Consider the following 115,026-nt stretch of genomic DNA (forward strand, 5'->3'; position numbering starts at 1 on the left):
GCGAGGGCCTCGCGGGTACCGACGTCAACCGCGTCTACGGCATCCTCAACGGCACCTGCAATTACATCCTGACCCGGATGGAACAGGAGGGGTTGTCGTTTGCCGAGTGCCTGAAAGACGCGCAGCGTCTCGGTTACGCCGAGGCCAACCCGTCGTTCGACGTCGACGGCCATGATACCGCGCAGAAGCTGGCCATTCTCGCCAGTCTCGCCTTCGGCACCAAGGTCGCGCAGAGCGCGGTCTATGTCGAAGGTATTTCCTCGATCGCCCCCGAAGACCTGCGCGCCGCCGAGGAACTCGGCTATCGCGTCAAGCTGCTCGGGGTCGCGGTGCGGACCGCCAAAGGTATCGAACAGCGCGTGCATCCGACCATGGTGCCGAAATCGTCCTCGATCGCGCAGGTCATGGGTGTCACCAATGCGGTAACCATCGATGGCGCGGGCATCCCGCCGATCACCCTGGTCGGCCCGGGGGCAGGGGGGGCTGCGACCGCCTCGGCCGTGGTCGCCGACATCGCCGACGTCGCGCGCGGTATCCGCGCCATGCCGTTCGGGCGCCCGGTGGAGCGGTTGCGCGCGACCAGCAAGGCGCCGATGGAGCGCCATGAGGGCGGTTACTATATCCGCCTGATGGCGCGCGATCTGGCAGGTACCGCGGCGACGATCGCCACCCGGCTGGCGGAGCAGAAAATTTCCATCGAATCGATCGTGCAGCGCCATTCCGACGGTGTTGACGCCAACGGCGCGGCGAGAAAAGCTTCGCCGGTGCCGGTCATTCTGATTACCTATGCGACCAGCGAAGACGCCGTATATCGCGCGCTGCAGGCCGTGCAGCGCGACAAGGTAATCAGTGGCCGGCCGCAGGTGATCCGGATCGAGAAAAACTAGCGCGGGGTTCGAACGGACGACGCGTCAAACGATTATATGCGGGCCAGCAAATCCGCCGTGAAGTTTTAGGGAGTTCGCCGATGTCTACCCATATTTCCGTTCCGCCGCAGCTGTTGCTGGAGCGCATTCTGACGCTCGAGATCGTGCGGGTGACGGAACGCGCGGCGGTGTCGGCCGCGCGGCTGCGCGGCCACGGCAACGAGAAGGCGGCGGACCAGGCCGCGGTCGACGCGATGCGCCGCGAACTCAACAAGCTGCCGATCGAAGGCACGGTCGTGATCGGCGAGGGCGAGCGCGACGAGGCGCCGATGCTGTTCATCGGCGAGAAGGTCGGCATCAACGCCGGCCCAAAGGTCGATATCGCCGTCGATCCCCTGGAGGGCACCACGCTGTGCGCCAAGAACATGCCGGGCTCGATCGCGACCATGGCGATGGCGGATGGCGGCACGCTGCTGCACGCGCCCGACGTTTACATGCAGAAGATCGCCATCGGGCCCGGCTACGCCAAGGGCCTCATCGAGCTTGACGCTTCTCCCGCCGACAACGTTCGCCGGCTGGCCAAGGCCAAAGGCGTCGACACTTCCGCGATCACGGTGCTGGTGCTCGATCGCCCGCGCCATTCCGATATCATCAACGGCGTGCGCGCGACCGGTGCCGCGGTCCGGCTCATCACCGATGGCGACGTTGCCGGCGTCATCCATTGCGCCGACCCTGATAATACCGGGGTCGACATGTATATCGGCACCGGCGGCGCGCCCGAGGGCGTGCTGGCGGCAGTGGCGCTGCGCTGCATCGGCGGCCAGATGCAATGCCGGCTGATTCTCGACACCGAGGAGAAACGCGAGCGCGCGCGCAAGATGGGCGTCACCGATCCGAGCTTCATCTACGGCATCGAGGACATGGCGCGAGGCGACTGCCTGTTCGCCGCGACCGGCGTCACCGACGGTTCGCTGCTCTCGGGCGTCAAGTTCCGCAAGGATGTGATCGAGACGGAAACCGTTGTGATGCGTTCCGTCACCGGCACCGTGCGCTACATCAAGGCCCAGCATCGGCAGCTTGATAAATTTCACCTCGATTGAGGGTGAGATAAAACTGCAAGTCGTCATTCCGGGGCGATGCGTAGCATCGAACCACAGATGTGCAATTGCACATCGGGGAATCTCGAGATTCCGGGTTCGCGCTTCGCGCGCCCCGGAATGACGGATCAAAAAACCAGGGAGCCAACATGTCCGATATTTCCGCCGTTAAAGCGCTGGTGTTCGATGTGTTCGGCACCGTGGTCGACTGGCGCACCAGCCTGATCGCGGATTTCGGCAAATGGGGCGAGACGCGGGGGATCAAGGCGGACTGGACCGCGCTGGTCGATGGCTGGCGCGCCGTCTATGCCGCCTCGATGGACGAGGTGCGCAAGCATCCCGAGCGCGGCTACGTCATCCTCGACACGCTGCACCGGCAGTCGCTGGAAAAACTGGTCGCGCAGTTGTCAATCACCGGATTGAACGACGCCGACCTCGATTACCTCACCAAGGGCTGGCATCGGCTTCATGCCTGGCCGGACAGCGTCGCCGGACTGACGCGGCTCAAGACAAAATACATCATCAGCCCGCTCTCGAACGGCAACGTCGCGCTGTTGACCAACATGGCGAAGTTCGCGGGCTTGCCGTGGGACCTGGTGATGTCGGCGGAACTGTTCGAACACTACAAGCCCGATCCCGAAACCTATCTCGGCGCGGCAAAACTGCTGTGCCTGCCGCCGGAGCAGGTGATGATGGTCGCAGCCCACAACCACGATCTGAAGGCCGCGCAGAAACTGGGATTGAAAACCGCCTTCGTCGCGCGCCCGACCGAATACGGCCCGCTGCAGAAATACGATTTCGAGGCGAGGGGCGACTGGGACATCGTGGCGAAAGACTTCGGCGGGGTCGCCGACAAGATGGGATGTTAGCGACCGCGCGGCGGGCCGGGTTACCCTGAACTGCGCGCCCTTCGCGCGCAGCCTGCTGACACGCGCCGAATTCAATCGTTTGGACAATGACCGCTTTTTGCGACAATGAGCGAAATCAGGCTTTGGCTTTGGCCTCGTTGACGGTCAGAGCAACGGAAGCCTCGGTGGTCAGTAACAGGAAGGTAAATGTCTCCTGCAGGTAGAGCCGAACCTTTTCGTCGTCGTGACCTAGATAGCCGATCGACACATCCTCTCCGATATACAAACCGAAATCGCCGCCGCGCGTCGTCAGCACGAATGCACCGGTAATCGCGGGCGCCCAGACGATTTCGCCGTCCACGAGATCCCTGATGTGCCGCATTACCGGATAACCGTGATCGCTGCTCTCGCTCAGGGCCGTATAGGCCTCGGCGCCCAGCACCACGGAATAGGGACCGTTGACGCCTTCCATTCGCAATTGACCGAGCGCCTGGGCAATGACGTCGGGATAGGCGCGTACTTCGGACGGAAGCGTCAGGACCGGATTGCTGGTTCGCTGGCGGACGCCTCCGATACCTGCAGCGGCGTAGCCCTCGAAGATCGCCCGGTCCTCCGCGAAGGCCAGCAGCCGTGCGGCGTCCTTGGCAGGCTGCCAGTCTGAATCGTTGGCGCCGCGCTCCACGTCATCGATCTGCTGGCGATTGAGTTCGAAGGGAACCCGGAGTTCGACCAGCGGCTTGACCTCACGCTGTCGCGCAAGAATTCCGTCTCCGGGCGCGGCGACATTGCGCAGATGGCCGGTGCCGATAGCGGAAAGATCGACCCCTCCCGGCCCCTGCACGTCGACGACGCGCCGCCCGGCAAGGTAGCGCTTGATGGTGCGCGACGTTTCTTCCTCGATCTCTGACCATGCCGCGTCGGATATCGGGGCAAGCCCGCGGTGAAGATTATTCATGAGGGCGGTCTCCTTTAAGCGAACCGATGTCGAGCGAACCTTCGCGTTTCGGCGCCGGCTCTGGCGCCGGAACGGCAGGCTGGTCGGAAAATCCCGTTGCCGGATCTTCGTCTCCGACATTTTCCAGGAAAGTCGCTGATGGGACGAAGAACAGATTGCCGGTCTTGGCGACGCTGAAATCGAGCAATCGATCGTAGTTGCCGGCAGGCAGACCCACGAACATGTTTTCGAGCATCTGCTCGATCGTTCGCGGCGAACGCGCATAGCCGATGAAATAGGTGCCGAACTCTTTCTCGGCCACGCGGCCGAACGGCATGTTATCGCGAATGATCTTGATTTCCTTGCCATCCACCACGACCTTGGCGAGGGCGTTGTGGGCGTAGGCCGGTTTCACGGCGTCGTCGAGTTCGATGTCCGCAAGCTTGGTGCGGCCGATGATGCGCTCCTGGGCTTCCGTGGACAGCGCGTTCCAGCCGGTCATGTCGTGCAGGTATTTCTGCACGATCACGTAGCTGCCACCGGCGAAGCCGGCGTCTTCGGCCCCCACATAGGCGGCCTCGATCGCGGCTTGCCCGGACGGGTTTTCCGTCCCGTCGACAAAGCCGATCAGGTCGCGGTCATCGAAATAACGAAAGCCATGCACTTCGTCGATCGGCGAAACGGCGTTGCCGATCCGGGCCATGATTTGGGTCGCCAGTTCGAAACAGAGATCCATGCGCTTGGCGCGAATGTGAAAGACGAGATCGCCGGGTGTCGCGACGGCATGGCGTGGGCCGGCCTTGATTTCCCGAAAGGGATGCAGTTCTGCCGGCCGCGGTTGCCCAAAGAGCCTGTCCCATGCGTCGGAGCCAATCCCCATCACGCAGGAGAGGTTGCCCTCGATATCGCGGAAGCCGACCGAGCGTAACAGCCCCGGGAGGTCGCCGCAAAACGACCGGACTGCCGCGCGACTGGCGCCGCCAGGGTTGATCGCCGCGACCAGAAAGATCGCTGCACGGGTCAAGGCCTGAACCACCTGCTGGGGCTCGGGAGGCAGGCCGGACTGCGCGTCGGGCGCGGTCATTGTGTCGCCCCCGTTTGTCGTGCCAGGTCAGAACGAACCATTCGTCATTTGCCTGAGCTTCGGTGGATTATCCGCGGAGTGGACAACCGGCCTTCGGACCGATTTGCGGCCATGTACCGCCTTTATACATCACCATTTTGAGGTCGGCGGCGCTGACACTTTATCGGCAGTCGGCCCCGGATTCAAATACGCGGCTGCGTCACGCGCCGTCGAGTGGGGTGACCGGCCGTCAGCCCTGCTGGTTCACATCAATCGCGCGTGGATGCAAGCGTGGCCAGAGGCGTAATCCAATCACTCCGGCAGGCCTGCTTTGAGGAGACCCTTGGCGAACGCGGTGAAGTCCTGCGCCCGGCGAAATGGTGCCAGATCTCTCAGATTGGAAGCGTGCAAATTGGGATCGCATTCGAGTGCCCGTGACATGGCTCTTTGCGCTGGCTCAAGCTGCCCGGCGAGCGCATTGCTGGCTGCCGAAATGCATATGGCGAGCAGGAATGCCGGATTGTCGCGCGTTGCCTTTTCGGCGCACGACGACGCCAGGTCATAGCGGCCCGCGAGAAAATGAGCATACGCCATGCCTCCGTGCATGCCGAACATGTTCGGATCGAGCGGGCTCAGGCGCATGGCACGCGCGACGTGCTCAAGTGCGAGGTCCGGCTCACCTCTCCAGACCCTCAGCCAGGCACTAAGCGTCCAAGCCTGCGCTGTGTTGGGATTGACCGCCAGTCCCCGATCCATGAAAGCCGCAGCGTCGTCGAACTCCTCGGCTACGAAGGCGAGTGCATATCCCCCCATACACAGCGCAACAGGGTCTTCGCCACCCAGATGCACCGCTTTCCGGGCCATTCGCACGGCTTCTTCGCTTTCCTGAACGCGGTCGTTCATCCAGCCAAGCGCCTTGCGCCGGACACAGCACCACGCGGCCATGCCGTATGCGCAGGCCAGACCGGGGTCGAGCTCGATCGCCTTGCAAAAGAGCTGGAGCGCATCGGCGTTCTCATCCCTGGTCCACCGGCGAGCGCTCGCCAGTCCACGCAGGTAATAGTCGTATGCATCCAGATTTTCGGTTGGCTTGCGCCTGGCCCGCTTGATTTCCTCGCGCTGCAGCTTCGGCGCGATTGCACCGACGACGCTGGATGTTACGTGGTCTTGCAGATCGAACATGTCTTCAAGCACCCTCAAACCGGCCCGCCCAGAGATGTGCTCCGGTTTCGGCATCGATAAGCTGGCCCGAGATACGAATACGGTTTCCGGCCTTGCGCACGCTGCCTTCGAGTACGTAGCGCACGCCAAGCTCGCGGCCGACCTGCTTCACGTTCACGGGCCGGCCTTTGTAAGTGAAACTCGAATTGCGTGCGATCACAAACAGCCAGCGAAACAGCGCCAGCGCCATCGTGATATCCTCCACGATGCCATCGGCGAAATACTCCTGCTCCGGGTCGGCACTGAGGTTCTGGAAGGGCAGAACGGCAATCGAGGGCTTGTCCGGGAGCGTCAACGCGGGTCTTTGGCGTGCGGCCGCCCAGCGATCCCTCACTCTGAATACGCGGACCGGGCGCCCGATGTTCTTGAGGTTCTGCTCGCCAGCGTCGTCAAACACGATATCGAGTTTATCGCGGACTTGCCGGTGGGCATCATCGGAAACACAAATGCCGCCGGGTCCGGCAATGGTTTCGAGGCGCGCCGCTACATTGACCCCGTCGCCGAAGATGTCGCCGTTATCTTCTATGATATCACCGACATTGATACCGATCCGGAACTCAATTCGCTTGTCCGGCGGTACGTCTGAATTACGTTCCGCCATGCCACGCTGAACATCGACCGCACAGCGTATCGCGTCCACGACGCTCTTGAACTCGGCCAGCAGCCCATCGCCGGTATTCTTGACGATGTGCCCGCGATGGGCGGCAATTTTTGGATCAATCAGGGCTCGCAAATGTTCCTTCAGACGAACATGCGTGCCCTCTTCGTCCAGGCCCGTTAAACGGCTATAACCGGCGACATCGGCTGCGAATATGGCTGTAAGCCGTCGCACTAAGTGTTCGCGGGTCAAGGATATTCTCCCGCCGAGGCGTGAAGCATTTAACCCCGCCGGTCCGAAGAACTCCGGCACCTACATGAAAATATTAGCGCCATTCAGCGCCAAATACTATCGGCCGCAATGCATGTGGCTCCGCCGGCATCTCTGCGGTACGCGGCGAGATCATCCAATACGCCGTCTTGGATATCGCTCAGCGCCTCTTCTGCACGTGCCGTCCCGTAGACAGCGGATCATGCGGCCTCGACGACGGGCGCTCGTGCGGTGATTAGCGGAGTCCACGCAACCGATGTTTTTCCAGCCTCAGCATCCACCAAGCGACGCGCCTGCTATTCCGCTCAGGTTTGCCGAGCCTCCATCCGTTGAGGGGACTGGAGGCGGGCAGATGGGTGACGGAGCGCTGGGAGCCGTCGCGGTCGAACTCGCCGCCTGTGTGGATGTGTCCGGTATTTCCCCCGGCAACAGTAAAGGTGATTGAGATATCCGCGAGGCGGAGCCTGTTGCCCCCGTGGCACCGCTCGCCGATCCCGTAGCAGTTGGCGATCCCGACGTTCCCGACGCCGTGCCGAACTGCGTTGCTGGCGAAGGCGATGACATAGATGGCGAGGGCGACGTTGGCACCGAGGGCGACGTTGGTACACCGAGAGGAACAGACCCTGTACTTTCGCTGCCAGCTGTCTGACCATTCGGTTGCAACACGGTTTGCCCTTGGGCCGTCGTGATGCCGAGAAACATGATCGCAATGATGAAGACCCGTTGCATCGCGCTCTCCTGCGTTGAATGCCACAAAGCTGCGCCGTCGCCCTGGGCTGCTAGACAACGCCCGACGCGAAAAAAGAGAAAATGAAATTTAAGAAAGGTACAGCCGGGAACCGCGAGGACGGACTTGGGGCAGGCGGGCCTCACATTAGCTTGAATGCCGGAAGCGTCTAAAGCTAGTGGCGTCCAAGCGTGTGCCCAGACCGAGGAGGGCGCCTCACAGTAGTCAGGAACACAAATCGCCCGGTTGATGGCACAAATGCGAATTGCCCACGGGCTCGGAAATTGCCTGCCTTCCGAGTTGGGCCGGAAATACCCGGCACGCGGTCGGAATGACGAGATTGACCCAACTCGGACATTGCCGTCGCCTGTATGGTCGAATTGCTTGTTCCGGCCGAGCCCACACGAACTCTCTCTGTCGGGTTATCGAATATCCGAGTGGGTGGCTCCTTCGGTGCTCGAAGTGCATATAGCCTTTGGTAGATCATCGACTCCGGTATCCGATCAAGCAAGGTGTATCCAAGTGGCAGCTTGATGAGATGAGCGATGATTCTGGATGAACGCGGATGCCAATATACGGACAGGTTATAAAATTTAAGGGGAGTGAATCCTAAAGTCGCAAACTCGTACATCAATCGCTTATGACTGAAGTGCCTTCTGTAGTCCACGATCGGACCCGAAAGCAAAAATATCTTGCCAGAGTGTTCTTTGGCAACTTTCTCCAGAAGCGCTCCCTGCTCCTGCAGGGAGAGATAGTGGACGCATTCGATGGCTGCGATCACGTCGTAGCCCTCGAATGACGCTTGTAAAAAATCACCGCTTTCAAATCTGGCATTTGGCAAGTTTAGCGATTCAGCGCGCGCAATTGCTACATCGCTTATGTCGATGCCAACCACGGATCGCGCTTTGCTAAAAATTGCGTGGGTCAAGTGGCCTTCGCCACAACCGAGTTCAAGAACGGATTTATCCCGGATGAATGGCTTCAGGCATCGGCGCAAGACCTTGTCCCTGAATCGCGCGTGGGAAATGTGCCAGGGGTCAGGGGTCGCGTAATAGAGATTGAATTCTGCAGCCGTTCGCATTGCTGGTTTCCGCCGCGCGCTTGGTTGAAAACAAGCGTTCCTCGCGAGTCGCCAAAAAAACGAATTGCTTGTGACGCGTAGGCGCGATCCCGACGCGTCGACACGTTCCTTTGGGCAACGCCTATTCCATTCTCACCCTTTCGCGCCATCGCGCTTCGAAAGTATCAGAGTCTTTCAGTGCCCGGGCTTGCGAGCCTAATGGATTGCCAGGCTTCTCTGTCACCACGCTTGTACCCTCTGCGTTGGAAACGGGTTGCGCGGATGCCTCCTTGGGCCATTCCAGCAACGATTTCGAAAGCATGGGCTTGCCTTCGTACCAACACTTTCGTCCATCGATCAGACGATAGGACCACCAACGCCCGTGCGGATTTGATGGTGTCGTGGCGCTGCATTGTTGCGCGGCCTGCGCATTTGGAATCCCGACTGGCAGGATCGTAGCAATCCAGGCGGCCAAAGCGATAGATGGAAGTTTCCTCATTTGCACACTGAAGGACAGCTTTGTTGCTGCAAGCGGTTTACTGCGACTACCAAATCGGGGCGTTCGAGAACTTCCACCAACTTGTCGAGGATACGCTCATTGTCCTGCGGCCGGGGCCGAAGATATTCTTCCAGTATGAGTTGGGCTTCGCTGATTGCCTGAAGAGTCAATTGCTGATCAGTCATTCGTTCTTACCCGTCAAACAAAATGCTGCCCCCATCAAACAAATGCTGCCCGGAAGAAAATCCGACAAATCAAGCCAATTTGGGGAAATATTCCCGCCTTTTTGAACTATCTCATCAAATTTTGTTTCAATGGGAACCCCGCGCGCAGGATCGCGGCGGCTTCCTGTTCAACATCGCTTCAGACGTCGACCCAGATAGGGGGCGACTGGCGGCTACTGAATCCCGCGCGATGTGCTTGTGATTTCTAAGATGTGCTGGGCCCTTATCAGCATGCCGAAGATATTGCGCGACACGCAGAAGGATTACAGACGGAAGCAACGCGGGGCTGGCGGACACTTGCCGATTTGCGTCAGAGCTCCGGTGCAACTCACGAAGACCTAGTAAATCGTCGACGAATGCGATCGGTCGACACAGAGTGTAGTGAGGAACGTCTGTCTGCGGCACCATTCGAGACATGCGTGCCGCCGCCATCAACTTCACAGTTCGCGGCTTCACTTCGAAGCGTTTGCGATCTTGTGCTCCAGGTGTCCGGTCTCATGATCGCGGCGGAGCTGGCTCAGTGACGTATCGTTGAGCTGAACCAGAACCTCGCTCAGTTTCTCGGTGTCCGGATATCCGGCTGCGAAACTCGGTCCGTAAATCCTGCGCAACGTGCGGATGAGGGTGTTTCCGTGTTTGTGGCTGATTTCGCCATCCTTGTTGCGGTGGCGATTGTCGAGACCGGCCTTACTCATGCTGCTCTCCCTTGTGCTCAGCCCCGAGCATCCTCCCGCTGGAACTAAATGACAATCTTGCGCTGCAACAGGCGCATCGACTCTGAGAGTGACCGGCGGTTTCCGGCCGGCACAACAATCGGATCGAAAAACCATTGATCCCGGGACACGAAAATTTACAGCTGATCCGCAATAACAGGTGGAAGGGTGAAACTCGGCGATGACGCCTGCTTTAGCGCAGGCGTCATCAAAGGCCTGGCAGGTAGCCAATTCCCGCTCCCTGACGGGTCTTTAAGTGATAAACTGCGGCTGTCCCGGAAGATGTCTTTCGAGCGGCGGCAGACATGCGGCGGCGCGACTTGATCGTCATGCTTTTCGGCGGAACGGCGGTTGCGGCGTCGCGGTTGGCGCGCGCCCATCAGCTCGAGCGGATGCGCCGCATCGGCGTGCTCATGGGATTTGACTCGACGAATCCGGAAGCACAAACCTTCCAGAAGGCCTTCACCGGACGGCTGAGGGAACTCGGCTGGATCGATGGGAGGAATGCCCGCTTCGAATATCGCTGGGCCAGTGGGACTCCCGAACGTTTCCAGGCTTATGCGGCAGAGCTGGTCGGCCTCAAGCCCGACGTCATCCTTGCCAATACAACGCCTGCGGTCGCCGCCCTGCGCCATGAAACCACGACGCTTCCGATCGTGTTCGTGCAGGTGACTGATCCGCTCGGCCAGGGATTTGTCGCCAACCTTGCGCATCCCGCCTCCAACGTGACCGGTTTCAGCTTTGTTGATTTCACCGTGGGCGAGAAATGGCTTCAAGGACTGAAGGAAATCGCGCCGCCCGTCGATCGTGTCGCCGTCATCTACAACCCGCAAACGATGTCGTTTTCGCCATACCTTCCATCGCTTCAGTCCGCCGCGACGTCACTTGGAATGGAGATGATCGAGGCGCCCGTTCATGACGATCGCGATATCGACAACGCCGTCAAAGCCATCAGCGAGAAACCAGGCGGCGGCCTCAGCGTGATAGCCGACCCGTTCACCGCGGAGCATCGGATCCGGATCATTGAGCTTGCCGCACGCCATCGCGTACCCGCGATCTATCCGCGGCGCATCTTTGTCGTCGACGGCGGATTGATCGCGTACGGAACGGATGTGCTCGACCTCTTCAGAAGCGCGGCCGGCTATGTCGATCGCATCCTCAGGGGTGAGAAGCCCGGCGATTTACCGGTACCCCGACAAAATATGAATTGACCATCAATCTCAAGACGGCCGGGGCGCTCGGCCTCATCGTGCCGCCGTCGCTGCTCGCACGGGCAGACGAGGTCATCGAATAGAACGACTCTTGTGCACTGCGTGAGACCATCTTTGATGCGAGGTGAATGTCAATCAGTCACACGTTAACGCCGGCAAATCGATCATCGATCAGAGCGAATCGACGAACTCGATCATTCGACGACGTTGATCGGGATCGGGCAACGGGCCGCGCATCGCACCGGCGTTGTCCGTCATGTGGACGGGATCGCCGGTCCCGGGAATCACCGCGGTCACACGCGGGTCGCCGAGCAAAAATTTCAGGAAAAACTGTCCCCAGGAATTCGCGAACACCCGGCCCCAGTCCGGCAATTCCTTGCCGTGCACTGCCCGGAATAATCTGCCGTTGCCGAAAGGCAATGCGGTCAGCACGCCGGCGCGGACTTCGGCGGCCAGTGGCAGGATGCTCTTCTCAGCCCCGCGGTTATCGAGTGAATAGTCGATCTGGACGAAATCAGGCTTCTCCCGTTTGAGCACGGCCTCGACTGCGGGATAGTCGCCCCGAAATGTTGAGGTGATGCCGACATAGCGGCACACGCCTTGTCCCTTCCAATCCCGGAAGCGTTCGAGAGATTGTTGCCTGCTCCTGACATTGTGGAGCTGCAGCAGATCGACCCTTTCGGTCTTGAGTCGGGCCAACGACCGCTTGAGTTCCCGTGCGTCGGGCGACTCGAGCTTGGTGGCGATGAAAAGCTTGTCGCGCAAGCCGGTAGCCGCGGTGACCTGGCCCAGTACGCTTTCGGCATCGCCATAGGTCGAGGCGGTGTCGATGAGCCGTCCGCCACCGCTGATCAGAGCCTGTATGACTGCAGCGGCCTTGCTCCGTGTCGTTTCGTCATCCTGGTCGAAAACATAAGCCGTACCAAGGCCAACTGCAGGAATGCGCTCGTCGCTGCTGGGAATTGCACGCGTGATAAGCGGTGTGTCGGTTTGAGCAATGGCTTTGGGCGAGACCAGAAATCCGCCGGCGAGTGCGGCGAAGTCCCGGCGGGTTATCCGGATTGGCATCTGAGCGCTCCTTCGTCGTCACTTTTCGTTGAGAGACGTTCCTGCGTTCGCCCCAGCGCGGTTGAGATAATGAGCCAGCCCGCGACGACGGGGAGCGCGCAGAGCGCGATAGCGCCAAGCTTCAACCCCAGCGCCTGCAGGCTGTCGTATACCCAGCCATACAACGCATCCGAGCCGCGATAGATCACCACGTCGATCAGATTTTTGGCTTTATACTTTTCTTCGCGCCCAACCACAGTAAAGAATATCTGGCGTGCCGGATTTGCGATTGCGAAGTTCATCCAGCGTTGCGTAACCTGGAGTGTCACCACCGCGGACAGGCTCGGTGCGATCGCCACCGCTGCAAAGCCGGCGATATAAACAGCAGGTAGCGTTGCGGCCGAGATGCCGGTACCGAATCGTTTGAGGAATTTCGCGGTGGCAAAGACCTGTGTCGCCAGGCTGAGCAGGCCCACCGCGAGATCGATACCCGCAAACAAGCGTGTTTGTGTTGTCGCGTCATGGATCGTCGTCGAGACGATGTTGGCCTGCGCGAAATAGGCAATCGTCGCGCCGAACGAAAGCAGGCTGACCCAGGTGGCCACACCCAGGAGATAAGGCGAGCGGATCAATTCGGGCAGTGCCGCGATGGCGCCGCCCCCAACAGGTTGCTGCCGCGGATCCACTGCTGTCGGCGCCTCCGCCACGCGTTCAATGCGATGAACGCAGAATACGGCCGCTTCGAGCAGGGCGGCGGCCGCGATCAGCAAATTGACCGGACCAAGCGGCTTTGACAGCCAGATCGTGACGACAGGACCGAGGAGCGCTCCAGCGGTGCCGCCGGCGCCAATGAACCCGAACAGCCGTTTGCCTTGCTCCGCGGTAAACAGATCGGCCATGAACGACCAGAACACCGCCACCGCAAACAAGTTGAATACGCTGAGCCAGACAAAAAATACCCGCGCGACGAACACCTTTTCTATGTCTAACGTCAGCAGCACCCAGAACAGGGCCAGGTTGGCGACAAAGAAATGGTAGACGATCGGGATGAACCTGACCCGCGGCAATCTCGCCACCAGCGCGCCGTAGAGTGGCTGGGCGACCAGCATGCTGAGAAACGTGGCAGTGAAGAGCCACGGCAGGTTTCTGACGCCGCCGGCGATGCCCATCTGGTCGCGCAGCGGACGCAACACATAGTAGCCGGCAAGCAGCGCGAAGAAATAGGCGAACGACCACAGCGCCGCCGAACGTTCTCGCGCTGTCGCAGGCACCGCGCGCTGCAGCCAGCCCTCTAGAGCCATCATGGCGTCAGCGACAGTTTCTGCTTGAGCTCAGCCGCGCCCACATTCTGGCCATATCCTGGCGCGCCGCGCTGGAAGCGCCGCGCATCGGCGAGCTTACCGATCTCCACCGGATCGAAGCCGGCGTCGCGCACCAGGCCCGCCGTAACTTGCACGGCTTCCGGATCGTCGCCGGCAATGGGTACCGCGAGCCTGGGGGCAGGGCGGTTCGCTTCGCGTGCAAAAATCATGTAGCTGAGCGTGTTGAAGGCGCGCACCAGCCGGGTGCCCGGCAGATATTTCTGCGAAGTAATTCCGATGCCATCGCGCTCGGCCTCGTCTGCGATAGCGCCGTCGCGGCTCGCCACGGCATTGTCGGCGTCGAGCACGATCTTGCCAGCAAGTGATGTGCCGTAATTTTTCCCGATCTCCGGCAGTGCGCCGTAAGGCACCGCGATGAAAACAACATCGCCAAAGGCAATCGCCTGATCGACGGTGCCGGCCTGGGCCAAAGGGCCAAGGCGTGCAACGAGGTCTTTCAATTCCTCCGGATGACGTGAGGAGAAGAAGACCGGATGATCGGCCTTGACCCAGAGCTCGCCGATGGTGCCGCCGATATGGCCCGCGCCGATAATGCCGATTTTCATCTTGGAGCCGGCCGCCGTCTGAGCTGATGCGGTTGCCGGTCGTAATACCGTTTGCAGGATGAACGCCCCCGCAGCGCCCAATAGCGCGCGGCGAGCCGGATCGACAGTGACATGCTTGAACATCAGCACACCAATTGCGAATTGCGGGATAAAACCTTGTCGCGCCTTTCCAGCTTAGAGGCGTTTATCTCATCGCGAGCAGTACTGTAACGCAAAACGTGTCATAAATGGCCGCCCGGAATTGGCGCTCGCACAGAGTTGATCCTGTTGTCCCTGGTTTTAGGCGCTTGCCGCATAAGCTGCGACTGTCCTCTGTCGGCCAGCGGACCTATTTGGGTGCTGCCGACGGAGCGGGATTCGTTTTCGTTTCCGAGGGAATAACCGGGACGTCATCCGCCACGCTGCACTGTTCGACATAAGACTCTTCAGTCATATCGTATTTCATCATTTCGTCTTGCTGGGCTCTCCATTCATCGTCGCAATCCTTCGCGGTTTTCTTCGAGCCCAGTCCGTTTGTTTCGAGTGGTGCGGAGATGGCAGCAGGAGGGGTGGCGGTCGCATCTGGCTTGGCCGTCTCCGCAAATGCACTAAAATGCTGGATTGTGATCGCAGCAAGCGCGCCACAGAGCAAATAAAGGTGCTTTTTCATCTGTCAGCTCCTTGGCATGGCCTGTACCGAGAAGAGCCTTTTTTGAATACGCGGCCGTGCCTGCAACCATTCCATCCGTGACCCCGCGCAAGACCAATGCGGAATCCTTCGGGTCGGTTCCAGCTTCGTGAGCCTGGGTCAGGAATTTCAAGCTGCGTGTGGCCGATCGGCTAATCCTTGCGCAGCAACGAGCTTGCCCATTTACGGCTCGTTGCGCGTGGGCTAGGCTTCGAATGTCAAGATCAAACCTGCGCGCTGTTAGTTCGCCGCATCGGCTAAGAGGCTGGATCCGCAGCTGATGACCGACATCACTTTCGAGACCGCTCTGGACGCTCGCGTTGAGGAGATGCTTGACGCCTGTACAAGGTGCGGCAAATGCGTCGAGGTTTGCCCGAGCGTAAGCCCTGCCGGCGTCTCGCATTCGAGCTCCGCCGAGATCATTAGCGGCATCCTGGACATCGTGCGCAGCGGGGAGGGTCCCGAGACCTCGCGTAAATGGGCGGCGTCCTGCATGCTGAGTGGGGATTGCATCCGGGCGTGCGATTACGGCGTCAACCCGCGCTTCCTGCTGGCCATGGCGCGCGTCGCGATCGCGAAAAACGAGAACGAACTGCCGGAGCGTCGGCGCCGAGGCGTTACGCGGTTTCGCGAGACCAGCCGGGATGTGACCACGCTCTCGCGTTTGCAACTGACGGACGCGATGCTGGAGCGCCTCGGCCAGAAATCGGCGTCAGTCTCAAGACCCATCGAGGCCCCGGATTTCGTCTTCTACACCGGCTGCAACGTGCTCAAGACGCCGCACATCGCGCTACTCGCCCTCGACATCATGGATGCGCTTGGCATTACCTACCAGGTGATGGGCGGGCCGACCCATTGCTGCGGCGTCTCTCAGCTTCGTGCAGGCGACGTCGAGATGTCCGGGCGCATGGGCTCGAACACGATTGAGAAGATGTCGCACTCGAAGTCTGGCCAGGTGATCTCCTGGTGCCCGAGCTGCTACGTCCAGTTCAACGAGACGACGCTTCCGACAATTGAACGCCAGATCGGCTCGCGGCCGTTCGAGATGACCCCGTTTTTGCGGTTTCTCCACGGCCGGCTCGCTCAGTTGGCGCCACTGTTGCACCGGCAGGTCAAGATGCGGGTCGCCTTGCACCGGCACCCCGGCGTGTCCGGCATTATTGAAGCGGCGGTAGAAATCTTGCAGACGATCCCTGGTATCGAGCTGGTCGACCTCAAACAGCCCGCGGTCGGTCTGCAGAGTGTCAACGTCGGTGTTCTTCCCGCGTTCAAACGCAAGCTGCAGCTCGATGAACTTCAGGCGGCCTGCGATGCGTCCGTCGACGCGCTCGTTGCAGTCTATCATTCCGATCACCGCGAGCTATGCGCGCACGAGCGCGATTGGCCGTTCCGCATCGTCAACATCCTCGAAGTCGTCGGCGAGAGCATGGGGTTGCACCGGCACGATCGCTTCAAGCAACTCAAGCTCATGCAGGATGCGGATCAGATTGTCGCTGAATGCAGCGACCTGATCGCACAGCACGGGCTCGGCGTCGCGGCGGCCCGCAATGTCGTCGTCGAGGCGATGCTTGGCGACCAACCCCTTCCGTTGCTCAAGACGGCGGATCTCGACGTTGCCGGTGTGGGGCAGGCCGCTGGCGAATGAGATGGCTACTTCCTAACGCGGCAAAATCCGGCTTCCCTGGCCAACGCAAACGCCACCAACACGATCATCGAAGCTGAAGCCGACGGCTACCGGCACCGTGGCGTTAGCAAGGCGTCGGGTACGCCCTCGCGTCCATGAACAACCCGTCTACTGCGAGCCTTCGAGCCCGAGCTGCTTCACCATCGCCCCCCATTTCAGCTGCTCGGACTTAATATAGCTGCGCATATCTTCGATCGAGGGCGAATCAATCGGGATCAGGCCAAGCGCGGCGATTTTCGCCCGCATCTCGGGCGCCTCCATGATGCGTTTCATCTCCGCATGAAGCCGGTCGATGATCGGCTGGGGCGTCTTTGAAGGCACCAGCAGCATGTGCCAAGACACACCTTCGTAGTCCGCAGCGCCCGATGCCTCGGCGAACGGCGGCACATCCGGAAGCAGCGGTAATCGTTGCGCCGAAGAAACCGCGAGCGCGCGCAGCTTTCCTTCCTTGATCAGGGGTATTGAGAGGCCGGCCTCGAGAAAGCTCGCCGCAACGCGGCCACCCATCAGATCCGTGACCGACTCGGGCGTGCTGCGATACGGCACATGCGTTGCGTCGAAGCCGAGCCGCTTCTTGGCAAATTCCATCGACATGTGTTGCACCGAACCCGTACCGATCGAGGCATAGCTGAGCGGCGGGTTTGCCTTTCTGGCGAGTTCGGCGAACTCCGAAAGCGTCTTGGCGGGCAGCGAGGGATTGATCACCAGAACGAACGGCGACTTCACATAGAGCGAGATCGGTGTGAAGTCCTGCGGGTCGTAATTAAGGTGTTTGAACAATGTCGGATTGATCGACAACGCGATGCTGGTCAGCGCGACAAGCGTGTAGCCGTCGGGGGGCGCCTTCGCGACCAGATTGGCAGCCAGCGTTGTCGCTGCCCCGGGCTTGTTTTCCACGATGACCGGCTTGCCGAACGCTTCCGACAGTTTCTCCGCATAGAGACGCGCTATCGCATCCATGCCGCTCCCGGCCGCGAGCGAAACCACGATCGTGATCGCCCTTGAAGGGTAATCTTCACCTCTGGCCGGTGCGCTCGCCAGCAACCCCAGCAACGCGACGCAAAGCAAAGTCCAATGCGTTTTCGTCGAATGCGTCTTTAAAGTCATGACCCGCAGACTATGAGGCCGCGAGGTAAGCAAAATCCATCGTACAGGCAACCGGCAGTGCCGATCTGGTCTTCTCGAAGGTAGTTGATGAAAATCATACCCGCCATGGCCCCAGTGGGTCCCAGAACAATCCTCAAACCCTACCGCAGGGTCCGTGGGATAACTATGAGCTGGTTCACATGGGGAGCCAAATCGGGACTACGTCGCTATCGGACCAGGCGGGTCTATCGCGCGCCGAAAAGGTCATGAACGACGAGCGGCGTACGAGTCCTTCTTTGGCACCTTTGAGACATGCCGACCGCCCCGACCGGCGCTGATCGAGGGCGTAGCTCTCCGTGCGCGGGCGGCATCAGCCTGATTTCGAGTGGCAGGCGGAGCGTGAATCCTATACCGTAAAACCCGCCGAAGAGTACGCCGAGGTTTGTGACCAGCCGTCGCTGGCGGCTCGCGGGGTTCGCTGCGGGACCCGTGACGCCATAGGCACCGGCCGTGATGGCGATCGGGGTTGATGCCGGCGATAAAGCGGCAGCCGAAGCGAGGGATCCTCCGATGGAGCTGTCGGCCTACGCCCTTCATGAGGACGCTGCGATGGTCCTTTGCAGGGGCCGCCACGGAACGCGTCAAAGCACCCGGTGCCTTGACGAGAGGGACCTCAATTACATTACATTCTCACATCTACATTCTCACATCGGTTGGCCGCCGCGTTGCGCCCGCTTCCGGCAGCCATCGGAGGAAAAGGGTCATCATGACCGAGCTTGCATAAGGACCACCCATGTCTGAGTGAGGCGTAGCCTGGCTTACTGGAACCGAGAATTTCAGAGAATCGAGTCACCGATCCTGCGCTACGGCTTTGCAGTCGTTGCCGTCGCGATCGCGCTTGGGGTCGCGTTCGCATTGCAGCATTATCAGTTCCGAGAAGTGGAACTGCCGGTTCTTGCCGTGGCCATCGCCTTTACCACCTGGTATGCGGGAGCCGGGCCTTCCGTGGTGGCCGTTCTATTGTCTTCGGCCTGCTTCGACTACTTCTTTACGGAGCCGCTTTACTCCTTCAACATTTCCACCAGAGATCTACCTTACTTTCTCATTTTCGTCGTATGGGCGGGAATTGTCGCCTCATTCAGCGCTGTTCGACGCCGGGTAGAGGACAGTCTTCGTCAAACCGGGGACCGCCTTCAGGTTGAAGTGGAGGAGCGGGCTCGCCGAGAGGACGAAATAAAAAGCCTCAACCGCGAGCTTGCGAAGCGGGCTGCGGAACTCGAGGCGAGCAACAAGGAATTGGAATCGTTTGCCTACTCGGTGTCCCACGACCTGCGCGCGCCCCTTCGTCATCTGGCCGGGTACTCGGAGCTGCTGCAAAAACAGGCAGCTTCTTCGCTCGATCACAAGGGTCGCCGGTACGTACAAACAATTCTCGCGTCAGCAAAAAGAATGGGTAACCTGATCGACGATCTGCTGGCGTTTTCCAGGCTTGGGCGGACCGAGACCAGAAGGACGGCAGTGGACCTGCAGCAGGTTGTCAAGGAGGTCGTCGCGGAGATCGGTCGCGACACCAAGGATCGGGATATCGCGTGGAAGATTGGCGCGCTGCCGGTCTGTTACGGAGACCGTTCCATGCTGAAGCTGGTCGTGGTCAATCTTGTTTCCAATGCGGTCAAATTCACACGCATCCGAACACGGAGCGAAATCGAGATTGGCTGCTTGGACGGAAACAACGATGAAGTCGAGGTGTTCGTGAGAGACAACGGCGCAGGCTTCGACATGCAGTACGCAAATAAGCTGTTCGGCGTCTTTCAACGTCTGCATCTTGCCGAACAGTTTGAAGGCACCGGAATAGGACTGGCTACCGTTCAGCGCATCATCCACCGCCATGGCGGGAAGGTCCGGGCCGAGGGAGCGGTAGATGAAGGCGCCGCTTTCTATTTCTCACTCCCGAATGCACACGATGCGACGGAAAGGACTGGGAGCACGCCATGAACGAACTGGGACGCATTTTGATCGTCGAGGACGACCCGAACGACGTGGAGCTTACGCTGACCGCGCTGGGGGAATTTAACCTCGCCAATGAGGTCGTGGTTACCCGCGACGGACAGCAAGCTCTGGATTACCTCTATTGTCAGGGGGAATTTCACGCTCGCCCGAACGAAAATCCCGCCGTCATGCTGCTCGATCTGAAACTACCGAAGATCGATGGATTGGAGGTCTTGCAGCAAGTGAAGGCAGACGAGCGCCTGAAGATGATACCGGTGGTGGTGCTGACATCGTCGCACGAAGAGAAAGACAAGATAAGAAGCTACAACTTCGGAGTGAACGCCTACGTCGTAAAGCCTGTCGATTTTCATGAGTTTGTCAATGCGGTCAAAGAACTCGGCGTCTTCTGGGCGGTCATCAACGAGCCGCCGCCGGGCAGCGTGAGAAAGCGAACGTGAAGACTCCTCTCCGAATTTTGTTGCTGGAGGATGACGCCCATGACGCGGAACTCATTCAAGAGTTCCTTGAAGCCGATCATTTCGTCTGTGAAATAACCCGCACTCAGACTCGCGCCGAGTTCGTGGCGGCTCTCAAAGACGTTGAAATTGACGTGATCCTTGCGGATTACACGCTTCCTTCGTTCGACGGCCTTTCCGCATTGATGCTTGCGTCAAGCGCCCGCCCCGATCTGCCTTTCATCTTCGTTTCCGGAACGCTCGGTGAGGAAGTGGCGATTGAAGCGTTTAAAATCGGGGCGACCGATTATGTCGTGAAGACGCGAATGTCGAGATTGGTGCCCTCGGTGCAGCGCGCGCTGCGCGAGGCCGATGAGCGAGCCGAACGCAAGACGACCGCGAAAGTCGCTGCAGGGCATGAAGAAGCCGGCATAAAGACTCCTCTCCGAATTTTGTTGCTGGAGGACGACGCCCATGACGCGGAGCTCATTCAAGGGCTCCTTGAAACAGATCATTTCGTCTGCGAAACAACCCGCGTCCAAACTCGCGCCGAGTTCGTGGCCGCTCTCGAGGACGGTGCAATCGACCTGATTCTCGCGGATTACCAGCTTCCTTCGTTCGACGGTCTTTCCGCATTGAAGCTTGCGCAAAGTGAACGCCCCGATCTGCCTTTCATCTTTGTTTCCGGCACGCTCGGCGAAGAAGTAGCGATCGAAGCGCTCAAAATCGGGGCGACCGATTACATTCTGAAGACGCGGCTGGCGAGGCTGAAGCCCTCGGTGCAGCGTGCGCTGCGCGAAGCCCGTGAGAGAGCCGAACGCAGGATGGCCGAGGAGATCTCCCGCCGGAGTGAAAAAGAGCTGCTCGACGTGATCGAGGCGATACCGACCATGGCATTTACAACCTCGCCCGATGGAGGCAGCGCTTGGGCAAATCGACAATGGGTGGACTATACAGGACTGTCCGTGGAAGACACTTCAGGGGCCGGATGGCAGTCTGCGCTCCATCCCGATGACGTCGACAGACACATGACCAGGTGGCAGCAGTCGCTGGTCAGCGGTGAGCCTTTCGAGAACGAGGCACGCCATCGAAGTGCCGATGGCGAATACCGCTGGTTCCTGGTCCGAGCTGTGCCGCTGCGCGATGAGCGCGGCAAGATCCGCAAATGGTATGGAACTTTGACGGACATTGAAGATCGCAAGCGGGCCGAGCAAGAGCGCGAGAGGCTGCGGCAACTCGAGGCGGACTTGGCCTATATTGGCCGGGTAATGACCGTGGGAGAGCTGGCGGCGTCGCTGGCTCACGAGATCAGGCAGCCGATTGCCGCTGCAACATTGAATGCCGAGGCGTGCACACGATGGCTGCGTCGCAGTGTGCCCGACGTGACAGAAGCGTGCAACGCTGCGTCCTTGATGATCGCGGACGTGACGCGCGCCGCGGAGATCATCGACCGGATTCGCTCCCTTTACCGGCGAGGGACGCCGGTACGGGCCCCCGTTGACCTGAACGAAATCATTCGAGAGATGACCGCTTTGCTAAACGAAACAGCGAATCGGAACTCGGTTTCAATCGGGACCGGACTCGACCTCAGCCTGCCGACGGCGACAGCCGATCGCGTGCAGCTGCAGCAGGTTCTGATGAACCTCATGCTCAACGCCATCGAGGCGATGCAAGACACCGGTGGCGAACTGACCGTTGCATCGAAGAAATGCGAGGATGGTCAAATAGCGATTTCGGTGAGCGATTCCGGCGTCGGGCTTTCCATCGGCGAAGCCGAACGCATTTTCGAGGCATTCTTTACCACCAAGCCGCAAGGCACCGGTATGGGACTGTCGATCAGTCGGCGCATCATCGAATCGCATGGCGGCCGGCTCTGGGCGAGCCCCAACACGGGACGGGGCATGACTTTTCAGTTCACGCTGCCCGTCGAGGCGACAGCGTCCTCACCCGTGACCGTCGAACGCGCTGGCGACAGACAACTGTCGCACACAAGGTGCCCCCCGGATTCGATCGGCACGGCCGCCATCCATAGGGGCGGCACGAAATGACCCTGCGATATTGGGAGCCATAGCGAAAGCGTTGCAGGATGGCGCGCCGTGCCCGTCGCGTTGACAGCCTGGAGGTGCCGGCCGACGCAATATCTGTTCATGACACGAAACGGACATGGCTGGCTGGTCTGCCGATGTCCGTTGATCGGGGTAGTGGTCAAAACGACGCGATTGACCCGTACCAGAAGTCGCGCCTTTTGACGGACGGTCGCTGCCATGTCGCAAAATATTGGGCCGCAAAACATATATTGCACCCGGTCCGCGGTAGGGAGTGGACGGTCCTGCGCTCCGGTTTTGCCGGTTCGACCAGCAGCTGATGGGTGAGGTCAACGCTCTATCGCATCTTGGCGACTTGCATTGCGGCGTGAGGCGTTGGATGATCACGGATATCGTAGCGGCCGACAGGGATGCCGCTCAACAGGTGGAGTAGCAGCATTATTTAGACAGTAGGAGGGCGCGATGGCTCACGCTGCTTGGCGTACAGCAATAGCAGGCTTTCTGATCCTGCTCGCGACGTGTTCGGAAGGGTCGGCGGCCTACGTCGGAGACCGCTACTTCCCCTCGACCTTGGCGACCACCGTTCCCACCGCGGCCGACTTCTACAATCCTCCCTATTTTGTGCGGTTGCCTGACACCGCCACGACGCCCACCACGCACGAAATCGACATTCCCACCACCTACAGCAGACTTGTGACCAAGGACTTGGCGGTGTTCTTCACCGAGACGTTTCGCATCCTGGATGACGCTAACAGGGGGACGCGCACGGGCTTCGAAGATTTCGTGATCGGCGCCCAGTATCAGCTCTATACCAACCCCGAGCACCAATTCGTCTTCACGGTGGGCGGTACGGCGGCGATCGGCGGCACCGGATCGCCCCAGGTCGCCTCGTCATTCTCCACGCTGACGCCGACGATCTATATAGGCAAGGGCTTTGGCGATCTTCCGGACTCGCTGGCGTGGTTACGGCCGCTCACGATCAGCGCCACGGTCGCCGTCGCGGTGCCAACGGACTCGGTCACCTTGACCTCATTGGGCACGACCAATATCCCGCGCGCGGACATAGGTGCTTTCACAAGTCCGACGACGCTGCTCACCGGACCGACGACACTTTCCGAGACGATCAACCCGAAGATCCTGCAACTAGGCTTTGCCCTGGAATACAGCTTGGTCACCAACTCCTATACCGGCGCCAACCGTACCGGGACCCGCTACCCCGAGGGATGGGTTCCGTTGATCGAATTCACGACGGCGACGCCACTCAATGGGCCGCTGGTGGGGAGGACGACCGGCACGGTCAATCCGGGCTTCATCTGGGTGAGCCGCTATCTCCAGGTCGGGGTGGAGGCGATCGTCCCGATGGATGCCCATTCCGGCCGCGACGTCGGTGCGCGCGCGCAGGCCCACCTGTATCTTCCCGCGATCTTCCCCGATTTTTACGCTAAGCCGGTGTTCGGTGACTGAGTGCGCGCCAACTCGCCGTATCCAAGGTCAGCCGGCCTCAGCGGGATGCGGCACGGGCTTTCGGCCCGGAGCCCCCGCGGCCAAAGCCGCCTCCGTTCTGATCGCCGCGCTTTGAAATCGATGTAACTCGTGCGATCCCCCTTGAGCCAAAAAAACGCGGCCACGCAAAAACTCCGATGGTCGGCAGCTTGTTCTTTGCTGCGGTGCACGAGTCCGGATGTGGCACGAAACGGACATGCCGGCGACCGGACGATGTCTGTTGTGGGGGGTTAGAACAGACATGCGGTTCCGGCGCGGTCACTTCGGTTTTAGACCCGGAACGGACCTCGCGCTGCCGTGGCTGAGGTACAGAAATCAAGAATTATGCACCGGACAGTCACGAACTCATTTGCTCGTGGAGAAGGAGCTGAACCAACAGCTCTACGCTGGGTACGGCACCCGTGAAGACCCGGATTTTCACCCGTGAACGCTCGCGCGCGGACATTCCCTCGGCCTCCAGTGGCGACAGTTCATGCCGAGCTGGAGAGCCGCTTCCGCCAGACGATCCAGCCGACGATTATTGATAGTGTCGCCACGATAAGCGGCGGCACCCCGTGCCCGTATTCGCCGTGGAGGGTGACGGTCGCGAGCGCCGCCAACATCACGGTGCAGCCGAGCGCCGAGCCCCACAGCCGCGTCCGTGCCTGCGCCAGCAGAACGGCGGTCGTGAGTTCCAGCGATCCGGTCACGAAATGGAACCATGGCGGGTATCCCCAACGCAGATATTCCTCGTAGATAGACCCAGGGGCGAAGATGTTGCTGAGCGATCCCACGACGAAGAAAGCTGCAAGTGCCAAGGCCGAGACCTGGCGCCAGGAAATCTTTGACATTTTGTCCAACCTTTTCTGATAGGGCGCCGCGGAGGACCTGTGTGGTCCAAGAGACGGCCGGCCGCGACGCATTCATTCCGAAGGAGATGCGAATTTCCGGAGCAGGTCCGAAGGTCGCATCGCTGATCCCGCGGACCTACGCCGTGGCGGCCTTCTGGGCCGCCGCGAAGACATCGCGGGGAAGCGTTGTGCCGGCGACGTGTTCCGTGCCAGCGACGCCGAGGTCCATCCAACCCGCGTTGACGGCCTCGAACATCGCTTCAGCCGGTCCGGTTTGGCCCTTCGGGATGCCGAACTGCTCGAACGCTGCCGGCCACTCGGCCCGCGGGACAGCGAAGGCCTTGACTTCGCGCTGCATGACATCGCCCAGTTGCGCTGCGACTTCATCCGCGCTGATCATCGAACCAAGTTCGATGACGCGATGCCCCGACCACGCCGGCCCGGTCAGCAGCGTCGCCACCTCGGCACCGATGTCGTTCGTCGCGACCATCGTCGATTTCCGGCTGGTTGGATTGTAGTAAACGGGGAGCGTGCCGCCCTGGGCGACGTGCAGGCCGTAAAGGAAGTTTTCGAAAAACCCGCCGGCGCGCACGAAGGCGGTCGGCGATGTCAGTTTGCGAAAGCCTTGCTCCAGCAACGACAGGGCCGTGATCATCCCCAGCCCGCTGGTCCGGTTCGCCCCCATCGACGAGAGCCCGACGACCCGTGGCGGCGCGGCCTTGGTCAGCGCCTCGACATAGTTCGCGATGACGCCCTTGGCTTCCTTGAAGTCCGGCGAGGGGGTCCAGACGGCCGGCAACATGACAAACGCGCCGTCGACGCCCTTGAGCGCCCGCTCGATGGCGGCCGCATTGTTCCAGTCGCCGTCGACCAGTTCGACGCCTTGGTCCGTCCAGCTTGCCGCCTTCGCGCGGTCGCGAACCAGTGCGCGTACTCTCTTACCTTGCGCCAACAGATGTGTGGCTGTTGCGCCGCCTACTTTTCCCGTAATTCCCACAACTAGAAACATGCGTATTCTCCCGGTGCTGGATGGTCTATATTCTAGGGTAGGTCTCGTATAAAGACCTTAGACCTGCACCGTAAGGAGGCAGTTTTTTGTAACCAGGAGAGAAAAAGGGAACCCGCATGAGCGACGCATTGAGCGCGATCGAGCGATTCAGTCGATATCAATCGGACGACGCCCAGTCAGTAGAACCCGTACATTGCCCGGTGCGCGACGTGCTCGACCGCATCGGCGACAAATGGAGCATACTCATGCTCATGACCCTCGCGACGCGACCGCAGCGCTTCAGCGAGCTTCACCGAGCCATCCGCGACATCTCCAAGCGCATGCTCACCCAGACGCTGCGCAACTTGGAGCGCGACGGGCTTATCACCCGCCATGTCTTTCCGACCAAGCCGCCGAGCGTTGAATATTGCCTTTCCCCGCTAGGCCAATCCCTGCTGAACCCGATGGCGAGCCTCATCGATTGGGCCGACCGTTGTTATTCCGATGTCCATGCCGCGCGCGTCCGCTTTGACGGAGCACCCTGTGATGTCTAGCGCCAGTGATCTGAAACAGAAGTTCGCATCATCGCATGTGTGAGGTCTGGCGGCGTGCTAGATGGAGATACCAGCGGCCGGCTCGTTGACTCGCTGCCGAGAGAATGGATGTCGGCATTCGTTACGGTGATGGCCGCTGGCCGGACCCCAAGTCTACCTTCCTGCTGCGCGACGCGTTTTTTCCGGTCTGCAGTCCGGCCTTGCTCGAAGGGATGCACCCGTTGCGCGGTTCAGAGGACCGAAAGCAACACACTCTCATCCATGATCGCTCGATGGCGTCTGAAAGCGCATTCCCGACGTGGCGCACGTGGCTGCAAGGGCGGTGCCGACCTGTCCTTGACAGCGGCTCGCAAGCAGCCTTACGGGAGCTGGATGCGAAATCGCGCGGCAATCACGCGTTCTCACTTATGCGTTATGAATCGTCGCCGTTCTTTCCTCACAGGTTTCCACACCTAATTTGGCGACCTTATTCGTTGCTATCCCAACAGGGCTATTTCGGCGCGATGAGGGAACTCGGAAAGGTACGCTGGGCGCAGAAGGATGGCCATCCCCCACTGCTGCTCCACACTGAAGGACCTCCCGGCGAAAGCGGCGTCCGCGCAGTTCGCGCGCGATTTGAAGGAGGCGCCCATTTCAGCGCGACTGCGCACCAGCATCTGATCTATTTCCAAATGTCGCCGTCCTTGCGGATTGAATGCCGTATGGCCGGGCTGCGCGCGAAGCAGGAAACGGCCGCCGGCGCGCTCGCGATCAGTCCCGCAGGTATTGATTGTGAGGCTGAAAGCGACCAATCGGCGGACGTCTTGCTCATCGCGGTTGAGCCACGCCGGCTTGCGCTGGCCTCTGCAGAGGATCACGTCCTGGACGCAGAACTGCGCGAGCGCGTCTCCGGATACGACGAATCCCTTCTCCGAGCCGCACAGCTGCTGGCATCAGAGAATGCGGATGGTTATCCACGCGGCCCCCTGTTCTGGAATGAGGCTGCGAGCCGTCTCATCGACCGACTTCTGGTTGGCCATACGTCAAGACCACCCCGTTCATCCCGCGGCAGGCTGGGCCAGTACGCGCTGCAACGTATCAGGGATTACGTGTTTGCCCACATTGCAGAGCCGATCCAGGTGGCCGAGCTTGCTGCGTTGGTCGGCCGCAGTGAGTTCCATTTCTCACGTGTGTTCGCCCGCTCCGTCGGCATGACGCCGTATCGCTATGTGGTCCATCTTCGCCTTCAGGCGGCGATCCAGCACATGCGCGAGGGACGAATGGGACTGGCTGAAATTGCGGCCGAGACCGGCTTTGCAGATCAAAGCCATATGTCGCGATGGGTCCGCCGTGTACACGGCGTCGCGCCCTCAGGGCTTGCCTGATTGCTCCTGCAAAAGAGCAGGAATCTTCACGAACGTTAGTCCGCTTCTCCGTAAACCGGCCGCCAATCGCGCCGGTATTCCGCTCGCGCGAAGTCAACGGAGAGCAAGACCATGTCCGATTCCATCGAAAACACGTTCGTGAGCCTGAGTAGCAGAATTGCCGGGCGCGTCTCGTTGCCTGGAAGCGAACGCTACGTCGCCGCAGTGAGCCTCTGGGCGAAGCAAATCGACGTCTCGCCTCAGGCCGTTGTGCACTGCGAATCCGCTGCCGACGTGCAGGCCGCCATTCGTGCCGCGCGCGAGCACGGCCTGCCGCTTTCGGTTCGCGGTGGCGGCCACGACTGGGCGGGTCGAGCACTCTGCAACGGTATAGTGATTGATTTGAGCAACATGCGACACGTGGTGCTCGGCTCCGAGCATCGCTGTGTCACGATTGCCGGCGGCGCCCGCGCCGCCGACGTCACTGCGGTAACCGATCCCGCTCACCTTGCTGTCGTGGCGGGCTCCGCCTCCAGCGTCGGCATGGCAGGGCTCACGCTCGGCGGCGGCTACGGCCCGTTGATCGGGCGTTTCGGACTTGCGCTCGACAATATGCTCGCCGCACAGGTGGTGCTGGCGGACGGACGAATCATGTCCGCCGATGACGACAACAATGCCGACCTGTTCTGGGCGCTGCGGGGCGGTGGCGGCAATTTCGGCGTGGTCACGGCGATGCGTCACCGCGTGCACGAGTTGCCGAGCGTCCTTTCAGGCCTGCTGGTCTATCCCTTTGCCGAGGCGCGCGCCGTACTTGAAAGATGCACTTCGTTGACGGCATCAGCGCCGGATGAGTTGACAGTGCAGATCGGGCTCGTCGCCGATCCTTCCGGCACGATTGCGGTCATGTTGATTCCAACCTGGAGCGGCCGACCGAAAGAAGGCGAGGCGAAGCTCGAACCATTTCTCAAGCTCGGTACCCTGCTCGCGGGCCGGATTGAAAGAAAATCCTATGGCGCTCTGCTCGGCGTGTTCGATCCCTACATCGTCAACGGATTGCGGGCAGTAACGGAAACGTGCTCGTTGCCGGTGTTCGACCGTGAATGCATCGACACGTTCGTCTATGCGATGGAAACCGCGGTGTCGCCAGGCTGCGCTATCGTCACCCACGAATTCAGGGGCGCGGCATCCCGTGTCGCGGAGGCCTCAACCGCCTTCGGTCTCCGCCGCGATCACGTGCTGGTCGAAATGCTTGCGACCTTTCCCGACCGGGCTGACGTCATGGACGAGCCATTGCATCGACACTGGGCGCGCACCACTCGCCAGGCCTTCGCGACGGCGCTACCTGGCGGATATCCAAATTTGCTCGGCCCGAACGATCCCGATCGCGCCCGGCATAGCTACGGCTGCAATGCGAAACGATTGATGGAGGCAAAGCGCTGCTACGATCCGGACAATGTTTTCTCGTCCGCCATTCCGCTGCCGCGTGCCATATAGCAACGGGTAGACCGCAAGACGCACGAATTAGTCGAGGAAATTACTTCAATGCCAGGCGATGCAACCGCGTCGATCTCGCCGCGCATCGTCGCGATGCGCGGTCGGCGAGGTGCGCAAGTTCGATCACTTCCGTCCCAGCCAGCCTGAGTGGGCGCGAGCAAGCGAGGAATACTGGAACATGACCGCCTTACCAATTGGGTTTTCACGGCAGGGTGTGGCTGCGCTTCTGTCTGCACTGCCCAGCGCCAAGTCGAGCATGGTGCGCCGGCTCGTTGCGGCCAGCGATGATCCCGCGAAGCGCCGCATTCGTGAATGGCTTGCGAATCTAGGGGATGAGCGTCTGTCGGGCCTCGGCCTGACGCCGCAGGACATTCTTGTCCTGCGGCGCGGGCAGGGACCTCATCTTTAGCCCTTAGGCCGCCTCAGTTGGCGGGGTCATCGTTCTGAGAATGTCGCCTTTTGGCACTTTTCGGACATGGGTGGTCACGCTGACGATGTCTGTTTTTGAGGGTAAAGCAGACGGCCCAGTTGCGCGCCCGGACTTCCGAATTTGGACCCGAAACGGACATGCGTCGACCGGGGTATCCAGCGGTGAACAGCTCTGATCCCTGCGTTTTGTTTGCGCCGTGATATGGCGCGGTCTGTACGCCCGGGTTCGGATTGGCTAGCATTTGCCAAGAGGTCGTTCAGGACGGCAAAATGGCCAAGCGGGCGCAGAAAGCAGGAAAGCGCGCGACAGCGCCCAAGCGCGCCGGGCCCGTCCGCGAGCCGAAGTCCGGCAAGTCCAAGCCCGAGAGGCCGAAAAGCGAGATTCGCGCGGCGCGGGTTCGCCAAACCGCCAGTGCCGGAATCCCGCGCACAGCCGGTCCGCAGAAAATCATCGAAGAGCTCCAGCGGAGGCTCGACGAATCCTCGCGGCAGCAGACCGCAACCGCCGACGTTTTGAAAGTGATCAGCCGCTCGGCCTTCGACCTGCAAACCGTGCTCGAGACGCTGGTCAAGTCCGCGATGGCACTTTGCGACGCTCACACCGGTGCGATCTTCCAGAAGCGCGGCGATCTTTACCACATGACCGCCGGCCAGGGTTACTCGCCCGAGATGCTGACCTACGCCCATGACCATCCACTCACGCCGGGCATGGGCAGCAATGTCGGCCGCGTGGCGCTGACCGGCAAGGTCGTGCAAATCGGGGATGTCGAAGCCGACCCGGACTATCAAGCCTTCGGCTACCAGCGCGTCGGCCACTACCGCGCGATGCTTGGCGTTCCGATCATGCGCGACGGCAAGGTCGACGGTGTATTTTCTCTGGCACGACCGGAGCCGGGACCTTTCACAGAGCGCCAGGTTGAGCTGGTGCAAACCTTTGCCGACCAGGCCATGATCGCGATCGAGAACACGCGACTGTTCAACGAGACCAGGGAAGCGCTGGAGCATCAAACCGCAACTTCTGAAGTGCTGCAGGTGATCAGCAGTTCGATGGCTGACGCTCAGCCGGTATTCGAGCGAATTCTCGACTGCACAGAGCGGCTTTTCGATGTCAGGACAGCCGCGGTTTTTCTTGCCCCCGGCGACGGCCTGCTGCATCTGGCGGCTCGCCGCGGAATTGGCGTCGCCTCGCTTGACGCGGTCTATCCGATGCCGATGGAGCAGACTGCAGGCTACCACGTCATCCGCGAGCGGAGGCAGATGTATTTTCCCGACGTGATCAACGGGGAGAATGTGCCGTTCAGCTTGCGCAGGGCTGGCCATGCGATGGGCAATTTCTCCAACGTCATAACGCCTATGTTCTGGCAGGCGCAGGGTGTCGGCACGATCTCGGTTACACGCGAACCGAATGTAGCGTTCAGCGACAAGGAGTTGCGCCTGCTCCAGACTTTCGCCGACCAGGCTGTCATCGCGATCGAGAACGCGCGGTTGTTCAACGAGGTGCAGACGCGGACCAGGGAACTATCGCAATCGCTTGACGATCTGCGCACCGCCCAGGATCGCCTCGTGCAGACCGAGAAGTTGGCGTCGCTTGGCCAACTCACCGCCGGCATCGCCCACGAGATCAAGAATCCGCTCAATTTCGTCAACAATTTCTCCGCGCTGTCGGCGGAATTGACCGACGAACTCAATGACGTGCTCAAGCCCGCAGCGCTCGACGACCGGATTCGGGAGGAAGTCGACGGACTGACGCTAATGCTGAAAGACAACCTCAAAAAGGTCGTCCAGCATGGCAAGCGCGCCGACTCGATCGTCAAGAACATGCTGCTCCACTCGCGCGAGGGCTCCGGCGAACAGCGGCCGACGGATATCAATACGCTTCTGGATGAGAGCCTCAATCTGGCCTATCACGGTGCGCGCGCCGAGAAGCCGGGCTTCAATATCACGCTGCAACGCGACTTCGCTGCAGGATTAGGCGCGATCGAAGCGTTTCCGCAGGAAATTACCCGCGCATTCCTCAATCTGATTTCAAATGGATTCTATGCCGCGACCAGGCGCAAGACGGAAAATGGCGGCTCGGATTTTGAACCGGTGCTTTCTGCCGCCACCAAAAATCTCGGAGATCGCGTGGAAGTTCGCATCCGCGACAACGGCACCGGCATTTCCGCGGAGGTGAAGGACAAGATGTTCAATCCGTTCTTTACCACTAAACCGGCAGGTGAGGGGACCGGGCTTGGGCTGTCGATGAGCCACGACATCATCGTGAAACAACACGGCGGCACGATCGAGGTCGAGACGGAACAAGGGCAGTTTACGGAATTCAGGATCATTCTGCCGCGGAAGGGGCCAGGGTGAACCGCCATACCATCTCGCCCATGGGTCGGCCTCGAATACGGTTGTTGATTGCCGCGGTGCATGAGTCTCCGTTTGGGGCCTGGCTGACGTCCTCCTGTCGCGGGATGTCCGATTTTGCGCCGATAGGCGGCGCTTACGCGGTGTGCGTCTTGTCCGTCACGGTCGCGAGCATGGCCTGGATTTGTCGCGCCTGCTCCACGATGAATTCGAAGACGATGCGGGTGCGTGGCGCCAGATGCCGTCGCGACGGATAGACCAGGTTCAACGGAATACCCGGCGCCGGAAATTCGCTCAGCACGGAAACCAGCATGCCACTGTGCAGATCATCGAGCACCTCGAACAAGGGGAGCAGGGCAATGCCGTATCCGCTGCGCGCGGCGACGCGCACCGCGCCGACGTCATTGGCGAGAAATCCCCCGGACACGTGGAACTGCTGGGATCCGTCGGGCGTGACAAAGGTCCAAACGTTCGAATCCGGTCCGATGTCGTGCACGATGCAGGTGTGACTCGCAAGGTCGGCGGGTGTAGAGGGTCTGCCGTTTCGCTCAATATAGCTTGGCGCTGCCACAACGACAAACCAAGCCGTCCCCGATCGGCGCACCACCAGGGAAGCATCCGTGACCTCGCCCACACGCATGGCGAGGTCAAGCCGGTCTTCGATCATGTCGCCGAACCGATCGCTGACCACGAGTTCGACCTTCAGCCCCGGATGATCGGCGAGCAAGCTTGGCAGACGTTGGGCGAGGAAACGGCTGCCGGTCACCGTAACACCTACGCGCACCAGCCCGACCGGCGAGGCGCGCTGCCGGCCGAGAGCTGCTTCCATTCCATCGACGCCGTCCACTACCGGTCGGGCTAGGCCGAGCAGCATCTGCCCATCGTCGGTCAGGCTGAGTTTTCGCGTCGTGCGATGGAGGAGGCGGACCCCAAAATGCTCCTCCAGCTGCGAAATCTGCCGGGCCACCGCCGCCTGGCTTACCTCGCGCTCACGGGCGACGGCCGAAAAGGAACCCGTCTCGACCACCCGTACCAAGACGCCAAGCGCGCCCAGAAGGTCCATCGATTTCCTCGAAAAACGCAAAGATCATTCAAAGGAAAGCGGGATTATCGCGCTGAGGCAAGAGGCGTAATTGGGATGCGCTGCATACCGGCGTTGCGCCCAAGCATCCAGCGAGCCGCGCGGCGCCGTTACGACGGAACCGGAAGACAGCGAGGTGATCCATGTCAAAGCTTCTCGCAATTGTGGCCAGCCTGAAGGCCATCCTCATCGCGGCCAGCGTCGCCTTCACACGCGGCGACATGCTCTCCGTCATCCTGATCTCGGTCTTGTTCAACCTCGCCGAGCTTGGCGCGAAGCCGGTCGGTCAGACCGTACCGCGCGACAGCATGGCGGTCTCGCAAAACGACGATCGCGGTCGCTGATTTCAAATTCACGCAAGGAGCGGTAATCATGTTCGAAGACAATGTTTTGGAAAGGGACGAGGCCCCGCCCCATGAGCTTGAGAGCCCGGAATCGGTTCCGGCCTTCGGTCGCGAACGTGACCTTCAACCCCGGACGCAGGACGTAACCTCGCGCAATTCTTCGCCGCAGGAAAGTCCGGTCGCCAAGGGGCCTGCATCGCCGGTTCCTGCATCGCCGGTTGAAGCGGAAGACGGTCGGCCGTTGCCAACCAAGCAGCCCCGGAGTGGCTTCTTGCGTCGCCGCCCCGTTGTCTCCGCCATCGGTGCGATCCTTCTCGCTGCTGTCCTGGGCGGCGGCTATCTCTACATCGACTACGCCGAGCGTTTTGTGTCCACGGACGATGCGTTTATTGCGGCACGGCAGTCCTCGCTTGCCCCGAAAGTGTCGGGCTACCTCACCGCCGTCCCTGTCACTGACAACGAGCATGTTGCCGCCGGCGACGTGATCGCCCGCATCGACGACCGCGACTATCGCACCGCGCTCGATCAGGCGGAGGCCCAGGTTGCGGCCGCGCAGGCCAGTATCGAGAACATCGACGCACAGCTCAATGTGCAGCAGGCGCAGATCAGCGCCAACCAGGCGCAGGTGGATCAAACGCAGGCGGCGCTGGTGTTCGCGCAGCAGCAGGCGGAGCGCTACGAGCACCTGGAGCAAACGGGCTACGGCACCGTTCAGAACGCCCAGCAGTACACGTCGCAACTGCATCAGCAGCAGGCTGCGCTGCAGAGTGCGCAGGCGACCCTCAGGCTCGCGCAGCGGCAGATCGAGGCGCTGAAGGCGCAACACAACAGCGCGATCGCCAACCTCGCGCAAGCAAAAGCCCAGCGTGACCAGGCGAAACTCAATCTTTCCTATACGACGGTTACGGCCGCCCAGCCGGGACGTGTTGTCAACCTCAGCGCCGCAGTCGGCCAGTTCGCGCAGCCGGGCACCAGCCTGACGATGTTTGTGCCTGATGAAATCTGGGTCACGGCCAACTTCAAGGAGATTCAGCTCGATCGCATGCGGCCCGGAGATCCGGTAACGCTCGAGATCGACGCTTATCCGGAACGCACGATCCGCGGCCATGTCGACAGCGTTCAGTCCGGATCCGGCACCGCGTTCTCGCTACTGCCGGCCCAGAACGCCACCGGCAACTACGTCAAGATCGTCCAGCGCGTGCCGGTCAAGCTCATCATGGACAATCCGCCGACCGACGTCGCGCTCGGCCCGGGCATGTCGGTGGTCCCGACGGTGCGGATCAATCCCAGGCCGTCGCTGGTTGAGCGGCTGAGGAAGTACCTATGAGTGCCGCAGCGATCCAGGCCGGCCCATCCGCGAGCGGCACCGGCGCGGTCAATCCCTGGGTGATCGCCATACTGGTCGCGCTCGCAAGCTTCATGGAGGTGCTCGATACCACCATCGCCAACGTGGCGTTGCCTTACATCGCCGGCGGCATGGGGGTGAGCGAGGACGAAGCGTCCTGGGTGGTCACCACCTATCTGGTCTCCAACGCCATCATCCTGACGGCCTCGAGCTTCCTGGCTCGGAAGCTCGGCCGCAAAAACTTCTTCCTGATCTCTCTCGGACTATTCACCCTCAGCTCGCTGTTGTGCGGTTTTGCGCCAAATCTGAATGCGCTGCTGTTTTTCCGCATCCTGCAGGGCCTCGGCGGTGGCGGCATGGTGCCGGTCGCCCAGTCGATCCTGGCGGATGCGTTTCCGCCGGCGAAGCGCGGCCAGGCCTTTGCGGTGTTCGGCGTCGCGGTAGTGGTTGCCCCGGTGGTCGGGCCGACACTCGGCGGCTGGTTGTCCGACAATGTCTCCTGGCACTGGTGCTTTTTGATCAACGCACCGGTCGGCGTGATCGCGATGGTGCTGATCGCGCTGATCTTGCAGGAGTCCCCGACCGCGCGCGCGGCGGCGCGGGCGCAGCAGCAAGGCATCAGGTTCGACGTCGTCGGCTTCATGCTGGTCGCGACTTTTCTCGGTGCGCTTGAGGTAGTGTTGGACCGCGGCCTGGAGGATGACTGGTTCGGCTCATCCTTCATCGTCACGTTCACGGTCATTTGCGGTCTGGCGTTCGTGCTGATGATTCCGTGGGGGCTGACCCGCCCCAATCCGATCATCGACCTGCGCATGGTGGCGACGCGCCAGTTCGGTGCCTGCTTCCTGGTGATGCTGGCGACCGGCGCCATCCTGCTTGCCACCACACAGTTCCTGCCGGAGCTGGTGCAACAGGATTTCGGCTACACCGCGACCTGGGCAGGTCTCGTGCTCTCACCGGGCGGCGTGGTGACCATGGTGATGATGTTCGTCGTCGGCCGTGTGGCGGCCAAGGTGCAGCCCAAATATCTGATCATCGCCGGCGCGCTTGTCATCGCGCTCTCGATGTACGGCATGACCAACGTGTACGGCGATCTCGGCTTCTGGTTCATGGCGCGGTCGCGGATGCTGCTGGGCGTTGGACTGCCGCTCGTCTTCGTGCCGATCATGGCCGCATCCTACGATGGCATTCCGCCATCCCTAACCGACCAGGCCTCGGCCCTGATCAACGCCGCCCGCAATACCGGGGGCTCGATCGGCGTCTCCATCGTCTCCAACGTGTTGACGCACCGCGAGCAGTTTCACCAGAGCCGGCTCGTCGAGCAGGTGGTCCCGTCGAGCGCGGAATATCAGAACACGCTGCAGCAGGTCACGAGCTACTTCGCTGCCCAGGGCAGTTCGCTGGCGCAGGCGCATGACCAGGCCATTCAATGGATTGGCGTGCAGGTGCAGGCGCAGGCGTCCTTCCTTGGCTACATGGATGCGTTCCTGGTGCTGATGCTGATCTCGCTTTCCGCCGTGCCGCTCGCGCTTGCGCTCCGCAAGGTCAAGCTGGGCGGTCCGGTCCACATGGGCCACTGAGGCCGATGAAACGATAAGGAGGCCGACATGTTGCTTCATCTGCCAATCGCAATGATGTTAACGCTTTCACCCATCGCCGTTTCCGATTCCGTGCCACAGTTCGACATTGCGAGAGAATGCCGTTTTGAGGGCGGCTCAGTCGGCACCTTCGACCGCTGCTCGCAAGACGAGGCTGCCGCACTTTCCGAGCTCAAGGGGAAATGGGTAACGTTCGGCAGTGTCGATCAGAAAACCTGCATGGCCACGACGAGGATCGGCGGTTTCGCGAGCTACGTCGACCTGTTGACCTGCCTGGAAATGGCGCGCGGCGTTGTGAGCGCAAACAATAATCCCGAGGAGCCGCGCACGAAGTCCGGATCGGAGCCAACGCGACCGGACGGGACCGGCGTAACCGTCGGCGAAGCACATCGGCATTGAGAGGACGATTCCAGGCGGACGCCGCTGATGCGCCGGCGCGAGGCTTCAGCAGCCGCGGCAGATGGCCAGCTTTCGATCGAGCTCGACGTCGAGAACCTGCTGCTGGCGCTCCCACGCCGACAGGACCTCGTTTTGGGGAACGTCCGCTTTTGTAGGCTGCCGATGGCCGATCGGCGCGAGCCAGGGCAATTGCGAGGTCAGAACGCCGGGGTTGTTTTGATCGCGCGCTGCAGCAGGAGAGAGCAGACCGAACAGGGCAACGCCGGCAACAAGTGCTGCGGCAATACTCCTCGAATGCTTCGTTGTGGAGCTGGACATGGTGACACTCCTTTCGCGGGCTCGGGATGAGCAACTCGCTTCTGGTGTCACCTTGACTGATCGCGCCGAGACGCTGAATGCGGGACGGGATCGAATAAATGCTCGTTCGTCTCATCGACCGCAGGTAACGGAACGGCTTACCTGTCAGTCGTCGCTAGCCTAGGCCTCTATCGGATTCGCGTCGCCCGGGACTGCCAGCCTTGTAAAGACATCCTGGCCGGATGGCTCCTGCATCTTGCGCCATTGGGCCGGCGTGATGCCCATATGGGCCTTGAAGGCGCGCTGGAACGCCGCTTCCGATTGATAGCCCACCGACTCCGCCACGGCGCCGGTGGAAAGAGAAGATCTTCTCAGTTCGTTGGCGGCGAGCGTCATTCGGATGTCGGTCAGCAGATCGCTGGCCGAGCGCCCGAGCTTCTCCCGGAACTGGCGCGCAAGGGTTGCCCGCGACATGTTGCACAGACGCGCAAGGTCGGGCAGCGACCATGCGCGCGCAGGTTCGTTGAACAGAGCGGCTACCGCAGGCGCGAGGCGTGGATGACCAGCCAAAGCAAGGATGCCGCGTGGCGAGTCTTCGGTCTCGCTTGCGAGTCGCAGCACAAGCGCAAACATTGCCGTCGATAGCGCGTTCAGCATCGCGCGGCCTCCGAGATGATCGTCCGCGGACTCACTGCGCATCAGTGAGACGAGCCCCGCGAGTTGCGCGGCCGTTTCCTTCTGTCCAAGGTGAGGGCCGGCATGCTGTCCAAGGTGAGGGCCGGCATGCACCACCAGGCGCCGCGGCAGATAGCTGCGCAGCAGGCGGTCGTGCGGCTGAGTAATTGCGAAGTGTCCGCACAACAGATCGAGCCGCTCGTCCGAACCGAAATTTTCGCTGATCGTGAAGTTGAGGGACGCGCGGTTGCGGGCGGGCAGGGGAGCGACCCCGCTGCCATCGTGCATGACATGCCGTGGGTTACCGGGAAGCAAAAGAATGTCGCCGGCCTTGAGCTGCAAGGGGCGGCCTCCTGCCGGATCTTCCAGTGTCGCGGATCCCGCGAGCACGGCGTGGTACGGGATTTCGTTGGTTTCGCCCGGCCCTTGGTCAATGCGCCAAGGCGTGCCGTAGGAGCAGCGCAGGTCGAGCCGTCCGCGCACCGGCATCATCTCGAACAGCCGGCTAAGCCAGTCCATCGAAATCTCCTAAACGGACCAAAGTGAGACGATGGAGCATATAATCGAGCTCCCTCGACATTCAACGTCTCCGGTCGCGGTCATACTGTCACTCCGCAATCGTTCATCCACGCAGGAGTGTCACCATGTCCCGTCTCTCAGTCCCCAGCCTCGAATCCGACACCGGGCCGTCGGGCCAGGTCTATGCCCAGATCAAGAAGGCGATCGGGAGCGTTCCGAACACCTACGCAGCTATCGCCGCCTACGGCCCCGCCGCCCTCAAGTCGGTCCTCGCCGCCGATGCGGTACTCGCCGCGGGCACGCTGACCAAGCGCGATCAGGAAGTGATCAAGCTCGTCATCAGCGCGGTTTCCGGCTGCGAGTATTGCGTCGCCGCTCACAGCCATCTCGCCAGGCTCGCCGGGGTGAAGCCCGATGTCCTTAAGCAGATCCGCGAAGGCCAGCCCACCGGCGATGCCACGCGCGACGCGCTGGTCGGCTTCGTTCGCAAGCTCCAGCAATCCAGCGGCACCGTAAGCGACGAGGATTTCGCCGCGATCAAGGCTGCGGGCTACAGCGATGCCCAGTTAGTCGAGATCAGCCTGGCCTTCGCGACCACGGTCTTCACCAACGTCTTCAACCGCATCAACGACACCGAGATCGATTTTCCCGCAGTCGCATGAAGCGATCCTGCGCGTACCAGATCTCGAACATGAAAGGATCACGACCATGACCATGCTTTCCAACACCGCTCCGAACCCGGTTGTAAGCGCCCTGCGCCGGTCCGGGATGCTCGCAGAGGATCTCGACTACCATATTGTCCGGGCCTCGATGGTGATCATGTTCTTCTTCTTCGGATACCAGAAGTGGTTTCCGTATGAATTCGAAAGACTGGTCCCCTTCATCAGCAACGGACCGCTGATCTGGTGGCTTTATCCGGTCTTTGGCCACGCTGGCGCCAGCTATTTCCTGGGTGTCTCGGAATGGACCTTCGGATCCCTGCTGCTCGCAGGCTTCTGGGACAAGCGGCTCGGCGTTCTCGGCGCTCTCGGCTCGACCGGCACCTTCATCGCGACGGTCACCATCATTCCGTTCATGCCGGAGGGTTGGGACGTCGCCGCGGGAGGCTTTCCTGCGATGACCGGCAACGTGCCCTTCTTGATGAAGGACGTCGTTCTGCTCGCCGTCTCGTTCTATCTCCTGAGGCAGGACCTGGTTCGCTTGACGCGGCAATAACAAGGTGAGTGCCCCGACGAATGCGACGCAATCACCGGCGAGCAAGAGCCCGCCGGTGATTGTAGTTCGGGCTTCCCTGGACGACGAGTGGCCGCTTCGCGCCGGAAGCGGCCAGCGCTTGCAGGATCACGAAATGAGGGTGATCATGCAGAAACGTCTTTATTCCCGGGACGCTCCTATGGCCACACTTGCCTATGCTTTGCTCACCGCGCTGAAGGACCACGCCGCCCACGAGATTTTCGGCATTCCCGGCGATTTCGTGCTGCCGCTGTTCAAGGTCATCGAAGAAAGCAAGATCCTGCCGAGTTTCACGCTGAGCCATGAGCCGGCAGTCGGTTTCGCAGCGGATGCATCGGTGCGGTATCACGGCGGCCTCGGCGTTGCCGTCGTGACCTATGGCGCCGGGGGCTTCAATATCGTCAATTCGATCGCGGGGGCCTATGCGGAGCGCTCGCCGGTGGTCGTGATCGCGGGCGCGCCTGGCGCGCGCGAGCGAACCAGCGGCTTCCTGCTGCATCACCAGGCGCGCACGGTCGATACGCAGCTTGCCGTCTTCAGGGAAATCACCTGCGATCAGGCGGTGCTGACCGATCCCATGACCGCACCTGTGCAGATCGCGCGGGTGTTGCGTAGCGCCCGCGAGTTGTCACTGCCGGTCTATGTCGAATTTCCTCGCGACATGGTGGCGGCTGAGGTCGAGCCCGTCGTGGCGCTGCCGCCGCGGCATGCGGACGCGGGCGCGCTCGCCGAATGCGCCGACGAGATCCTCAAGCGCATTGAAGCAGCCAGGGCGCCGGTCGCGGTGGTCGACGTCGAAATCCGGCGCTACGACATCGAGGACAAAATCGCTGCCTTGGCGCGCAAAATCAATCTCCCTCTGGTGACCACCTTCATGGGACGCGGACTTCTCGAACATGCTCCCGACGTCGTCGCCGGCACCTATCTCGGCGCAGCCGGAGATCCGGCGGTTACCCGGCTGGTCGAGGATGCCGATCTGGTGCTGATGCTTGGCGTCATCCTGTCTGACACCAATTTCGCCCTCTCCAACCGGGCACCAGATCCACGCCGTACCATTCTGGCTTCGAGCCGCGAGGTGCAGATCGGTTATCATTGCTTCCGCGACATGCCGCTCGCCGACCTGATCGAGGCGTTAGAGGCGCGCGCCAGGCCGAGCGGGACGCGGCCGCATCTGCTGAAGCAGCATTCGGTCTATCCGCACGGCCTGCCGGCCGATGATGCGCCGATCTCGCCGTCAGACGTCGCGACCGCGATCAACGACCTGTTCGATCGCCATGGCAAGATGCCGATGACATCGGACATCGGCGACTGCCTGTTCACCGCTATGGAAATTGACAACACAGCGCTCGCCGCGCCCGGCTACTATGCCGGCATGGGCTTTGGCGTGCCCGCAGGCATCGGTGTCGCGGCCACCGGATTGCGGCCCCTGATCCTGGTGGGCGACGGCGCCTTCCAAATGACCGGCTGGGAACTCGGCAATTGCCGCCGCTACGGGCTCGATCCGATTGTCGTGGTTTTCAACAACAAGAGCTGGGAGATGCTGCGGGTTTTCCAGCCTGAATCGCACTTCAACGATCTCGATGATTGGCATTTTGCCGATATTGCCGCCCCGATCGGCGGCGTGGGCGAACGGGTCACCACGCGCCGTGAACTCGCTGCCGCGCTCGATCGCGCTGTCAAGCGGCGCGGCCAGTTCTCATTGGTTGAGGTGATGTTGCCGCGCGGCGTGACATCGGAGACGCTGGCCCGCTTCGTCACCGGCTTCAAATCCGCCCGCGAGCGCATGGCAAAGGCTTGAGTGGCCGCGACAACAGCGCGGGATGTGCACGACGCTTTCGCGAATTGAGCCAGGCCGGAAGGTGGACTCGAAAAGCCCTGCGTCACAGGCAGATACTCAGAATCTTCAAGCGGCAGGTTTCCCCGGTGCGAGGTTTGGGCTTTGTAACGGCTGGTTGCTTCGTACCGGTCGTCAACTTGGGACGTTCATAGTCCCCTGCAATCTCCATGGCCCAATACATACGCCCTGTTGTCGCGCTTTTCGCGCTGGCTACACCCACTCGCGAGGCGCCGTGCAGGAGAAGGTTTCTTCGGTGCCCCGCTGAATCAATCCACTGGCTAAGTGTCTTTGGGAAGCTGTCGTAGCCATAGGCGATGTTCTCTGCGGCTCGGCCCGCGCCGGCGGAATTGACCCGCGAGATGAAGCCGCCGAGCACATCGTGGTCGAGCTTGTCCTTTGCCGCCATCGCCTCGGCTTGCTCGTGCGCAATACGCGTGAGCGTCGAATCCACGACCACGCGCCCCTCCCCATGCTGAACGCGATAGCTCGAGATCATGTCAGCGGGGGATTCCGCTTGGGCGAACGTAGGACAGCAGCAAATGGCAAGTGAGAAGTAGAGAAAAAATAACGGCTTCATTGCTCCGATTTCCCATCCCAAAAGCGCTTAGCAAATCTTGCATGCCAGGCAGCTCTTTTCCATTTTCCACGCGCGATACGGATCCAGGACGCGGCTGCCGAGGCGTACCAGCTTGCCGTGCCGGAAATGAACACAGCGTTTCGGGCTAAGATGTGAAGGCCCAAAAGACAACGAGAACGCGCACGGTTGCCGTCGGGACCATTTCCATGAAATCTAACAGGTGATGACATTCCCTGTCCATGAAGCCATTGCGGCTTCGGCTGCTCCGGCGAGGCAGCGGAACCCGGCGGCTGCCTTCGCTGTCCGCACATCTGATCCGGCAGGATTCCTGCCATAACCGCCCGGGCCCGGCACTTGCCCAGTACGGCGCGAAGTGGAATCCTGGTTGGGTCAGCGCTGGATCGAACGGTCAACAGCAAGCTGGGGCGCAACTATGTAATTTACCGCTGCGTCATGAGCTGATGGCGAAGCGTAGAACGGCATACACAGACCTGGGAGGAGAAGATGGCGAGCGCTTCCGAGCGGACCGTTGTTCGCGCAGCATGCCCACATGATTGCCCAGACACCTGCGCGATGCTGGTGACGGTGGAAGATGGCCGCGCGGTCGCGGTACGTGGCGACCCCGAGCACCCCTTCACCCGCGGAGGGCTGTGCGTAAAAGTCAACAACTACGAAAAGCGGGTCTACAGCCCGGATAGAGTGCTCCACCCGCTCAAGCGCTCCGGACCGAAAGGGACCGGACAGTTCGAGCGCTTCAGCTGGGACGAAGCCGTCGAAATGATCCGCGACCGCTGGACCGGGATCATCGGCAAGTATGGGCCAACCGCTATCCTGCCCTATAGCTATTTAGGGACCGAGGGCATCCTTAACGGGCTGAATGTGGGTGACGCCTTCTTTAACAGGCTTGGCGCCACCATCAGCGAGCGGACCTTCTGTGATTCAGGCTCCTGCACAGCCTATTTCATGACGATAGGTCCGTCTCCCGGCATGGACCCAGAGAGCTTCAAGCATTCGAAATACATCATTCTATGGGCGTGCAATACGATCAGCACCAATTTGCACCACTGGCCGTTTATCGCAGAGGCGAAGAGCAAGGGCGCAAAGCTGGTCGTGATCGATCCTGTCAAAACGCGGACAGCCCGCGAAGCCGACTGGCACATTCCTATCCGGCCAGGCACCGACGCGGCGCTCGCGATGGCTATGATGAACGTTATCATCAGCGAGGATTTGATCGATCGCGAGTACGTGGAGAACTATACGGAGGGGTTCGAGGAGCTTCGGGAACGCGTCCAAGCCTACTCGCCCGAGCGGGTCGCGGATATCACCGGCATTTCGCCACAGGACATCAGAACCCTGGCTCGGGAATACGCGACCACTCAGCCGAGCGTCATCCGTATCGGCGTCGCGATCGAACGCCACGCAGGCGGCGGCCAAACGGTGCGCGCTGCTGCGTGTCTTCCGGCGCTCGTGGGTGCGTGGCGCCGGGTTGGCGGCGGCATCTTGCAGCTGCCAATTTGGGCCTTCCCGGTCAAATGGGAAACGCTGATGCGGCCGGATTGGATCAAGCCCGGAACGCGCGTGCTGAATCAGTGGCGCCTCGGCCCGGCGCTCCTGGACGAAGACCAGCTCGATCCGCCCATTAAATCCTCGTTCGTCTACAACTCCAATCCTGCGGTTGTTGTCCCGGAGCAGGACAAGGTTATCCGAGGCCTCGAGCGCGAGGATCTTTTTACCGTGGTGAGCGAGCAATTCCTCACTGACACGGCCCGGTACGCAGACATCGTTCTCCCTGCTACCACGCAGCTGGAGCAGTTCGACATCATGTTCTCCTGGGGGCATCTGTATCTGTCGCTGAATCAAAAGGCGATCGAGCCACTCGGCGAGGCGGTCCCCAACACGGAGCTGTTCCGGCGACTTGCCCGCACCATGGGCTTCGATGACCGGCAATGGCAACGCAGGGACGAAGAGATCGCGTTGGACGCTCTGGATTGGGCGAGTCCGGCTCTTCAGGGGATAACAATGGATCTTCTGAAGGAGAAAGGATGGGCGCGTCTCAACGTTGGAACACCCGACACGTACGTACCGCATGCCGCGGGCAACTTCCTCACCCCATCGGGCAAGTGCGAGTTCAAGGCGTCGATGGCCGCGAACGGCAACTTTGTCCTCCCGTTGTTCCGCCAGGGCTCGAACGAGTTTCAGGCGGGCGAGCCGGTCGACGCATTACCAACCTATATTCCACCGCGAGAGTCGCCGGCGACCAACGCGCGGTTGGCGGCGAAATACCCCCTCAACGTGATCTCGCCGAAGAGTCACGCTTTCCTCAATTCCTGCTATGGCAATCTGCCGGCTCAACTGCATCACGCGGGCGAGCAGGTCGTGCTTGTCAATCCAAGAGATGCAATCGCACGCAACATCGGCGAGGGAAGCGCGGTACGGATCTTTAACGATCGCGGCAGCTTCGAAGCAATTGCGAAGGTGAGCGCTGAGGTCATGCAAGGGCTTGTTGTCGCACCCTTGGGATATTGGCGCGATCTGAGCCGAGCGAAAGCTACGGTGAACGCTCTCAGTCCCAGCGCCTATGCGGATCTCGGAAGGGCTCCGACATTCTCGGACACGCTGGTCCAGGTAACGATCGCCCAGCCAGCAGCCGCGGCCGAGTAACGCCAGACCGCCGCAACTGCTCCCAGTGCTGCCGCGCGGCTCAACTGATTTGCCCGACGGGCGTGCTTGCCGATTTCGTGTCCAGCCCTTTTTGAAAAAATATTCTGGTTTTCCGAAATCCCAAATCACTTTATATCCTCCGCCGTCCCGTCCCACTCAGAGGGGCGGCTCGCGACGTCACGGACGCGGGGCGGGATGCGGTGGACGCGGCGGCGCGCTTGACGGGCGTTGCTTGCAGCGGACGGCGAAGACGTGTGGTCCTGACACCCCGACGCTGGTGTCAAGTTTGCGGATTACTCCGCGTAACGACGGTGGCAAGAAAGCCGATCACCGGGGAGAGCACGGTATAAGCCGTAAACCATTGCGTGCGGGAATGCCGGGTGTTTCCGATGGCTCGCTGTGAATACTCGTGTGCATACTCACTACCAATAGCGCACACGAGGCTGCGGGTGCATCGGGCGCCCGGCATTCCCCACGCCCTCTGTTTTCAGGGCGGATGTTTTTGGCAAACCTCGGACGCATCGCGCCGCGAGATCGCGGGCGCGTATCTGTATTTGCCGTCATTGCGAGGAGCGAAGCGACGAAGCAATCCATTCTTTCTTTCTGCTCTATGGATTGCTTCGCTGCGCTCGCAATGACGTGGGGCATCGATTACCTCGCCCAACCGTCATCGCCCGCCACCGGGTCTCGCCTTCGGCGAGCCCGATGACAGGCTCCGGCGGGCGATCCAGTATTCCGAGACGCCAGTGATGGAATCGAGAAGCCACGGCGTACTGGATACTCCGCTTTCGCGGAGTATGACGACCGGTTATGAAGCGGTGCGAGCGCGCAGCGTCCTCACCTGTCACCACCCGCCGCCGGGTCGGCGCGACGCGGCCCGCATGGGCGGGGTATGACGGTTCTTTCATGGGAATGACGGGTATAAGTTGGGACCGGCGCCCACGAATCATTGAACCCGTGACGATCTGGCTTAACTCTCGAAAGCATCATGACGCTTCCCGCATCCGCACTGCCCGTTGAATCGCCGCCGGCGTTTCTCGGCGTCGTGCAGTCCGCTACCGGAAAATTGTGGCGCGACCGGCTCGATGCGCGCGGGGCCGCGCGGGCGCTCGCGATCGCGCAGCGCCATCAATTGCCGGAGATGCTGGCGCGGGTGCTGGCGGGGCGCGATATCGGGCTCGACGCGGTCGAGGATTTTCTCGATCCAACCATTCGCAAATTGCTGCCCGATCCCTACACCGTGACGCAGATGGAAGCGGCAGCCAAACGCATCGCGGACGCAGCCACCCGAGGTGAAAAGGTAGCGATCTTCGGCGACTATGACGTCGACGGCGCCACCTCGGCGGCGCTGCTGGCATGGCACCTGCGCCATTGCGGGCTCGATCCCTTGATTCATATTCCCGACCGGATCTTCGAAGGCTACGGCCCCAACACCGATGCCATCCGCATGCTGGCGGGCAAGGGCGCCACGCTGTTGGTGACGGTGGATTGCGGCACCACCAGTCTGGAGCCTTTGGCCGAAGCGCGGCAGCTCGGGATGTCGGTCGTCGTCATTGATCATCATCAATGCGGCGACCAACTGCCCATCGTGGACGCGCTGGTGAATCCGAACCGGCCCGACGATCTCTCCGGCCTCGGCCATCTCGCCGCGGTCGGTCTGGTGCTGGTCACGCTGGTCGCCGTCAACAGGGAATTGCGCAGCCGTGGATTCTGGACCAGCGAAATGCCGGAGCCGGATCTGTTGAGCATGCTGCATCATGTGGCACTCGGCACTGTCGCCGATGTCGCGCCGCTGATCGGGCTCAATCGCGCTTTTGTCGCCAAGGGCCTGATCGCGATGCGGCGCCGCGACCATGTCGGCCATACCGCGCTGATGGATGTGTCGCGGCTGAACGGGCCGCCCGAGGCCTGGCATCTCGGCTTCATGCTGGGACCGCGCATCAACGCCGGCGGCCGGATCGGGCGCGCCGATTTGGGGGTGCGGCTGTTGCTGGAAGGCGACGTCTCCGAGGCCGCGCGGATCGCCACCGAACTTGACCGCCTGAATACCGAGCGCCGCGTCATCGAGCAGATGGCGGAAGCACAGGCGGAAGCCGAGGCGCTGGCTTCCGTCGGGCTCGAAGACAAGGGGGCGGTGATCGTCACGGCGTCGGAAGGCTGGCATCCCGGCGTGGTCGGCCTGGTCGCCTCGCGGCTGAAGGAAAAATTCTCGCGGCCGGCCTTTGCCATTGCGCTGGAGCCGGGCGGCATCGGCACCGGTTCGGGCCGCTCGATCGGCGGAGTCGATCTCGGCAAGGCGGTGCGTCAGGCCGTATCGGAAGGTCTTTTGATCAAGGGCGGCGGTCACGCCATGGCCGCGGGCGTGACGCTGCGTAAGGAAAGGCTGGCGGAATTCCGCGCCTATATGGAAAGCGCGCTCGCCCACGACGTGGCGCAATCGCGCCATGCCAACGAGCTCTTCATCGACGGTGCGGTCAGCGCGCGCGCAGTGACGCCGGAACTGGTTACAACGCTCAACCGCGCAGGTCCGTTCGGCAGCGGCAATCCGGAGCCGGTGGTGGCACTGCCCTCGCATCAGCTGGTGTATGCCGACGAAGTGGGTCAGGCGCATTTGCGCGTGCGGTTCAAGTCCGGCGACGGTTCGATCGTGAACGGCATGGCGTTTCGTTCGGTCGGCCAGAAGCTCGGCAACGCCTTGCTCCAGCATCGCGGCCAGCCCTTGCACGTGGCCGGATCGCTCGCGGTCGATCGCTGGCAGGGCACCGAGCGCGTGCAGCTGCGGGTACTCGACATCGCCGTGCCGGATCTGGGGCCGGCGGTGATCAGGTGAACGACTCGAGAGCTCGGGCTCCGGGTGAGGGGGCACAGTGCTCAAATCAGACTCAGTGTCCGTGGAAAAAGCCCCTCACCCCAGCCCTCTCCCCGCAAGAGCGGGGCGAGGGAGCACACTGTGCGACGTGCGGTCACGATCCCTGCCTCAGCCGCGCCAGTACCTTCAGCCCGCCATAGCCGTCGGCGGGCAGCAGGCCCATCTTGTTCTGGTAATCCTGGATCGCCTGCATGGTGTCATTGCCGACGCGGCCATCGGTGCCGCCGGTGTCGAAACCTGCCTTGGTGAGACGGACCTGCATTTCCTGCACTTCGGCGAGCGTCAGCGCGCGCTCGGAGCCGGGGAACGGCTGCAGGAACGGCGGCTCGCCGAGGATGCGGTCGCCGAGATGGCAGATCGCCAGCGCGTAGTTCATCGAGGGGTTGTAGCTGCGCACCGAATAAAAGTTCGGCCCGAGCAGGAACGCCGGGCCGCCGGGCACCGGCACCCACATCTGCGCGGATGCGCCCGGTTGCGGGAATGGCTTGCCGTCGGCGCGCGCGACGCCGGCACTGGTCCACGCGGCATAGGTTCGATTGTGGCCCGAGGACGCGCCGGGCGCACGGACCTCAAAACCCCAATGTTCGCCGCGATGATATTTGCCGCGATCGACCAGATAGCGCGCGGTGGAACCGAGCGCGTCGTCGGGTTTGCCGAACGGCGACACCCGGCCGTCATGGTCGTAGTCGATACCGACATTGAGCCAGACTTCCGGCATCCACTGGGTATGTCCCATCGCGCCGGCCCACGATCCCCGCATCTCCTCAGGATTGCTCCAGCCGCGATCGACGATTTTCAGCGCGTTGATCAGCTCGGATTCCCAATAGGCGCGGCGACGCGGCGCGCGCCAGGCGAGTGCTGCCAGCGAGGGAAATACCGGCCGCATGTGGTTCCGCTGCACCTGCGGATCGCCGTACGCGGATTCGACGCCCCACAGCGCCAGCAGGGTGCCGCGCTCGACGCCGAAATCATGTTCGATCCGCGCAAACAGCGCCTCGTGTTTCCGCAGGGCTTCCTTGCCGGCGATGATGCGCCAGTCAGAGACGCGGCGATTGATATATTGCCAGGTCTCCTCCTTGAATTCGGGCTGGTCCTGCATCTGCTTGAACACGGACATGTCCGGTTCGACGTGGCCCATCACCCGGGCCCAGGTCGCCTCCGATATCCCCTTGGCCAGGGCATGCGCGCGAAATCCGTCGCGCCATTGTTCGAAGCCGGGCGGCGCGGCGGCCAACGCCGCGAAGGGGTGCGCGAGCAGGGCGCCGGCACCGAGGCCGGATCGCATCAGTGCGCGGCGCGTCAGGTTTGTGCGAGAATCAAATTGTTTCATCTGGGCAGTCTAGCGGCGATGAAAGGGCCGCGGCAAAGCTGTACCGGCGGAACTAGCCATCCTGCTGCAGATCTGCGGCAATTTTGGACAGCCAGCGCCGGATCGCGAGCTGGGTCCTGGCGCCGAGCCCGGTCAGTAGCCGCCGCTCCAGCGCCATGGCGCGACGCCGACACTTTCCGAGCAAGGTTCCACCACGACCGGTCAGCGTCCACTGCAGCACCCGGCCATGCACCGGATGGGCGGTTTTCCGGATCGCGCCGTCGCGCTCGAGGTTGCGGATGATGACGCCGGGCCAGATCGGCGCCGGACAGGCCGGGATAGGCTTTCATAGGGTGGACGAAAATGTCGCATGCTCGCAGCGAGTGCGAAGATTTCCAGGCGCTGGCGCCCGATGCGTATGAAATTGTCGCCGCACTCGGCCGGGCCGCCGCCAAGGCCGGCATCGACAAGTCATTGCTCGAGCTGATCAAGCTGCGCGCGTCGCAAATCAATGGCTGCGCCTTCTGCGTGCAGTTTCACATCCTGCAGGCCAAACGTCTCGGCATCTCGGCCGACAAACTCAATCTCGTCGTGGTCTGGCGCGAGGCGCCGCTGTTTTCCGCGCGCGAGCGCGCGGCTTTGGCATGGACCGAGGCGCTGACGCTGGTGACCGGCGGCGTAAGTGACGAAGTCTATGCGCTGGCATGCGCTGAATTTTCCGAGCAGGAGCTGGCCTATCTCAGTTCCGCGATCGCTTCGATCAATGTCTGGAACCGGCTGGGCGTCGCCTATCGCTGGACCCCGCCGGCGCGGCAGGCGGCGGTTCATGCGGCGGGGTCATGAGGATCAGTTCTCGCTGCCTTCCTGCGCATCGGGATGGATCACATCCTCAGGCAGTGCATGCGCTACGGCAGACGAGGACGCAGGTTCGGGTCCGATCTCGCGCCCGCGTCCGCCGATCAAGCGCTCATAGGCCGAGATCAAGGTGACGTAGGGATTGACCCAGAGCCAGCCGTCGCGCGTGAACACCTGCACGTCGAAATGCAAATGGCGGGTGGTGCCGTTGGGATGGTCCAGGTAATTGGAGACCACGCCGATTTTTTCGCCTTCCTCGACCTGTCGTCCGTTCAGAAGGCCGTCGGCATCCATGGCAGCCGGATTCATGTGCATGTAGCGAAAGCGGATGTGCTCGGTGCGGCTGTTGATCTGCAGCGTTGCCGCCTGCTGTTTGGGCGAGCGAATCAGCACGCCATCGCGGACAGCGACCACCGCCCGCTGGCGGGGGTCGCAGTGCTCGGAACCTTCGTCAAGCGCCGGACACGGCGCCGGCCGGATATCCTGCCCCTGATGGCCAAAACCACTGGCGCACTGGCCCACACCAAAACTGCGGGCTTCGCAGAAATTGTCCTGCCAGGGATAGCTGGTACGTCCGCCAGCGAGATCATCGAGCGGTTTGTCGCCCGACCGGCGTTTTCCGAACGACTGCGAATGCGCGAAAGCCGGCGCATTTTCCAGCGGAAACCGAATCTGCGAATAGGCGGTGAAATCGGCGTGGCCGCCCTGTTTGCGAAAGCCGCTGTCGGCAATGATATCGCCACTGGGGCGATAGGTGAAATCGGGCGACGGCTCAACCGGGCGCCCGGCGATGTCGGACGGAAGATCGGTTCGCGGCCGCGAGGGCAGGCCGCCGACAACATGCAGCGCTTTCAGGAAACGTTCGGCAACCGGGTAGGCCTCGCGGCATGCAAGCCGCCGCTCGCGGGGGGCGCTGTCCAGACACTGGATCGACACCACGTAGGGAACACCGAAGCGCGTGAAGGCATAACGCACATACCCTTCCCGGATAAAGCGGCGCAGGTCGGGGAATTGTGTCGCCAGCGCCTTGACCGGCTCGCCCTTGCCGCCCAGGGGATCGCTAATGTCGTAGGTCAGGATCGAGCCGGTGATCTGCACTTCGACGGGTCTGGCAAAGGTCCGTGCCAGCAGGCCGTCGCCGGCGCCGGGTTCGAGTGAAAATATCGCGTCGTATCCGGCCGGGCCGGCGTCAAACAGGTCGGCGGGACGAAAATCGGCCTGATACCGCGACAGCGAAAGACTGGCCGGTGCGCCGTTCAGCCTTGCGTCAAGAAACGCCGCGGTGTCGAACGGCAGCAGCACCGGTACCGGACTGCGTCCGATCCCGGTGAAGATCTGCGAGGTCACGCCGTTGAGTTGCACCAGCGCGGGCCTCGAACGCGGGTCGAACGCAGCGAGCCGGCGTTGGCCCGAAAACGTGAAGTCGGGCGCGACAGCCGGCTTGGCGTTGATCTCGGATCGGAGCTGATCGAGAACGGCATGCCACTCGACGCGGACCGCCGAAATCGGCGGGGTTCTGAATTCGTCGGCGCGCAGCAGACCGTTGCCGGCAACGAGCGCGAGCAGGGATGTCAGGGTGTGCGTAACCAGCCGGAGCCAAAAACGGCAGACAGCCCTTCCTCTCACCGACTCTCGTAGCATGCCCGATGATTGCCTAATCCTTGGCGCGCTCGACGTAGGATCCGTCTTCAGTCATGACCACGATCCGTGTTCCCGTGCCGATATGCGGCGGCACGTTGGTGCGCACGCCGTTGGAGAGAATCGCGGGCTTGTAAGATGACGACGCGGTCTGGCCCTTGGTGACCGGCTCGGTTTCCACGACTTCCAGCGTGGCGCGCTGCGGCATCTGAATGGCCACCGGAACGACGCCGTGAAGCGAAAGCTTGACGGTCATGTTTTCCTGCAAGTACGGCGCGGCGCTGCCGATAATGTCCTCCGGCACCTGAACTTGATCATAATTGTCGTTGTTCATGAAGTGGAAGCCGTCGGCGTCCTTATAGAGGTAGTTGAAATTCTGGTCCTCGATGGTCGCCTTCTCCACCTGGTCGGTGGTCTTGTAACGCTCGGAAATCTTTACCCCGTCGCTGATTCGGCGCATTTCGATCTGGCTGACCGGGGTTCCCTTGCCGGGATGGATGTTCTCGGCGGTCAGAACCACGTAAAGCTTGCCGTCTTGCTCGATGACGTTGCCCTTGCGAATAGAACTGGCGATGACTTTCAAAGCTGTGTTTCCTGATATTCTGGCCCGGGACCGAACAGGACATGGGTGTCCCGAGGCCAGCGAAGCGGTTTCGGGCTGCAACATACTGATTTTGCGGCTTGATGCCAGCGTTTTACGGGCTGCCGGGGCGCCCCGCTGATGGCCGGAAACGAACAGCTTTCGCCGTGGTGGTCGCCGGCGCGGCATGCCGACATCAGGCCATTTTTGGCGGCGCGGACCGCTGTTACCAGGTCTGTCAGGGCCTGGTTCGACGAGCAGGGTTTTGCCGAGGTCGAAACCGGGATTTTGCAGGTTTCGCCCGGCAACGAGACCCACCTGCATGCGCCACGCACCGAGCTTACCGGCTCCGATGGCACGCGCGCGGTGCGGTATCTGCGGACCTCGCCGGAATTCGCCTGCAAGAAATTGCTGGCTGCCGGCGAACCGAAGATCTTTGAATTTGCGCGGGTGTTTCGCGACCGCGAGCGCGGCGATCTGCATCTGCCCGAATTCACCATGCTGGAATGGTACCGTGCCGATGCGACGTACGACGCCGTCATGGCCGACAGCGTCGTTTTGATCGCGCACGCCGCGCAGGCAACCGGCATCGGGCGATTTTCGTTTCGCGGCCGGGTTGCCGATCCGTTCGCCGAGCCGGAGCTTTTGACCGTGGCGACCGCATTCGAGCGCTATGCGGGTATCGATCTGCTCGGGTCAGTTGTGGACGGCCTGGGTGATCGTGCGGCGTTGGCGGCAGCGGCCGAGGGACGGGTACGGATTACGGATGACGACACTTGGTCGGATATTTTCAGCAAAGTGTTGGTCGAGCACGTCGAGCCAAATCTGGGGCAGGGGCGTCTGACGGTGCTGTTTGAATATCCAGCGCCCGAGGCGGCGCTGGCGCGCGCCAAACCATCCGACCCGAGCGTCGCCGAACGCTTCGAGGTCTATGCCTGCGGCGTCGAACTCGCGAATGGATTTGGCGAGTTGACCGATGCGCAGGAGCAGCGCCATCGCTTCACCTTGGCGATGGACGAAAAGCAGCGGCGCTATGGCGAGCGCTATCCGCTCGACCAGGATTTTCTCGCCGCGGTCGGGCAGATGCCCGAAGCAAGCGGGGTCGCCCTCGGCTTCGACCGGCTGGTGATGCTGGCGAGCGGCGCCAGCCGGATCGATCAGGTGGTATGGACACCGCCTGCGGGGGAAGCATGAGCAACAACTATCGCAGGTCAGCCGCGACTTTGCGGGAGCCCGCCGAACTGGTCGCCCACGGTTTGGCTCCGGCGGCTGATCTTGCCGATCTGGAAAAGGTTGCGGCGCGCTATGCGATCGCGGTTACGCCGGACATTGCCGCACTGATCGACCCCGGCGATCCCGACGATCCGATCGCCCGACAGTTCATTCCAGACGCTGAGGAATTGGTGACCCAAGGCAGCGAGAACGCCGATCCGATCGGCGATCACGCGCATTCGCCGGTGTCCGGCATCGTGCATCGCTATCCCGATCGGGTACTGTTCAAGCTCGTTCACGTCTGCGCGGTGTATTGCCGTTTCTGTTTCCGCCGGGAAATGGTCGGACCGGGCAAGGCGACCGCGCTTTCGCAGGCCGCTTATCAGGGCGCGCTCGACTATATCCGCGCCCATTCGGAAATTTGGGAAGTCATCCTGACCGGCGGCGACCCCTTGATGCTGGCGCCGCGCCGGCTTGCCGAGATCATGGCGGATCTGGCCACTATCGATCACGTCAGGATTATCCGCATTCACACCCGGGTGCCGGTTGCCGATCCCGCGCGCATCAGCGGTGAGATGATCGCGGCGCTGAAGGTGGAGGGCGCGACAACCTGGGTTGCACTGCACGCCAATCATATCAGGGAATTGACCGAAAAGGCCCGCGCCGCATGTGCCGCCATCATCGACGCCGGGATTCCGATGGTGAGCCAATCGGTCCTGCTGCGCGGCGTCAATGACAATGCCACGGCGCTGGAAGCGCTGATGCGGGGCTTTGTCGAGTGCCGGATCAAGCCATATTACCTGCATCACGGCGATCTAGCGCCGGGCACCTCGCATCTGCGGACAACGCTGGCGCACGGGCAGGAGTTGATGCGTGTACTGCGGGGCCGGGTGTCCGGACTATGTCAGCCGGAATACGTGCTCGACATTCCCGGCGGCCACGGCAAGGCGCCGGTCGGCCCCGATTATCTGTCCCCTGCAGATTCTTTTTCGCAACGACGTGAACAGCACGCAGAAACGCGCTATCGTATCGTCGACTATTGCGGTGAGGTGCATCTCTATCCTCCGACGCCGTGATGCGTTTCTCTGAAATGGGAGAAGCAGGATGCAAAAACTAGCGATATCGATGGCTTTACTGGTCGTGGTTGGAGCTCCGATTGCGATGGCGCAGACCGGAAACAATATGGGATCGCCGGGCGCTGCGAATCAGTCACAGCCGCTTCGCGAAGCCCCGCTCGAAGCCCCGATCGGCCACCGGCAGCCACGGGCCGATCAGGTGCCGTCGGAAAAGAATCTGGGCAATCCGAACGACCCGATGAACAAGGAAGATGCCGCGCTTGATCGCAAGATCAAGAGCATCTGCAGGGGTTGCTGAGATCAGCCCTTGCGCGCGGCGAGCGCCATTCCGATCAGGGTCGCGCCGCCGAACAAGAGATTGATGCCAACCAGCAGGCCGACGGCCCAGAGCGCCGATCCCGGCAATCCGGCGATGATTACAGCCGCGATCAGCAGATCCATGATTCCGGCGACCAGCAGCCACGACCACCGCTCCGACAATTCGCGGCGATGCTCCAGCGCGTACATGATGGTGGCGACGCCCTCGGCGAGGAAATAGGCGCCGACGACGATGGTGAGGGTCAAAGTACCCTCTACCGGCCGCGCCAGCAGGACAATGCCGGCGACAATCCCGAGCACCGCCGAAATCAGCGACCACCAGAACCCCGGCATCCGCCGGGCCCAGAACGTCAGCGCCAGGCCGGCGATGCCCGAGATCAGAAACAACCAGCCCAGAAAGATGGTGACGGCAAGACTTGCCAGCGGCGGCACGATCATTGCCGCCAGCCCCAAAATCACGAGCAGGATGCCTTCAAACAAGAAGGCTTTCCAATGCTCGTGTACCGCGGCGCTCATTTCGGACTGCAACCTGGTGATGTCCTGGGGAAGGGTCATTGAAATCTCCCTATGCCGGTAGCGCGGAGTGACGCCCCAATACCCTGGTATCCTAACATAGCCGGCGCCAACTCTGCGCGGTCAATTTGTTTCTGCCAAGACCCTGCGCGATATCAAGGACACCGGCAATTGATGTCCTATTCAGCCTTGTTCAGCCTTGGCCGGGCGCGGACGAAAAGCCCCGCGACGTGCCGCGCATCCGATTGCGGCCGAGAATATAGATCGCCGTGGTGACCAGCAGAAGGACGCTGCCGATCAGGATCGATACGAGACCGATAGGCACGAGAACCAGCGCCACGTTGCGTTCGGGGTTCACCAGCCAGTGATGGATCGACGTCAGTACGAAGGCGAGGCCGACAAATCCGGCCGCACCGCCGGCCACCAGCAACGCCCACATCCGCCGTAACTGGGTCAGCCGCTCGCGTGCGATGTCGGTGCGGGGAGCATGGTGTCGGCCGACCCGCCGCACCAGCCGCGCCGCGAATGCGATCGCGCTGAACCCGATCAGCACGCTCGCCGATCCCAGCAGCAGCCTGGTTGATGGATCAAGGTCGGCGTTTTGCTGCAGCGTCAGCAGCGGAAAATCGAAACCGGCATGCAGCGCGACCGGCGCAAACAGCATCAGGATTCGGCTTGAGATACGCGCCCAGTCGCGATGGTGCCGGTGCGCGCCAAGCGCGGTGCCGGAGCGGCCGATCGCGAGATAGGCGCCGGCAATGATGCCGAGCGCGCCGTGGAACGGCACGGTCAGGACGCTGCGCAACGCTGCCAGCGATCGCCACATCTCGGCATGCTGCACGAGATAAGCGAGGTTTTCGTAGGCGGCAAAGCCGAGCCCTACGGCGGCACCATAGACCACGGTGTCCATCGGATCGGCGAAAGGCCGCCGCCGCGCCGAAACCGCGACGATGGCGAGAACCTTGACGGTTTCCTCGGGCAGGGCGACCCCGAAGATCGAGTGCAGCGCCTGCGCAACCCAAGGGTTTTCGGGGGCGGTAAGAATCGACATGAACGGCGCCCGCGCCAGCCCGAGCAGCGAAATGCTGGCGGCGCCGAGCAGAAACGCGGTCCACACCTTGGCAGGCGGACCAGGGCGCTCGCCGGCGGCAATCACGAGCCACAGCATCAGCAGCGCGGGCGCGACAGCCGCGGTGCCGATGACAGTCGGGAGGGATTCAAGGAGCAGCATCAGGATGGCAAATATGCCATTTTTCAGCGTTATCCACTGTCTAGATGTTAGGTCCGGCCGATACCGTCGGACGCACCTTCCGAATTCGCGTTCCGAGGCATCGTCCGGCTCAGCAGCCGCGGCATATGTTTTTCAACTGCGCATTCATCCGCGCGTCTTCCGCGCCGATCGTATCCACATATTTGGCCGGGTCGGCCTTCGAGGCGGCCGCAGCCCGCGATGACCTTGGGGTCGCGGAAGACGCAACGGGTGGAGCGGACTTGTCGTAGCAGGCGAGCCTGCCAGCGGCATCCGCGATCGATTTGCATTCGCCCGTCTGCGCCATGGCGCTTTGAGACAACGCGCAAGTCGCGACGAGCATAACCAGGAATCTCATTTCAACCTCTTTTGGCCAATGGAACTCAACCGTGAATGTGCACGTTTCCTGGCGAGCCGCGATTGTTCAGTCAAATCAAAAGGTTTGCCAGTTTCTTTCAGCAAAGTGCACGCATTCGCGTGTCCTGTCCATCCGGTATTTCCAATGCAATTCGCGGGGGAGCGGGCGGAAGGCACCCGCGTGATAGGCTCTGTCGTCGTCAGCCAAGGAGTTGCACCGGGTGATTTCATTCCGCGGAGCAGAGACACATATTAGATCGGTTCTCAAAGCTGTCAGTTGGCGGACTTTGGGAACACTCGACACCTTCGCGATCAGTTGGTTCATGACGGGCAGGGTCAAAATCGCAGGATCGATCGCCGGTATCGAGATAGTAACCAAGATTGTCTGGTACTATCTTCACGAGCGCATCTGGGCTGCGGTGCGTTGGGGCCGACGCGAGCTATGATGGATGACGTCCGCGATCCGTTTTGGTCGATACTCGCGCGACCATGAGAATACCAACGGCAACAACGGCCGCGAGCGCACAATACATCCCGACCCGCATCTGCGAGAAATGTAAATGATTTCAATTCGCTTTTAGAGCGTTGGCGCTCCCTAGCGGAATCGAACCGCTCTCTCCACCGTGAAAGGGTGGCGTCCTAACCGATAGACGAAGGGAGCGAGAACGTCCGCCTTGCCAGGACCGGTCCGGTCGCGGCATGGCTGTTTCGCTTTGGTCAAAAACAAAAACGCTCGGCAAATCAACGCTTTGAGGCTACGAGGCGCCGTACCGAACCCGGACCGTGGTGGCTGATCCCGATTGCGGCGGGCGAACGTATAGTGGCGTTTGCGCGGTCGGGCAAGCCGTCGGAAATTGTCGGTTTTGACGGCCAATTGAACGCGCCCCAGAGACCCCCGGACATCTCCGATTGTGCCGCGCTCGCAACGGTTTTTAAAGCCCCGGCGGAGTAGGGAGGAAGCTTGGGGAGAATTGAAATGGCCGCAACCAAGAAGCGCGAAGCGCGCAAATCGCTGCACCAACCCGGGTGGATCACCCTCGAAGGCGGCTTCGCGGCGCGCCAATGTGTGGTGCAGGATATGTCGAGTACCGGTGCAAAGGTCACAATCGATGATCCCAACACGTTGCCAGCCAGGTTGCGGCTGGCATTCGCCCGCGACGCACGAACGGGACGAAACTGCGAGGTGGTCTGGCGTCGCGGAAAGTCGTTCGGCGTGAAGTTCGTCAGGTAGCAAAAGCGGACCGCCCGCGATAAAAGGCTGGATGCGAAACATCCTGCTTGCGATCGTCGTTGCGGTGCTGCCGGCCTCCATCGCGGCGGCTGAACAGTCCGGCACTCCCAGGCCGGGCAAACCGGCAGCTTCGGTCAGGCAGTTGCCAGTGAAAGATACCGCGGCCGGCGATTCATGTGCTGCGTATGGTGCGGGCTTCGTCAAAGTCGAGGGCACCGATACCTGCGTGAAGATCGGCGGCGCCGTTAGTATCGGGGCTGGCAGCTCCCGCGCCTGGCACTAAAGCGGCAGCGGGGCGAGCCCATTGCAACTCCATATCATCGTTCCCGTCATAATGAGTTGCGCGATGCTGTGGTGGGTGAGCCGCCGCATGAGCTGGACCACGCGCCTTGTGGTGACGGTCATCACGCTGGTCGTGATCATCTGTGTTTTGTGGTTCGAACGGAGGGGCCTTTACTAACGGCTCGCTTATGACATCGGCCGCGCGACGAATTGCGCAAATCCGGGCCGGTCGGCGAATTCTGCGAACCAGCGTTCGAGATGTGGAAGCCGAGGTTTGTTGATGCCTTCGACCCCGAACCAGCGCCTGGCGTAGGTGCCGAGCGCGATATCGGCGAGGGTGAATTCATCGCCTTCGACGAAGCGCCGCGACGCCAGCTGGGTATCGAGGATACGCCATTGTACGGCCTCGGCGTCGGCGTCCTTCTGGATTGCGACCATGTCGCGTCGCTCGACCGGAGTTCGCACCAGCGCCCAGAAAACCGGACGATCAACCGGTTGAATTGTCGAAAGCGTCCAGTCCAGCCAGCGGTCGACGCCGGCGCGACGTTTTGGCGCTTGCGGATACAGTGGCGAGCCCTCGCGATAGGCGAGCGTGAGGTAGCGCATGATCGAATTGGATTCCCACAGCACGAACTCGCCATCGACCAGGGTCGGCACCCGCCCATTCGGATTCATCGCGAGATAGTCGGCCTCCTGGTTGCGGCCGAACGCCATGCCGGCATCGATGCGCTCATAGGCGAGATCGAGTTCGCGCAGACACCACAACACTTTTTGGACATTGACCGAATTGGCCCGGCCCCAGATCTTGATTTGTCCGTGATTGTCGTTTGGCACGTTGGTTCGCTCCCGTTGATCCGCTTCCCGCGGGTCATACCGGAAAACCCGCGAGAAAGCGCGCGCCGCATCCAGATTTCAACACGGCTTTATGAAAAAACAGGCCCCGCCATCAGCAGGGCCTGTTTTACGGTAACGAAAATCACTTGTGGTCAGCGGCCAAAGAACAGCCACAACAGAATGATCACCGGTATCGGTACGCCGAGCAGCCAGAGCAGAATTCCTCGTCCCATGTTCGCCTCCGTGTTCCTCAACCCTGAGAAGAACGCAGAAGGGAGAAACAGGTTCCGAGGACGGAACGGAAAAGCCTCACCAGTGTCCGGTGTTCGGCATCGAAGTCCACGGCTCCGCCGGCGGCTTCGCGTCGCCCTTCTGCAATAGTTCGATCGAATGCAGATCCGGCGAGCGGACAAAGGCCATCTGGCCGTCGCGCGGCGGCCGGTTGATGGTGATGCCGAGTTTCATCAGGCGATCGCAGGTGGCGTAGATGTCATCGACCTCATAAGCGAGGTGGCCGAAATAGCGGTCCTCGCCGTATTTTTCTTCATCCCAGTTGTAGGTGAGTTCGACCAGCGGTGCGCCGCGTCCCTTGGACGCTTTCAGCAGGCCCTCATCTTCGGCGGCGCACAAGAACACCAGCGTGAACTTTGCCTTGTCGTTGTCGACGCGGCGGACCTCCTTCAATCCCAGCGCGTCCTGATAGAATTTCAGCGCGCTGTCGAGATTGCGCACGCGCAGCATGGTGTGGAGATAACGCATGGTTGTTGCTCCCTTGGGAAATTGAAAAAGAGATCGTTGTTGGGTCGAAAATTTCAATAGCAGCAAAATGGGGATATGGGCAGGGCCATGGTGCGGGTCGTTCTGACGGTGTTCTGAAACGCCAAAGCCGCGCGAGCGGGAAAGCGCGTCTTGGGGGGCGGGCAAGCTTACAAACAACAACGCCGCCTGAGCGGAATATGTTCGCTCGGCGGCGTTGCGCTAATTACTGGGTCCCTCAAATTCCCCAGCAACCCTTGGTCTGTTCACTGGCCCAAAGGTTCAACGAGCCGCTGGGTCACCCTGACGCACACCGCCAATTCAATCCGTGTCTGTCGGAAGGCTCTCGCCGTGCGAGGCGATCAGTGTTTATAGGTCGGGTTCGCATCTTCAACATCGGCGTCGTGGCGGAAGCTGACGGCAATGTCGGCGAACTCCTTGATCGTTTCTGTCGTCGTCATGGTCTTTGACACCCGGTCGGGAATCAGCGCGTGGCCTCCTAGATATTCACTCCATGCGTTCATAACGTTTCCTCTGCGCGCCGTAAGCGAGCGAGGGGGCCAAGCATCTCAGCGATAAAAGTGTTCCGCTGAAACATCTATTCTTGGCGGCTTGCCTAATGTTCCTCGTTTGTCCCTTCTCGGCCTTGCGAGGGCCGAGCGGCGCGGCCGTATCGTGAGGCACATGCGCTCCGGGACAGAATCTTCGGTGGACTTCAGGGAACAGTGTCGTCAAAGGCCATGCGGCGAACGCCCGCGTGGCCTTTTGTTCGCGAAAAATTTACGTTTGGTGTCGGGTGGAAAGTCCACCCCCTGTTCGTTCTTTGAGAACAAAACGGAATCGATGCTTGTCAAGAATTGACGGAATCGCGCCGCAGTGCATGCTTCCGTCATGCTTTATTTCAAAAACTGCCGTCTGGCTCGAATGAGCGATGGTCACTACTGCGTCATCCGGGACTTGGGCCTAGTGAAAGGCGGGAAGGGCATGAAGCACCACGACGTGCTGATCGACCTGTCGCTTCGCGGCGCTCTTCAATTCCTGAAGAGAATGTCAAAAGTGGGTAACCAGGAGGGCAGTGCCCACCACCAGGCCGATGCCTATGATGATTATCGCGATAAAGAATTTGCCCATCGCGGATAGCCGGCTTTCCTCCTGAGCGGGTTACGGCTCTCCATTTCGCAAAATCCGCGACGCCGCCGAAGGCTTCGGTTCAAGCTGCGCTATTTTCGCGTCGTATTCCGACGCGAGGTCCAGCAGTCGCTGCTGGGTGAAGGGGTCGGCGTGTTTGGCGAGCCGACGGCAGCGTTCTGCTTGTTCTTTTAAAGTGGCTACATCCATCACGCACCAATGGGGCGGGTGTCTCGCAAATTCACAGTATCGTATGCCTCAATAATTTCTAGCCGGTTTCCGGCTACGCGGGTTCCATCGGGTTCCCGCATGGCTCCCTGTTCTCAAGCGTTGTTCTCTCGCGCGTTGTTTTCGCGGAGGAGAACATCATGCCGACCTATCGAGCCTACCTCATCGATGGAGACAACCGCGTATCATCGTACAGACCGATCGATGCAGATACCGACGCAGAGGCATTGCAGGCCGCACGCCAGTTCGTCGGCGGCTGCGATGTTGAAGTCTGGCATCTCGATCGCAAGATCGGGCGGCTTGAGCGCGCGAAAAAATAGTGAACTCAGTTTCGTATCCATGAATTGAGCAGGGTGCGCCGGGATATCGTAACCCGGCGCAGCCTGGCGTGAGCGCGGTGAACTCACTGCATCAAGCGGCGCAGAAACTGAAAACCCCGCCAGCATCCGAAGATAGTGACGGGGGTTTCATGCTTCAGCGCTTTCGCTGCTGCTGCACTTGGCGAGATAACTTCTGGCAAGATAACTTCACCGTTGGTTTTTCGTTCCGCCTGCCGCACACCTGTGCTTCATGCGGCGAACGACTATTTGGGGTTGGAACCGGGTTCCGCTGCAACCATTGAAAAAGCTCTGCGTTGTCACGCGGGTATTCGGAAAATGGAGGAGATCAGCATGAGAAAAACCCTGGCAGTTCTGGCGACGGTTGCCGCCGTTGCCGCAACCACCATGACCGCGTCGGCGCCTGCCGAAGCACGAGGCTTCGGCCCTGGTCTCGCTTTCGGCGTGGCCGCAGGCGCGCTCGCGGCCGGCGCAGCGGGCGCCTATTATTATGGGCCGGGCTACGGGTACTACGGCTACGGTCCGCGTTACTACGGGTACGGGCCGGCGTATTACGGACCCGGATATGGGCCTTACGCCTATTACGGCGGTGGACCGTATTACGGCCACCGCCACTGGCGCCATCGCTGGTAATTGAAAAGCCCGGAGCATCGTCTCCGGGCTTTTTTTATTTGGCCGCGAAAATCGGCAAGCGCAACGCGGCGGAAGGCTTAGAGCGCGCTTGACCGGTCATTCCAGGACCAATGCGGCGGGCGTTGCGCTGTTCGGCGGGCGTTTTCCAGCGTGGTGACAAAATATTCCGCGCGCTCGCGCTGGAATTTTTCCTGAGTGGCTTTGAAGTTTGCAACCCGGTTTGCGATTTCTTCCCGCTCGCGAGCGAGGTTGTCTTGCGGTTCGGTCATGCCCATCCCTTTTGATTCTTGTCCCAAGCCTATTGGCGGCTGCGATTGGGGCGTGAATTGGGACAACGCGTTGCTGGATTGTGATGGCTGTGCGTAACGTGCGTCGGAGGTTCGCGGTGGATAAGGTCGCCGCTGTCCTTGTGGCCTGCGCGCCTTCCCGGTAGCGACAAGAAAACGGGAGGGCTCCATGGCAAAAATCGATCTGGATTCGCTTAGCATCGAAGAACTCGCAGCATTGCGCGAGTGCGCTACCGACAAATTGATGGAAAAGGTCGCGGTGCGGCGTGCCGAACTGGAAACGGAACTGGAGAAACTGTCGCAGTACGGCAAACCTGTGAAAAAATCCCAGGAACCGGCTCCAGTCGTAAAGACCAAAAAGAGCGACGAGAAGAAAAGCGAAGAAGCCAGGGAGCCGATCGCACAAGCGGCCTGAAAACCGGGCCAGGCGCGCCGGCGCTTTCACACCCTCGCTGCAGCGAGGGTGGCAATCCGGGCGGCCGTGCTATAATCGGCGTGGCTCCATTTTCGGATTAGTGCATTGATCGCACCGGATCTTCGCAGCGGCGTGGAACAACTCGGCGACATGATCGCCGAAGCCTCCACCATCATTCCCTTCACCGGCGCCGGCATTTCGACCGAATCCGGCATTCCCGATTTCCGCTCACCCGGCGGATTGTGGTCCCGCAACCGCCCGATTCCGTTCGATGAATTCGTAGCCAGCCTCGAGGCCCGCAACGAGGCCTGGCGGCGACGCTTTGCGATGGAGCCGACCTTCGCCGCGGCGCGGCCGGGGCGCGGCCACCGCGCGCTGGCCTCGCTCTACAAGGCCGGCAAGATTCCTGCCATCGTCACCCAGAACATCGACAATCTGCATCAGATGTCGGGCTTCGCGGCCGATGACGTCGTCGAGCTTCATGGCAATACCACTTACGCCCGCTGCATCGGCTGCGGACGAGCTTACGATATGGCGTGGGTCAAGCGCAGCTTCGAGACGACGGGCGGTGCGCCGGACTGCTCCGCATGCGACGAGCCGGTCAAGACCGCCACCATCTCGTTCGGGCAGGCGATGCCGGAAGACGCCATGCGCCGCGCCACCGAGCTTGCCCAGCAGTGCGACCTGTTCCTTGCGATCGGATCGTCGCTGGTGGTGTGGCCGGCTGCCGGGTTTCCGATGCTGGCGAAAAACTGCGGCGCCAGGCTCGTGATCATCAACAACGAGCCCACCGAGCAGGACGATATTGCCGACCTGGTCATTAGGCACGACATCGGGGAGACGCTTGGACCGTTCGTAGGCAATTGACGCCAAGTTGATTCGCGGCTGCGCAAGGCTGTTCATAGTTCCCGGCGGACCAGTTTTTTATCTATGCGCCGCAACCGGTAGTGTTATCTTTTGATTCGAGAGATTCGGGTGGCGTCATCATCAGTCGTGATGGATGGGCGCGTGTTCCGGCACCGTCACTTGAAGTGGCGGGCCGTCAATGATGTGTGAGGTCCGGGGTCATGGGGTCGGACGGATTTGAGTCCAAGAAGCTCGGGGGCCCGCCAGGCGGGACCGGACCGAACAGGCTTGGACCGAGCGAATTTGCAGGCGGCGCCGAGCGCGATCCCGCCTTCGATGCGTTGTCGGGCCTTGGCGAGGCCGCGGCCAACCTTGTCGAAATCTCCGGTGTCATCAAATGGTTCGATGCATCAAAGGGCTACGGCTTTATCGTTCCTGACAATGGCTGGCCGGATGTGCTTTTGCACGTCACGGTGCTTAGGCGCGACGGCTATCAAACCGCCTATGAAGGTGCACGGCTGGTCTGTGAATGTGTGCAGCGCGCCAAGGGTTATCAGGCGTTCCGGATTCTATCGATGGACGAATCCACCGCGATCCATCCGGCGCAAATGCTGCCGCCGCGGACCCATGTCAGCGTCACTCCGACCAGCGGTCTGGAGCGGGCCCAGGTTAAGTGGTTCAACCGGCTGCGCGGATTCGGTTTCCTCACCTGCGGCGAGGGCACGCCGGATATTTTCGTGCACATGGAGACATTGCGCCGGTTCGGGATGACGGAACTGCGCCCCGGCCAGTACGTGCTGGTGCGGTTCGGGCCCGGCTCCAAGGGCATGATGGCTGCCGAAATTCAGCCGGAAGCCGGCTCGCCTGGCCTGTCGTCGCACTGATTGCGGCGCCTTTCCAACGCCTCTCGAAACACAAATCCGGTCCGGCGCCAAAAATCGCGCCGGGAGCCGGTTCCCATGGTCTGGTATTTGCCACGATCATCGGGCTAGGGTCGGTGTGTGCGTAAGCGAAATCCTTCACGGCTGAGGTAAGCGTTGGTCATGAGTTTTTGTCGAGGTGTTGGTCGGCTTCGCTTGCGGGCGCGGCTTTGGGTTTGCGTGGCCGCCACGGTCGCGTTTTTTGCTTTCACGGGCTCCGGCGCACGGGCGGAGAGCGTCCAGCCGCTCGAGATCGTCACCAAGACAGGCGTGCAGGTTTTCTCGGTCGAGGTGGCAACGACCGAACAAGAGAAGGAAACCGGGCTGATGTACCGCAAGGAACTGGCGGACGGGAAGGGGATGCTGTTCGATTTCTCGCCCGAACAGGAAGTCTCGATGTGGATGAAGAATACCTACATCTCGCTCGACATGATTTTCATCCGGGCCGATGGCCGGATCCTGCGCATAGCCGAGAATACCGAGCCGCTATCGACCAAGATCATCCCGTCGCGGGGACTGGCTAAGGGCGTGCTGGAGGTGATCGCGGGCACGGCAAAAAAATACGGCATCGAACCCGGCGACCGCGTCGGGAATCCCCTCTTTAACGGCCATTGAGGCCGCTGCCGTGCCTTGCTGGCCGCGCTTTAAGCGTGTATCGACGTCGTTTCCGAGATTATCGGGGTATAGCGCAGCCTGGTAGCGCGGCAGTTTTGGGTACTGCAGGTCGTTGGTTCGAATCCAGCTGCCCCGACCAACTAACCTATTGCTTCCCCTCGCTGCGATTCTGACATTTTGAGCCTGAATCTGACATGCGATTCTGACGTTATTCTCCACTAACAAAATCTTCAACGCGTGCGACGAACGCCCCGTGAGCGTCGACGCCGACGGCGGCATGCCTGGTGCGATGTCGAGCCGGTTGCCGGCGACGGATCGTACCAAGTGCAGTCAGAACGGCGGCAGGCCAGCCGCCGTCGGCGCGCATATCGTTGAGAGAGTGCGCCAGCGATAATCCATTCACGCTGACATCGCGACGTGCAGCAGCAGCCCATCGCGCATTAGTCCGGCCTTTTTCCGGTAATCCTCAATGTAACAGAACGAGAAATATTCACAGTTATGAAAAATTCATATATAATTTCATAGTGCATTTTCCAAGCGAGGCTGGTGTGAACGCTATTCCAAAGCAAGCTCAAGTAGTTATCGTTGGTGGCGGCATCGTGGGATGCAGCGTGGCGTATCACCTCGCGCTTCGCGGCTTCAAAGATGTCGTCTTGCTGGAGCGCAAGCAACTCACCTCGGGCACCACCTGGCACGCGGCGGGACTCGTCGGTCAATTAAGGGCCACCCATAATCTGACGCGTCTTGCGCAGTACACGACCGAACTCTACGCCACGCTCGAACAGGTCTCGGGCCAAGCTACCGGCTTTCGCCAGGTTGGTTCGCTCGCACTCGCGTCGAACGGCGAGCGCTTTGAAGAACTGAAGAGAGGCGCGTCGATGGCCAGGTGTTTTGGCCTCGACGTCAATGTGCTCACCCCCGAGCAGGCAAGTTCGCTGTGGCCTCTGCTGGACGCCACCGATCTCGTAGGTGCCGTTCATCTTCCTCGCGACGGTCAAACCAATCCGATCGATACCACGCAGGCCTTGGCAAAAGCCGCCAAGGCCGGCGGGGCGCGGATCTTCGAGAACGAGAAGGTTATGCAGATCATCATCGAGAATGGCGTCGCAAAGGGAGTTCGGACCTCCCGTGGTGAAATTCGCAGCGAGTTTGTCGTAAACTGCGCGGGCATGTGGGCCCAGGAACTGGGGGCTTCCGCCGGAACGACAGTGCCGCTGCATGCGGCCGAGCATTTCTACATCGTCACCGAACCGATTGCCGGATTGCCAAAAAACCTTCCGGTGCTGCGCGATGCCGATTCCTGCGCGTATTTCAAGGAAGATGCCGGCAAGCTGCTGGTCGGATGGTTCGAGCCGATCGCCAAGCCATGGGGCCAGACCGGCATTCCCGAAAGCTTCGAGTTCGAGACGCTGCCCAACGATCTGGAACATATCGAGCCGCTACTGGAGGCGGCTGTGCGCCGGGTCCCCGTGCTGGGACAAGCAGGCATCCAGCTGTTCTTCAACGGTCCCGAGAGTTTTACTCCCGACGACCGTTATCTGCTGGGCGAAACGCCGGAGGTGCGCAATCTCTATGTCGCGGCCGGTTTCAATTCGATCGGCATCCAGTCCGCGGGCGGCGCAGGAAAGGTGCTGGCCGACTGGATCGTCGACGGCCATCCTCCGATGGATCTGTGGGACGTGGATATACGTCGCATGATGCCGTTCCAGCGCAACCGCAAATATCTGAAGGATCGGACCGTCGAGGCGCTCGGCCTGCTGTACGCCATGCACTGGCCCTTTCGACAGCCGGAATCCGCGCGTGGTGTCCGCCGTTCCTCGCTTCACGATCGGCTCAAGGCCAGAGGTGCTTGCTTCGGCGAGCTTGCCGGCTGGGAGCGGGCCAACTGGTTCGCGCCGGAAGGTGTCGAGCCGAGCTACCAATACAGCTTTGCGCGGCAAAACTGGTTCGACTATTCCTCAGCGGAGCATCGCGCGACTCGAGAATCGGTTGCGTTGTTCGATCAGTCCTCGTTCGGCAAGTTTGTTCTCGAGGGCGCCGATGCCGAAACTGTGCTGAACAATATCTGCGCCAATAACGTCGCGGTTGCGGCGGGACAGATCGTCTACACGCAATGGCTCAACGAGCGCGGCGGAATCGAAGCAGATCTGACGGTGACGCGCGAAGCCGAGGACCGGTATCTGATCGTGACCGCGGCGGCGACCCAAACGCGGGATTTCGCCTGGCTCAAGCGTAATATTCCCGCCGGCGCGCGCGCGGTGGCCTACGACATCACCTCGGCTTACGCGGTGCTGGGGTTGATGGGGCCGGACTCGCGCACGGTGCTGTCGCGAGTGACCGATGCCGATCTGTCAAACGGGGCTTTCCCGTTCGGAACGTCACGGCTCATTGACCTCGGCTATGCGCGGGTGCGGGCAAGCCGCATCACCTATGTCGGAGAGCTCGGCTGGGAAATCTACGTTCCGACCGAATTCTCGCAAGGCGTCTTCGATGTGCTGTGCGAGGAGGGCGCCGCCAGCAACATCAAGCTGGCCGGCTATCACGCGATGAACTCGTTGCGTACTGAGAAGGCCTATCGGCATTGGGGACATGACATCACAGATGAAGACACGCCGCTGGAGGCCGGTCTCGGATTCGCGGTCGCCTGGTCGAAGCCGGGATTCATCGGAAAGGACGCTCTTCAACGTCAGCGCGATGCCGGGCTCAAGCGGCGGCTGCTGCAGTTTTCTTTGGAAGATTCGCAACGCCTGCTCTATCACAACGAGCCGATCTGGCGGGACGGGGTTATCGCGGGCCGCATCACTTCCGGCATGTTCGGGCACACGATCGGCAAGTCCCTGGGGATGGGATACGTCGAAAATCACGGAGGGGTCGTCGATACAGCCTTCGTCAAGGCGGGGAACTATGAGATCGAAGTCGCCGGCGAACGCATCAAGGCCACTGCAAGCCTGAGCGCGCCTTATGATCCGAAGAACCTGAAGGTAAAGGATGTAGCCGATCAAGACTTGGCAAAACTGCCGGTGACATCCTGATGGGCGAGACGCAAGCGGTGGGCAGTTCGAATATCGCGCTGCGAGATTGCCAGCGCCTGCACCCCGCGGTCCTTTTGGGGTGCATGGCGAGCGGCAAGGCCGCGTATCTCAATAATGCGGCGGGGTGATAACCCAGATCACCTTGGTCGCGATCTTGCCCGGATTGCTGCAGCGATGAATGCTGGTGCTCTTGAAGGCGAAACTGTCACCCTCTTCCAGCCGGAATGATTTTCCGTCAACCACAAGATCGAGGACGCCTGCCGTCACGATGCCCGCCTCGGCGCCATCGTGGCTGTAGTCGCCGCTGTCCGCGCCCGGTGCGATCGTGCTCAGCAGTAATTCCAGCGGTCCGCCCAGGTTGGGAGAGAGAAGTTCCTCGACAATGCCGAGGCCGGTAAATGTGAGCTGTCGCCGGTTTGCCTTGCGAACGATGATGTCGCGTTCTTCCGACGCGCTGTTGGCATTGCCCTGGAAGAACCAGTTCATCTGAACGCCGAGCACATCGCTCAGTTTCTTCAGCACACCGATCGGCAGTTTGGATTGATTTCGCTCGATCTGGCTCAGATACCCGACTGAGACGCCGGCCTGGGTCGCAACCTCGTTCAGCGTCAGGCCCTTGATCTTCCTCAATTCGCGGATCTGGCCGCCGATCGCTTCTCCAGGATCGGTCTGGCCTGCCGTGGGAGCATTGGTCGACCATTCTTCGGAGCTTTGAAGCGAACGTACGGCCATGATGATAAGTCGCTCCTCGGTCAAGTCAGCAAGGTCAGCGCGGTACGGGGCAACTTGATTTCCAAACCGCTGCTGCGGCTGCGATGCCTTCATAAGGCACTCGTATCGGGTGCTGTATGTGTATCTCAATTGTGAAAAAATGACACATATTTTCACGGATGCAGACGCAGATCGTGCAAAAGTTCCTGCTTGTTTCCATCATTTGCAGCCGCGTTCGCCGGAGCGCCGCCATCCGCGCTCGGGCGCGCCGCCGAGGCTGTCGCTGAAGCGATCCTGGATGCGCATCAGCGAGTATCCGCGGCCAGCGTGACAATTCACATGCCGCACGCGTCGATACCGGCGATGTTCGATGGTGTCGGCACGACCATCGTTCGCAGCCGCTCCCTTCGTTGATCGGTGTTGCAAGCAGTCCATCACGGTCGGCGGGTTGCGCAGATGCCGATCCCTCGAAATGTTGCATACATCCAGTCGTTGCGGGCGGATGGGTGCGATTTAGCACCGGTCGCACTCTACACGATCATACTTGAACGGCAGTTGATCGATGCCTCAGTCCGCGAAGTCAAGATTTCGATCCGATAGCGCTGCTCGCCCGTGTCGGCTTCGTCCTCGTGACCAAGTCCGGCTTGCCTGCGAGAACGTCTCGGAATTCGTTGCGCTCGCCAGGGCGTCACCCGGCAAGACCAGGGGTTACGTGCGGTGAGCGCCTTGACTCCCGCCGAAAAATATTCTAACTATTTAGTTAGTTTTGCAGGTGGCATCTAGAAGACTGGTAGCGGGGGCACGTGAGTTACAGGGTCGGTGTCGATATCGGCGGCACGTTCACGGATATCGTTTTCACCGGAGAAGATGGCAACGTGACCGCGATGAAAATCGCGAGCACACCGGATGATTACAGCCGCGCGGTTCTCGATGGCATCATGGCCACCATTGCCCGGCTCGGCATCTCGCCGAGCGAAGTGAGCGAGATCGGCCACGGCTTCACCATAGCGACCAACGCTATTCTGGAAGGCAAGGGCGCCAAGACCGCGCTCATCACGACCAAGGGATTCCGGGACGTTCTCGAATTTCGCCGCAACCGCGTGCCGCGTCTCTACGACCTCTATTACGAAAAGCCCGCGGCGTTGGTGCCGCGCAATCTTCGTTACGAGGTGACGGAACGCGTAAATTCAGGCGGTGAGGTGATCATTCCGCTTGCGATCGACGATGTGAATCACGTCATTGACATGCTTTTGAAAGAAAATGTCCAATCGGTCGCGATCTGTCTGCTGCATTCCTATGTCAATGGCGACCACGAGCGAACGATCTCGGATGTTATTCTGAAGCGCGCGCCGAACCTGGTGCAAACGCTTTCAAGCGACCTTCTGCCGATCATCAAGGAATATGAGCGGACGAGCTCGACGGTCATCAATTCCTACATTCGGCCTGTTGTCGAACGTTATCTTGCCCGCCTGACTGACGGCCTTGCGGAGAGGGGCATCAAAACCCCGGTTGGCGTGATGCAGTCCAACGGTGGATTGTCCACGCCGGCGACGGCAAGCCTGCGTCCGGCTTTCTGTATCGAGTCCGGTCCGGCTGCGGGTGTGATTGGCGCATTCCATTTGGCCAAGCACGGCAATTTCGGCGACGTCATCACGCTCGATATGGGCGGCACCACCGCCAAAGCGACGATCATCGAAAAGAATACGGTTTTGAAGTCGCAGGAATATGAAGTTGGGGCTGGCCTCAATGTGGGCCACCGCCTCCTGCGCGGAGCCGGGCATATTGTCAGTGTTCCTGCAATTGACATTGCGGAAGTCGGGGCAGGTGGCGGCAGCATTGCCCGCGTGGATGACGCCGGTTCGCTCCGAGTCGGGCCGCAAAGTGCTGGCGCCGATCCGGGACCCGCCTGCTACAGCCGCAACGGGCAGGACGCCGCCGTCACGGATGCCAACGCTTTGCTCGGCTATATCAACCCGGCCGCGCTTCTGGGTGGCGATTTCACGCTCAACGTGGAGCTTGCCGCCAAAGCCATCCGGAAACACGTTGCGGAACCGCTCGGGCTGTCCGACGTCGAAGCGGCCTACGGAATTCACAGCCTGGCGAACTCGAACATGAGCCGCGCGCTGAAAGCGGTTTCGAGCGAGCGTGGTCGTGATCCCCGGCGATTTAGTCTGTTCGCCTTCGGCGGCGGCGGGCCCGTTCACGCGATCGGACTCGCTGAAATGCTCGGCATGAAAAAGGTGATTGTGCCGCCGCATTCCGGCGTGTTCAGCGCGCTTGGGCTTCTTTTCCCGGAGGTCGAACATCATCTGGTGCGCACGTCGCTAATGACCATCGACGAGAATGCCGGCCCGAAATTCGCGGCCTTGTTGGCCGCACTTCAGGCCGAGGGTGATGCGGTTCTTGCCGCAGAAGGTTTCGATCAGGCGCAGCGCGAGCTGGAGGCCTTCGTTGACGTGAAATATGAAGGGCAGGGCACGGGCCTGACGGTTCCGCTGCAGGTTGTGGCTGATCAGGCTCAGGTCTTGAGCGCGCTCGAAAAGCGCTTCGAGGAAGAGCACGAAACGACGTTCGGCCATGTCGCTCAGGCCAAACGGCAGATCGTGGCGGTTCGCGTCATTGCGCGTGGCCTGTCCAGGCGATCGCGCATGCCAGCGCATCTCGGCCAGAACGCGGCCACCGGAGCCGCCGGCCGCAAGCGTAAAGCTTATTTCGGCAAGACACACGGATGGATCGAAACCCCCATCCTCTCGCGCAGTGACGTCAAAGCAAAAGCGGCGCCGGGGCCGCTTTTGATCGAGGAATACGACACGACGACAGTCGTTCCGCCCGGCTGGACGGCATCGCTTGGTGATGTCGGAAGCATCATCCTGATGAAGACGTGAGGGGCGCGTGACCACAGTCAACACAGATCCGATCACACGCGAGATCGTCAATAATGCGCTACTGAGCATTGCCGACACCATGGCGATGACAGTGGTCCGCACCGCACGTTCCGCCGTCGTCAAGGACGGCATGGATTTTTCGACGGCTCTGTTCACGGCTGATGGGCAGCAGGTCGCACAGGGTCTCACCTTGCCGGCGCATCTTGGGTCGATGGCCCCCGTCCTTGAAGGGATCAGGCGGCGTTTCGGCAACGATATTAATCCGGAAGATATTTTTGCGTGCAACGATCCTTACGAGGGCGGCAGTCATCTTCCCGATATCTTCGTGTTCAAGCCGATCTTCATGGACAATGAAGTGATCGCCTGGACCTGCGCGATCGGTCATCAGACCGACATCGGTGGACGCGTTGCCGGCGGCGTCGTTTGCGATAACACCGAAATCTATCAAGAAGGCCTGCTGATCCCGCCGACGAAGCTTTACGACGCCGGCAAACTCAACGAGGCGGTCTGGTGGATTCTCGAAAAGAACGTTCGCTTGCCTGAAAAAGTGCTCGGCGACGTGCGCGCATTGTTGTCAGCTGTCAGACTGGGAGAGCGCGATTTTCGTGCGCTTGTCGCTGATTACGGCAAAGAGACGATCACCGCCTACATGTACGAAATTCTCGATACGACAGAGCGCCTGGCGCGCGCTTCGGTTGCGAAGCTTCCGCAAGGCGAATGGGAATTCACGGACTATGTCGATCACGACGGTATCGATTTCCGACCGATCGCCATCAAGGTGAAGGTGCGGTTGAAGGGCGATACCGTGCACATGGATTTTACCGGTACGTCGCCGCAGTCCAAAGGCTCGATCAATCCGAACCTTCATTACACGCGTTCGCAATGTTTCGCGACGATCAAATGTCTCCTCGATGCGCAGATTCAATCCAATAGCGGTTTCTTCCGCATATTCGACATCTTCGCGCCAGAAGGCTCGTTCGTGAACCCGCTGCATCCGGCACCGCTCGCCGCGCGCGGCCTTTCTGGCTTCCGCATTTGCCACGCGATTTTCGGCGCCCTTGCGCAAGCGATGCCCGAACGTATCCCCGCGGCCTGGGGCGGTGGCGAGGTTGGCCTGAGTTTCACGGGCTATACGCCGCAACGCAAAGCCTGGGTGCACCTCGACCTGATCAATGACGGTCCTGGCGGCGGCGGTCCTCATCTCGACGGCGCCGATGGCCTGTCATCGCCCGTCAACAACATGTCGATCATCCCGGTCGAGGTCGCCGAAGCCGAGCATCCGATCATCGTGCAGAAATACGAACTGGTCCCCGATACGGAAGGCGCCGGAAAATACCGGGGCGGCCTTGCGATCCGCCGCCAATATCAAGTTCTGGTCGACGACACCGTGTTCCAGCTGCGTTCGGATCGCACCGAATTTGCGGCCTGGGGCGTTCAGGGTGGGCTGCCTGGGGTCATGACGGAGAGCCGGCTCAATCCCGACGGCGAAAACCGCAAGCTGATCGGCAAAACCCTGATGACGCTGAAAAAGGACGATATTTTTCGCATCACGCAGGCGAGCGGCGGCGGTTACGGTGATCCGTTCGACCGGGACCCCGATGCCGTGCTCCGCGACGTGATAGAGGAAAAGATGACAGCGACGCGCGTCAAGGACGTTTATGGGGTGGTCATCAATGTCGCAAAACGCATCGTCGATCATGACGCAACGGATAGCCTTCGCAAAGCGAAACGCGGCCAAGGGCTGCGGCCAGCACATTCTCATCAATAAGTCGAGGCTGATAAACTGACACTTGATCTTGCTCGTTGATGATCTCAATCGTGTCATCACCAATAACGAACTGGGCAATATCGCCCAGCGGCACCGCGGGGGGTATCGCTATGGATCTGAATCGGCGCAAAGTCGTCCAATGGGGCGCTGCTGGATTGGTCGGTGCCGCATTCCCGGCACCCGCACTCGCTCAGTCGAGGGAAAAGCTTCGTTTCCTCTTCGATTTCTCTCCCTGGGGCTATCACGCGGCGACGCATCTGGCGGCGCAGAAAGGCTGGTTTAACGACGCCGGCCTCGACGTGGAGTTCCTTGATGGCCGTGGAAGCGCTTATTCCATCCAGGTGACCGCCAGCGGGCAGGCCGATATCGCGTCCGCTCAGCTCGGGCCGATGGCGATCGCCCGGGAAAACAAACTGCCGCTGACATCGATTGCCGGGTGGGTGCGAAAGACAGATCTTGCCGTGCTTGTTCCGGCGGATTCGCCGATTTCGACCGTCGCCGATTTGAAGGGCAAGAAAATCTCCTGCTTCTCGAGCAGTCCCTGGCTTCCCTATATCGATCCGTTCCTCCGCGCCGGCAAGCTCAGCAGGGACGACGTGTCCATCACGATGGTCGCGCCGGATGCGCTGGTATCCGTCTATGTTGCCGGCACCGTCGATGCCGTGATGACAACCGCGCCGTTCGGCTTGCCGCTCCTGACGGCCAGCAAGCCATCAAAGCCCATTCTTGCGGCAGATTATGGTATTGCCTTTCCGAGCTACGGACTTGTAGCTCTCGAAGAGACCGTCAAGAACAAAGCGTCCGCGCTTAGCGCTTTCGCCAAGGTTCAGCAGAAAGCATGGATCTATACCTATGACGGCCACACCGACGAGGCCGTTGACGCGATTATCGCCATGCGCCCCGACGTCAGGCTCAATCGCGCCAACCTCAAGGGCCAGCTCGAAGCCTACCGGGCCTTTTTCGACAGCAAAAGGACGGCAGGCCGTCCGTATGGACTGCAGGCAAAAGAGGACTGGGATGATGCATTGACGCTGATGGAAGCAGCGAAGGTCGTTAAGCCGGGATGGAAAGCTGAGCAATATTTTACGAATGCGCTTCTTGAGGGATGATGTTGCGGCCGGGACCGACCAGCGAACCGCTCATCGAGATAGCGGGACTTTCAAAAACGTTCGTCACGGAGGACGGACCTTTTGACGCCTTGAGCGACATCAACTTGAGTGTGGCGCGGGGTGAGTTTCTTGCCGTTGTCGGTCCTTCCGGCTGCGGCAAGAGCACGCTGATGCGCTGCATCGCCGGACTCGAGCCGCCGACGGAAGGCTCCGTCAATGTCGAAGGGCGACCGGTTCGCGAGCCGCCGCGGCAGATGGGCGTGGTGTTCCAACGTGATATTCTTCTCGACTGGCGCACGGTGATCGACAACGTGACACTCGTCGCGGAATTCCGCCGTCGGGACATGCGCGAATTGCGGCCGCGCGCCGATCAGCTTCTCGCGCGTTTCGGCCTTGAGCAGTTCAGGAATCGCCATCCCTGGGAACTCTCGGGAGGCATGCGGCAACGCGTGGCGATCTGCCGTGCGCTGCTCGACGATCCCGAATTGCTGCTGATGGATGAACCATTCGGCGCGCTCGACGCCTTGACGCGGGATGACCTCAACCTCGAACTTGCGCGGCTCTGGCAGGAGACGAAGAAGACGATCGTCTTTATCACTCACGGCATTTCCGAGGCGGTCTTTTTGGCCGACCGCGTTGTGGTGATGGCGCGCAATCCCGGACGGATCGTCAAGACGGTGAACATTGACCTTCCACGCCCCCGCCGTCTGGCGGCACGGGAAACCGAGCAATTTGGCGGTCATGTCGCTGCCGTGCGATCGGAACTTGCCGCTCTTGGCTTGATCGGAACCGATTGATCATGAGCGCAACACGGGTCCGGCCTCAAAGTTTTGGCTCCATGCTCGTCGTTCTGGCGGGAGCGTTGATCGTCTGGGAAATTTGCGTCCATCTCTTCCAGATCCGCGCCTTCGTGTTGCCGGCGCCGAGCGCCATCGCGCTCGAAATCGCGGAACGTCCGAATTTTTATCTCAAGCATTCTCTCTTCACGATGGGAACGACGCTGGCCGGGTTTTTCCTGTCGGTTGTGTTGGGTGTCACCCTTGCCGTCGGTATCGTCTCGTTTAGCATCATCGATCGCGTTTTCTTCACGCTGCTGATCGCTGTCAACAGCGTACCGAAGGTCGCGATGGCACCGCTTTTCGTCATCTGGCTCGGGACCGGCGCGGAGCCGAAGGTCGCGGTAACGCTGCTGATTGCCATCTTTTCAATCGTGATCGATACCGTGCTTGGGCTGCGATCGGTCGAACCGGATATGCTGGCGCTTGCGAGATCTGCCGGCGCCACACGTATGCAAACTCTCTTGAAAATTCGCTTTCCCAACGCACTCGCCAGCATGTTCGCGGGCATGAAGGTTGCGATATCGTTTGCGCTTGTCGGCGCTATCGTCGGTGAGTTTGTCGCGGGCGACCGCGGCCTCGGATTCGTTATCCTGTCCTCGCAAGGAATGTTCGAAACGACGAGCGTCTTTGCATCGCTTTGTATCCTTGGCTTGCTGGGTTCCGCGCTCTTCTTTGCGGTGGAGGCCGCCGAGCGGCGCATCTTGCCGTGGCATGTGTCGCAGCGGCTTGAGGCCGGTGGTCACCGCCCGTGAGGATACTCGTGTTGCAAATCAGCGGGACGGCGGTTGATCCTCGGGAATGCTTGTCTCGGTGCAGGCCGCCTGATAGACAGAAATCGAGCGCGGACAGCCTTTATTTTGCGGATAAGTCGTCATCGTGAGCCAGAACGACGCCATACATCAAGACAAGCGCGGGCCGGCGAAGGGTCAGCGAAAATCAGATCGATCGCGCGCTACAATTCTCGCAGCAGCGACCAAGGAATTTTCGCGCAAGGGCTTCGATGGTGCCCGGATCGATCAGATTGCATCGCGGTCCAAGGTCAACAAGAACCTCATTTATCTCTATTTCGGAAACAAGGACGGGCTCTTTCTGGCCGCCTTGGAGAGCGTCTATCTCAAGCTTCGTGAGGCGCAGGACGATCCTCATGTGCTCTCGCTTGATCCGGTTGCGGGGATCAGGGAGTTTGTACGGTCGACATTCAGAGGGTTTCTGGCGGCGCCGGATCTGATTTCGCTCGCCGCCAGCGAGAATGTTCACCGGGCGGCTCATCTGAAAAAGTCGCCCATCATCAAGAAGCTTTACAATCGCATTCCCGCAACGCTCGACGAACTGTACAGGAAGGGATTGCGGGAAGGGCAGTTTCGACCCGGAATCGATATGATTGAATTGTACATCAGTATCGTCAGCGTCTGCTCATATCACATATCCAACCAGTACACGTTGTCCATTCTTCTGCAGACCGATCTGATGGCGGACGAACGGCTTGATCTTCGCGAACAGCATTCCACAAACATGATTCTTCGGCATCTGTGCATCGATGCCGACCGCATTCTTGCGGCCTCGACTTGAGGCGTTGAATCGCGAAGGCGATTGTCTTGACGGTTTTCCAGCGGATGATGCGAACAATTCGTCGATTCCGATCGGCCCGAAACGACCGCGACGGAAACATCGGGATTTCGACATATTGCGGCTTCCGTGCGATTGGCGGCGACGCTCATATCCGCTCTTCCATCGCCGAGACCGTGGACCTCCTAAATTCGAGTTGCATCTTCGTGGAGCAAGACCTTGTGAGTTGGAGCCGCGCTTAGAACGAATCCTGCGCCGCGGACATTTCGAATCATGGGAACTTCATCTGGCCCGTCGACCTTGCGGCGCAGTCGGCCCATATGAACATCGACAAGATTCGTTTCAGGAACGAATTTATAGTGCCATACTTCTTTCAAGAGGGTCGCGCGCGTCAGCAATTGGTCGCTCTGTTGCATCATGTATTTGAGCAAATGAAATTCGCGCGGCCGCAGATCGATCGCGCGGTCGCCACGCTTCGCAGTTCGACCGATGAGATCGAGCTCCAGTGATCCCACGCGCAGCACCGTTTCAGCCACCTTTTCAAGTGCGTTCGACAGCAGCGAATGAATGTCAGTATCCTTGGAGATAAAATAGCCGTCGTTAAATTGCATTTCCGCGGGTATATCTGTGGCGAGGAAACGAATCAGCGTCGGTACGCCGTCGATGTCGGCCAGGAACGCCACCGGTTCATTCCGCGAAATCGGCAGCATCTGTGTGCTCGGAACAGATCTTTGTCCAGCTCTCGTTGACGAAGTCAGGAAATGCACTGAAGCGGATCTCCTTAAATCAGTGGGCGTGGATTCGCGTGCGGCGGTTTTAGAGTTCGCCATGCTGGCTCTCCTGAATTCGTTGACTTGATGCGCTGTTTCAAGACCACCCAATCGCTCCATGTCCGAGGCGTACGTCCATGGGGCCGCCCCTTAGCGCGAACCGCGTGCGCGAAGGCTCTCGGACGACGACGTAGCAGTTTAGAACGAGCAGCTATTTCATCGAAGAAACATCGCCCAAATCGTGTCACCGTCGCCGGCACACTAACGCTACAGAAGTCGGCCGCCCTATCACGCTAGGGGTTGTTCCTGTTGTACTTGGAGGAGGTCACAACATAACAAGAGATGAGGAAATGCATACTTAGGTGTTACGAGATCCGGTAGCGTCCGTCCCATCTCGACCGGGTCCGGCCCGATGTCCGCATCAATTAAACGAGCACTCGGGTGTGCGTTAATTTGGGGATGGTGCGGACGTTCTCGATCGATGATTGGGGGCAGATTGCAGTCCGCAAGGGACGTAGGCTGCGGCGCGGCAATTCTCGATTATTTCGACACAAATGCGCGGGACCGCCTCGCTCACGGTGATGCAGCGTGTCGGTCGCCGTTTCACTCGTCTCAAGGCTGTCGTTTCCTGACACGCGGCCATGAGCGCGATAGACGATATCGACATCAACCAGCATGGCTGGCTTCCGATTGCGTGTGCGAGCTAGCGAACAACGCGTCATGGTGGCAGCGCGGCAACAATCAGCTTCGCACGACGGTAGTTGACGACCAGCCCTCCAATATCGCACAATTTTATTGCAGAAATCGCCGCGAGGCGCAGGCCGAAACGGCGAGTGTGTCTTTATAGTGCCTCTTTAAAGTTATGGGCGCCCCAATATTGGGCGTCCATCCGCGAGCGATCATGAATTCGCTGGCTTATCGTGCGGTACTTGTCAGCGCCCGGCGCTCACGCGGGCCGTCGATCTCATCGCGCGCGCTCGAGCGCCAATGGATGTTGACTGGAATGCCCAATCTGACCCCCGGCTTGATCGGGCCTTGTAGGCGGCAGCGTCTCAAGAGACTGAGTTCCGCCAAACCTTGCAAGATTGGAAATGTCCCGTCGGCAAGTCGTCCAGTCGTTGCAGCTCGCGGCAGACAGACAGCGGTTCGGCCCGCTCTGGTTTCGACCCTTGATGTCGTTGCATGCGAGGTCGCGTCATGACAGGCCGCAAAGTTCCATCCGAGCGAGCGGATTTCTCAAAGGATTCGATCGTCTTCATCGTCGATGACGATCCAATCGTGCGGGGGGCGATCAGCAGCCTCCTCATGTCGGTCGGCCAGCAAGTCCAGCTGTTTGAATCCGCAACGGACTTGCTGCAGTCGAGCCTCCCGGCGATACCTGGCTGCCTGGTGCTTGATATCAGGTTGCCGGGGTTGAGCGGCTTGGATCTCCAGGCGGAGCTCGCCAATGCGGGCCTTCCGATTCCCATCATTTTCATCACAGGACATGGCGATATCCCGATGTCGGTGAAAGCCATGAAGGCGGGGGCCATCGACTTTCTGACAAAGCCGTTTCGCGATCAGGATTTGCTTGACGCCGTGACAAGGGCACTCGATCGTGATCGAAAGAGGCGCGACAATGAAAAGGGTACCGAGGACCTCCGAGCCAAATATGTGACTTTGACCGCTCGGGAAAAACAAATCATGGCTTTGGTGACCGACGGCCTCATGAACAAGCAGATCGCCAGCAGATTGGAAATCAGCCAGGTCACCGCCAAAATTCACCGGGGTAAGGTCATGAGAAAATTGGGCGCCAAGTCCTTGGCGGACCTGGTGGTCATGGCCGAGTCCCTGGGGGTACGCGGCAAATTGCCCCAAGAGACCTGAAGGTGGAGATGTAACACATATGGATGATATCGGCAGTACTAGCCCGAGTGGCATATTTGCGCTTCCTGCAGACGTGCTCTGCATTCAAGCGATGGACCGGTTAATTGAACAAAACTCCGCTAATCTCGATTGTCGACGATGACAGTGTTGTCCGGGCGGCAATAGAAAGCTTTGTGAAGTCTCATGGATTTCTGACCTGCACGTTTCCCTCTGCGAGCGCGTTTCTGCAATCGCCGCGGGGAGCGGAAACTTCGTGTCTGATTTCTGATGTCCAAATGCCGGATATTAACGGGGTCGAACTGCAAGATCGTCTGATCGACTTAGGTTTGAGTATTCCGACGATCTTCATTACGGCCTATCCGAACGACGAGGTCCGCACCCGGGTGCTAAGCGCAGGAGCCGTTTGCTTTTTGCACAAGCCGTTCGACGGGCAATCGCTCATCCGATGCATTGACGATGCTCTCAAGGGGAGCAGTGGAAATCTCACATCCGAGTAATCTAGCCCGTGTCTCGGGTCGGTAGCGGCGAAGGGAAGCGTCCCCGTCAGCATCTCGTAAAAGGTGATGCCACCGATGTCTGCCCATCGCGTGCGGCGCAAACCGTAATCACCGGGAATCTTGCGGTGCGAGTCGCGCCGGCGGATTTTGTCAATCCTGAGCGGATCGTGAAAGCGATGGCGGCCGGGACAACGCTAGCCCGCTCGGTGACAACAGAGAATCGGGCGGGCGTTGGCCTTGTGACTCGACCCGGACCTCAGCGCCGGCGGCATTTGCGATGGCGAAAAGATAAGCATGGATCGACGGCCCCAAACTGTGTAGACGGAGCTCCTTCCTGGAGCAACGATGTCAAATTGCGGGCTCGATTTCGGCACGTCGAACACGACGCTGGGGACCATTGTGGGCAATGTGCCGGTGCTCGCGGTGCTGGAAACCGGGCACACGACAATTCCAAGTGCGATCTTCTACGAAGTCGATGGTGCGGTCGTCATCGGCCGTAAAGCGATCGAGGCTTACGTCGACGGCGCACCCGGCCGCTTGATGAGAAGCCTCAAATCCGTGCTCGGCACGGCGCTGATCGACGAGACGACCAAGCTTGGGCGCGAGCGCACGAGTTTTCGCGATGTGATCGCTTACTATCTGGGCGCCGTAAAGCGGCGCGCCGAACAGGCGACAGGCCGTGAACTGTGCAACCTGGTTCATGGCCGACCGGTTCATTTCGTCGACAACGATCCCGCGGCCGACCGCAAAGCCGAGCAGACACTGCGCGGTATCGCGCAGGACATCGGCTTCGCCGACGTGACATTCCAATTCGAGCCAATCGCCGCTGCGCTGGATTATGAGCGTCAAATTGCCTGCGAGGAAATAGCGCTTATTGCCGACATCGGCGGTGGAACGTCGGATTTTTCCATCGTGCGCCTCAGTCCTGAACGGCATTCCCAGATCGACCGCAGGGCGGACATTCTGGCGAACGATGGTGTCCGGGTCGGTGGTACCGATTTCGATCGTCAACTCAGCCTGGGTGCCGTGATGCCGTTGCTCGGTTACCGCAGCGCCATGAAGCGTGCCGGCCTCGACGTGCCCTCAGGCTATTTCCACGATCTGGCGACATGGGCGAACATTAACCGCATGTACGAGCAAAAGGTGATGTCCGAGGTGCGCCAGGTTCGCCAGGAGGTCAGGCAGCCGGAATTGCTGGACCGGCTGGTGCGCGTACTGCAGGAACAGCGCGGCCATACGCTGGCGATGGAAATCGAAGAAGCGAAAATCGCCTTGTCGGATGCTCGCCGGGCGAACATCCCATTGGGCTGGATTCAGCCTGACCTCGATGTTGATATCACCCGAACCGAGCTTGTCAGTCATACCAGGCAACTGGCCGCCCGCATTGGCGCACGCATCAAGATCTGCCTCGAACAGGCCCAGCTTGATGCCGGCGAAATCGACGCCGTATTCTTGACAGGTGGCTCGGTCCAACTTCCCCATGTGCGCAAGGCGATTACTGCGATGGTTCCATCGGCTCGAACCGTGGACGGAGACACGTTCGGCGCCGTAGGAAAAGGATTGACGATTGAAGCTGAGCGGAGATACGGCCCCGCCGCTTAATCGACGGTCCGGGCTGGACTGGCTTCTGGCCTGTTTCACCGGCGGATTACGGATGAGACCATTTTCCGGAACCGACGAAGCCGGCCTGAAACCGGGATCCGCTATCAACGACCTCGATCAAACAACGAGGTTCGGTCATGTGGGCATTCATTATAGGCCTGGTTTACGACCAATCTTGCAGGAAGTACCTCGCCGACGTAGCCCGGCACCAGCACCGCTGGATCTAGGCGAGGCGCGGACCTGAAGCCGAGACCCTAGACGTTGAGCCCCAGCGACTTTATCTCTGGTTCGGCCCAGCCACCCTCGCGGGAGCGATCTTAAAATATTTCCTGGCGTAAGCCACAATCTCGGGGTCGCTGGGATGACCGGCGGCTTCCACCGCGACGATCCGATCGCCGATTGTTGAGTGCTGCTCGCGGAGGTATTTGGCGAGTTCGGTTTTGGCGCCGGCAGGGCCAATGATCAGGATTTCGCCGGCATCACTGATGGTGTTCAGGACCTGCCCAAAAAACTCCTTGTCAAACCCGGCATGCCCGCTGCCGATCGAGTTGGCCTTGTGGTGAAGGTGCCGGGTGGGCAGGCGCGGATGCAAGATCATCTCGTCGTCGCCGGACAGACCGACGTGGAAGGTTTTGGCCTGCGAATGGTCGATCCAAACGATCGCATGAAAGTGGGTAGGCATGTCCGTGTCCTCCAGGGCGGCGATCAGCTATTCTTATGTTTGCGCGCGCCGGCGGTTTTCAACCCAGTGGCGTGTTTTTACCGCAGGTGGAGTGTGGGCCGATTGAGTTGGGAACATTAGAGCCGGCGCTCAGATGCGGCGCGGCCTCTTGTGTTGTGATAAGAAGACAGCATCCGCCGCTAGTTGGACGCTTCCGGTTTGCTGCCGCGACCGATTGCAAATTGACCGACCGGGCCTTCGACGTGGAACTCGATCCCGGTCATCTTCGCGAACAAGTCGATATTGTTGGTCCCGATCGCACACCCGGCAAGTCCCATATCGGTCGCCATCAGGTAGAGCGTCTGGATCAAGACGCCGACATCCTTCAAAATCAACGAATAGGCGATCGAGCTGTATTTCCATGAAACCCGATCGAAGCGCGCAGCGATCGTGATCAGGATCTGGGGCGGGGCGGGTGCGTCCATCGCAAATTCGGCTGACGCCAACAGCGCGTCGAACTCTTGAGAGCGTACGCCGATCGGTACCAGCGCGTGCCGGTCGGCGTCGTAATGATAGAATCCGCGTTCGAGTCCTTCGCAATTGGCGACGGCCAGATAGAGTTCGAGTTCGTAAGCACTGCCGCCGGACGGATATGGCCTGGCGGTGTAGGCGACCACTGGGGCGGCATCGCCAAAGTCGAGCGTGCTTTGCCATTTCGACTGGACCCGCGCGGTGCCGTCGAGAAACCGCGAAAGCTCGGCGAGCGTGATCGGCTGCTGGTCGTCGAAATCGCGCGTTGAATGGCGTTCACGCAGCAGCTTTGCGATCGGCGAGATGGTCTGCGAAGGTGCGGTCGAAAGCTCGTCTAGATCTATTTGTTTTCCGGGCCAGGGCGGCCGCACCGCCGGCGGCGGAGCTATCACGTCCGCATACGGAAAAAGCCCGCCCAGCGGATTGGCCTGCCGGCCTTCCGTGATGCGCGTGTGGAACAGGAGATCGTGAAAGTCCCAGAGGACGAGATGATCGTCGCCCTCGGCCGGTCGCAGGCCTTCACTGCTGCCGGCGTCGACCCTGAAAAGGATCTGGCAATCCAGCAGCAAGGCGAGAAGCTCGATCCCTGGAAAGCCGTCCTGTCGTCGGAACTGCTTGATTTGCCGCGGCGTAGACAGCAAGGCGAGGGTGGTTGCAACCTTCGCATCGCAAATCCTGAACAACGCACCGGCGCGCGGCGATTCCAGGACCATCTCATTGGCGCGGCGTCGCAAGTAGGCAAACCGCGACAGCACGATCATGTCGGCATCGCCAAGCTTTGGCGCTTGCGGCCAATAATCGGGAACCTGCGGTTCGATAACGACCTGGTCCATATCGTCGGCCGAGCGCCCGAAGCGGTACTCCACAAGACCGCGCCGGGCCAGTCGACGGACCAACAGATCGATTTCCTTGTCGACCAGGCTGTCAGAGGCAAACGAACCCAGTGGCAGGCCTGTGCGAAGCTCCTGCGCTCTATCCACCGCGCCGGCGCTGAATTTTCCCAGGCCAACCGCATGGCCATCGAAGCAGGCGAGGAGACTTCCGTCCGGGTGCGCTTCGAGCGTGATGTGTCCGGCCAGCCGGGCGGAAATGGTTGGGGGCGCGATCCGCCGGCCTTTGTTTTTTCCGGGAGCGCGCAAGCCGGTGACCCTCAGGTATGGGGGAGAAACGGCGTGAGTTCGCTCTCCAACCGCGGCCGATCCAGCAATCCGAGCTTTACCGGAATATCGTAAAGCCTGCCCGGTGCGAAGCGGCGATAGAAATGCCGCAGTCCCGGAACGATTACCCTGACGATGGGCACTTCGATGTCGGGCCGGGTCTGATTGAGGACGAGGAAATCGAGGCCCGCGCGAGCAGCGATATCGACGCAGGCGATGACTTGATCGCGGGTGTTGTCGAGCGGGCCGAACTTCACGTCGGAGCCCGGCTGGGTCGCTGGATTGCCGCTCGGCGTCAAAAAGGGATGGTCTTGCAGACGCAATGGATTGGTGCCGTCGAGACTCGATTTCTCGCCGGTTCCGCCGCCCATCAGACCGATCGACAGAAACTGGTTCAGCTCAGTCAATGCACGCAGCACGGCAATGCGCTTATCGAAGTGCGCGCCGGAGCCGAACTCGATATTTTCCTGACCGTTCTTCATCCAGTGCGATATCGCCACATAGGTCGGAACGCCAAGATCGCTGGTGACGTCGAGCACCCAAAGCCGGCGCCCGGTGTCGGACAGCTGGGTTTGCAGGTCGCGGACGTAGGAGTCGTCGAATTGGCCGAGGTCCACTTCCGCCCGTTGCAATCGATTGTACCACCAGATCGCGTAGGAATCCCGTTCCACCAGTTCGAGGAATCCCTGGACAATGGCCTCCTCCAGCGTGTTGCCCGCTGCGCAGCCGTTGGAATCCGCGTTGAAGGCGGCGGGGCCACCACCGTAGAAAAAATATAACAGGCTGGTCGGAAGATATTTGAAGCGTTGATCGCGCAGCGACCAGACCGGCGACCACTCGATCCTGGCCGACGGATCGAATGGAGCCGGAACGACATGGGAATCGGTCGTGTCGGACGTCGGTGTCGGGTCCGTCCGGAATTGCGCGTCGCTGTAGAGCAGGACCTCGTTGGGGGGAATAGCATCGCCCGGCGGGAAATCCGTGAAGCGCCGCGTCGCTCTGATCTCGTCGCCTTGGAAAATCCCGGAATAGCGCTCGATCGCCTCCATCAGCGCGCTGGCTTCACCCTGCTCGGCAGTGCTGCCCTTGCCGAAACTGCCGCCGCTCAGTCCCGCCCTGAGCTGATCGACGTTAAGCGCCGGTCCCGAAAAATTGTGCGCCGCATAGTAGTTGGTGTTCATGGGCAAGTCGGCTTCGATCCGCTCCAGCCGCGTGACCACACCGGTGAGAGGGCTCACATGCTTTCGGAAACGCGCCACCGTGGCCCGCGACGACACCGTCCGGTATCCCCCGCTGGTCATGATCAGCTTGGCGCCGGGGCCAAGCTCGATCGGCTCCGGTGCCCGGCGCGGGTCCAGCAGCTTTTTGCGGCCGCAGGTCGGACATTGCGGGCGGGCCGAGACGTAATGCTTCACCATGGTCGAGCCCAGCAGGTCGAGGCTGACGATGTGATCGTTCAACTCGGTGCGGAATCCGCTGGCGATCGCTTTTGCGATTTCGACCGCTGCAAACTGGACGGAGCTTTGTCCGAGCGTATTGCGGGCGAGGGTTGAAACGGCGACAGCGCGCGCCGGTGCGCGGTCGAGAAAGCCCTTGACCTCACGATTGCGTATCATGCGATCGAAAAGGCAGGTCCAGCAGGCGCTCTCGCCCGGTCTGAACACCGGCCCCACCAGGGGAAAGGCGCCGGAGGGCTGGACCAGCAGCCAGGGCGTACGCTCCGACACATGCTGCTGGTTCAATTCAGCCAGCCGCCGTTCGAGATAATCGTTCACCAGCATGACCGTCAGGTCGGGAGAACGCGTGACGACATGAACGCCCAGTGCACTCAGCGCGGCACCGAGTTCGGTCGCGCCCTGCACGTCGATCGATTGAACGCGGACGCGACAATTCCCCAGATTTTGCTCCGCGATTCCGGGCGGCAGCCCGAGGCTTGCCCAATAGCCGGCCACGGCGCCGGCGGAGGAGGGCGATGCCGGGACGATATAGCGGCGCTCGATGAGCCGCTTCAGAGCTTCCTCGATCTTGTCGGACGGAAAATTCCGCTCCAGCTCGCGAACGAGCTCCGGAAGACTCTTTCCGCCTTTTCCGATGGCCGAGGCCAGCGCACAATAAAGCTCGCCGTGAAGAAAGAACTTTCGGTCTTCGGAGTACAGGCAGACGACGTCGGGCGGCAGCACATAGACGGTGAAATTCGGCGCGAACTGCGGAATCTCTTTTTTGACGTTTGGCTTGGGACTGGTTCTGCGATTGCCAGTTATGACGTCAGCACGCGCAGCTTTTTTGCCGCTCCGGCTCGCTTTTGCGGGGCGTAATCTCCGACCACTGGAATTGCCTCGTCCAGCTCCGGCGCTTGCTTTTCTCGACAAGGTTTGCGGCCCACTTGGCGGTCATGTGCGGGCGCGCCACCGAGCGTATCTGGCCCGCACTGCAGAGAAAACATGGATTGGCCGGGTCGACCTTGTCGAACCCGGCCATGATGATCTTCGTTTATTGAATTGAGCGGAAAGCGGTCTGGTCTAGCACCAGCGGCAGCCTCCCCACGATGCACAGCAGGCTCCGCCAACGCCGCAGCCAACGCCGCACCGGCAGCCTCTGCAAGCGCGGCAACCCCTGCAGCCTCGGCAACCGCCGCAAGCACGGTAAGCTACCTGTACGTTGCCCTGTGTCGCTCCGGTGTTCTCCTTGTCGAAGACGTAGAACGTCGCCAGGCTGACGTCGGAGATTTCTTCTTCACCGAGAGTGAATTCGTGACTCGGTGCAATGTTCGGCGTCCGCGGCACGTCCTGTGTCGGCACCGCCGCTGCGGATGCGCCGCCCACTAGTGAGAAAGTCAAACCGGCAGCACCCAACACCGGAACGGCTTTCGTCCCACGCTTTGGCTTCGAAGCCTGCTTCGCCCGTGGCATAGTCGCATCCTCCATAGACCTGTAAAGATGTTAGAGTTCAGTGTGCTAAGTGTACGCTTTGCAAATGTACCATGCAAGACGGGTCAGCATACTGGCGCGTCCAATCGTTTCCGGATCTTCATGTTCATGAACGAGTTGTTCATCAACGACTGCGGCGCTGTCTATTCAACCGCAACATCCATGATCCGTTCCCGATGGCTTCAACACTCGTAGATCAGGCGTCGCCAGTAGCGCGAGCCACGGTTCGTCGTTGTCCATCAAACAATTGATAAATTGCATCGATGCTGGCAAGGACCTAGCCTCTGAATGATGCGCCGCGACAGATTGCTGGCTCGAGCGAAGAAACGGACATGGTCGATTACTCCGGACGTTTCGTCTGGTACGAACTGATGACGACAGACATGGCGGCCGCCAGGGCTTTCTACACCGAAGTCGTCGGCTGGGGCGCGCACGACGCCTCGACGCCCGAGCTGGCCTACACTCTGTTCACCGCTGGCGAAGCTTCGGTGAGCGGGCTCATGGGCCTGCCGGAGGAGGCGAGGAAATTGGGCGCGACACCGCGGTGGATGGGATATGTCGGCGTCAACGACGTCGATGCTACGGCCGGCCGAATCAAGCGTCTCGGCGGCGCCGTGTATGTCCCGCCGACGGACAGCAACATCGGTCGCATTTCTGTCGTCGCGGACCCGCAAATGGCAACGCTTGCGTTGGTCACGGGGCTGAAGCCCGGCCAATCCCAATCCGCTGAGCCGGATGGGCTCGGGCGCGTGGGCTGGCATGAGTTGCTCGCCACCGATTGGGAAAAGGTGTTCCCTTTCTACGGCGAGATTTTCGGCTGGCAGAAAGCGGGCAGCGAAATCGGTCCGACGGATACCTACCAGTTATTCGCCGCTGGCGGGCAGACGGTCGGCGGCATGCTCGCCAAGCGTCCGGCGGAGCCGGTCCCATTCTGGCTGTACTACTTCAATGTCGACGATCTCGACGCGGCCGCGGAGCGCGTGAAGAGCGCCGGCGGCCAGATCCTCGAGGCACCGCTCGAGTTGCCGGGCGGCAGCTGGTTCGCCCGATGCATGGACCCGCAGGGCGCCGCCTTCGCGGTGCAGGGAAAGCGAAGCCGGAATAATTCCGCGCGGGCTCCTGCCTCGGAAGTCGGCTGGTCCACCGAGTGGAGCGGGATTTCCTCGAGGGGCCGGTTGGTCACCAAACCCCGCGGCTAGGGAGCGAAATTCGGATACCGACGTCGCGGCCACGGTCATGGCGAACACAAGGCCCGCCTGACCGCAACCGAAGGCGGGATCAGGTGGCCTTGGCCGCTGCGGGCGCCGATTTGGGAAGTGGCTTGTCCTGCCGTTTCGACCAGGAAATGTAGTAGGCGACGATGGTCATGATCGCTATTCCGGTCACGCTGACGAAAATCTGCGCGAACAGCGAGCCTGAACTCATCATCAATTCGAAATGCCCGACAAAACTGAGGAAGACGCCGACGCAGAACACGGCAAGCGACTGCTGACCGCAGACGATCAGGGGATCGAACACTTTCCACCCCAGTCCCGACCAGTCCTTGGGCACGAACCTGATGACCAAAATCACGATCACCACGAAATGCAGGAACCGATAGGGCGCGAGATTGGTCTTGTCGTTGGGATTGAAGGTTGAGTAGAGCCAGTGCGGGAACATCGCTCCGAAATCCGGAAACTTGCCTGCCATTGTCATAACAAGCGCAAAGATCAGATAGGCGATGCAAAGGTAGAGCGTGAAGGGCGAATTGATGATCGACATGGATCGCCTCGGGCCGCCGAGCGCGCACCAGGAGCCGAACACAAACAGCACCTGCCAGCAGTACGGGTTGAAGTACCATGTCCCGGCGGGATAGGCCGGCAGGTTCCAGCCGAACTGCCGCGCAGCGAGCCATAGCGCAATCGAAGCCAGCATCGTCAAATTGGGCCGGCGCAGCATCATCCACAGCACCGGCGGAAACAGTCCCATCAGTACGATGTAAAGCGGCAGCACGTCGAGATTGACCGGCTTGAATTTCAGCAGCAATCCCTGGCGCAGCGTTTCGACCGCGCTGTCGACCAGGCCGGCCACGTTGAACTCGTTGATGATCTCCGGGTCGCTGTAGCGCTGCGCGACATACCCGATCGAAACAATATAGATCACGAACAGGATGATGTGGGCGACGTAGAGCTGCCAGACCCGCTTGGTCAGGCGGGTGGCGCCGACGATGAATCCGCGTTCCAGCATCATCCGGGCGTAGACGAAGGAGGCGGTATAGCCCGAAATAAAGACGAAGAGGTCCGCAGCGTCGCTGAAGCCGTAATTACGCGTTGTGATCCAGTTCACGACGTTGTCGGGAATATGATCCAGAAAAATCGCCCAATTCGCGACCCCGCGAAACAGGTCGAGCCGGAGGTCGCGTCCTTTTTCAGGCAGGGTTGCGTTAATTTTCATGGCCACCGTTTCGAAGTGATGCGTTCGAGATGTTCGGGCGGCAGGACAGCGGTCAGCCGCGGGCGCGGCCGAGATTGTCACAGCGCAGCATAACGACTATATCGGTGCGGAGAGTGTAACATTCAGGCCGGGAATCACCGATCAAATTCCTGAAAGGTGTCTCTATACTATCCGGGCCGTTTCCACCACGCGCTTCCATGTCGCATTTCCCACGGGACCTGATCTTCCATGACAGCACGCATCTTTAAGCCCGCCAAAAACGCGATGCAATCGGGGACCGCCAAGACCAAGGAATGGCAGCTCGATTACGAGCCCGAACAGCCACGCGTGATCGAGCCTCTGATGGGCTGGACCAGCTCCGGCGACATGAAGCAGGAGCTCACCATTCACTTCCAGACCAAGGAAGAGGCGGTGGCCTATTGCGAGCGCGAGGGCATTCCCTATCAGGTCATTGAACCGAAGGAGCCGGCACGCCCGCAGGCCGCCTACGCCGACAACTTTGCGTTCCGGCGCGGCGAACCCTGGACCCATTAGGGGCGGCCAAAGCTGAAAGCCTGACCTGGCCTGTCCTGTCTTGGCATTCCCTTGGGAGCGCAAGTTCTGGGTTGCCTAAGGCAGTGGCGCGATGACACCATGGCGCCAGCTCAACGCGCAGATTGCGGCGCACAATAGACGACCGAAGGCCCATGCCGCTCCATTCCAGCACCGACCCCGCTTCGTCCGACTTTGCCCGCAACGCCGAGGCCATGCGGGCGCTGGTTGCCGAACTGCGTGAGAAGCTCGATCAGGTGGCTGGCGGCGGTGGCGAGGCCTCGCGTATCAGGCACACTTCGCGCGGCAAGATGCTGGCGCGCGAGCGCGTCGATCTCTTGATCGATCCGGGAACCGCCTTCCTGGAATTGTCGCCGCTGGCGGCCTACGGCCTCTACGGCGGCGACGTGCACTCCGCGAGCATCATCACCGGCGTGGGGCGGATATCCGGGCGCGAGTGCATGATCGTTGCCAACGACGCCACCATCAAGGGCGGCACCTATTATCCAATGACGGTGAAGAAGCACCTGCGTGCCCAGGACATCGCGCGGCAGAACAATCTGCCCTGCGTTTACATGGTCGATTCCGGCGGCGCGTTTTTGCCCCAGCAGGACGAGATTTTCCCCGACGAGCGGCATTTCGGCCGCATTTTCTACAATCAGGCGCAAATGTCGGCGCAGGGCATTCCGCAGATTGCGATCGTGATGGGCTCCTGCACGGCCGGCGGCGCCTACGTCCCGGCGATGTCGGACGAAAGCATCATCGTGCGCAATCAGGGCACGATCTTTCTCGGCGGACCGCCGCTGGTGAAGGCCGCCACCGGCGAGGTGGTCACCGCGGAAGAACTGGGCGGTGCCGACGTGCACTCACGGCAATCCGGCGTCACCGATCACTACGCCCAGAACGACGGCCATGCGATCGGGATTGCCCGGTGCATCGTCGCTTCGCTGAAACCGCCTGTGCGCACCGGTCTGAACATGCGCGAGCCCCGCGAACCGCTGTTTGCGCCGGAGGAAATCTATGGCGTGGTCTCCGCCGATGGGCGCAAGCCGTTCGACGTGCACGACATCATCGCGCGGCTGGTCGACGGCTCCGAGTTCGACGAATTCAAGAAACTGTACGGCCAGACCCTGATCTGCGGTTTCGCGCATATCTGGGGCTATCCGGTCGGGATCATCGCCAACAACGGCATCCTGTTCAGCGAAAGCTCGCTGAAGGGCGCGCATTTCATCGAGCTGTGCTGCCAGCGCAACATTCCCTTAGTGTTCCTGCAGAACATCACGGGCTTCATGGTCGGCAAGAAATACGAAGCCGGCGGCATCGCGCGCGACGGCGCCAAGCTGGTGACGGCGGTGGCGACCGCGGCGGTGCCGAAATTCACCGTCGTCATCGGCGGCTCCTACGGAGCGGGCAATTACGGGATGTGCGGCCGCGCCTACAGCCCGCGCTTCCTCTGGATGTGGCCCAACGCCCGGATATCGGTGATGGGCGGCGAGCAGGCGGCGATGGTGCTGAGCCAGTTGCGGCGCGACAATATCGAGGCCAAAGGGGGCAGCTGGTCTGTCGAAGAGGAGGACGAATTTCGCGCGCCGACCCGGGCGCAGTTTGAGGCCCAGGGCAATCCCTATTATGCCACCGCCCGGCTCTGGGATGACGGCGTGATCGATCCCGCCGATACAAGGCTGGTGCTCGGTCTCGGACTTTCGGCCGCGACCAACGCGCCGATCGAAGCCACTCGTTTCGGCCTGTTCAGGATGTGACGATGGATCGCCCCGCACAGTACCGGCGGTTTCGCACCCTGCTGATCGCCAATCGCGGCGAGATCGCCTGCCGCGTGATCCGCACCGCCAGGGCCATGGGCTTGCGCACGGTTGCGGTTTATTCCGAAGCCGACTGCGACGCCATGCATGTCGCGATGGCCGATGAGGCCGTGCTGCTCGGACCGGCGCGGGCGCGGGATAGCTATCTCAACATCGATCGCGTGATCGACGCGGCGCGCCAGAGCGGCGCCGAAGCCGTGCATCCCGGCTACGGCTTTCTGTCCGAGAGCGCCGAATTCGCACAAGCGTGTTCAGAAGCGGGATTGGTCTTCGTCGGTCCGACCGCTGGGATGATCAAGGCGATGGGCTCGAAATCCGGCTCCAAAATGCTGATGGAAAAGGCCGGCGTGCCGCTGGTGCCGGGCTATCACGGCGAAGCCCAGGATGAGGCGACGCTGGCGAAGGCGGCCGACAAAATCGGCTTTCCCGTCCTGGTCAAGGCCTCGGCCGGTGGCGGTGGCCGCGGCATGCGCATCGTGCACTCGGCCGGCGAGCTTGCCGCCGCGCTCACCAGCGCCAAGCGCGAGGCCAAGGCCGCCTTCGGCGACGACCGCATGCTGATCGAAAAATTCGTCGAAAACCCCAGGCACATCGAAGTGCAGGTCATCGGCGACAGCCATGGCAATCTGCTGTCGCTGTTCGAGCGCGAATGCACCTTGCAGCGGCGGCATCAGAAGGTGGTCGAGGAAGCGCCGTCGCCGACGCTCGATGCCGGCAAACGCGAGGCGGTGTGCGCCGCCGCCCGCAAGGCTGCCGGCGCGGTCAACTATGTCGGTGCCGGCACCATCGAGTTTGTTTCCAACGGCAAGGACGTGTTCTTCATCGAGATGAACACGCGGCTGCAGGTCGAGCATCCCGTCACCGAACTGATCACCGGCATCGATCTCGTGGAATGGCAGTTGCGCGTCGCCTTCGGCGAAAAGTTGCCGCTGGCGCAGGATGAGATCAAATTGAGCGGACACGCCATCGAGGCGCGGGTCTATGCGGAAAATCCGCACAGGAATTTCATGCCGTCGGTCGGCCGTATCAGGACATGGCGGATGCCGGAGCCCTCGAACGGCCTGCGCATCGATGCCGGCTACCGCGAGGGCGATGCGGTTTCGCCGCACTACGACGCCATGCTGGCCAAGGTGATTGCGTGGGCGCCGACCCGCGACGCTGCGATTGACCGGCTCAACCGCGGGCTCGAGGACGCCGACGTGCGCGGCATCGTCACCAACATTGCCTTCCTGTCGGCGCTGGTGACGCATCCGGACGTCCGCGCCAACGCCATCGACACCGGTTTTATCGAACGTGAACTGAAAAACCTGACGCCGGCGGCTCCGGAGCCCGGCGATCTCGAGCTTTGCGCGGCCGTGACGGCGATCCTGAACGAAGAAGCGAAAGCCGCGCGAGGCGAAGCGCATTCGCCCTGGCGAACCGCGGGTTGGATGCCGGTAGGCCGGCGGCAGCGGGTGTTTACATTCCGCCACGGGCACGGGACCGAACAAGAGGCAGGCCTGCAATATGGCAACGGTCCCGCGACGCTGTCGATCGGCGAGCGCGATTTTGCCTTTGCATACGCTTCCAGGGATGCCGGCGGATTCGACCTGACGCTCGACGGCATGAAATCGCACATCGTCGCCGTCGTCGAAGGCCACGAACTGTATCTGCGAACCCGCAACGGCCGTTTCGACCTGCACTGGGTCGATCCGTTCGGCGGCGACGACGAAGAGCAGGTCGGCGAGGACAAGATCATTGCACCCTTGCCCGGTACCGTGGTGGCGTTGCTGGCCGAAGTCGGCGCGACCCTGGAGAAGGGTGCGCCCATTCTCACGCTCGAAGTGATGAAGATGGAGCAGACCCTGCGCGCGCCGTTCGCGGGCGTGCTCAAGGTGATCAAATGCAAGGTCGGTGATATCGTGCAAGAGGGCGTCGAACTCGCCGAGGTCGAGCCGACAGCGTCGTGAGCAATCTTGTGAGGCCCGCATGAGCGATTCCGTGCGCATCGTCGAAGTCGGCCCGCGCGACGGCCTGCAAAACGAAAAGACGCCGGTCAGCGTCGCCGACCGCATTGCGTTCATCGAGGCGCTGGTCGGTGCCGGGCTGCATACCGTCGAGGTCGGGGCGTTTGTGTCGCCGAAGGCGATCCCGCAGATGGTGAATTCGGACCAGGTGCTACGCGGCGTCAACCGTCGCTCCGACAGCGAATTCCATGTGCTGGTCCCGAATGAACGGGGTTACGAGGCGGCGCGCGCGGCCGGCGCCCGAGTGATCGCGGTGTTTGCCTCGGCCTCGGAAGGCTTTTCGCGGGCCAATATCAACTGCGGGGTTGCCGAGTCGATCGAGCGTTTCAGGCCGGTCGTGGCCAGCGCCAGGGCCGACGGCATCAAGGTGCGTGGCTATATCTCCTGCGTGCTCGGTTGCCCCTTTGATGGCGAGGTGAAGCCGCAAGCGGTCGTGGATGTCGCGAAGGTGCTGTGGGATCTCGGCTGCTACGAAATCTCGCTCGGCGACACCATCGGCGTCGGCACTCCGCTCAAGGCGCGGCATCTATTGCGCGCGGTGGCCGGCGCCGTGCCGATGGCCAACCTCGCGATGCATTTCCACGACACCTATGGCCAGGCGCTGGCCAATCTCTACGCCGGGATGGAGGAGGGCGCCCGTGTGATCGATTCCGCCGCCGGCGGCCTCGGCGGCTGTCCCTACGCGCCGGGCGCTACCGGCAATGTCGCGACCGAGGATGTGGTCTACATGCTCGAGGGCATGGGCATCGCCACCGGTGTCGACATGACGAAGTTGCTGGGGGCGACCAATGAGGTCAGCCGGCTGCTCAGCCGGCCGCCGGTGAGCCGGGTGGTATCGGCGTTGAATGCGAAGGTGCGAGCGCAGTCGTAGCAACCGGCAAACGTGTTGCGCGCAAGAAAACAAATTTGTCGAGCTCATTCAACAAGTATGCCTGACGGGCAAATCGCCCAAAGTCCGTCAACCCCCTCCAGAAAAAATATTCTGATTTTCAGAAGTCGGCAAATCAGTCTATATCGATCGCATCCCGTTCCACTCGGAGGGGCGTTTCGCGAACGTCACGAACGTAGGGATGGGCTGTGATGGACGAAGGCGGCGCGCGAGACGGGCGATGCAGCTTGCGGACGGCCAAGGCGTGTGGTCCTGACATCTCGACGCTGGTGTCAAGTCGGCGGAAGCAATTCCGCAGATGACGGTGGCAAAAGAGCCGATCGCCGGGGAGAGCACGAAGTAAGCCGTAAACCATTGCGCGGGGATGGCCGGGCGTTTCCGGTGTGACCGTGGCGCACTATGCGCAAAATTCCTGCCGCGGGCGCATCGGCGCCCGGCATCCCTGCGCCCTCTGATCGGAGAGCCCAAGGAAACTTCCAGCAAACCTCGGGCGAATTGCGCCGCGAGATTGCGAAGTCGTATCTGCCGTTTGAAATTCGAATTAGAGGGTGGGCAAAGGTGCGCTCTTCGCGCCGGGCCCACCGCCGCATGCGAGCGCGGCGCGAAAAGCGCCTTTGCTCAAGTTGCGGCTGCAACGCTACCTTCCCCCGTCCGGCCCCATCACCAGATTGGGCAGGCCCGTCGAAATCTCCGGCACGAAGCACAGCACCACCACGGCCAGCATCATCAGCAGCACGAAGGGCAGCGTGCCCCAGATCACCTCGCTCAAGGGGATATCCGGGGCGACGCTGCGAATGACGAAGATATTCAGCCCCACCGGCGGGTGAATGAGGCCCATTTCCATCACGATGGTCATGACGATGCCGAACCAGATGATATCGAAGTGGGCGGCGCGCAGCGGCGGCAGGATGATCGGCGCGGTCATCAGGATGATTGACACCGGCGGCAGGAAGAAGCCGAGTACCACGACCATGACCAGGATCGCCGCCAGCAATTCCCAGCGCGGCAGCTGCATGGCGACAATCGATTCCGCGACCGATTGCGAGATGTGCAGGTAGCTCATCACATAGGAATAGAGCAGCGACATGCCGATGATCATCATCAGCATGGTGGATTCGCGGATCGTCGATTTCAGGATCGGTGCCAGGTCGGAAGGCCGCCACACGCTGTAGATCAGCGCGATCAGCACCAGCGCCAGTAGCCCGCCGAGCCCGGCGGTTTCCGAAGGCGTAGCAAAGCCGCCATAGAGCGCGATCATGACCCCGGTCAGCAGCAGCACGAAGGGCAGTACCCTGGGCAGCACGTTGAAGCGCTCTGCCATGGTAAAATCGTCGCGGGTGAGAATGGCCGAGGTCGAGCCGGTCTTTTGGTAGAGCGCGCTGGCCGCCGCGTACTCCTTGCGAAAATGGATCACCGCATAGGCGCCGAACAGAGAGACCAGCAGCAGGCCGGGACCGATGCCGGCAAGGAACAGGCGCCCCAAGGATTTTTCCGCCGCGACCGCAAACAGGATCATGGTGATCGAAGGCGGCAGCAGGATCCCGAGGGTGCCGCCGGCGGCGATGATGCCGGCGGCGAATCCGCCGGAATAGCCACGCTTGCGCATCTCGGGTATGCCGGCCGAGCCGATCGCCGAGCAGGTGGCGGGGGACGATCCCGCCATCGCCGCGAACAGCGCGCAGGCGAACACGTTGGCGACGCCGAGCCCGCCAGGCACCCGATGCAGCCAGGCATGCAGCGCCGAATAGAGATCCTGGCCGGCACGGGATTTGCCGATCGCCGCCCCCTTGAGGATGAACAGCGGAATCGCCAACAGCGTGATCGAGGCCATCTCCTCGTAAACGTTCTGGGTCACGGTATCCAGCGAGGCCGCCGGCATATAGATGCCCATGAACACTACCGCGACCGCGCCCAGCGCAAACGCGATCGGCATGCCCGAGAACATCGCAACCAGCGTGGCGAGGCCGTAGCTAATACCAATTCCAAGGACGGTCATCGCCGCGCTGCCCCAGACAAGGGAATGATGATCTGCAGCAGGATCTGCACGCACAACAGCGTCATGCCTGACGCCATCAAGCCGTAGGGAATGGCGAGCGGCGGCGACCACATCGAGTTCGACACTTGTCCGTCGGCCCAGGCTTCATGGGCGAGCGTCCAGGATTTCCAGGCGAAGAAGCTGCAGAACAGCAGGCTTGCGACATCGACCAGCCATAGCCTGATGCGATTGACGATCGGCGGCAGCAGGCCGACGAACGCCTCGATGCCGATATGGCCGCGCTGTCCCTGCACATAGGCCGCGGTCATGAAGGTGGCGCCGACCAGGAGGAATACCGCCGCTTCGTCCTGCCAGTAGTTCGCGCTGTGAAACAGCGCGCGGCCGAGCACGCTGTCGCTGAGGATGACGCAGGCTGCGATCAGCGCGATGGCAGCTAAAAACACAATGACATTGTTGCAGACCGCAAGCCCGCGCTCCAGCGCCGCGACCAGGGTGTTGCCCGCCGCGCTGGAACGTTCGGTTTGATCCGGAAGCGGACCATGCATCATGCGGAAACGTCGGAGGCGAGTTTCAGCAGGTTGGCCGCGGTCGCGGTTTTCGCGCCGTAGTCCTTCCACGCGGTATCGCGGGCGATGTCGCGCCACTTGCCGACGGTGGCTGCGTCGAGCACGCTGACCTTGGCGCCTGCCTTTTCATAGACCTTGGCGACTTCGACGTCGTCGTCCTGCGCGCCTTTCTTGCCGTACGCATCGAGCTCCTGGCCGACCGCCAGGATGATGTCCTGCTGACTTTTCGGCAGAGCGTCGAAAATCGATTTCGACATCATCAGCGGCTCCAGCATGAACCAGTAGGAGGCGTTGGCGCCCGAGGTCAGCGACTTCGCGACCTCCTCGAGCCTGAACGAGATCAGGCTGGTGGAGGAGGTGATGCCGGCATCGCAGGCGCCGGTCTGCATCGCAGTGTAGATTTCGTTTGACGGGACCGACAGCACCGCGGCGCCGGCGGTCTGCAGCACCATGTCCATCTCGCGTGAGCCGCCGCGCACCTTGAGGCCCTTGGCGTCTTCCGGGGCGACGATCGCTTTCGAGCGGCTGGCGACGCCGCCGGCCTGCCAGACCCATGTCAGGAGAATGATACCCTTGTCGGCCAGGAAATCCGTCAGCGCCTTGCCGATAGGCTTGGTTTTCCAGCTCAGGCCCTGATCGTAGGTCGACACCAGACCCGGCATCAGGCCGATATTGGTCTCCGGCAATTCGCCGCCCGCGTAGGGCATGGGATACAGGCTGATATCGAGCGCGCCTTTGCGCATCGCCGAGAATTGAGCGTTGGTCTTGATCAGCGAGGAGTTCGGATAGACTTCGGCCGCGATCTCGCCGCCGCTGCGCTTTGCAACTTCAGCGGCGAACACCCGGCACAGCCGGTCGCGGAAATCGCCCTTGTCGATGGTGCCGCCGGGAAACTGATGGGAGATTTTCAGCGTCGTCGCGGCGTGGGCCGTTCCGATCCCGAAACGCAGGATGGCGGGTGCGGCAAGCGTGGAAACGAGGACATGGCGGCGTGTGAGCATAGAACTCTCTCCTGGACAGTTTTTTGGATTGGAAGGCGCGGATTGGCGTTGAAGATATACTAGCCGGTCTATGCCCTGACTTTCTCTAATCTGCTAGTTCGAGATCGAAGCCGGTCGAACCTCTCTATTGCTGCGGCGCACACTTGCGGATTCGCCCGCGCGCACGATTTTCGCAGATGGATTGACCCGCTCAGTGTAGGTTAAATGCCCGCCAACGCGAAAAAAATCAAACACGGGTAACAAACACAATCGCGGGTTCGTCGTTAACATTAGCGGCATCAGTCGCTTCCAAACTGTTCAAAGGATGACCAACCCATGACCATCAGCACCCGCATTGCGCTCGGAATATCTGCCGCCGCCGTTTCACTCAGTCTGGCGCTTGCGCCGGCCGCCTTCGCCCAGGACAAGATGGGCAAGGATGACGCCATGAAAAAGGACACGATGTCCAAGGACACGATGAAAAAGGACACCATGTCCAAGGACACCATGTCCAAGGACACCATGAAGAAGGACGACGGAATGAAGAAGGATACCATGAAAAAAGACGACGGAATGAAGAAGAACTAAGCGCCGCGCTTTGCTATCCGCAGGCTCGCCTCAACCGGGGCGGGCCTGTCACGTCTCGGGCGTTAGGCCCCTTTCGAAACCGTTAACTATTTTCGCTTCTTGCGTGCGGCATAGCGGGCATCGCGCGCTGCCTTGCGTTCGGCTTCAAGCGCCACTTCCCGTGCCGCGGCCTCTTCCTTTTCGCGCGCGAGCTGGGCGGCGGCCTGCTCTGCAGCCTCGGCCTCAAGGCGTAGCTTCTCGGCTTTGGCGGCCTCGCGCGCCAGTTTGGCCTTGGCGCGTTCGGCGGCCTGCGCCTCGCGCTCGGCGCGCCGCTGCGCCACCGCGGGATCGTCGAGACCCGGCTGGCTGCGAAACTTGTTGAGGATGCTCTTCCTGGCTTCCTGCGCTGCCTTCTGCCGGTCCGCGAAGCTAGGTTCCTTGAATCCACTCATTGAACGGGCCTTGTCGCTTTCATTGTTTGCTGTGAGACGATCGGCTGTGCGGTCGCGTTCGCGCGGGCCAGAAAAAGCTGCCTGCACGATCACGAGCGGTGTACAGCCGCCCGGACGGGGAAGCCATCAAATATCCGCTAGCCGGCGCAATGTCGCCTGAAAACTGAGACTTCGGCTGCCCACCAGCGTGGTGCCGAAAACTTCGGAATCGCCATCCCCGAATGTTCCAGAAAAGCCCGACGCGACCTCCCGGCCACCAAATAACGGGCTCGTCAGGTTGGTTCTGGAGGGCGTGTGCTGGTTGGTGACCAGATCGCCCTTCCAGGTTCCGTTTCCGACGGTGTAGGAGCCGACCGACCAGAAGTAGGGGTCGCCGCCGAGCAGCACGCCATCCCTGAGGATAATGATGCCGCTGGCCCGGCCCTTCACCCCGTCGAGCATCCGGATATGAATGGAATAAAGTCCATTCGTCATGTGAATGCCCTGGCGAGACGACGGAGATCCTGGAAATATCAGGAGGATTCGAGCTCGTCACCGGCGACGCGGAAAACCCTAACAGGCAGCGTCATTTGCGTTGATCATTTGAGAACTTACTGCGGCCATCTGCGGGGGTCCAGAGCGAACGTCGATTGTTCCTCGCTTTAAGGCCGTCGAAACGATCCCCGCGAGCGCTGCGGAGCAGCTGATCGTGAGGTAAATGAAGCGGCGGTTATTTCCTGGAGCAGAGCAGTACCATTCCGGTGGAAGGCGTCGGACAGGATGCGGTCCAGACGCCGCCGGTTTTCATGGTCGGCTGGAGGATGGCACCTTCGTTCGACAGGCAGGTTACCGAAGCCACGATCTCGCCCGTCGCACATTCCGAAGTGCATCCGATCGAGCCGCAGGCGTCGCGGCCGATGGATTTGGCATAAACCGCACTGCTGGGGCCGGCCGGGCCCTGTATTCCATCTTTGCCGTCTTTTCCCGGTAGCCCCGCAGGTCCCGCCTTGCCTTGCTCGCCTTGAGGCCCCGGCGGCCCTGCCGGACCCGGATCGCCCTGTCGCCCTTGGCGCCCTCGAAGCATCCGCCGAGCGAGATTGCGGCGATGCACAGGACAATCAGAACTGGAAAACGCCGCCAGTTACCCCCAGCACATTTCATGCGTCCGTCGCGCCCCCGTCACAATCGGCGAACCGAGTAACTGAAATTCGATCCAACCATCGAACCATTTAACCGAATCTGGCGTCATTGGTTCCATGAGGGCGCCAAGCCGGCAAGTCGGCATCTTGACCCGCTGAGCGGAGAAGGCTTGATGGTCGCGGTGTCGGCAAGCTGCGGCGATGCGATAGCTGGCAGCGGTTGTTTTAGGGGAATGACAAGACGATGACCGACCCCGACCAAGGTGGAAACCGGCGCCCCGCGATTGCGGGACTGGCGATTGCCGTCGTCCTGCTGGCGGTGGGGCTGTGGCTGGCGCACGAATTGACCGCGAGCAGCAAAATGCAGGATTGCCTGATGTCGGGCCGCACCAACTGCAACGTGATTCCCGCCCAATAGCGATCGCATCGGGTGAGGATTCGATAAGCAGTAATGGCACCGGCGCAGGCGCGGGCCTTTTTAAATCCACATCCGACGCCCGGCCGGCTTCATCTTTCGCTGGCAGCTTCCAGGCATTGATTGACGTGGGCTGCCCGATCTCTCGGCAGAACTTTGGCCTCGTCAGCCTTGTGGTTGCATTCCACCACCTTGATTTGCTCGGCTCGCCGCTTCAACGCGGCTTCGCGATATTCGGGAGCAACAGTATTCGGATCGACGAGCTTTTGGGCGAAGCTCGGTTCGCTAAATGCGAACGCCGCGACAAAAACGAAAGACCAAATGTACCTCACGGCAAAACTCCTCGGCCTGAGAAAAACCGCCGCTCCTATCCAGGCCACTGGTTGCCGGACTAAACGCTCCGTCAGACCAACCGCGCCCGGACAAGGCCAGCTTGCGCGTTGGTAACTCAGGCTGCCGCACCGCACATATGAACTAGCTCACACAACCCGAGCGCGCCTGAACGGTTCGGGCCTGAGGTGCGCAACCTTGTTTCCCGTTCCGAGTTGCACTCGAAGCTTTCGGAGGAACAAACGACCGCTTCAGCGAAACGGCCAAAAGAACGGCCCCAGCGCGGGGGAGAGCTGAGGCCGTCAGGGGGCTTGTATTTGCCTCGTTATGCCGAGGGGAATCGGCACGGTTCGTTGAATTGCAAACCGGAAGATAGTTCCCGGCAAATCTGAAGACGTTGATCGGGCAGGTTTTCGTTGCCGGTTTTCGTTGAAACGGTTTCCTACCAAACGCGGCAAGCGGGAGACCCCGATGGGTACGAAAACGACGTTTGTTTGCGATTGCTGCTTTCGCGAAGCGGACAATAATCTGGGCTGGGCTCGCGTCCATATCAATGGCGCCAGCGGTGACAAGCAGCTCATGCCGGACGACAACCGCGACCTCTGTGAGATTTGCTGGAGCCCGCTGCAGACCTTGATGAAGAAGGTCCACGAAGAGGCCCGAGGGAAGCGGAATCCGCCTCGCGGCGGCTGATCGCCGAGACGCAGCCGCAAGGGACGAGGGTTGTTGTAGGCCCGCGCCCTGATCGACAGGACCTTCATTAAAAACTGGCGATCTCAGCGGAAAGGCTAGAAGCCTGGGTTCAGGAACTGTTGCCTTAGCAAGGGTAAACAGTTCCATGATTGGGACGCGGGCGCAAACTCACGACGCTGTGCCTGCGTTTACCGGCAGGGTGAATTGCAACGTGGCGCCGTGGGGTACATTTGCCGTAGCCCACAGCCGGCCACCGTGGGTTTCCACGATCGAGCGGCAGATCGAGAGTCCCATACCCATGCCGCTGGATTTTGTGGTGAAGAAGGGGTTGAACAGCCGGTCGGCATTCTCGACGGAGATCCCGACGCCGCAATCCGTCACACTTAGCAATACTTGTTGCGCTCCGTCCTGACGCGATCGGATCACCAGTTCGCGCGGCCGATCCATGACCGCTTGCATTGCTTCATTGCCGTTCATCACCAGGTTGATGATCACCTGTTGCAGTTGGACCCGATCGCCAAGGATCATGGGCAGGGCAGGCGCCAACTCCGTTCGCAACGACACCCGGTGGCTTGTTAGTTCACGCTGCACCAGGGCGATGACCTCCCTAGCGACGTCGTTAACGTCGAGTGGAAGCTTCTCAACGCTGGCCTTGTGCGCGAGCGAACGGACACGCCGGATCACCTCACTTGCCCGATGGCCGTCGTCGATAATCCATTCCAACGAGCGGCACGCCGCGTCCAGGTCGGGAGTTTCGCGGCGGAGCCAGCGCAGACCGGACTCGGCGTTGGCGACGACGCCGGCGAGCGGCTGGTTTACTTCATGGGCGATCGAGGCCGTCAATTCGCCCAGCGCCGTCACGCGCGTAAGATGCGCGAGTTCCATTTGGGCATCGAGCAGGCGCTGTTCGCTGGAGCGCAGCTTCTCTTCCGCCCGCTTCCGGTCTGTCATGTCGATGACAAAGGCAACCCCTTCGTCTCGTTTCCACTCGAAGAGCGCGCCGGCGATCAGAACCGCCACGCGGCTGCCGTCTTTGCGGAAATATTCCTTTTCGTAAGGCCTGCAGCTCCCGGTCGCACTAACCTGGGCCAACGCATCCTGGTCGGCGCGGGTCCACTCGGCGGGCGTCAGTTCCGCCCACTTTATTCGACCCGATAGGAGCTCTTCACGGCTGTAGCCGAACATGTCGAGAATGGTTTGGTTGGCTTCGACGATCCGGCCCTGAAAATCCCAGATCATGACCCCGATGATGTTCGAGTCGACCAGGCGGCGGATCCTGGCCTCCCGTTCCCGGAGATCGCTGTATAGGCGCGCGTTCTCCAGCGAAATCGCTGCTTGCGACGCCAGCAGTTCCAGTACCGAGATCCGCGCGGGCGTGAATACGTGCGATGCCAAATTGTTCTCGAGATAGAGCACCCCGATCAGCTTGGACTGCTTCACCAGCGGCAGGCAGAGCACCGACCGGGCGTGCTTCTGACGCAGGTACTCATCCGCCGAGAACGGATTCTGCGCCGAGGCGTCTTCAAGGATGACGCTCTCCCGCGTCCGGATCACGGTGTGGAGCACGGATTCGGGAAGCTCGGCCGGTGACGGGGCCGTCTGGCGCAACGTGACCTCAACCTGGCCGCGGCCGGTCGTCGCTTCCGCCACAATCCGTGCCTCGTCGCCCGGAAACAGGATGAGCAGGCCCCGCTCGGCGCCGGCATGCTCGACCGCGATCCGCAGTAGCGTCTCGATGAGCTTGCCGAGGACGATTTCGCCGGACACCGCCTGCGCGGCCTTGAGCACCGTGCCGACATCCAACTGCTCGACCGGCGCGCCAATGGTAGTGGTAGGAGATGCAGCGATCGCTGCGTCGCGGAGATGCGGATGAAGCTGTTCGAGTTGCCGCGTCTTGCCGAACGCGCCCCAGCGAAGATAGCAACGCCGCGCCTCCCGCAAACAGGCATGGGCGATCGTCTCGGCGCCGCGTGCCGCATAGAAGCGCGCGGCCACTTCATGGGCCAGGCCCTCGTTCTGTACGAAGCCGTTCTCAGCTGCCGAGCGAATGGCCTCTTCGAACAGACGCATTGCATCCGCGTCTCGCCCTTCGAGACGCGCGATCTCGGCGCCGATCAGCGCGGCGCGGTTCGCGAAATTCTCGGGGCAGTTCTCCGCCCACACCTCGAGCTGCTTGTGATGGGCGGCCAGCATCTCCAGATGGCGGGCCCGCTCACTGGCTGATGCCGCGTCGCACTGTGCTGCTCGCGCGACCGCATCATAAAAATGGAACTCGGCCACCTCAAAGAATGAGGGCGACGTCCAAAGAAGCTGCTGCGCCTTCGATGCTGCCTCGATCGCGGAAGCATAGTCGTTTGCGTAGACGCGCGCTTGCAGCTTACGGACCCAATACCAGCATTCGGGAAGCGCCAAACGTGGATCACTCCGCAAATGATCTTCGAACGGGCTCTCGTTGAACTGTTCATCATTGAAGGAGCCGAATTCTGCGGTCAGGCCGCGCAGGGTCCGGATTAGCCCGAGCTGCGCGGTGATAATATCGATAACGAGACCAAACCGTGCCTTCCGCGCGAAGTCGAGCCCATTTTCGGCTTCGCGTTGCGCATCGCCGAGCGGTTCTCCGCTAGCGATAAGATTCGTGTTCAGGTTGTTGCAGCTGTAAGCCGCAAAGGTAAGGTCGCCGATCTTGTTTGCGGTGTCGAAGGCGCGACGCACCAAATCCCGGCCGGTTTGGACGTGGCGCGTCCAAGGCATAACAAGATTCCCAAAGGACATGTAGGCACGGGCTTGGTAGCGATGCAGTCCACGCTTCTCCACCAGATCGTAACCAAGGCTGCCGAATCGATATCCTGCCCGGTAGTCGCCAAAATGCGGTCCGAGAACCATACCAAGCCAGACATAAGCGAAGCATGATCCATCGCTATTACCGTGCTCGAGGCTGAGATTGACCATCCGGCAAATCACGAGTGAGAGCAGGTTCTCGTCGGTAAACAGGGCGGGCGTCACGACCTCTGTCAGAACATCGAGAGTGGCGCGGACCTCAGCATTGGTCATCAAAGGCAGGTCGACGAGTTCTTCTATGGAGCGGCTCCCGACCTGTTGCCATATCCGAGCATATTCGTGCCGGACCTCGTCCGCGGTCGGATGCGGCAACCAGTGCACACCGCCTCTTTGGAGATATGCAAGGCATACCTCCACGCCGCGGTCGCTCCGATCCAAGGTCGTATATAGCGTCAGCTGCAAGCAGGCCACGGCGGCGATGTCGATGAGGTTTCCGGCGCGGTGCGAAAGCATGATGAGCCGTTCCTCCGCCGCCGCCAGATCGGCGGTCAGCAGCTCGCACTCGGCCTGGTGGTACTCGATCGAAAAGGTGAGCTCGTATTGCTGCTCCCAACTGTCCTCCGTCAGCAGTGCGCGACCGGCTGCGAGATAGGTCAGCGCTGAGGCGTAGGCCGTTGAAGTCTTTGCGCGCTTGCCTGCAATAAGATTGAGCTCGGCGACCCGGTCGCGCTCTTCCCTTGAATGGATCAGCATGGCACCGCGGTCGAGCTGGTTCACAATCTCGAAGATCTTCTCCTCTAGCTCCTCCGACGGTGCTTGTGATGCAAGCACTCGGCCAATCTGAAGATGTGCTGCCGCCCGCTCGTCTTCAGGGATGAGCGCGTAGGCCGCCTCCTGAACGCGGTCGTGGAGGAACGCATAGGATCTGTCCAGGCGGAGGACCAACCCCGTGCTGGCAGCCTCCCAGAGCGCCGTGTGGATCTCCTCTTCCGATACCCCGCGAACCAGGGTCAGAGCGGCGATCTCGGCTACGTTCCCCAGACAGGCGAGTTGCTTGAGTGCTTGCTGCGTCGTGTCGGACAACCGCTTCAGCTTCGCGACCATGAAATCCACCACGTTGTCGGTGTAGCCTTTGGCGCGGATGCGCGCCAAGTCCGAGATCCAGGTCGCCGCGTCCGTATCGAACGCGAGGAGCCCTTCCTCGGCCAGCCCCGTGAGGAATTGGATTGCGAAGAACGGATTGCCGCCAGTTTTCTCGTGCACCAGTTGCGCCAGAGGATGCGCGGAATCCCGATTACAGCGCAGAGAATCGACCACGAGTCGGCCAACATCGTCGAGCTCGAGGGGTGCCAGCACAATCTCTTGCATCCTCGCTCCCGCCTTGCGGATCGCCTCCAGCGTTCGCATGAGCGGGTGAGACGGACTGACCTCGTTGTTGCGGTAGGCCCCGACCAGCAGGACGTGCCGCACATCCGGATCGGTGATCAGCTGCTCCAGCAGTTCGAGAGTTGCCGCGTCCAGCCATTGCAAATCGTCGAGGAACAATGCGAGGGGGTGCTCCGGCCGCGCGAACACGCCGAGGAAGCGTCGCAGTACCGTCTGGAAGCGGTTCTGCGCATCCTGCGGCGGAAGGTCCGGAACGGGCGGCTGTTTCCCGATGACGAACTCAACCTCGGGGATGAGGTTGACGATAAGCTGGCCGTTGGGGCCTACCGCGTCCTCCAGCGCGCCCCGCCAGTGGCCCACCTCCGCTTCGCTCTTGGCAAGGATCTGACGGACGAGGGTCTGGAAGGCTTGTGCCAAGGTCGCGTACGGGATGTCGCGCTTATATTGGTCGAACTTGCCGGATGCGAACAGGCCGCGCGGCGAAACCAACGCCTTGTGCAGCTCATTGACCACGGAAGATTTGCCGACGCCGGAATAACCGGATACGAGCACGAGTTCTGGCGTGCCGTGGGCCACAACGCGGTCGAAGGCTGCGAGCAAGGCATCAATCTCGCGCTCTCGCCCATACAGTTTTTCCGGGATCAGCAGCCGGTCCGGCGGGTCGTGCGTGCCCAGCGGGAACGGATCGATGCGACGATGCTTCTCCCATTCCCCCAGGCACCGTCGAAGATCGACTTCGAGGCCGGAGGCGGTCTGGTAGCGCTCTTCGGCGGTCTTGGCGAGGAGCTTCATCACAATTGCCGAGAGCGCCGCGGGGACGCCCGCGAGCCGCTCGTTGGGCGGCAGCGGTTGGCGGGCGATGTGGCAGTGAACCCACTCCATCGGATCGGCGGCGGTGAAGGGGAGATGCCCCGTCAACATCTCGTAAAGGGTGACGCCCAGAGCATAGAGATCGCTCCGGGAATCCACCGAACGGTTCATCCTGCCGGTTTGTTCCGGCGCCATGTAGGCGAGCGTGCCCGCGATCACCTCTGGTGGGGCCGGGGCCTGATGCTCGCGCGGCAGACGCGAGGCAATGCCGAACCCCGTCAGCCACACGCTGCCGCTTGCCGAGTCCATCAGGATATTGGTTGGCTTGATATCCTTGTGGATGAGGCCTCGCGCATGCACTTGGCGGAGCACCTCCGCAAGCGGGATCGCGATGCGGAGGAAATGCGATATCTCCAATGGTCCGTCGAGCAGTCGATCGACCGGCGTACCGCCGGGATCCTCGAGCACCAGCGCCATGCCGCCATTGTGGCGCGCCAGCGCGACTGGTCGCGCCGCCCAGTGAGCATCAAGTTCGGCTTTCAGCGCATGTTCATGTTCAAGCCGCTCAACGCAACCGAGCGAGCCTTCTTCCGCGGCAGCAAGCAGGATCGGCGCCAAGCCGTTGCCACAGCCCCGGTAGAGAGCGATGTCTCCCTCTCGCAGCGGCGAGAATACGTAGCTCGAAAGCTCCCTCACGAGGGCCTCCTGCCAGGAGGACTACTTTAGTACATTGATTAGGTTATGTTTCCTTTCGCCCGTCAATTCAAAAACAGACGAGCAAAGCGGGTTCCCAATTACGATCGGTGCCATATCCGTATTATGGCTCGACGATGACGAGAACCGCGGTGGTCTTTTGCTATCTCGCCGAGATTTGGGCCGACGAAGTGATCGGCAATTCGATCTCCGCCCCGACGAGACGAAACGAATCGGCACCAAGCGGACGTTATGTGTTTATGCAAATCCCTTATCACGCAGGTGCTCGGTCGCCCGTCGCATGACCTCGTGAAGCCAAACCTGCGAAGGGGCGCCTTCATGGCGCTCGTGCCACAGCGATCGAACCTCCAGACGTGTCGTCGGCTATGTTCCGCAGACCCGCGGCATCTTTCGTTCCCTGACCGTGGAGGAGAACCTCTCGGCGGGATTGAAAGACCGCTCGCGAGACGCGCTCGCCGAAGCCTATGAGATGTTTCCGAGGTTGCGTGAGCGGAGGCGTCATCTCGGGATGCAATTGTCCGGTGGCGAGCAGCAGATGTTGTCGATGGCGAGGACCTTGCTCGGAAAGCCATCCATCCTGCTGCTCGACGAGCCGCTCGAAGGCCTCGCCCCGGTGATCTGCGACGAACTCATGGCCATGATCTCCCGTTTGGCCGCGTGCGGCGAGGTGACCGTCATCCTCGTCGAACAGCAGATCGAGCGCGCTTTGGATTTCGCCGGCCGCGTGTTGATTTTGGAGCGCGGTAGGGAGGCGTGGCTGGAGCTTTCCAGCGAACTCAGGTCGAACCGTACTCTCCGTCGATCGCCTACTCGGAGTTGGTATTCATTGAGCGGATCTCGATTGCTGCTAAGCTGCCACCGTTGGAGCGTAACCACCGTGATGTCAGACGTTGGCGAAGTCATTAGGAAATGCTGATGCCGATCTCTGGCAAGATGCAGGCGAACGGGCCGCCCGCGAAGAAGCCCTGCAACTAGGCCGCAGCGCAAGTCGGAGTAATCTCGTAATCTTATGACGGTAAGGAGTTTTCGATGATCAGGGGCGGGTGGTTTGTCGCGGCCATGTGCGCGACCGCGGCGGTCGTGGTGTGGACGGGCGGACAAGCGGATGCCGCTCAGTGCGGCAACGGACCCGGCGGTTTCGAGGCCTGGAAACGTCAGATGGGCGAAGAGGCGAGAGCCAAGGGCATCGGCGCCAATGCCGTCGGCGCGCTGATGCAGGCGAACTACGCGAGCGCGACCATCGCCGCCGACCGCGGCCAGCGGAGCTTCGGCCTGTCGCTCGATCAGTTTCTCGCCAAGCGCGGCGCCTCGACCATCGTCGCCCGGGGGCGGGGACTGAAGCATTCCCAGGCGGCGTTGTTCGCGTCGATCCAGCAACGGTATGGCGTCCCGCCGGGGCCGCTGATCGCTATCTGGGGAATGGAGACCGGCTTCGGAAGCCAGCGCGGCAATCAGAACATGCTTTCGTCCATTGCCACGCTCGCGTACGACTGCCGGCGCCCCGAGTTCTTTACCGAGCAGCTTTATGCCGCTTTGAAGCTGATCGACCGCGGTTCCTTGTCGGCCGGCACGCGCGGATCCATGCACGGAGAGGTCGGCCAGACGCAGTTCATGCCGAAAAACATTTTGGCCTACGGCACCGGCAATCTCGACGTCGCCGCCAACGCGCTCAGTTCGACGGCGAATTTGCTGAGGGCCCATGGCTGGCGCGCCGGCGCGGGCTACCAACCAGGAGAACCGAACTTTGCAGCCATCGAAGCCTGGAACGCCGCCCCCGTCTATCAGAAGGCCATCGCACTCATGGGCCGGCAGATCGATGAGGGAGGCCAGCGCTGAACGCGCCTAGCTAGCCCCGCCGTTGGCAACGTCGTCGACCGGATGGAGGCGCTCCGTCGGAGCGTCGGCGGCTTCGAAAGCGTCCAAGCTGCAGCGCAAGCCGGCCGGGTCCAGTTTCGTTGAAGGAGGGATCACATGAAACCCCACGTCATCTGCCTGATGGCCTCCAGTGTGGACGGTCGGACGCTCCACAGTCGTTGGCGCCCCAAGGGGTCAGGCGGGGAACTGTTCGAACGTGTGCATGACGAACTGGCGGGCGACGCTTGGCTCGTCGGCCGCGTCACCGGGCAGGAGTTCGCCAAGGGCAAGCCGTATCCCCCGTCGACGAATGAGACCTTTCCGCGCGAGCCCTGGTTCGCGCGACGCGACGCGAAGGCCTATGGCGTCGTGCTCGATGCTCACGGCAAAATCGGCTGGGGCCGTTCAGACATCGGTGGCGATCCGATCGTTGTCGTCCTGTCCGAGGCAGCTTCGGATGCGCACTTGGCGGGGCTGCGCGGCGAGGGCGTGTCCTACATCTTCGCCGGAAAGTCGGAGCTCGATCTCGCCCTCGCGCTGGACATCCTCAATCGCGAAATCGGCGTGAAGCGGCTGCTGCTGGAGGGAGGCGGCGGTGCCAACGGTGCCTTTCTGCGCTCGGGATTGGTCGACGAGCTCAATTTGATCCTGTGTCCAGCCGTGGACGGCGCGAAGGGGGCGCCGAGCGTATTCGACTCCACGGATGTGGAGCCCGATCGCCGAGCCCCCGTGACGGCGATGACGCTGGAGAGCAGCCAGGCTTTGGAAGGCGGCGCAATGCTGCTGCGGTACCGGATCCAGAACGCCGATGTTCAGGTGGCAACCGGCCGGTGATGCCCGCGCATGACCCACCACATCCAGACCACATCGTTGTCATCGGCGCAGGCGCCCGCGTGCCTGCTGGCCGCCCGCGAAGTCGCCCGCGCGGGCAGGCGCGAGACAGACGCGGGGGGCGGCGCATCCATCCACTTTCGGCTGCCGACTTCGGATACCCGGCGGAAGGTGGCGCCGAATTCGTTCATGGCGAGTGGAGTCATCTGCCGAAATTGGGAAACCTCGGCGGTTCGATCCCGTCACCGCCTACCACCGCCGGGCCGTGTTATCCGCACGTATCAAACATCTGGTCACCAGCCGGTCGCAGGAGCGCATGCATTTGTTCTGATTGGCCCCACCAGTGGGGTTGGCACATCTGCCCACGCAATTTGCGGCTTGATCCTCACATCGCGCGTCTGTCACTGCTTCCGCCGGTGAGTTGAGGAGCATTCCGGTGCCTATGAGGGTGATCGCGAAGAAAAGGTGCCGTGCCATGGTCGAACCTCCTGAGAAAGGCGAGCGGGCCACTCTAAATCCTAACCTCTCGACGAGGCTAAAACCTACTTTTTTTCCCACCGCATGTTTGCTTTATTTGAATGCCAGTTTGCGATCCAGCGATTGCCACCTGTTGCAAGCTCCGCCATCTGGGCGGCAATTCCGATTGCCTTTTGCCGGCATCCGACAGCTTGTCGGTAGGTCGCTTCAGAGTGAAGGTGAAAATAGCCATCGCAATCGTGGTCAGCGCGGTAACGATCCCACCCGCCTTGTCGAGAACGTGAGCGACCTTGATGCCGATTTCGTAGTAACTAGGGACGAGAGAAAGAACCAAAACGACAAGGGAAGCGCTAGCAAAGAACGGGGCGGAAACCGTCGGGTCGCCAGTGGCGATTGCGCCATAATACTGCATCGGCGGGCAGCGGCTTGCGCGGGAGCCGCGGTTGGACAGTGATACAATCTAATCCGGCGCCAAATCGCGCTGAATTCGCGTTCAGACTGGAGAACTCTTCGGCACCAGGCGAGGTCGCACTTGATCGCTCCCTTCGTCGAAAAGATTTCTGCGGCGAAGTGCGCCGCCAGCGCGCCGAGGAAACCTCGCGTGCGGCGCGCTCATCACACTCGCGGTGCTTGGCACCGGGGCAGCGCCGCTTCGGATGGTCGAAAAAGAACCCAGAGCTGTTCCAACGCCCTGGCCGGTCGCCGCGGATCGCAACTCGAACTGGGCCGTCTTGGCATGACGAGGACGAGCATAGTTTTGTGGAGCGTAGTGTTTTTGATATTCGCTACAGTGGGAGCGGCCGCCGAGCCACGCCGAGTCCTGATCGTGCACGCTTTCGGGCATGCCTACTCGCCGTGGAGTGATATGGCCGGAAGTTTTCGCGCAGAACTCATCAAGAGGTCGCCGGAACCGATCGATCTCTACGAGGTCTCGCTCGACACGGCCAGGATCCAAGACCCCGAGGATGAGGGGCCGTTCGTCGAGTACATTCGTGCAATTCTTTTGGGACGTAAACTCGACTTGATCGTGCCGGTGGGTGCCCCAGCGGCGTTCTTCATGCAACGCTACCGGCAGCGGCTGTTCCCAACAACGCCCATGCTAATCGTTGGAGCGGACGTGCGGCGCATTCCCAGCGCAACACTTACGGAAAAAGACGCGGCCGTGCTGTTGGATCTCGATCTCCCGGCCTATCTCAAGAACATTCTGCACCTGCGGCCTGAAACGACAGATATAGCAGTCGCTGTCGGCAATTCTCCCGTTGAGCGATTTTGGACTTCGGAACTTCATCGCGATTTTCAGCCGTTTGCGGATCGAGTGAATATCACGTGGTTCAATGATCTGACGCTTGGCGAGATGCTAAAGCGCGCCGCGACCATGCCGCCGCAATCCGTCATCTTCTGGTTTCTGCTTTCTGAGGACGCGGCGGGCGTTCCCTATTCGGAGGACCGAGCCCTGGAAGCGATGCGCCAAGTAGCAGTTGTGCCCATTTTCGGTATGGGCGACTACCAACTCGGCCGAGGCATCGTCGGTGGTCCTTTGATGCAAACCAGCGTGCTGGGTCGGGAGGCGGCGGAGGCAGGTCTTCGCATTTTAGGGGGGGAGATGGGAGGCGGCATCAACCCTCCCTTGGTGGGATTCGGCGCACCGGTCTACGATTGGCGAGAGCTACAGAGATGGAAAATCGAGGAGGCCCTGCTGCCCCACGGCAGCATCGTTCAATTTCGTCAGCCGACCGTATGGCAGCAATATCGCTCGCAAATTATCGGCGCCCTGGCCATAGGGCTCTTCCAGGCAGCGCTGATCGCCGGATTGCTGTTGGAGCGACAGGCTCGCAAGCGCGAGGCCGAGCAGGCCGGCAAGGCGAGAATGGAGACCGGTCGGTACCGCGAAAATCTCGCGCATCTGGTGCGTGTTCACACGGTCGGCGAGATGTCGACCGCAATTGCGCATGAGGTCAATCAGCCGCTCGTGGCCATCAAGAACTACGCGCTCGCCGCGCGCCGGCGGCTAGCTGGCGTTATGGATGCAGCCAAGGTGGAGGAGTTGCTGGACAAGATCGAGGCGCAAGCCTCGCGCGCAGGCAACGTACTGCAGTCCCTGCGGGCGATGGTGAAAAAGCACGACCCGGAGACGACCGAGATTGAAGTCGGCGAACTGATCGCCGATGCCGTGAAGCTGGTGGAAATGGAAATCCGCAATGTGAACATCCGGGTCGAATCGGCAATCTCGCCCGATCTTCCACGTGTATTCGGCGACGGAATTCAGATCCAGCAGGTAGTGCTGAATCTAACGCGCAATGCCATCGAGGCGATAGAGGAGGCTGGAATCGCCAATAGCGTTATCAAGGTAGGGGTCGTTGCCACGGCAGAAAACGAAATCGCCGTGAGCGTCGCCGATTCCGGACCGGGAATTTCGCCCGAGGATGCCGAGCATATTTTCGATCCGTTCTACTCAACCAAGGGAGGAGGATTGGGGGTCGGGCTTTCTATCTCCCGCGCTATCGTTGAAGCACACGGCGGTCGGCTGTCGCTGGCTCCCAACAAGGGCGGCGGATGCGTGTTCCAATTCACGCTGCCGGTCGCGAATGAAGGAAACTGACGACATGTCAGAGCCCACAGTGTTTATTGTCGACGACGACGACGCAGTACTGGATTCGATCGCGGAACTGGTGATGTCGGTCGGCCTGCGCGCGGCTACGTTTCGTTCCGCGCGGGAGTTTCGGGACATCTTCAACCCCGAGCAGCCGGGGTGCCTGGTACTTGACGTTCGCATGGCGCATACCAGCGGGCCTGCGCTCCAGGACGAGCTAAACACAATCGGTGCGCGCATCCCGATTGTGTTCATCAGCGGCCATGGAGACATCGCCGTCGCCATCAAGACGATCAAAGCCGGCGCCGTCGACTTCGTTCAAAAACCATATCATGAACAACAATTGCTCGACAGCATCAATGAGGCGCTGCGGCGCGATGCTGAGGCTCGGCAGGTTACGGGTAATGGCGAGGGCTTCGCCGAACGTCTGGCAGCATTGACGGAACGTGAGCGCGAAGTTTTGGAGCAAGTGGTGCAGGGACTGTCCAGCAAATCGATCGCCAGGGTGCTCGACATCAGCTACCGAACCGTGGAACTGCATCGCGGCCACATCATGGAAAAGCTTCGAGTTCGTTCGGTCGCAGAACTGATCCGGCTCGTCATCGAGCAACGCAATGCTTGAACCGTCAACGCACGGTTGGCGGCTACCATAGGGGTCGTACGTATTTCCTCATATTGTTCGTTGACCCAAGCCGGATCACCCTCAGCAAGTGTCCTTTGACGTCCGGCCAGGTCCGACGCGGCGGCCGCCGCGTCGCCCGACCATCGTTAGCGGGTCGATGTGAGGGCTCATGGCCGAAACGATCTACATCGTGGATCCGCTTCCGGACGAGCGTCGCCGCATCGTCGACGCACTTGCGAATGAACCGGTTCATGTGGAGTGGTACGATGACGCCGCGGAATTCCTCGATCAGGTTGCCGCAACCGCCTCCGGGTGCGTCCTGGTACCTCTCGACCTGCCCGGCATCGGGTTGCGCGCGCTGATGGACGAGATCAACCGTCGGCACCTTCCGCTTGCGGTCATCGTGATTGGACGCGATTCGGAACTGGCGATTGCCGTCGAACTGGTGCGTTTCGGCGCTTTCGACTTTCTCGAGCACCCGTTTACCGATCGGCGGCTTAGATCCGTCATACGGCGTGCCATCGGGGCTGTGTCGGAATAAACCGCGGCAGATAGAGGGGAGGGCAATCGATGTATCCGCCCAAGTCACCAGCGTTTTCGCAATGGTGCTGGTCGACCGCAGCAAAATCGCGCTCGACGATCCCGTCAGCAAATACATTCAGTCCTTTGCCGCCATGAAGGTCGGTGTCGAGCGCGTCCTAGGATTGGCTGGCTTTGCAAGCGTACTCGATCGCGTGATGTCCGCAGCTTGAACACGCCTAAACTTCTCGGAAAAATTTCTACAACGGATTGGATGCCGAGCAGTTTCTAATGGTTGATCGCGTCCATTCATGACGCCTCCTTGTGTCGAGCGTTGAGTCCGCAGCTCCTTGTATGTCGGCAACAGGTGTTTCCACGTACGTGAATACGTGCTCGCTGCGATAGCCCGACGCAATTCGCTTCCGTAGCATCAACCAGCGATTGAACGCTGTCTTTGCGGGCCGCAGGTTCTTTTCGATTGATAGCGGCCACCCAACAAAGGGGTCAGCTAATGAATATTCAAAACGAGACTTTCGCAAATGTTGGGGATTCCGGAGTCGCGCCCGCGTCAATGGTGTTCATTCCCGGAGGCACTTATCGGATGGGATCGGACCGGCACTATCCCGAAGAAGCGCCCGCCCATCGCGTCACGGTCGACGGATTCTGGATCGACGCGGCCCCCGTCACAAATCGCCAGTTCCGGCAGTTTGTTGAAGCGACCGGTCATATCACCGTCGCTGAGATTGCCCCTGACCCGAAAGATTATCCGGGTGCGCTGCCGGGCATGCTGAAGCCGGGCTCTCTGGTCTTCAGTCCGCCGGATCATCCAGTTGACCTTCGCAATTTCGCGAACTGGTGGACCTTCATGTTCGGCGCCACTTGGCGTCGGCCGTACGGCAAGGGCAGTTCGATCCGCGGCCTTGACGATCATCCCGTCGTGCACGTCGCATAC

103 protein-coding genes, 2 tRNA genes and 3 pseudogenes (2 of these 108 only partly in view) are annotated in these 115,026 nt (G+C 61.0%); 65 read left to right on the top strand and 43 right to left on the bottom strand.

The genetic code is table 11. From position 1 onward, the window contains the following. The 3 genes from B5527_RS17355 to B5527_RS17365 form a co-directional block, all read left to right on the top strand. Positions 1 to 887, top strand: the 3' portion of a protein-coding gene (locus B5527_RS17355) for a homoserine dehydrogenase (RefSeq protein ID WP_079602611.1). Its footprint begins 433 nt before the window's first position; only the last 887 of its 1,320 coding nucleotides appear in the window; its start codon lies off the left edge, out of view; it ends in the stop codon at positions 885 to 887. An 80-nt stretch (positions 888 to 967) separates the two neighbouring features. Continuing rightward, complete coding sequence (gene glpX / locus B5527_RS17360; protein ID WP_079602612.1) at positions 968 to 1,966, top strand: class II fructose-bisphosphatase; 999 nt, start codon at positions 968 to 970, stop codon at positions 1,964 to 1,966. Positions 1,967 to 2,112: 146 nt separating this feature from the next. After that, positions 2,113 to 2,832 carry a haloacid dehalogenase type II gene (locus tag B5527_RS17365; RefSeq protein WP_079602613.1) on the top strand — a complete coding sequence of 240 codons (720 nt, stop codon included), beginning with the start codon at positions 2,113 to 2,115 and terminating at the stop codon, positions 2,830 to 2,832. A 115-nt stretch (positions 2,833 to 2,947) separates the two neighbouring features. Here the strand turns inward: B5527_RS17365 and B5527_RS17370 are convergent, their stop codons facing one another. The 4 genes and pseudogenes from B5527_RS17370 to B5527_RS17385 all read right to left on the bottom strand — a co-directional run bounded on the left by B5527_RS17370 (position 2,948) and on the right by B5527_RS17385 (position 8,705). After that, a complete protein-coding gene (locus tag B5527_RS17370) occupies positions 2,948 to 3,766 on the bottom strand; it encodes a family 1 encapsulin nanocompartment shell protein (RefSeq protein WP_079602614.1) in 819 nt (272 codons plus the stop codon). Beyond that, complete coding sequence (locus B5527_RS17375) at positions 3,759 to 4,829, bottom strand: Dyp-type peroxidase (protein WP_154072312.1); 1,071 nt, start codon at positions 4,827 to 4,829, stop codon at positions 3,759 to 3,761. Before B5527_RS17375 ends, B5527_RS17370 begins: the two co-directional genes overlap by 8 nt. Positions 4,830 to 5,120: 291 nt before the next feature. Continuing rightward, positions 5,121 to 6,861: pseudogene (locus tag B5527_RS17380) on the bottom strand (adenylate/guanylate cyclase domain-containing protein). A gap of 938 nt (positions 6,862 to 7,799) precedes the next feature. Next, on the bottom strand, positions 7,800 to 8,705 hold the full coding sequence (locus B5527_RS17385; RefSeq protein WP_079602615.1) for a class I SAM-dependent methyltransferase: 906 nt from the start codon (positions 8,703 to 8,705) through the stop codon (positions 7,800 to 7,802). Positions 8,706 to 9,206: 501 nt separating this feature from the next. On the opposite strand from B5527_RS17385, the gene B5527_RS44045 reads away from it, so the two are divergent. Beyond that, a complete protein-coding gene (locus B5527_RS44045) occupies positions 9,207 to 9,473 on the top strand; it encodes a hypothetical protein (protein WP_154072313.1) in 267 nt (88 codons plus the stop codon). Between the two features lie 386 nt (positions 9,474 to 9,859). Here B5527_RS44045 and B5527_RS17400 read toward each other — a convergent pair whose 3' ends face one another. Further along, on the bottom strand, positions 9,860 to 10,102 hold the full coding sequence (locus B5527_RS17400; protein WP_079602617.1) for a hypothetical protein: 243 nt from the start codon (positions 10,100 to 10,102) through the stop codon (positions 9,860 to 9,862). Between the two features lie 323 nt (positions 10,103 to 10,425). Here B5527_RS17400 and B5527_RS17405 point away from each other — a divergent pair, with 323 nt between their 5' ends. Next, positions 10,426 to 11,331 carry an ABC transporter substrate-binding protein gene (locus B5527_RS17405; protein ID WP_079602618.1) on the top strand — a complete coding sequence of 302 codons (906 nt, stop codon included), beginning with the start codon at positions 10,426 to 10,428 and terminating at the stop codon, positions 11,329 to 11,331. Positions 11,332 to 11,502: 171 nt separating this feature from the next. Here the strand turns inward: B5527_RS17405 and B5527_RS17410 are convergent, their stop codons facing one another. From B5527_RS17410 to B5527_RS17425, 4 genes are all read right to left on the bottom strand, one after another. Continuing rightward, positions 11,503 to 12,399 (bottom strand): aldo/keto reductase, encoded by an 897-nt coding sequence (locus tag B5527_RS17410; RefSeq protein ID WP_079602619.1) that lies wholly within the window; start codon positions 12,397 to 12,399, stop codon positions 11,503 to 11,505. Continuing rightward, complete coding sequence (locus tag B5527_RS17415) at positions 12,384 to 13,682, bottom strand: NTP/NDP exchange transporter (protein ID WP_079602620.1); 1,299 nt, start codon at positions 13,680 to 13,682, stop codon at positions 12,384 to 12,386. Before B5527_RS17415 ends, B5527_RS17410 begins: the two co-directional genes overlap by 16 nt. Continuing rightward, positions 13,679 to 14,428, bottom strand: coding sequence for an NADPH-dependent F420 reductase (locus B5527_RS17420; RefSeq protein ID WP_079607344.1), 750 nt, complete (start codon positions 14,426 to 14,428; stop codon positions 13,679 to 13,681). The genes B5527_RS17415 and B5527_RS17420 overlap by 4 nt, the downstream gene beginning before the upstream one ends. A gap of 205 nt (positions 14,429 to 14,633) precedes the next feature. Further along, on the bottom strand, positions 14,634 to 14,954 hold the full coding sequence (locus B5527_RS17425) for a hypothetical protein (protein WP_079602621.1): 321 nt from the start codon (positions 14,952 to 14,954) through the stop codon (positions 14,634 to 14,636). 298 nt (positions 14,955 to 15,252) lie between these two features. On the opposite strand from B5527_RS17425, the gene B5527_RS17430 reads away from it, so the two are divergent. Beyond that, positions 15,253 to 16,617, top strand: coding sequence for a (Fe-S)-binding protein (locus B5527_RS17430; protein ID WP_079602622.1), 1,365 nt, complete (start codon positions 15,253 to 15,255; stop codon positions 16,615 to 16,617). Positions 16,618 to 16,764: 147 nt separating this feature from the next. Here B5527_RS17430 and B5527_RS17435 read toward each other — a convergent pair whose 3' ends face one another. After that, on the bottom strand, positions 16,765 to 17,643 hold the full coding sequence (locus B5527_RS17435) for a Bug family tripartite tricarboxylate transporter substrate binding protein (protein WP_172842577.1): 879 nt from the start codon (positions 17,641 to 17,643) through the stop codon (positions 16,765 to 16,767). Positions 17,644 to 18,543: 900 nt separating this feature from the next. Here B5527_RS17435 and B5527_RS17445 point away from each other — a divergent pair. From B5527_RS17445 to B5527_RS17460, 4 genes are all read left to right on the top strand, one after another. Continuing rightward, positions 18,544 to 19,737, top strand: coding sequence for a sensor histidine kinase (locus B5527_RS17445; RefSeq protein ID WP_079602625.1), 1,194 nt, complete (start codon positions 18,544 to 18,546; stop codon positions 19,735 to 19,737). Next, positions 19,734 to 20,189: a response regulator gene (locus B5527_RS17450; RefSeq protein ID WP_079602626.1), complete on the top strand. Its 456-nt coding sequence runs from the start codon at positions 19,734 to 19,736 to the stop codon at positions 20,187 to 20,189. Before B5527_RS17445 ends, B5527_RS17450 begins: the two co-directional genes overlap by 4 nt. After that, entirely contained in the window at positions 20,186 to 22,234 is a 2,049-nt protein-coding gene (locus B5527_RS17455; protein WP_079602627.1) for a response regulator, read from the top strand. The genes B5527_RS17450 and B5527_RS17455 overlap by 4 nt, the downstream gene beginning before the upstream one ends. Positions 22,235 to 22,693: 459 nt before the next feature. Then, the gene (locus tag B5527_RS17460; RefSeq protein WP_079602628.1) at positions 22,694 to 23,695 is read left to right on the top strand and encodes a hypothetical protein; all 1,002 of its coding nucleotides are present in this window, start codon (positions 22,694 to 22,696) and stop codon (positions 23,693 to 23,695) included. 509 nt (positions 23,696 to 24,204) lie between these two features. On the opposite strand, the gene B5527_RS17465 is transcribed toward B5527_RS17460, so the two are convergent. Continuing rightward, entirely contained in the window at positions 24,205 to 24,564 is a 360-nt protein-coding gene (locus tag B5527_RS17465) for a DoxX family protein (protein WP_079602629.1), read from the bottom strand. Between the two features lie 136 nt (positions 24,565 to 24,700). Next, positions 24,701 to 25,573, bottom strand: a complete 873-nt coding sequence (locus B5527_RS17470; RefSeq protein ID WP_079602630.1) for an NmrA family NAD(P)-binding protein — start codon at positions 25,571 to 25,573, stop codon at positions 24,701 to 24,703. 116 nt (positions 25,574 to 25,689) lie between these two features. On the opposite strand from B5527_RS17470, the gene B5527_RS17475 reads away from it, so the two are divergent. The 5 genes from B5527_RS17475 (at position 25,690) to B5527_RS17495 (ending at position 31,724) form a co-directional block, all read left to right on the top strand. After that, positions 25,690 to 26,106, top strand: a complete 417-nt coding sequence (locus B5527_RS17475; protein WP_079602631.1) for a winged helix-turn-helix transcriptional regulator — start codon at positions 25,690 to 25,692, stop codon at positions 26,104 to 26,106. Positions 26,107 to 26,210: 104 nt separating this feature from the next. Next, positions 26,211 to 27,470, top strand: a complete 1,260-nt coding sequence (locus B5527_RS17480) for a helix-turn-helix domain-containing protein (RefSeq protein ID WP_079602632.1) — start codon at positions 26,211 to 26,213, stop codon at positions 27,468 to 27,470. Between the two features lie 111 nt (positions 27,471 to 27,581). Next, on the top strand, positions 27,582 to 28,943 hold the full coding sequence (locus B5527_RS17485; protein WP_079602633.1) for an FAD-binding oxidoreductase: 1,362 nt from the start codon (positions 27,582 to 27,584) through the stop codon (positions 28,941 to 28,943). Positions 28,944 to 29,052: 109 nt separating this feature from the next. Beyond that, positions 29,053 to 29,352: a hypothetical protein gene (locus tag B5527_RS17490; protein ID WP_154072314.1), complete on the top strand. Its 300-nt coding sequence runs from the start codon at positions 29,053 to 29,055 to the stop codon at positions 29,350 to 29,352. 290 nt (positions 29,353 to 29,642) lie between these two features. Further along, positions 29,643 to 31,724, top strand: coding sequence for a GAF domain-containing protein (locus tag B5527_RS17495; protein WP_079602635.1), 2,082 nt, complete (start codon positions 29,643 to 29,645; stop codon positions 31,722 to 31,724). A gap of 133 nt (positions 31,725 to 31,857) precedes the next feature. Here the strand turns inward: B5527_RS17495 and B5527_RS17500 are convergent, their stop codons facing one another. After that, the gene (locus tag B5527_RS17500; protein WP_079602636.1) at positions 31,858 to 32,784 is read right to left on the bottom strand and encodes a LysR family transcriptional regulator; all 927 of its coding nucleotides are present in this window, start codon (positions 32,782 to 32,784) and stop codon (positions 31,858 to 31,860) included. 161 nt (positions 32,785 to 32,945) lie between these two features. On the opposite strand from B5527_RS17500, the gene B5527_RS17505 reads away from it, so the two are divergent. Genes B5527_RS17505 through B5527_RS17520 form a run of 4 tightly spaced genes read left to right on the top strand, consistent with a single transcriptional unit; the run spans position 32,946 to position 36,488 of the window. Next, positions 32,946 to 33,146, top strand: a complete 201-nt coding sequence (locus B5527_RS17505) for a hypothetical protein (RefSeq protein ID WP_079602637.1) — start codon at positions 32,946 to 32,948, stop codon at positions 33,144 to 33,146. 28 nt (positions 33,147 to 33,174) lie between these two features. Beyond that, positions 33,175 to 34,473, top strand: coding sequence for an HlyD family secretion protein (locus tag B5527_RS17510; protein ID WP_079602638.1), 1,299 nt, complete (start codon positions 33,175 to 33,177; stop codon positions 34,471 to 34,473). Continuing rightward, a complete protein-coding gene (locus B5527_RS17515) occupies positions 34,470 to 36,071 on the top strand; it encodes a DHA2 family efflux MFS transporter permease subunit (protein ID WP_079602639.1) in 1,602 nt (533 codons plus the stop codon). Before B5527_RS17510 ends, B5527_RS17515 begins: the two co-directional genes overlap by 4 nt. Before the next feature lie 27 nt (positions 36,072 to 36,098). Continuing rightward, positions 36,099 to 36,488: a hypothetical protein gene (locus B5527_RS17520; protein WP_079602640.1), complete on the top strand. Its 390-nt coding sequence runs from the start codon at positions 36,099 to 36,101 to the stop codon at positions 36,486 to 36,488. Between the two features lie 45 nt (positions 36,489 to 36,533). On the opposite strand, the gene B5527_RS17525 is transcribed toward B5527_RS17520, so the two are convergent. Next, a complete protein-coding gene (locus B5527_RS17525; RefSeq protein WP_079602641.1) occupies positions 36,534 to 36,806 on the bottom strand; it encodes a hypothetical protein in 273 nt (90 codons plus the stop codon). A 159-nt stretch (positions 36,807 to 36,965) separates the two neighbouring features. Next, positions 36,966 to 37,952, bottom strand: coding sequence for an AraC family transcriptional regulator (locus B5527_RS17530; protein WP_245332628.1), 987 nt, complete (start codon positions 37,950 to 37,952; stop codon positions 36,966 to 36,968). A gap of 152 nt (positions 37,953 to 38,104) precedes the next feature. On the opposite strand from B5527_RS17530, the gene B5527_RS17535 reads away from it, so the two are divergent. From B5527_RS17535 to ipdC, 3 genes are all read left to right on the top strand, one after another. Next, on the top strand, positions 38,105 to 38,641 hold the full coding sequence (locus B5527_RS17535; protein WP_079602643.1) for a carboxymuconolactone decarboxylase family protein: 537 nt from the start codon (positions 38,105 to 38,107) through the stop codon (positions 38,639 to 38,641). 46 nt (positions 38,642 to 38,687) lie between these two features. Next, the gene (locus B5527_RS17540) at positions 38,688 to 39,194 is read left to right on the top strand and encodes a YkgB family protein (RefSeq protein ID WP_079602644.1); all 507 of its coding nucleotides are present in this window, start codon (positions 38,688 to 38,690) and stop codon (positions 39,192 to 39,194) included. 178 nt (positions 39,195 to 39,372) lie between these two features. Further along, entirely contained in the window at positions 39,373 to 41,010 is a 1,638-nt protein-coding gene (gene ipdC, locus B5527_RS17545; protein WP_079602645.1) for an indolepyruvate/phenylpyruvate decarboxylase, read from the top strand. An 82-nt stretch (positions 41,011 to 41,092) separates the two neighbouring features. Here the strand turns inward: ipdC and B5527_RS17550 are convergent, their stop codons facing one another. Then, complete coding sequence (locus B5527_RS17550) at positions 41,093 to 41,626, bottom strand: CAP domain-containing protein (protein WP_079602646.1); 534 nt, start codon at positions 41,624 to 41,626, stop codon at positions 41,093 to 41,095. A 504-nt stretch (positions 41,627 to 42,130) separates the two neighbouring features. On the opposite strand from B5527_RS17550, the gene B5527_RS17555 reads away from it, so the two are divergent. Both B5527_RS17555 and recJ read left to right on the top strand, forming a co-directional pair. Beyond that, positions 42,131 to 44,287: a molybdopterin-containing oxidoreductase family protein gene (locus B5527_RS17555; RefSeq protein ID WP_079602647.1), complete on the top strand. Its 2,157-nt coding sequence runs from the start codon at positions 42,131 to 42,133 to the stop codon at positions 44,285 to 44,287. A gap of 988 nt (positions 44,288 to 45,275) precedes the next feature. Then, positions 45,276 to 47,117, top strand: a complete 1,842-nt coding sequence (gene recJ, locus B5527_RS17560) for a single-stranded-DNA-specific exonuclease RecJ (RefSeq protein ID WP_079602648.1) — start codon at positions 45,276 to 45,278, stop codon at positions 47,115 to 47,117. 133 nt (positions 47,118 to 47,250) lie between these two features. On the opposite strand, the gene B5527_RS17565 is transcribed toward recJ, so the two are convergent. Both B5527_RS17565 and B5527_RS17570 read right to left on the bottom strand, forming a co-directional pair. Continuing rightward, complete coding sequence (locus B5527_RS17565; RefSeq protein ID WP_079602649.1) at positions 47,251 to 48,486, bottom strand: lytic murein transglycosylase; 1,236 nt, start codon at positions 48,484 to 48,486, stop codon at positions 47,251 to 47,253. A 52-nt stretch (positions 48,487 to 48,538) separates the two neighbouring features. Then, positions 48,539 to 48,815 (bottom strand): annotated as a pseudogene (locus tag B5527_RS17570) (MarR family winged helix-turn-helix transcriptional regulator); the annotation flags it as partial. A 13-nt stretch (positions 48,816 to 48,828) separates the two neighbouring features. Here B5527_RS17570 and B5527_RS17575 point away from each other — a divergent pair. Then, the gene (locus tag B5527_RS17575) at positions 48,829 to 49,308 is read left to right on the top strand and encodes a carboxymuconolactone decarboxylase family protein (RefSeq protein ID WP_079602650.1); all 480 of its coding nucleotides are present in this window, start codon (positions 48,829 to 48,831) and stop codon (positions 49,306 to 49,308) included. Positions 49,309 to 49,311: 3 nt separating this feature from the next. Here B5527_RS17575 and B5527_RS17580 read toward each other — a convergent pair whose 3' ends face one another. Next, complete coding sequence (locus tag B5527_RS17580; RefSeq protein ID WP_079602651.1) at positions 49,312 to 50,961, bottom strand: peptidoglycan DD-metalloendopeptidase family protein; 1,650 nt, start codon at positions 50,959 to 50,961, stop codon at positions 49,312 to 49,314. A 13-nt stretch (positions 50,962 to 50,974) separates the two neighbouring features. Further along, positions 50,975 to 51,541, bottom strand: a complete 567-nt coding sequence (efp, locus tag B5527_RS17585; RefSeq protein ID WP_079602652.1) for an elongation factor P — start codon at positions 51,539 to 51,541, stop codon at positions 50,975 to 50,977. Between the two features lie 138 nt (positions 51,542 to 51,679). Between efp and epmA the strand changes: the two genes are divergently transcribed. From epmA to B5527_RS17600, 3 genes are read left to right on the top strand one after another with little or no spacing between them, the layout of a single operon-like run. After that, positions 51,680 to 52,732 carry an EF-P lysine aminoacylase EpmA gene (gene epmA / locus B5527_RS17590; protein WP_079602653.1) on the top strand — a complete coding sequence of 351 codons (1,053 nt, stop codon included), beginning with the start codon at positions 51,680 to 51,682 and terminating at the stop codon, positions 52,730 to 52,732. Beyond that, positions 52,729 to 53,826, top strand: coding sequence for a lysine-2,3-aminomutase-like protein (locus tag B5527_RS17595; RefSeq protein WP_079602654.1), 1,098 nt, complete (start codon positions 52,729 to 52,731; stop codon positions 53,824 to 53,826). The genes epmA and B5527_RS17595 overlap by 4 nt, the downstream gene beginning before the upstream one ends. Positions 53,827 to 53,854: 28 nt before the next feature. Further along, positions 53,855 to 54,124, top strand: coding sequence for a hypothetical protein (locus B5527_RS17600; RefSeq protein WP_079602655.1), 270 nt, complete (start codon positions 53,855 to 53,857; stop codon positions 54,122 to 54,124). Positions 54,125 to 54,126: 2 nt separating this feature from the next. Here the strand turns inward: B5527_RS17600 and B5527_RS17605 are convergent, their stop codons facing one another. Both B5527_RS17605 and B5527_RS17610 read right to left on the bottom strand, forming a co-directional pair. Beyond that, positions 54,127 to 54,699 carry an HdeD family acid-resistance protein gene (locus B5527_RS17605; RefSeq protein ID WP_079602656.1) on the bottom strand — a complete coding sequence of 191 codons (573 nt, stop codon included), beginning with the start codon at positions 54,697 to 54,699 and terminating at the stop codon, positions 54,127 to 54,129. A 151-nt stretch (positions 54,700 to 54,850) separates the two neighbouring features. Beyond that, positions 54,851 to 55,888 (bottom strand): PrsW family intramembrane metalloprotease, encoded by a 1,038-nt coding sequence (locus B5527_RS17610; RefSeq protein WP_079602657.1) that lies wholly within the window; start codon positions 55,886 to 55,888, stop codon positions 54,851 to 54,853. Positions 55,889 to 56,484: 596 nt separating this feature from the next. Between B5527_RS17610 and B5527_RS17620 the strand changes: the two genes are divergently transcribed. Further along, positions 56,485 to 56,709: a DUF2061 domain-containing protein gene (locus tag B5527_RS17620; RefSeq protein WP_079602659.1), complete on the top strand. Its 225-nt coding sequence runs from the start codon at positions 56,485 to 56,487 to the stop codon at positions 56,707 to 56,709. 140 nt (positions 56,710 to 56,849) lie between these two features. On the opposite strand, the gene B5527_RS17625 is transcribed toward B5527_RS17620, so the two are convergent. Next, positions 56,850 to 56,924, bottom strand: a tRNA-Glu gene (locus B5527_RS17625). A 315-nt stretch (positions 56,925 to 57,239) separates the two neighbouring features. Between B5527_RS17625 and B5527_RS17630 the strand changes: the two genes are divergently transcribed. Both B5527_RS17630 and B5527_RS17635 read left to right on the top strand, forming a co-directional pair. Continuing rightward, positions 57,240 to 57,494 (top strand): PilZ domain-containing protein, encoded by a 255-nt coding sequence (locus B5527_RS17630; protein ID WP_079602660.1) that lies wholly within the window; start codon positions 57,240 to 57,242, stop codon positions 57,492 to 57,494. 31 nt (positions 57,495 to 57,525) lie between these two features. After that, positions 57,526 to 57,777 carry a porin gene (locus B5527_RS17635; RefSeq protein ID WP_079602661.1) on the top strand — a complete coding sequence of 84 codons (252 nt, stop codon included), beginning with the start codon at positions 57,526 to 57,528 and terminating at the stop codon, positions 57,775 to 57,777. 185 nt (positions 57,778 to 57,962) lie between these two features. Here the strand turns inward: B5527_RS17635 and B5527_RS17640 are convergent, their stop codons facing one another. The 3 genes from B5527_RS17640 to B5527_RS44055 all read right to left on the bottom strand — a co-directional run bounded on the left by B5527_RS17640 (position 57,963) and on the right by B5527_RS44055 (position 59,890). Beyond that, complete coding sequence (locus B5527_RS17640) at positions 57,963 to 58,610, bottom strand: glutathione S-transferase family protein (protein ID WP_079602662.1); 648 nt, start codon at positions 58,608 to 58,610, stop codon at positions 57,963 to 57,965. A gap of 309 nt (positions 58,611 to 58,919) precedes the next feature. After that, positions 58,920 to 59,369 (bottom strand): VOC family protein, encoded by a 450-nt coding sequence (locus B5527_RS17645; RefSeq protein ID WP_079602663.1) that lies wholly within the window; start codon positions 59,367 to 59,369, stop codon positions 58,920 to 58,922. Between the two features lie 359 nt (positions 59,370 to 59,728). Continuing rightward, complete coding sequence (locus B5527_RS44055) at positions 59,729 to 59,890, bottom strand: hypothetical protein (RefSeq protein ID WP_154072316.1); 162 nt, start codon at positions 59,888 to 59,890, stop codon at positions 59,729 to 59,731. A gap of 367 nt (positions 59,891 to 60,257) precedes the next feature. On the opposite strand from B5527_RS44055, the gene B5527_RS17650 reads away from it, so the two are divergent. The 3 genes from B5527_RS17650 (at position 60,258) to B5527_RS17660 (ending at position 61,693) form a co-directional block, all read left to right on the top strand. After that, positions 60,258 to 60,506, top strand: a complete 249-nt coding sequence (locus B5527_RS17650) for a hypothetical protein (protein WP_154072317.1) — start codon at positions 60,258 to 60,260, stop codon at positions 60,504 to 60,506. Between the two features lie 356 nt (positions 60,507 to 60,862). Beyond that, a complete protein-coding gene (locus tag B5527_RS17655; protein WP_079602664.1) occupies positions 60,863 to 61,042 on the top strand; it encodes a hypothetical protein in 180 nt (59 codons plus the stop codon). Positions 61,043 to 61,393: 351 nt separating this feature from the next. Continuing rightward, the gene (locus B5527_RS17660; protein ID WP_079607346.1) at positions 61,394 to 61,693 is read left to right on the top strand and encodes a hypothetical protein; all 300 of its coding nucleotides are present in this window, start codon (positions 61,394 to 61,396) and stop codon (positions 61,691 to 61,693) included. Between the two features lie 77 nt (positions 61,694 to 61,770). Here the strand turns inward: B5527_RS17660 and B5527_RS17665 are convergent, their stop codons facing one another. Beyond that, complete coding sequence (locus B5527_RS17665; RefSeq protein ID WP_245332630.1) at positions 61,771 to 61,968, bottom strand: hypothetical protein; 198 nt, start codon at positions 61,966 to 61,968, stop codon at positions 61,771 to 61,773. A 181-nt stretch (positions 61,969 to 62,149) separates the two neighbouring features. Here B5527_RS17665 and B5527_RS17670 point away from each other — a divergent pair, with 181 nt between their 5' ends. The 6 genes from B5527_RS17670 to B5527_RS17695 all read left to right on the top strand — a co-directional run bounded on the left by B5527_RS17670 (position 62,150) and on the right by B5527_RS17695 (position 67,808). Further along, positions 62,150 to 62,395: a hypothetical protein gene (locus B5527_RS17670; RefSeq protein ID WP_079602665.1), complete on the top strand. Its 246-nt coding sequence runs from the start codon at positions 62,150 to 62,152 to the stop codon at positions 62,393 to 62,395. Between the two features lie 105 nt (positions 62,396 to 62,500). Next, on the top strand, positions 62,501 to 63,262 hold the full coding sequence (locus B5527_RS17675; protein ID WP_079602666.1) for an SIR2 family NAD-dependent protein deacylase: 762 nt from the start codon (positions 62,501 to 62,503) through the stop codon (positions 63,260 to 63,262). A 200-nt stretch (positions 63,263 to 63,462) separates the two neighbouring features. Further along, positions 63,463 to 64,125, top strand: a complete 663-nt coding sequence (locus B5527_RS17680) for a cold-shock protein (RefSeq protein WP_079602667.1) — start codon at positions 63,463 to 63,465, stop codon at positions 64,123 to 64,125. 159 nt (positions 64,126 to 64,284) lie between these two features. Further along, positions 64,285 to 64,776, top strand: coding sequence for a DUF192 domain-containing protein (locus B5527_RS17685; protein ID WP_079602668.1), 492 nt, complete (start codon positions 64,285 to 64,287; stop codon positions 64,774 to 64,776). A 62-nt stretch (positions 64,777 to 64,838) separates the two neighbouring features. Beyond that, positions 64,839 to 64,915: transfer RNA gene (locus B5527_RS17690), tRNA-Pro, on the top strand. Positions 64,916 to 65,324: 409 nt separating this feature from the next. Then, on the top strand, positions 65,325 to 67,808 hold the full coding sequence (locus tag B5527_RS17695; protein ID WP_079602669.1) for a GcvT family protein: 2,484 nt from the start codon (positions 65,325 to 65,327) through the stop codon (positions 67,806 to 67,808). Positions 67,809 to 67,916: 108 nt separating this feature from the next. Here the strand turns inward: B5527_RS17695 and B5527_RS17700 are convergent, their stop codons facing one another. Further along, complete coding sequence (locus B5527_RS17700) at positions 67,917 to 68,540, bottom strand: helix-turn-helix domain-containing protein (RefSeq protein WP_079607348.1); 624 nt, start codon at positions 68,538 to 68,540, stop codon at positions 67,917 to 67,919. 782 nt (positions 68,541 to 69,322) lie between these two features. Here B5527_RS17700 and B5527_RS17710 point away from each other — a divergent pair. The 6 genes from B5527_RS17710 to B5527_RS17735 all read left to right on the top strand — a co-directional run bounded on the left by B5527_RS17710 (position 69,323) and on the right by B5527_RS17735 (position 76,689). After that, on the top strand, positions 69,323 to 71,404 hold the full coding sequence (locus B5527_RS17710) for a hydantoinase/oxoprolinase family protein (protein ID WP_079602671.1): 2,082 nt from the start codon (positions 69,323 to 69,325) through the stop codon (positions 71,402 to 71,404). A 7-nt stretch (positions 71,405 to 71,411) separates the two neighbouring features. Further along, a complete protein-coding gene (locus B5527_RS17715) occupies positions 71,412 to 73,172 on the top strand; it encodes a hydantoinase B/oxoprolinase family protein (RefSeq protein WP_079602672.1) in 1,761 nt (586 codons plus the stop codon). 110 nt (positions 73,173 to 73,282) lie between these two features. Further along, entirely contained in the window at positions 73,283 to 74,281 is a 999-nt protein-coding gene (locus tag B5527_RS17720; RefSeq protein WP_079602673.1) for an ABC transporter substrate-binding protein, read from the top strand. After that, positions 74,281 to 75,078: an ABC transporter ATP-binding protein gene (locus tag B5527_RS17725; protein WP_079607349.1), complete on the top strand. Its 798-nt coding sequence runs from the start codon at positions 74,281 to 74,283 to the stop codon at positions 75,076 to 75,078. Before B5527_RS17720 ends, B5527_RS17725 begins: the two co-directional genes overlap by 1 nt. Positions 75,079 to 75,080: 2 nt before the next feature. Then, positions 75,081 to 75,872: an ABC transporter permease gene (locus B5527_RS17730; RefSeq protein WP_079602674.1), complete on the top strand. Its 792-nt coding sequence runs from the start codon at positions 75,081 to 75,083 to the stop codon at positions 75,870 to 75,872. 124 nt (positions 75,873 to 75,996) lie between these two features. After that, the gene (locus tag B5527_RS17735; protein ID WP_172842578.1) at positions 75,997 to 76,689 is read left to right on the top strand and encodes a TetR/AcrR family transcriptional regulator; all 693 of its coding nucleotides are present in this window, start codon (positions 75,997 to 75,999) and stop codon (positions 76,687 to 76,689) included. A 182-nt stretch (positions 76,690 to 76,871) separates the two neighbouring features. Here the strand turns inward: B5527_RS17735 and B5527_RS17740 are convergent, their stop codons facing one another. Further along, positions 76,872 to 77,396: a winged helix-turn-helix domain-containing protein gene (locus tag B5527_RS17740; RefSeq protein ID WP_245332631.1), complete on the bottom strand. Its 525-nt coding sequence runs from the start codon at positions 77,394 to 77,396 to the stop codon at positions 76,872 to 76,874. A gap of 485 nt (positions 77,397 to 77,881) precedes the next feature. Continuing rightward, positions 77,882 to 78,133, bottom strand: coding sequence for a hypothetical protein (locus tag B5527_RS44060; RefSeq protein WP_154072320.1), 252 nt, complete (start codon positions 78,131 to 78,133; stop codon positions 77,882 to 77,884). A gap of 520 nt (positions 78,134 to 78,653) precedes the next feature. Here B5527_RS44060 and B5527_RS17745 point away from each other — a divergent pair. The 3 genes from B5527_RS17745 to B5527_RS17755 all read left to right on the top strand — a co-directional run bounded on the left by B5527_RS17745 (position 78,654) and on the right by B5527_RS17755 (position 81,421). Next, complete coding sequence (locus B5527_RS17745; protein ID WP_079602677.1) at positions 78,654 to 79,322, top strand: response regulator transcription factor; 669 nt, start codon at positions 78,654 to 78,656, stop codon at positions 79,320 to 79,322. A gap of 104 nt (positions 79,323 to 79,426) precedes the next feature. Then, entirely contained in the window at positions 79,427 to 79,819 is a 393-nt protein-coding gene (locus tag B5527_RS17750; RefSeq protein WP_079602678.1) for a response regulator transcription factor, read from the top strand. 345 nt (positions 79,820 to 80,164) lie between these two features. Beyond that, positions 80,165 to 81,421, top strand: a complete 1,257-nt coding sequence (locus B5527_RS17755; protein ID WP_079602679.1) for an Hsp70 family protein — start codon at positions 80,165 to 80,167, stop codon at positions 81,419 to 81,421. A 277-nt stretch (positions 81,422 to 81,698) separates the two neighbouring features. On the opposite strand, the gene B5527_RS17760 is transcribed toward B5527_RS17755, so the two are convergent. The 4 genes from B5527_RS17760 to B5527_RS45350 all read right to left on the bottom strand — a co-directional run bounded on the left by B5527_RS17760 (position 81,699) and on the right by B5527_RS45350 (position 86,248). After that, the gene (locus B5527_RS17760) at positions 81,699 to 82,103 is read right to left on the bottom strand and encodes a translational machinery protein (RefSeq protein WP_079602680.1); all 405 of its coding nucleotides are present in this window, start codon (positions 82,101 to 82,103) and stop codon (positions 81,699 to 81,701) included. A 179-nt stretch (positions 82,104 to 82,282) separates the two neighbouring features. Beyond that, positions 82,283 to 83,752 (bottom strand): SagB/ThcOx family dehydrogenase, encoded by a 1,470-nt coding sequence (locus B5527_RS17765; RefSeq protein ID WP_079602681.1) that lies wholly within the window; start codon positions 83,750 to 83,752, stop codon positions 82,283 to 82,285. An 11-nt stretch (positions 83,753 to 83,763) separates the two neighbouring features. After that, positions 83,764 to 86,031, bottom strand: a complete 2,268-nt coding sequence (locus B5527_RS17770; RefSeq protein WP_079607350.1) for a TOMM precursor leader peptide-binding protein — start codon at positions 86,029 to 86,031, stop codon at positions 83,764 to 83,766. A 4-nt stretch (positions 86,032 to 86,035) separates the two neighbouring features. Beyond that, entirely contained in the window at positions 86,036 to 86,248 is a 213-nt protein-coding gene (locus tag B5527_RS45350) for a hypothetical protein (RefSeq protein ID WP_172842425.1), read from the bottom strand. Between the two features lie 781 nt (positions 86,249 to 87,029). Between B5527_RS45350 and B5527_RS17775 the strand changes: the two genes are divergently transcribed. Continuing rightward, entirely contained in the window at positions 87,030 to 87,896 is an 867-nt protein-coding gene (locus B5527_RS17775; RefSeq protein ID WP_079602682.1) for a VOC family protein, read from the top strand. Between the two features lie 79 nt (positions 87,897 to 87,975). Here the strand turns inward: B5527_RS17775 and B5527_RS17780 are convergent, their stop codons facing one another. Further along, positions 87,976 to 89,130, bottom strand: coding sequence for an OpgC domain-containing protein (locus B5527_RS17780; RefSeq protein WP_079602683.1), 1,155 nt, complete (start codon positions 89,128 to 89,130; stop codon positions 87,976 to 87,978). A gap of 228 nt (positions 89,131 to 89,358) precedes the next feature. Here B5527_RS17780 and B5527_RS17785 point away from each other — a divergent pair, with 228 nt between their 5' ends. The 4 genes from B5527_RS17785 to B5527_RS17800 all read left to right on the top strand — a co-directional run bounded on the left by B5527_RS17785 (position 89,359) and on the right by B5527_RS17800 (position 94,358). After that, on the top strand, positions 89,359 to 89,664 hold the full coding sequence (locus B5527_RS17785; protein WP_079602684.1) for an ETC complex I subunit: 306 nt from the start codon (positions 89,359 to 89,361) through the stop codon (positions 89,662 to 89,664). A 152-nt stretch (positions 89,665 to 89,816) separates the two neighbouring features. Then, positions 89,817 to 91,421 carry a carboxyl transferase domain-containing protein gene (locus B5527_RS17790; RefSeq protein WP_079602685.1) on the top strand — a complete coding sequence of 535 codons (1,605 nt, stop codon included), beginning with the start codon at positions 89,817 to 89,819 and terminating at the stop codon, positions 91,419 to 91,421. 2 nt (positions 91,422 to 91,423) lie between these two features. Continuing rightward, entirely contained in the window at positions 91,424 to 93,430 is a 2,007-nt protein-coding gene (locus B5527_RS17795) for an acetyl/propionyl/methylcrotonyl-CoA carboxylase subunit alpha (protein ID WP_079602686.1), read from the top strand. Positions 93,431 to 93,449: 19 nt separating this feature from the next. Beyond that, a complete protein-coding gene (locus B5527_RS17800) occupies positions 93,450 to 94,358 on the top strand; it encodes a hydroxymethylglutaryl-CoA lyase (RefSeq protein ID WP_079602687.1) in 909 nt (302 codons plus the stop codon). 655 nt (positions 94,359 to 95,013) lie between these two features. On the opposite strand, the gene B5527_RS17805 is transcribed toward B5527_RS17800, so the two are convergent. From B5527_RS17805 to dctP, 3 genes are read right to left on the bottom strand one after another with little or no spacing between them, the layout of a single operon-like run. Next, positions 95,014 to 96,372, bottom strand: a complete 1,359-nt coding sequence (locus tag B5527_RS17805) for a TRAP transporter large permease (protein ID WP_079602688.1) — start codon at positions 96,370 to 96,372, stop codon at positions 95,014 to 95,016. Beyond that, complete coding sequence (locus tag B5527_RS17810) at positions 96,369 to 96,920, bottom strand: TRAP transporter small permease (protein ID WP_079602689.1); 552 nt, start codon at positions 96,918 to 96,920, stop codon at positions 96,369 to 96,371. The genes B5527_RS17805 and B5527_RS17810 overlap by 4 nt, the downstream gene beginning before the upstream one ends. Next, positions 96,917 to 97,939 (bottom strand): TRAP transporter substrate-binding protein DctP, encoded by a 1,023-nt coding sequence (dctP, locus tag B5527_RS17815; protein WP_079602690.1) that lies wholly within the window; start codon positions 97,937 to 97,939, stop codon positions 96,917 to 96,919. Before dctP ends, B5527_RS17810 begins: the two co-directional genes overlap by 4 nt. A gap of 315 nt (positions 97,940 to 98,254) precedes the next feature. Here dctP and B5527_RS17820 point away from each other — a divergent pair, with 315 nt between their 5' ends. Further along, positions 98,255 to 98,506 carry a pentapeptide MXKDX repeat protein gene (locus tag B5527_RS17820; protein ID WP_079602691.1) on the top strand — a complete coding sequence of 84 codons (252 nt, stop codon included), beginning with the start codon at positions 98,255 to 98,257 and terminating at the stop codon, positions 98,504 to 98,506. Positions 98,507 to 98,592: 86 nt separating this feature from the next. Here B5527_RS17820 and B5527_RS17825 read toward each other — a convergent pair whose 3' ends face one another. Further along, the gene (locus B5527_RS17825) at positions 98,593 to 98,937 is read right to left on the bottom strand and encodes a DUF6481 family protein (RefSeq protein ID WP_079607351.1); all 345 of its coding nucleotides are present in this window, start codon (positions 98,935 to 98,937) and stop codon (positions 98,593 to 98,595) included. A gap of 126 nt (positions 98,938 to 99,063) precedes the next feature. Beyond that, complete coding sequence (locus tag B5527_RS17830) at positions 99,064 to 99,411, bottom strand: GrlR family regulatory protein (protein ID WP_079602692.1); 348 nt, start codon at positions 99,409 to 99,411, stop codon at positions 99,064 to 99,066. A gap of 888 nt (positions 99,412 to 100,299) precedes the next feature. Here B5527_RS17830 and B5527_RS45360 point away from each other — a divergent pair. Beyond that, positions 100,300 to 100,473, top strand: coding sequence for a hypothetical protein (locus B5527_RS45360; protein WP_172842579.1), 174 nt, complete (start codon positions 100,300 to 100,302; stop codon positions 100,471 to 100,473). A gap of 89 nt (positions 100,474 to 100,562) precedes the next feature. Here B5527_RS45360 and B5527_RS17840 read toward each other — a convergent pair whose 3' ends face one another. Beyond that, the gene (locus B5527_RS17840) at positions 100,563 to 100,793 is read right to left on the bottom strand and encodes a hypothetical protein (RefSeq protein WP_079607352.1); all 231 of its coding nucleotides are present in this window, start codon (positions 100,791 to 100,793) and stop codon (positions 100,563 to 100,565) included. Positions 100,794 to 101,271: 478 nt separating this feature from the next. Between B5527_RS17840 and B5527_RS17845 the strand changes: the two genes are divergently transcribed. Next, on the top strand, positions 101,272 to 101,493 hold the full coding sequence (locus B5527_RS17845; protein WP_079602694.1) for a hypothetical protein: 222 nt from the start codon (positions 101,272 to 101,274) through the stop codon (positions 101,491 to 101,493). Between the two features lie 168 nt (positions 101,494 to 101,661). Here B5527_RS17845 and B5527_RS17850 read toward each other — a convergent pair whose 3' ends face one another. Further along, the gene (locus tag B5527_RS17850) at positions 101,662 to 107,163 is read right to left on the bottom strand and encodes a trifunctional serine/threonine-protein kinase/ATP-binding protein/sensor histidine kinase (protein ID WP_245332633.1); all 5,502 of its coding nucleotides are present in this window, start codon (positions 107,161 to 107,163) and stop codon (positions 101,662 to 101,664) included. Positions 107,164 to 107,539: 376 nt separating this feature from the next. Here B5527_RS17850 and B5527_RS17855 point away from each other — a divergent pair. The 3 genes and pseudogenes from B5527_RS17855 to B5527_RS17865 form a co-directional block, all read left to right on the top strand. Further along, positions 107,540 to 108,011: pseudogene (locus tag B5527_RS17855) on the top strand (ATP-binding cassette domain-containing protein); the annotation flags it as partial. A 199-nt stretch (positions 108,012 to 108,210) separates the two neighbouring features. Beyond that, positions 108,211 to 109,017: a lytic murein transglycosylase gene (locus B5527_RS17860; RefSeq protein WP_079602695.1), complete on the top strand. Its 807-nt coding sequence runs from the start codon at positions 108,211 to 108,213 to the stop codon at positions 109,015 to 109,017. A gap of 135 nt (positions 109,018 to 109,152) precedes the next feature. Further along, positions 109,153 to 109,869, top strand: a complete 717-nt coding sequence (locus B5527_RS17865; protein WP_079602696.1) for a dihydrofolate reductase family protein — start codon at positions 109,153 to 109,155, stop codon at positions 109,867 to 109,869. 532 nt (positions 109,870 to 110,401) lie between these two features. On the opposite strand, the gene B5527_RS17875 is transcribed toward B5527_RS17865, so the two are convergent. Next, positions 110,402 to 110,755 carry a hypothetical protein gene (locus B5527_RS17875; protein WP_079602697.1) on the bottom strand — a complete coding sequence of 118 codons (354 nt, stop codon included), beginning with the start codon at positions 110,753 to 110,755 and terminating at the stop codon, positions 110,402 to 110,404. 453 nt (positions 110,756 to 111,208) lie between these two features. On the opposite strand from B5527_RS17875, the gene B5527_RS17880 reads away from it, so the two are divergent. The 5 genes from B5527_RS17880 to B5527_RS17895 all read left to right on the top strand — a co-directional run. After that, positions 111,209 to 112,942: an ATP-binding protein gene (locus B5527_RS17880; RefSeq protein ID WP_172842580.1), complete on the top strand. Its 1,734-nt coding sequence runs from the start codon at positions 111,209 to 111,211 to the stop codon at positions 112,940 to 112,942. A 19-nt stretch (positions 112,943 to 112,961) separates the two neighbouring features. Then, entirely contained in the window at positions 112,962 to 113,555 is a 594-nt protein-coding gene (locus B5527_RS17885; protein WP_197689310.1) for a response regulator transcription factor, read from the top strand. Positions 113,556 to 113,724: 169 nt separating this feature from the next. Further along, entirely contained in the window at positions 113,725 to 114,096 is a 372-nt protein-coding gene (locus tag B5527_RS17890; protein ID WP_079602699.1) for a response regulator, read from the top strand. Positions 114,097 to 114,157: 61 nt separating this feature from the next. Beyond that, positions 114,158 to 114,307, top strand: coding sequence for a hypothetical protein (locus tag B5527_RS47360; protein ID WP_154072322.1), 150 nt, complete (start codon positions 114,158 to 114,160; stop codon positions 114,305 to 114,307). A 338-nt stretch (positions 114,308 to 114,645) separates the two neighbouring features. Further along, positions 114,646 to 115,026, top strand: partial view of a formylglycine-generating enzyme family protein gene (locus B5527_RS17895; protein WP_425305102.1) — the 5' end (the start) only. Its footprint extends 543 nt past the window's final position; the window shows 381 of its 924 coding nt (coding positions 1-381); the start codon lies at positions 114,646 to 114,648; its stop codon lies beyond the right edge, outside the window.

Source organism: Bradyrhizobium erythrophlei (genome assembly GCF_900129425.1).
In the GTDB taxonomy this organism is placed as follows: Bacteria; Pseudomonadota; Alphaproteobacteria; order Rhizobiales; family Xanthobacteraceae; genus Bradyrhizobium; species Bradyrhizobium erythrophlei_C.

Coding starts and splice junctions, on each gene's coding strand:
- glpX (WP_079602612.1), top strand. CDS start 968: ATGTCTACCCATATTTCCGTTCCGCCGCAGCTGTTGCTGGAGCGCATT.
- B5527_RS17365 (WP_079602613.1), top strand. CDS start 2,113: ATGTCCGATATTTCCGCCGTTAAAGCGCTGGTGTTCGATGTGTTCGGC.
- B5527_RS17370 (WP_079602614.1), bottom strand. CDS start 3,766: ATGAATAATCTTCACCGCGGGCTTGCCCCGATATCCGACGCGGCATGG.
- B5527_RS17375 (WP_154072312.1), bottom strand. CDS start 4,829: ATGACCGCGCCCGACGCGCAGTCCGGCCTGCCTCCCGAGCCCCAGCAG.
- B5527_RS17385 (WP_079602615.1), bottom strand. CDS start 8,705: ATGCGAACGGCTGCAGAATTCAATCTCTATTACGCGACCCCTGACCCC.
- B5527_RS17400 (WP_079602617.1), bottom strand. CDS start 10,102: ATGAGTAAGGCCGGTCTCGACAATCGCCACCGCAACAAGGATGGCGAA.
- B5527_RS17405 (WP_079602618.1), top strand. CDS start 10,426: ATGCGGCGGCGCGACTTGATCGTCATGCTTTTCGGCGGAACGGCGGTT.
- B5527_RS17410 (WP_079602619.1), bottom strand. CDS start 12,399: ATGCCAATCCGGATAACCCGCCGGGACTTCGCCGCACTCGCCGGCGGA.
- B5527_RS17415 (WP_079602620.1), bottom strand. CDS start 13,682: ATGATGGCTCTAGAGGGCTGGCTGCAGCGCGCGGTGCCTGCGACAGCG.
- B5527_RS17420 (WP_079607344.1), bottom strand. CDS start 14,428: ATGTTCAAGCATGTCACTGTCGATCCGGCTCGCCGCGCGCTATTGGGC.
- B5527_RS17425 (WP_079602621.1), bottom strand. CDS start 14,954: ATGAAAAAGCACCTTTATTTGCTCTGTGGCGCGCTTGCTGCGATCACA.
- B5527_RS17430 (WP_079602622.1), top strand. CDS start 15,253: ATGACCGACATCACTTTCGAGACCGCTCTGGACGCTCGCGTTGAGGAG.
- B5527_RS17450 (WP_079602626.1), top strand. CDS start 19,734: ATGAACGAACTGGGACGCATTTTGATCGTCGAGGACGACCCGAACGAC.
- B5527_RS17460 (WP_079602628.1), top strand. CDS start 22,694: ATGGCTCACGCTGCTTGGCGTACAGCAATAGCAGGCTTTCTGATCCTG.
- B5527_RS17465 (WP_079602629.1), bottom strand. CDS start 24,564: ATGTCAAAGATTTCCTGGCGCCAGGTCTCGGCCTTGGCACTTGCAGCT.
- B5527_RS17470 (WP_079602630.1), bottom strand. CDS start 25,573: ATGTTTCTAGTTGTGGGAATTACGGGAAAAGTAGGCGGCGCAACAGCC.
- B5527_RS17475 (WP_079602631.1), top strand. CDS start 25,690: ATGAGCGACGCATTGAGCGCGATCGAGCGATTCAGTCGATATCAATCG.
- B5527_RS17480 (WP_079602632.1), top strand. CDS start 26,211: ATGGATGTCGGCATTCGTTACGGTGATGGCCGCTGGCCGGACCCCAAG.
- B5527_RS17485 (WP_079602633.1), top strand. CDS start 27,582: ATGTCCGATTCCATCGAAAACACGTTCGTGAGCCTGAGTAGCAGAATT.
- B5527_RS17495 (WP_079602635.1), top strand. CDS start 29,643: ATGGCCAAGCGGGCGCAGAAAGCAGGAAAGCGCGCGACAGCGCCCAAG.
- B5527_RS17500 (WP_079602636.1), bottom strand. CDS start 32,784: ATGGACCTTCTGGGCGCGCTTGGCGTCTTGGTACGGGTGGTCGAGACG.
- B5527_RS17505 (WP_079602637.1), top strand. CDS start 32,946: ATGTCAAAGCTTCTCGCAATTGTGGCCAGCCTGAAGGCCATCCTCATC.
- B5527_RS17510 (WP_079602638.1), top strand. CDS start 33,175: ATGTTCGAAGACAATGTTTTGGAAAGGGACGAGGCCCCGCCCCATGAG.
- B5527_RS17515 (WP_079602639.1), top strand. CDS start 34,470: ATGAGTGCCGCAGCGATCCAGGCCGGCCCATCCGCGAGCGGCACCGGC.
- B5527_RS17520 (WP_079602640.1), top strand. CDS start 36,099: ATGTTGCTTCATCTGCCAATCGCAATGATGTTAACGCTTTCACCCATC.
- B5527_RS17525 (WP_079602641.1), bottom strand. CDS start 36,806: ATGTCCAGCTCCACAACGAAGCATTCGAGGAGTATTGCCGCAGCACTT.
- B5527_RS17530 (WP_245332628.1), bottom strand. CDS start 37,952: ATGATGCCGGTGCGCGGACGGCTCGACCTGCGCTGCTCCTACGGCACG.
- B5527_RS17535 (WP_079602643.1), top strand. CDS start 38,105: ATGTCCCGTCTCTCAGTCCCCAGCCTCGAATCCGACACCGGGCCGTCG.
- B5527_RS17540 (WP_079602644.1), top strand. CDS start 38,688: ATGACCATGCTTTCCAACACCGCTCCGAACCCGGTTGTAAGCGCCCTG.
- ipdC (WP_079602645.1), top strand. CDS start 39,373: ATGGCCACACTTGCCTATGCTTTGCTCACCGCGCTGAAGGACCACGCC.
- B5527_RS17550 (WP_079602646.1), bottom strand. CDS start 41,626: ATGAAGCCGTTATTTTTTCTCTACTTCTCACTTGCCATTTGCTGCTGT.
- B5527_RS17555 (WP_079602647.1), top strand. CDS start 42,131: ATGGCGAGCGCTTCCGAGCGGACCGTTGTTCGCGCAGCATGCCCACAT.
- recJ (WP_079602648.1), top strand. CDS start 45,276: ATGACGCTTCCCGCATCCGCACTGCCCGTTGAATCGCCGCCGGCGTTT.
- B5527_RS17565 (WP_079602649.1), bottom strand. CDS start 48,486: ATGAAACAATTTGATTCTCGCACAAACCTGACGCGCCGCGCACTGATG.
- B5527_RS17575 (WP_079602650.1), top strand. CDS start 48,829: ATGTCGCATGCTCGCAGCGAGTGCGAAGATTTCCAGGCGCTGGCGCCC.
- B5527_RS17580 (WP_079602651.1), bottom strand. CDS start 50,961: ATGCTACGAGAGTCGGTGAGAGGAAGGGCTGTCTGCCGTTTTTGGCTC.
- epmA (WP_079602653.1), top strand. CDS start 51,680: ATGGCCGGAAACGAACAGCTTTCGCCGTGGTGGTCGCCGGCGCGGCAT.
- B5527_RS17595 (WP_079602654.1), top strand. CDS start 52,729: ATGAGCAACAACTATCGCAGGTCAGCCGCGACTTTGCGGGAGCCCGCC.
- B5527_RS17600 (WP_079602655.1), top strand. CDS start 53,855: ATGCAAAAACTAGCGATATCGATGGCTTTACTGGTCGTGGTTGGAGCT.
- B5527_RS17605 (WP_079602656.1), bottom strand. CDS start 54,699: ATGACCCTTCCCCAGGACATCACCAGGTTGCAGTCCGAAATGAGCGCC.
- B5527_RS17610 (WP_079602657.1), bottom strand. CDS start 55,888: ATGCTGCTCCTTGAATCCCTCCCGACTGTCATCGGCACCGCGGCTGTC.
- B5527_RS17630 (WP_079602660.1), top strand. CDS start 57,240: ATGGCCGCAACCAAGAAGCGCGAAGCGCGCAAATCGCTGCACCAACCC.
- B5527_RS17635 (WP_079602661.1), top strand. CDS start 57,526: ATGCGAAACATCCTGCTTGCGATCGTCGTTGCGGTGCTGCCGGCCTCC.
- B5527_RS17645 (WP_079602663.1), bottom strand. CDS start 59,369: ATGCGTTATCTCCACACCATGCTGCGCGTGCGCAATCTCGACAGCGCG.
- B5527_RS44055 (WP_154072316.1), bottom strand. CDS start 59,890: ATGAACGCATGGAGTGAATATCTAGGAGGCCACGCGCTGATTCCCGAC.
- B5527_RS17650 (WP_154072317.1), top strand. CDS start 60,258: ATGCTTTATTTCAAAAACTGCCGTCTGGCTCGAATGAGCGATGGTCAC.
- B5527_RS17655 (WP_079602664.1), top strand. CDS start 60,863: ATGCCGACCTATCGAGCCTACCTCATCGATGGAGACAACCGCGTATCA.
- B5527_RS17660 (WP_079607346.1), top strand. CDS start 61,394: ATGAGAAAAACCCTGGCAGTTCTGGCGACGGTTGCCGCCGTTGCCGCA.
- B5527_RS17665 (WP_245332630.1), bottom strand. CDS start 61,968: ATGGGCATGACCGAACCGCAAGACAACCTCGCTCGCGAGCGGGAAGAA.
- B5527_RS17670 (WP_079602665.1), top strand. CDS start 62,150: ATGGCAAAAATCGATCTGGATTCGCTTAGCATCGAAGAACTCGCAGCA.
- B5527_RS17680 (WP_079602667.1), top strand. CDS start 63,463: ATGGGGTCGGACGGATTTGAGTCCAAGAAGCTCGGGGGCCCGCCAGGC.
- B5527_RS17685 (WP_079602668.1), top strand. CDS start 64,285: ATGAGTTTTTGTCGAGGTGTTGGTCGGCTTCGCTTGCGGGCGCGGCTT.
- B5527_RS17700 (WP_079607348.1), bottom strand. CDS start 68,540: ATGGCCGTACGTTCGCTTCAAAGCTCCGAAGAATGGTCGACCAATGCT.
- B5527_RS17720 (WP_079602673.1), top strand. CDS start 73,283: ATGGATCTGAATCGGCGCAAAGTCGTCCAATGGGGCGCTGCTGGATTG.
- B5527_RS17725 (WP_079607349.1), top strand. CDS start 74,281: ATGTTGCGGCCGGGACCGACCAGCGAACCGCTCATCGAGATAGCGGGA.
- B5527_RS17730 (WP_079602674.1), top strand. CDS start 75,081: ATGAGCGCAACACGGGTCCGGCCTCAAAGTTTTGGCTCCATGCTCGTC.
- B5527_RS17740 (WP_245332631.1), bottom strand. CDS start 77,396: ATGCTGCCGATTTCGCGGAATGAACCGGTGGCGTTCCTGGCCGACATC.
- B5527_RS44060 (WP_154072320.1), bottom strand. CDS start 78,133: ATGCTGGTTGATGTCGATATCGTCTATCGCGCTCATGGCCGCGTGTCA.
- B5527_RS17745 (WP_079602677.1), top strand. CDS start 78,654: ATGACAGGCCGCAAAGTTCCATCCGAGCGAGCGGATTTCTCAAAGGAT.
- B5527_RS17755 (WP_079602679.1), top strand. CDS start 80,165: ATGTCAAATTGCGGGCTCGATTTCGGCACGTCGAACACGACGCTGGGG.
- B5527_RS17760 (WP_079602680.1), bottom strand. CDS start 82,103: ATGCCTACCCACTTTCATGCGATCGTTTGGATCGACCATTCGCAGGCC.
- B5527_RS45350 (WP_172842425.1), bottom strand. CDS start 86,248: ATGGCCGGGTTCGACAAGGTCGACCCGGCCAATCCATGTTTTCTCTGC.
- B5527_RS17775 (WP_079602682.1), top strand. CDS start 87,030: ATGGTCGATTACTCCGGACGTTTCGTCTGGTACGAACTGATGACGACA.
- B5527_RS17780 (WP_079602683.1), bottom strand. CDS start 89,130: ATGAAAATTAACGCAACCCTGCCTGAAAAAGGACGCGACCTCCGGCTC.
- B5527_RS17785 (WP_079602684.1), top strand. CDS start 89,359: ATGACAGCACGCATCTTTAAGCCCGCCAAAAACGCGATGCAATCGGGG.
- B5527_RS17790 (WP_079602685.1), top strand. CDS start 89,817: ATGCCGCTCCATTCCAGCACCGACCCCGCTTCGTCCGACTTTGCCCGC.
- B5527_RS17795 (WP_079602686.1), top strand. CDS start 91,424: ATGGATCGCCCCGCACAGTACCGGCGGTTTCGCACCCTGCTGATCGCC.
- B5527_RS17800 (WP_079602687.1), top strand. CDS start 93,450: ATGAGCGATTCCGTGCGCATCGTCGAAGTCGGCCCGCGCGACGGCCTG.
- B5527_RS17805 (WP_079602688.1), bottom strand. CDS start 96,372: ATGACCGTCCTTGGAATTGGTATTAGCTACGGCCTCGCCACGCTGGTT.
- B5527_RS17810 (WP_079602689.1), bottom strand. CDS start 96,920: ATGATGCATGGTCCGCTTCCGGATCAAACCGAACGTTCCAGCGCGGCG.
- dctP (WP_079602690.1), bottom strand. CDS start 97,939: ATGCTCACACGCCGCCATGTCCTCGTTTCCACGCTTGCCGCACCCGCC.
- B5527_RS17820 (WP_079602691.1), top strand. CDS start 98,255: ATGACCATCAGCACCCGCATTGCGCTCGGAATATCTGCCGCCGCCGTT.
- B5527_RS17825 (WP_079607351.1), bottom strand. CDS start 98,937: ATGAGTGGATTCAAGGAACCTAGCTTCGCGGACCGGCAGAAGGCAGCG.
- B5527_RS17830 (WP_079602692.1), bottom strand. CDS start 99,411: ATGACGAATGGACTTTATTCCATTCATATCCGGATGCTCGACGGGGTG.
- B5527_RS45360 (WP_172842579.1), top strand. CDS start 100,300: ATGACCGACCCCGACCAAGGTGGAAACCGGCGCCCCGCGATTGCGGGA.
- B5527_RS17845 (WP_079602694.1), top strand. CDS start 101,272: ATGGGTACGAAAACGACGTTTGTTTGCGATTGCTGCTTTCGCGAAGCG.
- B5527_RS17860 (WP_079602695.1), top strand. CDS start 108,211: ATGATCAGGGGCGGGTGGTTTGTCGCGGCCATGTGCGCGACCGCGGCG.
- B5527_RS17865 (WP_079602696.1), top strand. CDS start 109,153: ATGAAACCCCACGTCATCTGCCTGATGGCCTCCAGTGTGGACGGTCGG.
- B5527_RS17875 (WP_079602697.1), bottom strand. CDS start 110,755: ATGCAGTATTATGGCGCAATCGCCACTGGCGACCCGACGGTTTCCGCC.
- B5527_RS17880 (WP_172842580.1), top strand. CDS start 111,209: ATGGCCGGAAGTTTTCGCGCAGAACTCATCAAGAGGTCGCCGGAACCG.
- B5527_RS17890 (WP_079602699.1), top strand. CDS start 113,725: ATGGCCGAAACGATCTACATCGTGGATCCGCTTCCGGACGAGCGTCGC.
- B5527_RS47360 (WP_154072322.1), top strand. CDS start 114,158: ATGGTGCTGGTCGACCGCAGCAAAATCGCGCTCGACGATCCCGTCAGC.